This window comes from Marinobacter sp. C7 (assembly GCF_022343555.1).
GTDB lineage: Bacteria > Pseudomonadota > Gammaproteobacteria > Pseudomonadales > Oleiphilaceae > Marinobacter.
This window is the reverse complement of sequence record NZ_JAKQZH010000001.1, coordinates 1-115,343: the sequence shown is the minus strand read 5'-3', so window position 1 is coordinate 115,343 and position 115,343 is coordinate 1. Positions and strand designations below refer to the sequence as shown.

Sequence of the window (115,343 nt, the reverse complement as noted above, 5' to 3'; positions counted from 1 at the left end):
CGGAGCTTGCCCGGGACCTTCACATCGCCGGAAGACTGGATCTGGACACCACCGGCCTGTTGCTCCTGACCACCGACGGTCAGTGGTCCCATCGCATCACCTCACCCAGGACCGATTGTCCGAAGACCTACCGGGTCAATCTCGGCGAAGGGCTGACCGACGCTGCGGAGCAGGCACTGAAGGCCGGGGTATTGCTGCGCAATGAGGACACCCGGACCCGACCGGCTGTGGTCAGGCGGATGGATGACAGGGTGATTGAACTGACCATTTCAGAGGGGCGCTACCATCAGGTCAAGCGCATGCTGGCCGCAGTCGGGAATCACGTGGTGGCGCTGCACCGGGTACAGGTGGGAGACATCACCCTCGACCCGAAGCTGGCGCCCGGCGAGTATCGCGCTCTGACCGGCCAGGAGATCGCGAGCGTCAACTCCGGCTGATCAGATCCGCTCAAACCGTTTTGCCTCCCGGTTCTTGCGAACCGCACCGGCCTCGAACACCTCACCATTCATCGCGATATAGACGCCCGGTGGCAGCAGCTGCACCGCGGACCAGGCAAAGCCCAGATTGAACAGCGCGTCGGTGCGACGCATCCGTGCCGGCTGCATGGCCCCGAACAGTACGATGGTCCGGTCGGTCAGGGATGACAGCCGTTCCGCCGTCTCGGCCATGGTGTCGGTGCCATGGGTAATCAGGATCCGCCGGGCCTCACAACCGGCCACTGCTTCGAAAATGCTGTCACGGTCGTTATCGGTCATGTCCAGGCTGTCTTTCCTCAACACCTCATGGACACGGTAGCCGTCGTGGATGTTGGACTCCGGCAACAACTCAGGCAACAGGGAGTCGCCGATCTCGAACTGGCTGCTGGCGTCAAAGTACACCTTGTCGATGGTGCCGCCGGTGGTGAAGATTTCGATCATGTGTCAGGCCTGTCCCAGTCAGTTCACCGCAGGGGTGCCATTGTCCGCAACCGCGTAAGCGGCATTCTTCTCCCGCTCATAACGTCGGGCTGCCTTTGCTACGCTGCCGGGCTCCCCGGTATCCAGCCAGCGTTTGATGCGGCCGGAATCCCCCAGTGGCGAGCGGGTCCCCAGAGAATCCAACAGGACGGTCACGACCTGCCTGCCATTCATGTTGGAAACCATCACCAGGCAACGCCCTGCCTCGGACAGGTAGCCGGTCTTGCTCAATTGGACGCCCCAGCTGTCCCGGTGCACCAAGGGATTGGTGTTACCGAAGGACAGGCTGTACCTGGGGTTGCGGAAGTGGGCACGGTAATAGCCGGTGGTGGAATACTCGCGGATCTCGGGATACTCGAGAGTGGCGTTGACCAGGCGAACCAGGTCCGAGGCCGTGGAGACATTGAGTGCCGACAATCCGGTCGGATCCACGAAACGGGTTCCGGACATACCCAGGGCCCTGGCCTTCTTGTTCATGTCCTCGACAAATGCGTCGTATCCGCCGGGATGATGGCGGGCCAGGGTGTAGGCGGCGAAGTTCTCGGACGACATAAGCGCGATCCGGATCACCTCCGAACGGGGCAGGGTCGAATCCACACGGATCCGCGTGTAGGCATTATTGGCCGCCGGAGTGTGACGCTCATGGAAGGTCAGCGGTTCATCCAGGGGCTCACCGGATTCCAGGACAACCAGGGCCGTCATCAACTTGGTCAGCGAAGCGATGGGCACCTGCCGGTCCGCATTCTTGCCATAGACCAGGGTCTCGTCACCAGTATAGGCCACCGCGGCATTTACCGAGGCCAGATTCGGCCCCTCGCCGGCCAGTGCGGTGGCTGCAAAAACCATCATCAGGAGCGCCAGCGCCCCGGTTGTCATTTTCTCGATCATGCGTGTCTCCGCGCCCCCTGTACCGAACTCCGGTGATAGCGCCCCACTATACCAGTGTGGGCGAATGCCTGACATGTCACATTTTCGCCGAGGCGTACTGACCGGAAAATGCAAAACAACTTAAAAATCTGTAAAATTTCAGATAATTCATAATGTTACATAATGTTCAAGAATGTAGCCGAGCTGTAACCCCGTCTTTTCGGCAACCAGGAAGTCCCGAATGGATTCGCAAGCCCAAAGTCATGCCAACCCACGAGCCCCTGGCCTTGTTCTGCGAGATCCGGCGACCTGGCTGAAACAGTGGCGGCCCCTGATCGTGCTGGCCGCCAGCATCGCCTACGGGCTGGCGGTCAGCCTCTGGCTCGCGCCCGTCAATACCGCCGACGAGGTGGTCACCCGGGGTGCTGCCGACCTGGCATGGAAGGCCTTCATCACCGGCCTTCTGGTGTTCGCGCTGCTGCTGAATCTCCGCATTGTGTTCCGGCTGCGACGTCCCGGCCTCGCCTGGCTCAGCGTGCTCATGGTGGCTGTCATTCATAGTCAGCTGGTCATGGATGGGCTGGGGTCCTGGCTGCTCTGGCCCCGTCACCCTGAACTGAACGCCCTTCTGGGAATCTCCCTGCCCCTGTGTCTGATTGCCCTGTGTGAATTCACGCCCCACTTCCTGCCCCTGGGCAAGCCCTCGATCAGGCTCCTGCGCGCATTCAGTCTGCTGGGCGGACTGCATCTCCTGGCAGCCCCCTTTGCCATCGAACTGATTGGTCAGGATACCCTGGTGGTGACCGGTGTTCTGGGCGGCGCCTTTATCTGCGTACTGACGTTCTGGCACCGACATCACAACCACGGCCGCTACTTTGCCCCGTCCATCCTGGTCATTGCCCTGGGCGCGACAACAACGTCCCTTCGCCTGATCGGCTGGCTGCCGGCCAACACCCTGACCGACTCCGCTTTCTCCCTCGGCGCGGCCCTCGGCGCCCTGATACTGACCAGCGGCGTGGACCGATTACTGGTGCAGGAACGCAGGCGACGCGCGGGATCCGATAACCGTGTGCGTCAGGAACGGCAGCTGAGAGCCCGGATCGAACAGGAATACGACCATCTGATGAAAACCCACCGGGTAACCGGCAAACCCAACCGGCCAGTCCTGGAAGAGGCGCTGGAAGCCATCAACAGCAACCTGTCGCCCTATACCCTGTGCCTCATCCGACTGGCCCGGTTCAACGAACTTGAGCAGGCGCTGGGCTACCACACTGCCGAAGATCTGCTGAAGCAATATCTCAGGCAACTGAACAGTGTCCTCAAACGCTGTCTGGGTGACCGGCTGATTGCCATTAACGGCCAGGCCCTGGCCACGCTCGACACCAGCAACCACGCCTTTGCCTTTTACCGTGATCCGAACGCCGGGCCGGGCGATCCGGCACTGGACGCCATCACCGACTGGCTGGGCAGGAACTTCCGGGAAGGCCGGTTTTCCTTTTCCTGGGCCCCCGCCCTTGGCCTGGCGCACGCGCCGGAGCATGGAAAGGATGCGACCACCATTCTGTCATCCGCCGGCTTCGCCTCGCTTGATGATACCCGACCGCTATCGGTGTACGACCCCTCGGTCGCCCGGCGCCTTTACCGCCAGCAAATGCTGATCCTGGATGTTGAGGAGGCGCTGAGCGCCGGTGAAATGTGGCTCGAGTACCAACCCAAGGTAAGTATCCGGGATGGCCGGATCGACTCCCTGGAAGGACTGATCCGCTGGCATCACGGCGAGTTCGGCAGGGTGGCGCCGGATCAGTGGATTCCCCTGGCGGAGAAGGTAGGCATGATCCACACGGTCACGCTCTGGGTGCTGGACCGCGCCTGTCGGGACTTTGCCGCCCTGCGCGACCGGTTTGGCCGGCATATCTCCGTGTCGGTCAACATCTCTGCCAAGGACCTGGCCCAGCCCGGCTTCCACCGATTTGCCGCCGGTATCACCCAGCGCCATGGCCTGTCACCGGAGAACTTCATCCTGGAGATCACCGAAACGGCCATGATGAGTGACCCGGAAACTGCCCGGAAAACCATCGGCATGCTCAGTGCTACGGGCTTTCGGATTGCTCTCGATGATTTTGGCGCCGGACACTCCTCGCTCGGGACGCTGGCCACCTTTGAGCTGGACGAACTGAAAATCGACCGGAGTTTCCTGAAAAACATCCTGCACTATCCCAAGCGTCAGCGGATCCTCCGGGTGGCCCTGGAGCTGGGCGAGAGTCTGGATCTGGATGTGGTTGTGGAGGGTGTCGAGGACGAGACCATTGCCATCTGGCTCCAGCAGTTCCCCGGCCTCCACGGCCAGGGTTACTACTGGGGTCCTCCGGTGATCCCGAACGGACGTTAGGGCAGATCCGTGACCGCGCCCTTGGAGGCCGAGCTTACAGTCCGGGCGTACTTGGCCAGTACGCCGCGCGTCACCCGGGGTGCTGGTGCCTGCCAGGCCTTGCGCCGGCGCTCCATCTCCGCTTCGGTCACATCCAGCTCGATACGGTTGCTGACCGCATCGATGGTAATCGCATCGCCGTCCTCCACCAATGCGATGGGACCGCCCTCCGCCGCTTCCGGTGTGATGTGTCCGACCACGAAACCGTGGCTGCCGCCGGAAAACCGGCCATCGGTGATCAGAGCGACATCACTGCCAAGGCCCTTGCCCATGATGGCAGAGGTGGGGCTCAGCATCTCCCGCATGCCCGGTCCACCCTTCGGCCCTTCGTAACGGATCACCAGCACATCACCGGCCACCACGGTCCCATCGAGGATCCGGGCCTGGGCCTCTTCCTCGGAATGAAACACCCGGGCACGACCGGTGAAATGGGTGCCCTCCTTGCCGGTGATCTTGGCGACCGCCCCGGTCGGCGCCAGGTTACCGTAGAGGATACGCAGGTGGCTGTCCGCCTTGATGGGATCATCAAAGGCATGAATGATGTCCTGACCTTCCGGGTAAGGTTTCACGTCCGCCAGGTTTTCCGCCAGCGTCTGACCGGTCACCGTCAGGCAATCGCCGTGTAACAGCCCCCGCTCCAGCAGCATCTTCATCAACGGCTGGATACCGCCAATGGCCACCAGCTCGGACATCATGTAGTGGCCACTGGGCCTCAGGTCCGCCAGCACCGGCACCCGTTTGCCGATCTCCGTGAAATCCTCCAGGTCCAGCTCCACGCCCACGGTGCTCGCCATGGCCAGCAGATGCAGCACCGCATTGGTGGAACCGCCCAGGGCAATCACCACGGTGATGGCATTCTCGAAGGCTTCGCGGGTCATGATATCCGAGGGTCGGATACCCTTTTCCAGCAGGTTCAGCACGGCCGCGCCGGCGGCCCGGCAATCCTCTGCCTTGGTATCCGAAACCGCATTCTGGGCCGAACTTCCGGGCAGACTCATGCCCATGGCCTCGATGGCCGAGGCCATGGTATTGGCGGTGTACATACCACCGCAGGAGCCGGGACCCGGTATCGCGGTTTCCTCGATCTGCTTTACCTCGATCAGGTCCAGGTCACCGCGGGCATGGGCGCCGACTGCCTCAAACACGGAAATGATGTCGGTGTGATTCTTGCCGGGCATGATGGTGCCACCATAGACAAACACCGAGGGCCGGTTCAGGCGCGCCAGCCCCATCAGGCAGCCCGGCATGTTCTTGTCACAACCGCCGATGGCCACCAGGCCGTCAAAGCCCTCGCAGCCGGCCGTGGTCTCGATGGAGTCGGCAATCACCTCCCGGGACACCAGGGAGTACTTCATGCCCTCGGTCCCGTTGGCGATACCGTCAGACACAGTAATGGTATTGAAGATCAGGGACTTACCGCCGGCCTCGTCAGCACCGGCAGCAGACTCCTCGGCCAGTCGGTTGATGTGCATGTTACAGGGCGTGAGATTGCTCCAGGTCGAGGCAATACCGACCTGCGGCTTGCGGAAATCGTCATCGGTAAAGCCGACGGCCCGGAGCATGGCCCGACTGGCGGACTTGCCGATACCATCGACCACAGGAGAGGAATGTTGACGGCGTTTGTCGTCTGTCATGGCAGCCTCCGGGTCCTCAGGAATGATCGGTTCAGGATCTCAGATTCGGCGGATAACCTCAAAACAGCGGTCTGAAACAAGATGCAGTTCCGAATGACCTGCATCAAGGGTACTCCGTTTGCCAGCTCTTACAATCAGCGAGAGATCACCCCTGTCACGGAGGCATCCCATGCCATCGCCAATTCAATCCCAGCCGGCGCCGACCACCGGTCATGCTCGCCCGGAATTCGATCTGTGGCGACAGGGCTATGGAGTCATCCAGCATTCCGAAGTCACTCATGCCCAGGTTCAGGCGCTGGCCGAGCGGCTGGTACAGCGGGGGCTGCAACCAGACACGGAAGCGGTCTATCGCAAACTGGCGGCCCTGGATCGCCTGACCAGTGCCGGTCTATGGCTGGTCGTGCACATGACCTATACCCGTCGTGTGGACGTGACCGGCGCGCCGCTATCGGCTCAGGACTTCAAGACGAGTCCGGAAGGCCATACCGGCGGCGCCCTCAATATGGTGCCGGCCTATGCCGCCTACCTCGCCCTTAACAGCCTCACCGGCCAGACCCGCAGCTGGCTGATGGGTCAGGGTCACTGTGTCGCTGCAGTGGATGCAATCAATGTCCTGACCGGCAACCTCCACCCCGAGCAGCAAGAGCGGTACCAGGGCCCCGATGGCCTGTCACGCCTGGCAGAGGACTTTTACAGCTATCGTCAGAAGCCCGATGGGTCCATGGCTGCGCCTGTCGGCAGCCACGTCAATCCCCACACCGCCGGGGGCATCATTGAGGGCGGGTACCTGGGATTCGCGGAGCTCCAGTATGCCCACCTGCCACTGCCGGGCGAGTCCCTGGCAGCCTTCCTGTCGGACGGCGCCGCCGAGGAACAGCGCGGTAGTGACTGGATTCCCCGGTGGTGGCGCCACGAAGACTGCGGACTGGTTCTGCCGATCATGATTGCCAACGGTCGCCGCATCGAGCAGCGCACCGAATTGGGTACCCGGGAAGGGCTCGAACGATTCGAGGCACACCTGTGCCATCGGGGCTTTGACCCGTTCCGCTTCGACGGCCGAGACCCCTCCGCCTTTGTCTGTGCCCTGTTCTCCATGGAAGAGTCACTGAAAGACCGTGGGCAGGCAGCGGTCAGGGGCGAGGTGCGCTATCCAGTGCGCATCCCCTACGGCATCGCGGAAACGGTCAAGGGTTACGGCTTCTATGGTGCCGGGAGCAACGCGGCGCACAACCTGCCCCTGCCGGGAAATCCCCGGATCGACACCCGGGCCAGGGAGCTATTCCAGAGCCACATCGCGCCGCTCTGGGTCAATCCCGATGAGCTTCAGGGCGCCATCCGGCAGCTGGGTGACCATTGCCGTCAGAACCGTCCCCTGGAACGCGATCATGCCCTGGCATGCCGTAATCCGGAGAATCCGGTCATTCCGCACCTGCCTGCGTGCCGGGAACCGGCTTACTCGCCCATGAAAGCGGTGGATCACTTTTTCCAGGCCCTCGTTGCCGAGAATCCCGACCTGCGCCCCCGGGTCGGCAACCCGGATGAACTGGCCAGCAACCGTCTGACCGGTGTCCTGAAAACGCTCAAACACCGGGTGAATGACCCTGAGAATGAACAGGAGGATGTCCAGGGCAAGATCATTACCGTGCTGAACGAAGAAGCGGTGATCTCGGCGTGTCTGGCAAACAAGGGTGGTGTGAACCTGGTGGCCAGCTATGAAGCTTTCTGCGTCAAGATGCTGGGCGCCATCCGCCAGGAGCTCATTTTTGCCCGGCATCAGAAGGCGGTGGGACGGCCTGCCCGTTGGCTCGGCTTCCCCGTCATTGCCAGCTCCCACACCTGGGAAAACGGCAAGAATGAGCAGTCGCACCAGGACACCACTTTCTGCGAGAGCCTCCTTGGCGAGATGAACGACGTATCCCGGGTCATCTTCCCGGCGGACTACAACAGCACCCTCGCCGCCCTGCCCTCGGTCTACACCGATCGCGGCCGCCTGACCTGCATGGTAGTGCCCAAACGGGAGCGCCCCTGTGTCTTTGACGCCAGCGAGGCCGAGACCCTGGCCCGGCAGGGGGCTCTGGTCGTCGATGAAGACACCTGTGCCGGCGAGCCTTTGCTGCTGATCGCCAACGGCGCCTACCAGCTGTCGGAGGCAATCCGGGCCTGCGAACGCCTGCGGGAGACCGGCACACCCTTCCGGTTGGTCTATGTGCAGGAACCCGGTCGTTTCCGCCAGCCCCGTGACGCTCACGAGGCCGCCGTCTGTGCTTCGGAATTCGAGCGTGAGCGCCTCTTCCCCCACCGTCTGAGGCGTCGTGTCGGCCTGACCCATATGCGCCCCGAGGTCTTCCGCGGCCATCTGTACTCCCTGTTCCCGGAGCTATCCCACACCCGGGTACTGGGTTACCTGAACCAGGGCGGAACCCTGAATGTGGCCGGCATGCTGTTTGCCAATGAGTGCTCCTGGGGACACGTGCTGGCCGCCTGCGCCCAGGTCATGGAACAGCCACCCGGCGAATGGCTGTCCAGCGCCGAACTGGCCGCCGTTGAGGGTCGTGGAGATCCGTCGGCCATCACCCGGGGCCTGCCCACTGCCTGAACCCGGTGATATCCCGGCCGGGCAGGCCCGAGGTATATGGACTAGTATTTGTACTTTGAACCGTGGAGAGCGAGACAGTTTTATGGAGTTGCCCGCATACCTCAAGGTCATGGCCGACAAAGGCGCATCGGACCTCTACTTCTCCACCGGCACACCGGTGATGATCAAGATCGAAGGCCAGACCCGGCCGCTGACCCAGAACCCGTTTCAGCCCGGCGCCGTCAAAAAGCTGGCCTATTCGGTGATGAACGACCATCAGAGGGCCGCATTCGAGCGGGATCTGGAACTGGACATGGCGATCGGGGTGGACCAGGTCGGTCGGTTCCGGGTGAACGTGTTCTGGCAACGGGGCGAAGTGGCGATGGTCATCCGCTACCTGAAAACCGAGATTCCATCGATCGAATCCCTCGGCCTGCCCGGAATCCTCGAGCAGCTGATCATGGAACCCCGGGGCCTGATCCTGGTGGTTGGTGCCACCGGCTCCGGTAAATCCACGACCCTGGCGTCAATGATCGATTATCGGAACCAGCACCGCAGCGGTCACATCCTGACCATTGAGGACCCGATCGAATATACCCACACCCACGGTATGAGCGTGATCAATCAGAGGGAAGTCGGCGTCGATACCCACTCCTATTCCGATGCCCTGAAGCGGGCCATGCGGGAGGCGCCGGACGTCATCATGATTGGCGAGATCCGGGACCGGGAAACCATGAAGCAGGCCCTGACCTATGCCGAGACCGGCCACCTGTGTATTTCCACCCTGCACGCCAGCAATGTGGACCAGACCCTGCGGCGGATCGTGAACTTCTTCCCGGACGAAGCCCACAAGGAGCTGTTCATGGACCTGAGCCTGCACCTGCGGGCGGTGGTTTCCCAACGGCTCTTGCGCAGTGTTGATGGCAAACGGGTCCCGGCCGTGGAGGTCATGCTCGCCAGCCCCTACATCAAGGAACTGGTCAACAAGGGTGAAATCGGCGGGATCGGCGAGGTGATGGAAAAAAGCCGGGAGATGGGCATGCGGACCTTCGACCAGGCCATCCTGGACCTCTATCACCAGGGCCAGATCACCAAGGACGAGGCCTTTGCCAACGCCGATTCGAGGCACAACCTGGAAGTCGCCATCCGCCTGGAACAGGGCAAGATGGGCTCAGACAGTTCAGGCCTGAGGATCGACGACGGGAACTGAAGTGCCGGGCCCTGAAAGTTCGAAGGGAGCCTGCCTGGCTCCCTTCCGTTGCACATTTCCATTGTCTGGCAGCGCAATGCCGCCGTTTACCCGCTGACGAATACCGGGCCGACGCCAAAGTTCCAGAGGATGACCGAACCGACACGGGTGGACACAAGGATGACCAGGGCCACGGTCAGCAAGGCACCCGCGTACATCACGGCACGCTCCTTCTCAATGCCCATGACGATCGGCAGTCCGTCGTACATGAGCCAGGCGCCATAGCAGGCAGCGATCAGGAACACGATCGCGTTGAACCAGGGCACCGGATACAGCAGGGCGAAGCCTGCCAGGAACAACGGCGTGCAGGAGTATGCCGCCAGCGCAATCCCGTTGGACGGGACATGCTCTTCCTTGGCGCCATAGGTTTTCGCCATCCAGTTAATGGCGTAACCAAGGGCGAAAACGCCCACCAGCATCGCGAGGTAGGTCAGCACACTCAGTTGCAGGGCACTGATTTCCGTCAGCTTGATCAGCCGCTCGTTACCCACCGTCCAGCCGAAATAGGCTGTCGAGATATAGGCACAGACCGGCGCAATCGCAGCCAGGACAAGGACATAAGCCACGTAGAGACGTCTGGGCGTCTCGTGTTCTTTGCGGATGGACACCCATTCTTCGTCTGGGTGCGTGAAAAGACCGAACGCATGTTGCAGGAGCATGGACACCCCCTTTTCTTGCTGTTGTTGGTATGGTCAGGTACGCCTCTCGCACGCTGTCGGATCAAAGAGCTGCACCTGAACTTAACTATAGTCAAGAATGGATGGGTGAAAAGGCAGCTTTCATGCCTTTTTGTCATTTAGAAAGGACTTTCAGATCCTTTGGTTCTGGCAAAGCATCGAATGCGCCGAACCGTGTGGCGGTAATTGCACCACACAGCGACGCAAATTCCAGGGCCTCTGCCAGCACGCCTCCGGTCATCAGCCACTGCCGGAAGCCGGCGGCCGCAATGCGATCCCGCCACAGGCAATAAAGCAGGCCGGCGACAAAGGAATCCCCCGCTGCCGTCGTATCAATGGCCTCGACCATCGGAGGCTCGACCTGCAGGTGCTCTTCGGCAGCGAAAGCGTGCAGGGTGCCCGGCCCATCCGAAATCACCACCAGCGGGATCCCCTGGTCTTGCAGGTCCCGCACCATGGCGTCGGCACGCTCACCGTAGAGCTGTCCCAGCTCCTCGCGACTGAACTTGACGATATCCGCCTGCCGGGCCAGTTGCCCGATCACCTCCGGGGCCTGTTCCGGTGAAGGCCAGAGCCCCGGCCTGAAATTGACGTCAAAACTGACCAGGCAGCCGGCCTTGCGCGCCCGCGCCACCAGGAGCCGCGACGTGTCGCGAATTGCAGCTTCGGTCAGGGTATTGGAGCACAGGTGAAAGATCCGGGCGGTGCTCAACGCGTGCCCGGGCAACTGGTCCGCCCGGTACAACAGGTCGGCGGTGGCGTTACGGTAGAAACTGAAGCTGCGCTCGCCCTGCTCATCCAGCGATACCATCGCCAGGGCAGTCAGCGCCGAATCCGACAGGCTCAGCAGTGATGTATCCACCCCGTAACCAGCCAGGTTACGGGCGATAGTCTGGCCAAAGACATCGTTGCCCACCTGCCCGGCAAAACCGGCGCGCCCGCCCAGACGGGCCACCCCCACGGCCACGTTGGCAGGGGCACCACCGGGCTGGGGCAGATACTGCACACCGCACTCGCCCTGCTCACCACGCATATCAATCAGCGCTTCTCCGAAGCAGAGAACATCGGACATGGGTCTGGAACCTCTCGAATGGTTACGGGCAGCTTTCGCGGATCAGCAAATGAGTTTGCAGGAGAACGTTCCGGTCCTCCTGCTCGCCAAGAAAGATGCGGGCCGCCACCCGCCCTTTCTCGGCGCTCTGCTGGTAAACGGTGGTCAGGGATGGATGGATATTGGCGCCTTCCGGTATGCCATCAAAACCAACGACCCGGACATCCTCCGGTACCCTGAGCCCCATCTGCAGTGCGGCCTGGATCGCCGCCAGCCCGATCCGGTCACTCATGCACAAAAGCAAATCCGGACGGGGGGTGGTGGTCAACGCCTCCCGCGCCGCCTGGTAGGCGTCCTGATGAGTGTTGGTGGGCGTGGACCAGATGCGCTCCGAAGGAACCTGGTAACCGGACGCCTCAAGGGCATCCAGGTAACCATTCAGGCGCCGGACCGAAATCGCCCGCGTCTCGCTGAACAGTTCACGATCCCGGATCCTGCAGACCCGATCGGTGTCCACCAGCCGCAAGCCGAGAATGGCCACCTGCTCAGCGGGCATTCGCAATGCATGCTCGGCACTGCGGCGGGCTCCGTCGTAGTTGTCGATGTTGACCCAGGTACAGCCTTCCAGGTCAAAGTCCACCACCACCATGGGCTTGCCATGCTGCTTCAGGCGCTTATAGGTTTCCTCTTGCCTGAGCCAGCCGTAGACAATGAAGCCATCGACCATCGATTCCTGCAGGCGGCTGCGTTGCTCGTCGTGACTGGAAAGCAGCAACATGTTCATATGCCGGCGATCCAGAACCTCGGCCACCCCATGCAGGAACTCGCTGGCGACCGGGTCGGTGAGACTGTATGCCAGATTATCCGCCAGCATGACGCCGACAATACCGGTACGCCCGGTCCGCAGACTGCGGGCCGCGGCGTTCGGTCCCATGTAGCCCAGGCGCTTGCACTCCTCGAGAATCCAGCGGCGCTTGGCCTCGGAGAGCTGATCCGGCCGGTTGAAGGCATTGGAAATGGTTGCCGTGGAGACATTCAGCTTCTCGGCCATCGCCTTCACGGTTAGCCGTTTGGGCGTTTTACTGACGGTCATGATTTCCCCACCGGTGTGTTTCTGTGATCAACGGTTTGCTGCCTCGGCCACCCCGGCAGCCTCCGGCTGCGGGGTAAAGGCCGGCAACGCCCGGCCGGTGTGGTCGAAGACGTGTACCAGGTCCGCGTCGGTGCCCAGCTCCACCCGCTGCCCGGGACAGATCTCACAGGGTACCGGCTGACGCACCACCATCAACTCGTCCATAGCCGGCAATTCGATATACACGTAGGCTTCGTTGCCCAGGTACTCCACATTCACCACCTCAAGGCCGCGATCCGGGCCGGACAGCTCCAGCCGGAAGTGTTCAGGCCGGACACCGACCGTGACTGCGTCGCCGGGAGTCAGACCATCGCTGGTTCGGTTCATCGTCAGTGTTCCGAGGCCGCCGACCTCCACCTGAGTACTGGCGCCACCGGTTGCTCCGGCGATCCGGCCCGGCATCAGATTCATCCTGGGTGAGCCGATGAACCCGGCAACAAACAGACTGGCCGGATGCTCGTAGAGCTCGTAGGGTGTCCCGACCTGCTCCACATTGCCCCGGTTGAGCACGACAATCTTGTCGGCCAGGGTCATGGCCTCAACCTGATCGTGGGTCACATAGATCATGGTGGACTGCAGCCGATCGTGCAATTTGGCAATCTCGGTACGCATCTGCACCCGCAGGCTTGCATCCAGATTGGACAGCGGCTCATCAAACAACATGATTTTCGGTTCCCGGGCCATGGCCCGCCCGATGGCCACGCGCTGACGCTGTCCGCCGGAGAGCTCCCGGGGTTTGCGTTCCAGCAACTTTTCCAGCTGCAGGACTTCGGCGGTTTTCTCGACCCACTCCCGGATCCTGCTCTTGTTGGCCGTGCCCAGTTTCAGGCCGAACGCGATGTTCTCATAGACCGTCATGTGCGGGTACAGGGCGTAGGACTGGAAAACCATCCCTACGCCCCGCTCCTTCGGCGATTCCTCGGTAACCACACGACCATCGATTTCGATGTCACCGCCGGTGGGGTCTTCCAGTCCGGCAATCAGGCGCAGCATGGTGGACTTGCCACAGCCGGAAGGCCCGACAAACACGACAAATTCCCCGTCCTCGATGCGCAGGTTCACGCACGGCAGGATTTCTTCGTTACCAAAGGTCTTGTTGATGTTTTTCAGTTCCACACATGCCATGGTGGAGACTCCTCTGTTGATCGCCCGGCCACACTGGCCGGGCGCTCCGAAGTTCAAAGTTCAGCAAACAGCGCCTGGTAAGGCGGCAGGACCAGCTCTTCGCCGTCGATGTACCCTTCAAAGCCGGGCTCCGCGATGATGCGGTCAACTGTGCAAGGCACCGGTGTCCGGACCTGTCGGCCGGTCAGGTTCAGGGCAACGAGCAGGCTTTGGTCATCACTGCGGCGGATCCAGCACAGCGCGTCGCCGGTGTTTTCAATCAGTTCCAGCCCGCCGGAAACCAGGGCCGGCTGTTGCTGGCGCCAGCGGATCAGCTGGCGGACCCGGTTCAGGGTCGAACCCGGATCCGTCTCCTGGCTCTGAACAGACAACTCCCGGTGGCGGGCGTCGACCGGCAGCCAGGGCTCACCGGTGGTGAAGCCTGCCTTCACGCCCGCGGTCCAGGGCATCGGGGTCCGGCAGCCATCCCGGCCCTTGAATGCCGGCCAGAATTCAATGCCGTAGGGATCCTGCAAGGCTTCAAAATGCACATCCGCCTCGGGCAGACCGAGTTCCTCGCCCTGGTACAGGGACACGCTGCCACGCAGGGTCAGCAGCAGGGCCATGAGAATACGGGCATAGGCTGCCGGGTCGTCCACACCTTCGCCCCATCGGCTGACCACCCGCACCACGTCGTGGTTGCTCAGAGCCCAGCAGGGCCAGCCCTCTCCGAGGCGGGTCTGGAACCGGCGCACCACATCACGGACCCAGTCCGGTCCCTGACGGTCTGACAGCAGGTCGAAGGAGTAGGCCATGTGCAGGCGGCCGTCGCCGTGCGTATATTCGGCCATCCGCTCCAGCGGCTTGTCGTCGCCGATCTCGCCTACCAGGGTAGTGTCCGGGTACTGGTCCATCAGCCGGCGCAGATCCGCCAGAAAAGCCAGGTTCTCCGGCTGGCTGAGATCGTACACGTGGCGCTGATAGGTATAGGGGTTCACGCCGCTGGCCACGAACGTCTTGGGCTGGTCCTTGGGTACCGGCGGATTATTCTCCAGACCCTGGCTGTGGTAGTAGAAATTGACCGTATCCAGCCGGAAGCCGTCAGTGCCCAGATCCAGCCAGAACCGCATGTTGTCCAACTGGGCCCGGCGCACCTCCGGGTTGTGGAAATTCAAATCCGGCTGACTGGTCAGGAAATTGTGCAGGTAATACTGGGCCCGGCGACTGTCCCAGGCCCAGGCACTGCCACCGAAAATGGACAGCCAGTTGTTGGGGGGTGTGCCATCGGGCTTCGGATCGGCCCAGACAAACCAATCGGCCTTGGGGTTATTCCGGCTCTGCCGGCTCTCCTCGAACCAGGGATGAATATCGGAGGTGTGGCTCAGCACCTGGTCGATGATCACCTTGAGCCCGAGTTGGTGGGCCTCGGCCACCAGCGCCCGATAGTCTTCCAGGTTTCCAAACATCGGGTCCACGCCCCGATAATCGGAAACATCGTAACCGAAGTCCTTCATGGGCGAGGTAAAGAACGGCGACAGCCAGATCGCATCCACGCCCAGTGACGCCACGTAGGGAAGTTTCTCCGTCACCCCCTGGAGGTCACCGATACCATCCCCGTTGGTGTCCAGAAAACTGCGCGGATAGATCTGGTAGATGATGCCGCCTTTCCACCATGGCTGGGTCATACAGAAAACTCCTTGATTAACCTTTGACCGCGCCCGCCGTCAGGCCGGACACGATTCGACGTTGGAAGATGAGCACCAACACCACCAGCGGCACTGTAACGATGACCGAAGCGGCCATCAGGTTGCCCCAGGGCAGCTCATGCTGGGAGCCACCGGTAATCAGGGCGATGGCCACGGGCACCGTGCGCTGGTCGTCGGTGAGAGTGAACGTGAGGGCAAACAGGAACTCGTTCCACGCGGCGATGAATGCGAGCAGACCGGTGGTCGCCATGGCGGGCCACATCAGCGGTATGAACACCTTGAACAGCGTGGTGATGGGGGAAGCTCCGTCGACGATTGCCGCTTCTTCGAGCTCCTTCGGCAACTGCCGCATAAAGGTGGTCAGTATCCAGACCGTGAACGGCAACGTGAAAATGGTGTAGGAAAAGATCAGCGCCAGCGGATCGTTATACAGGTTCATGGCGCGGATCACTTCGAACAGGCCGGACAACACCGCTACCTGGGGGAACATGGAAACCCCGAGCACGATCATCAGTACCGCACTACGGCCCCGGAACTGCACCCGGCCGAGGGCGTAGGCCGCGGTCAGGCCGAAGCCCATGGCAATCAGCACCGTGGCGAGGGACACCAGTACCGAGTTCCAGATACTCTTTACGAATGAGCCCTGGCCCAGCACCGCCGCGTAGTTGGCGAAATCGAAAGAACTGATCCAGTAGTCGACGGTGAACAGCTCGGAACCGCTCTTGAACGAGGTCAGGATGGCGTAATAAAACGGGAATACCGTGAACAGCAGGATCGCCAGCAGCAGAACGGCAAATCCGACCTTGCCGGCAATCTTCTTGAGCAAACGGACGTTCATGCCTCACCTCCGATCTGTTTGCGGCCCAAATAGAGATAGGTGATGGTTGCCAGCGCGATGATCATGAACAGCACCGTCGACGCTGCGGAGCCGTAGCCCACATCCTGGAACTGCACCAGTTGTTGCCGGGCATAGACGGACATGGACATGGTGTCCTCGCTGTTGGACGTCAGCACGTAAATCACATCGAACACCCGGAGCGCGTCCAGGACCCGGAAAATGATGGCGACCATCAGCGCCGGCGTGATCAGCGGCAGCGTGACCTTGAAGAACACCCGGACCGGGTTGATACCGTCCACCTTCGCCGCTTCGTAGCAGTCGGAGGGCAGCATCTGCAGCGCCGCCAGGGCCAGCAGGGCCATGAACGGTGTGGTTTTCCAGACATCGACCATGATCACTGCCCACATGGACAGATCGGCATTGGCGGTCCAGTTCAGTGGCTCCGCGATGATCCCGAGAGTCATCAAAAGGTCGTTGATGATCCCGAACTGGTCGTGGAGCATCCAGCCCCACATCTTGGCCGAGACAATCGTCGGAATTGCCCAGGGAATAAGCACCGCCGCACGAACCCAGCCACGTCCACGGAACCGGGCATTGAGGGTCAGGGCGATAATCAGTCCGAGGATGGTTTCGGCGCCCACGGACACCACGGTAAAGAACAGGGTGTTCCAGACCGCCTGCCACCAGGCCGGATCGGCCAGGACGCCGAACCACATGCCGTCGTCGTAGACCAGGTAATTCTCGAAGCCAACCCAACCATACTCGCTGATACTGGAAAAGCTGGCGTCGGTGAAACTGAACCAGATGGTTCGTACCAGAGGCCATCCGGCGACGGCAGCCAGCACCACGAGCATGGGAATCAGGAATAGCCATGCCGCTCGCAGGCGCTGGCGGCGCACCTTGCTGGACTGCCGCCGGGCGGGGACGGAAGCCGTCGGCATCTTGCCGACCGCTTCGGTTTCTGCGGGTGCTGGAGTGGTATGTGACATGGCGCGTTACCAGCCCCGGCGACCCAGGCGACGCAGGTCCCGTTCCAGGGATCCCAGTGCCTCCTCCGGTTCCGCCTCACCGGACAGCACGTCGTGGACCGAGTTGAAGAAAGCGTTGGAGACCCGGCCGTAGTTCTCACCGGTCACCGATGACGGGCGAGGTACGCCGTTCTTGAAGGTCTCGAACAGCTCGCCGAAAAACGGCACCGCCGCCAGGACGTCTTCGTCCTGATAGAGCTCCGGAAGCGTGGGGTTGTAGCTGCCTTCGATGGCCCGGCGTTTCTGTTCCTCATAGCTGGTCAGGTAACGGACCAGGTCAGCGGCCAGATCGGGATTCTCCGAGTATTTCGATACCGCCAGTTGCCAACCGCCCAGGGTTCCGGCGTGGCGACCGCCCTCACCACCTTTCGGCAAGGCAACCACTCCCACCTTGCCTTTCACGGGGCTGTCGTCACTCTGGGCCAGGCTCCAGGCGTAGGGCCAGTTACGCATGAACAGCGCATTTCCGGACTGGAACACGCCCCTTGCCTCTTCCTCGGTATAGTTCAGGACCGCCCGGGGAGAGATGGTGTCCACCCAGCCGCTCGCCCGTTCCAGGGCCTCGATGGCCTGCGGATTGTCGATGGTGACATCGCCGTCGGCGTTCACGATGGTGCCGCCGTTGTGGCTGGCCACCCACTCCAGGGCATCACAGGTAAGTCCTTCATAGGCGCGGCCCTGCCAGACAAAGCCCCAGAACTTGTCGTTACCGGCCTCACGTTGTGCCTTCATGACCGCTTCCGCGGATTCGGTCAGCTGCTCCCAGGTTTTCGGCACCGGCTGATCGTACTGTTCCAACAGGTCCTTGCGGTAATACAAAACGCCGGCATCGGTGAACCAGGGCATGGCGACCAGGCGGCCGTCCACGGTGTTGTTGCGCAGCAGCGCCTCGAAGTGCTTCGACTCGGCGCCGTCCATGTGGGGCGCGAGATCAATCATGTGCCGGGCCAGCATGCCCGGCCAGACCACGTCGATCTGGAAGATATCCACATCGCCGGACTGGGCCGCCAGCAACTGCTGATAGAGGGACAGGCGTTCGGTGGCAGAGTTGGGGGTGGACACAACCTGGACATCGTTGCCGGTCTTTTCCGACCAGGCGGCCACACCTTCTTCACATAACTGTCGCTCGGCGCCCACGGCGCCACAGGAGATGGTGACGGTTGCGGCCTGCAGCCCACCCGTCAAAAGGCAGGCGGCCGCGCTCCCGATCATCCAGTGTTTCAGGGTAAATCTGGACATAATGATCACCTCAAATCAGTTTGTTGTTGTCTGTCTCAGAACCAGATTTCCATTTGGGTCCCGAAGGTCCACTGACCACTCTCGAAGTCGCTGTCCGCGCCCAACGCATCGCCACCGGCGTAGCCTTCCAGCTCGTCATCCCAGGTGGAGTAACTGGCGAAGACGCGGATTTCGGGTCGATTCCAGAAATCACCGACCTGGGGCTTGAACGTTGGCGCGACGGTGAAACGGCTGTAATCGCCATCAACGGCATTACGACCAGCGTAGTCCAGCGGGGTGATGTCCATGGTCTGCCAGGAGGCCTCGTACTGCATTTCGAAGTTCTGCGTGAACTCCTGCGCAAGGCGTGCGTTGAACGTCAGCCACTGATACTCGTCGCCCTTGATGTATCGGTCCTCGCTGGTTTCAGCCAGGATCGCCGGGGCAAAGCGCCAGCTCTCGCTGAGGTAGGTGGTGCCGTAGACACCCAGGCGGGTGCTGACTGCATCCTCGTGCAGGTCACCATCGGCACCAATACTCTTGGCTTCGGCCCCCAGGCCCTGACCGTGCATGACGGCCAGCTTGAAGTTGCCCTCGGACAGCCCGAAGAAGCTGTCGCCGTGGTAGGCAAGCATGGTATGGACGCCGGTTTCTGCGGCTTCCTGAACGCCACCGACCACCCGCTGGTCGTTGTCCTGCGCCTTCATCGCGTTGAGCATCCACTGGACATTGCCGAAGTAGTTGTTGGCGGTCAGGATCAGGTTGTCGGTGCTGGAGGTTTCGTCGGCCAACTGCGGATCGGAGGGGAAGTCCAGGAAGCTCCGGCCATACAGGGAAAAGTTGGATGTCACCGAGTCGGTAAACTTCACATCGTAGATGCCGCCGCCCAGACCGGCCAGGAAGATGAAGTCGCTGTCGAGCCAGTGAATGTCAAAGTTGTCCCGGTCAAAGCGCTTTCCGGCCCAGATCGACGCGTCCCGGAAAATACCGGTGAAGCTGGCAATATCGCTGAACTCCACGTAGGCCTGGCGGACGTTGAGGGCCCCGTCACCGGCTGTCCAGTCGTTGGAGGAAGTGGTGGAATCGGCAATCATCAGCCGGTAATGGGATTTGGTGCCGTTCTCCGCCACCTGCTTGTAGTTCAGAATGGCTTCCAGGTAGGTGTCCGGCTCGTTCCCCAGACGGCCCACGGCACCACCCACGGAACCGGCCGGCGTCAGATAGGGACCTCCCGGGGCGCTTTGCAGGTCACCGTTGAGCAGCAGTCCCGAGCGGGCGTAGGTGTTGAAGGAGAATCCCTCGTCGCCGGCCGCCCGGGGCTCAACTTCGGCCAGTTTTTCTTCCAGGGCCGCGAGGCGTTCCTCGACACTCTGCTGCTCCTGTGCAGCCACAGAGGTGCTGGCAAGGGCCAGTGAGAGTCCAAGTGCCAGAGGGTTGGGGTTTGGAGCTTTGCCAAAAATCATCTGTCGGAACCTCATCTTGTTTTTGTAAGGTTGGTTTTCGTCCAGTCGATGCTGACTTAATGCATTAAGTCGAGAGACCAAAAAAATGGGTCCATCGGAGCTATGTGTGGGAAGCCTCCTGCGATCAATCGATGCCTCAAGTCAGTGTCCTTGCTTAATCCTCAAGCCGAAGACCGGATTCAAAACCGGTCTTAATGGATTAAGTGACCACCAAAGATAGGAGCGATAGTTCAGTTCTGCAACCGCTTGCAAAACTTAAATTCAACTTAAATTTCAGGAGGCGCGGGTGGCCCGGAGCGGGTCACCCGTAAGTCGCTAGACAGGGCCAGACAATCAGGCGAGACGTGGATCGGTCTGGGACACCCAGGGTTTATCCTTGCGACTGTCCCTGAACGCCAGCAGGCTTTCGACGCCGGTGAAGTCCACCAGATCCCGGAAATCGAGCCAGTCCACCAGGCAGTACAGGCAGATCGCGGGATAGTTCCAGGTTTCGAACTGCCCCTCTTCGACCTGGGCTGCCAGGGTACGCAAAGTGGTCATGATCCGCTCGCGCTGCAGGTTGAAGAACATTAGGTCCCCATCGACATCAATGCCCGAACGCTTGGACAATAACAGAGTGACCGCGGAGTCATTGGCGGCATCAATGAGTGTCAGCTGGTTCTGCTGGTCCCAGGTCAGCGGATCCCGGTTCTGTTTGGCGCTCACGTACCGGGCAATAATGCGGGAGTCATAGATTTCCTGCCCCTCATCCTCAAGCATGGGAATCTTCAGCGCCGGATTGTTGCGCCGTAGCTCATCCCGACCTTCTCCGTAGATATCCAGATTAACGAACTCATAGGGCTCCTCATCCAGCAGGATACGGATTCGGCGTACGTAGGGAGAGGTGGTGGATCCAATCAGCTTCATATCTGCTCCGGTTGTCAGGTTCCCAGCAGGGTTTCAGGGTTGGTGTAGTCATACCCGGTGGCTTCGGCCACTTCCCTGTAGGTCACTTTGCCGGCCATCACATTCAGACCTGCCAGCAGGTGCGGATCGTCCCTCAATGCCTGCCTGGGCCCCTTGTTCGCGAGGGCCGCAATGAATGGCAGGGTGACGTTATTCAGTGCCAGGGTGGACGTTCTCGCCACCGCACCGGGCATATTGGCCACGCAGTAATGTACCACACCATCCACGACGTACGTGGGATTGTCATGGGTGGTGGGCTTCGAGGTCTCGGCGCAACCACCCTGGTCGATCGCCACATCCACGATGACACTGCCCTCGGGCATGCGCCGGACCATATCCCGGGTGATCAGCTTGGGCGCCGAGGCACCGGGAATCAGCACGCCGCCAATGACCAGGTCGGACTCGATAACGGCCTGGTCCAGGGTGTGGGCCGTGGAGAACAGGGTGGAGATCTGATTGCCGAAACGATGGTCGAGATGCCGGAGCACTTCCATGCTGCGATCCACCACCGTGACGTGGGCGCCCAGGCCGACGGCCATGGCAGCCGCGTTCTGTCCCACGACGCCACCGCCAATGATGGTGACCCTGGCCGGGCTGACTCCCGGCACCCCACCGAGCAAGACTCCCCGCCCGCCAAGGTATTTTTCCAGACAATGGGCACCGGCCTGGATCGACATACGCCCGGCCACTTCGGACATCGGCGCCAACAGCGGCAAACGGCCGGCGTGATCCGTCACGGTTTCGTAGGCAATGCAGGTGGCACCGGATTTCACCAGGTCCTCGGTCTGGGCCTGGTCTGGTGCCAGGTGCAAGTAGGTAAACAGCGTGTGTTCCGGCCGGAGCAGGGTCCGTTCGCCGGCCTGGGGTTCTTTGACCTTGACGATCAGTTCCGCCTGTTCAAATACCTCCTCGGCTGTCGCCACCAGGCGGGCTCCGGCCTGCCGGTAATCCTCATCGGAAAAACCGATGGCGGTACCGGCGCCCTCCTGCACAAACACCTCATGACCATGGCCACACACCTCATGAACCGACGCCGGAATCATGCCGACCCGGTATTCGTTGTTCTTGATCTCCTTCGGAACTCCCACTTTCATGGACGATCTCCTGCACTGAGCCAAAGCGAATCCGTGAGTCTCTCGCTCAAGTGTAGTAAAAAGAAAGGAATTCCGGATGACGCATTTGGATGCATCGGTTTTCCGGCCAAGGCCGTAAAAACGGCACAAGAAAACCAGAACCAGAAGGAACAGGAGGAAGTATGAACCCGATAAAAACCACAGCCCTGGCAACCACTCTCGGTCTTTCCCTGGCCAGCACAGGAGCCCTCGCCGAAATGCAGACTGAAACCATTGAATACAAGGTCGGTGATACAACATTCACCGGTTATCTCGCCTGGGATGATGAAGATGAGGGCAAGCGTCCCGGCGTGCTGGTGGTGCACGAGTGGTGGGGTCATAACGAGTTCGCGCGGGACCAGGCCGAGAAACTGGCAGCCGCTGGCTATACCGCCTTTGCCCTGGACATGTACGGCGAGGGCAAAGTCACCGACCATCCCGATACGGCCCAGCAATTCATGCAGGAAGCCACCAGGGATATGGACCAGTTGAAAGCACGCTTCCTCAAGGCCAAGGAGCTGCTACAGAATCATGAGAGTGTTGACGGCTCCCGCATTGCCGCCCAGGGATATTGCTTTGGTGGCGCGGTAGTGCTGAACATGGCACGTTTGGGCGTCGAACTTGACGGTGTGGTGAGCTTCCACGGCGCCCTGGGCAGCCCGATCAAGGCCCAGGCAGGTGAAGTAAAGGCGCAGGTCCAGGTCTACACCGGTGGCGCCGACCAGATGGTACCGTCCGATCAGGTTGCCGGACTGGTCAAGGAAATGCAGGATGCCCAGGTGGACCTGACCCTCGTGAGCTTTCCGGGTGTCCGGCACTCCTTCACCAACCCCGGTGCCGACAAAGTAGCCGAAGAGTTCAACATGCCCATCGGCTACGACGAAGAGGCCGCCACCCGCTCCTGGCAAGGCACCATGGAGTTCTACCAGCGGATCTTCGCGCAATAGGCTGCAGCCAGTGCGCTCCGGCATCATCGGGGCGCACTTCTAGCTCTCCAGAGCACCACTGATCGTGGTTCGCACCTCGTCCATCAGAACCTCCACCGGCTTGTCGGAAGTCATCACGGGCGGATGTATGACGATGTGAATCTCACCACTGGTAAAGGCTGCATGGCCTTTGGGTAATCGTTCGTGGGAGCCCACGATGGTGACGGGCAGGATCGGCAGTTCACCATCCCGGGCAATCACAAACCCGCCCCGCTTGAATGGCAGCAGCTTGCCATCCCACGACCGGGTTCCCTCCGGAAACAGCAGGATGCCGGTGCCATCCGGTAGCTGGGCAACGCCCTGCTTGATACTTTCCAGCGCGTCCGCTCCTTTCGACCGGTCGATGAACAGGTTCCGGGAGGTCTCCAGCGCCAGGCCAAACAGGGGCACCTTGCGCAGTTCCTTCTTGATCACCCACCGGTACTGCAGCCCGAGGGCGAGCACCAGGGCGGGGGGATCGAAATAGGAGGCGTGGTTGCTGAGAATAACGTAGCGCTGGCCCGGCCGGATGTACTCCTTGCCGCTGACTCTCAGGCGAATGCCGCACACCTTCAGGATGATCCAGGCATAGATCCGGGTGCCGTGAAAGGCCGCATCACCCCGCTTGCCGGCAAGGGCAGCAATCACAATCGGCAGGAACAGGATCAGGGTAAGCAGGACCGCCCAGAACAGGATCCAGGTGGCTTTCAGAAATCGCAACAGCATGGCGGGAATCCCTGTAAATCTCGACAACCGGTTTAACGAGCAACAGGGGAGCAAAGATTACATATTGCCGGGAAAATCACAAAAAAAGGCAGCCGAAGCTGCCTTTTTTGCGTGTTGCTGAATCCGTCAGGGATTACAGAGCAACAACGTTCTCCGCCTGAGGACCCTTCTGGCCCTGAGTTACGGTGAACTCGACCTGCTGGCCTTCGGCCAGGGTCTTGAAACCAGAGCCCTGGATGGCGCTGTAGTGAACGAATACGTCCGGGCCGCCTTCACGAGTGATAAAGCCAAAGCCTTTAGCTTCGTTGAAGAACTTAACAGTACCGGTAGTAGTAGACATACTTAAACTTCCTGAAATCAATCATTTACTCTACTGCCTCACGCCACAGCGGCGCTTGGTCAGCGTTTGCGGAAATACAGAACTCGCTTAATCAAAAACAGGACGGCACTACTGACTACAGGTACGTCTTATTCATGAAACGCTTTACTGACTCTTTCCTTGAGATCCAACTCTACGCGGGAATCCCGGGAATGCCAAGCGAAATTTCAAAGATTTATGTAGGTAAAGATACCCACCGACAGGAAGTCAGCCCCTGATCAGGGAAAAGGTGTAAAAACCGAGGGCGGTCATCAGGATAGAACCCACCACGTGGGCGAGAATGCCGGCGATCGCCATACCCCATTTCCCTTCCTGGAGCGCCGCAAACATTTCCAGGGAAAACGTCGAGAAGGTAGTCAGGGCCCCGCACAGGCCGGTGATAGCGAACAGACGCCACTCGGGCGACAGGGAAGTCCCATGGGTGAAGTAGCCCATGAGTAAACCGATCAGCCAGCCGCCGCTGAGGTTGGCGAGCAAGGTGCCATAGGGAACCGCATGGTAGGTCGTGTTGAGCCAAAGCCCCAGGACCCACCGGAGGTTGGCACCAATCACCGCTCCGACGCTCACCGCCACAACCGATAGCCACATGCCTGATTACTCCACCCTGAATACAGAAGGCGCCCGACGGGGCGCCTTCCATTACACTACGGAATATCCGGCAACGATCAAGCCGGATTGTGGTCGATTACCGTTTCCTGGTTGCGGGCAAAGGCGTCGAACGGGAAATCGTCCACACTCAGCATTTCCAGTACCACCTCCTCGTATTGCCGCATGAAGTCCGCTTCCTCCTTGGTGTAGACCCCTGCACTGAGAGCGGCCTCAAAGCGTTCCTCCGGATGCAACGCCGTCATCGGCAACTCACCCTTGGCATACGCTTTGGTGACCTTGCGATACAGCTGCTCGGCCTTGTCGTAGTCCTTCAGCAATCCGTTATAACGGGCCACCGGATTCTCGACCGTGCCCTCACCGTCTGTGCTCCAGACACTGGCCAGCAGTTTGTGACGGATCGGGGTATCGGTCGAGATGGCTCTGGCCAGTTTGCGGGCCAGGCTATCGTGCGGCGCGTCCCAGCGACGCCCCAGAGGCATGGTGACGGCACGAAGCGCCATCGCCACCGGTCGGTTCGGCAGGTTTTGCAGGAATTCGTCGAGGGCGGTCTCGGTGCGATTGATCAGCAGTTCCAGGCTGTATTCCATCACCTCGCGCTCGCCTTCGACCGGCTGTGTCTCATGCCAGTTTTTCAGCACCATGGACGCCAGGTACAGATTGGACAGCATGTCCCCCAGACGGGCGGAAATCAGTTCCCGCATTTTCAGCTCGCTGCCGAGGGTGGTCATGGCGGCATCGGCACACAAACCGAACGCGGCGCTGAATCGGGCCACCGCCTGCGCATAGCGGCGGCTGGAGCTGTCAAACGGCACATCGGCACGACCCAGCCCCAGAGCCTGGGTAAAGGCGCGCGCTGCGTTGCCGAAGATCAGGCCGGCGTGACCGAAGAAGGCCTTGTCGAACGCCCGGATATCGTCATTGTCCTTCGCCGCCAACTCCTCCAGCACGTAGGGATGGCAACGGATCGCGCCCTGCCCGAAGATCATCAGGCTGCGGGTCATGATATTGGCGCCTTCCACGGTGATAGAGACCGCAGCGCCGCTGAAGCCGATGCCCAGGTAGTTGCGCGGCCCCAGGGTCACGGTCTTGCCACCATGGACATCCATGGCATCGGTGAGGATGCCACGCTGGAACTCGGTCAGATGGTATTTAAGGATAGCCGAGGGCACTGCCGGCTTCTGGCCGTTGTCGATCATGTTGGCGGTGTGGTTCACCGCCGACTGGGCAATGTAGGTCTTGGCGGCGATACGAGCCAGCGGCTCCTGTACGCCTTCCATCTCGGCCACCGGGGTATTGAACTGCCGACGGATCCGGGTGAAGCCACCCGCGGTACCCACCGAGTGGGCCGCCGCGCCGGCAGCCCCGGATGGCAGGGTGATGCAGCGGCCGACCGAGAGACATTCCACCAGCATCCGCCAGCCCTCACCTGCCATTTCCTGGCCACCGATGATGTAGTCCAGCGGGATGAAGACGTCCTTGCCGCGGATCGGGCCGTTCAGGAATGGTGTACCGATCGGACAATGGCGGCGGCCGATTTCCATGCCCTTGGTGTCCCGGGGGATCAGCGCACAGGTGATGCCGTAGTCTTCGGTATCGCCGAGGAGGCCATCCGGATCAAACATGCGGAAGGCCAGTCCGACGACCGTCGCCACCGGCGCAAGCGTGATCCAGCGTTTCTCGAAATTGAGGCGGATACCCAGCACTTCCTCGCCGTCCACTTCCTGCTTGCAGACGATACCGGTATCGGGCAGCGAGGTGGCATCGGAACCCGCGCGCGGGCCGGTCAGGCCGAAGCAGGGAATCTCCCGGCCATCGGCCAGGCGCGGCAGGTAGTACTGCTTCTGCTCTTCGGTACCGTACTTGACGAGCAACTCGCCCGGGCCGAGCGAGTTTGGCACGCCAACCGTGACCATCAGCATTTCGTTCGCGGCCAGCTTCTGCAGTACCGCCGTCTGCGCCTTCGCGGAAAACTCCAGGCCGCCATATTCCTTCGGAATGATCATGCCGAAGAACTTCTCTTTCTTGAGGAAGTCCCACAGTTCTTTCGGCAAGTCGGCCCGTTCGACCGCGATGTCCCAGGCGTTGCACATGGAGATGGCGTGGGTGCACTGGTTATCCACAAATGCCTGTTCTTCCTCGCTCAGTCCATTGTGGCGATTGATCAACAGGCTGTGCCAGTCCGGACGGCCAGTAAACAACTCACCGTCCCAGCCAACGGTGCCGGCCTCCAGGGCGACCTTCTCGGTATCAGAGACCTTTGGCGCCACCTTCTTGAACGTGGCGAAGATGCGGGGGGTCAGCCAACTTTGGCGGAAGCCTGGCAAACCGGCGGCGGCCGTGACCGCGGCACCAATGAACAATATCAGGGCCAGCCAACCGGAAGCGAAGATCCAGGACAGGAACCCGACTGCCACCATCACACCAATGGCCGGTTTGGCCCCCGCCTCGCGGCGCATGACGATCAGCAGACCGGCCAGCGCTACCACAAACAGAATAAAAGTCATCATAGGTCTTCTCTGTCCTCCATGGATTTCGAGAACTCCGGCGGCTGACGGCTGCCAGCCGGCACGGAGCACCAAGACTACACTGTGTTACGTTTACGGTACCTCATCAGATGAGGGCTGGCCAGCAACTGCTTCCCAGTCAGGGAGTTACCACCATCAGGCGGTTACAATCACACGAATCCCTTCCAGAGCCAGGCTGGCGTGACTCACGGCCTCCCGGGCCGCGGCCAGCTGATTACGGAAATAATCGATCTCCTCATCGCGGATGGCCGGGTTAACCTTCTGGAGTGCCTCGAGCCTGCGGATTTCCGGACCGAAAGCGGCCTCCACACCGGCCAGGGCCTTCTCCTTCATGGGCTCCAGGTGTGGCTCGGACAGACGCTCGGCGTGATCGACCATGGTCTCCACCTGGGGCCGGATCTGGGGCACGATCGCCTGCGCGGTCCGCCGGCGGATATTGGAACACAGCTCGTTCAGCCGGTCGTGGGGCAAGGCGGCAGACAGCTCTTTGCCATTGACGTCGACAAGCAGACGCAGCGGTGATACCGGCAGATAGCGGGTCAGTTGCAGCGAGTCCGGCGCCGGACAATGCACGGTAAACAGCGCTTCCATCAGCAGCGTTCCCGGCGGCAAGGCCTTCACCGAGAGGCTGGCCAGTGCGGCCTTACCCAGACCGGAACTGGTCACCGAATCCATAACGCCAGTCACCATCGGGTGTTCCCAGCTCATAAAGGCCAGGTCCTCGCGCTCCAGCGCCTGATCCCGACTCCAGGTCACGGTCAGACCTTCTTCGGGCAGATCGGTCACGTGCCCGGCGTGGTAATGCTCCCCCGGCCTGAGGACATCCGAATGCTCGCCGTGATCTTCCACGTCCACGCCGAGAATATCGAAGGCCTCGATCATGTAATCACGGACCTCGGCCGAGGCTTCTTCCTCCTCGATCCGCCCGATCAACTCGTCGGCCACGTCCCGGCGGCAGGAATTCAGTTCGATCAGGGCATCCCGACCGTTCTGCAGCATGACCTTGAGGCGGGCGGTTTCCCGGGCAGAGTCCGCGATCAGGTCATCGAGGACGCCGGTGTTACCGTCGATGGCCTCCCGCCACTGCGCCTGCACTGTCTCCTGGACAGAGACGCCCACGGCACAGCTCTCGGCAAAGGCATTCAGCCCCTCGTGGAACCAGCGGTACTGAACCTCCTGGCTGGTTCCCTGCAGGTAGGGAATATGAATCCGGATGGCTTCGGTCTGTCCGATACGGTCCAGCCGACCAATCCGTTGCTCCAGCAGGTCCGGATTGGCAGGCAGGTCGAACAGCACCAAATGATGGGCAAACTGGAAGTTACGGCCTTCGCTGCCAATTTCGGAGCAGATCAGCGCCTGGGCGCCCTGCTCACTGTCGGAGAAATAGGCCGCGGCACGGTCCCGCTCCACCAGACTCAGGTGTTCGTGGAACGCCGCACTGCGGATACCGGCCCGCAGCTGCAGGTAGTGCTCCAGCGCCATGGCCGTCTCGGCGTGGGCACAGATCACCACCACTTTCGCCGGGCGCAGGCCTAACAGGGTCTTTTCCAGCCAGGCGACGCGAGGGTCTTCCGCCAGCCAGCGCTCCTCGGTACGCCCGTGCTCGGGAGTCAGGCCCTCCAGCCCCACATCGAGACCGTCATAGAGATCGGGACATGGCAGGGCAACCGGTTCCGGCTGGCGCTCAGGAAAGCCCTGGATCGCCGCACGGGTATTGCGAAAGAGGATCCGCCCCGTGCCATGGCGGTCCAGGAGGGCATCGATAATGGCCTGTCGGGCATCACTCTCCTGCTCCAGCTGGTCCAGGTCATCACCGAGCCAGCCGCGCAAGGCCTCCCGGTCGTCGTCGCTGATCGCTTCATCCTGCTGGAGGCGACGGACCACCTGATTGATCGTTTCGTAGTGGGCTTCCTCTTCCCGGAAGCGTTCCAGATCGTGAAAACGGGCCGGATCCAGCAAACGCAACCGGGCGAAGTGGCTGGCGATACCGACCTGTTCAGGTGTGGCCGTGAGCAGCAGCAGGCCGCGGGTACGGGCCGACAGGGATTCCACCACCTCGTATTCCGGACTTGCGGCTTCCGGTGCCCAGGCCAGGTGATGCGCCTCATCGACGATCATCAGATCCCAGCCGGCGGCCAGGGCGTCTTCGCGGGCGGTGGCGTTGTTGGTCAGGAAATCCAGACTGCAAAGCACCAGCTGATCGGTCTCGAACGGATTTTCCGCATTGTCGTCACCGAAGATGTGGTTCACCAGGGCATCGATGTCATCCTCGTCTTCCTTGAGGGCGTCGTAACGGGCCTGGTCGATGATGGAAAACCGCAGGTTGAACCGTCGCAGCATTTCCACCAGCCACTGGTGAATCAGGGAATCCGGCACCACGATCAGTGCCCGCCTGGCGCGCCCGGTGTGTAGCTGGTAGTGCAGGATCAGGCCGGCCTCGATGGTCTTGCCCAGACCGACCTCATCCGCCAGCAGGACCCTAGGGGCATGGCGCCGGGCCACTTCCTGGGCGATGTAGATCTGGTGCGGCAGATGCTGGGTGCGCGCGCCGATCAGCCCCTGGGCCGGTGAAGCCCGCAGTCGGTCCTGGTGCTGCACCGTGGCATAGCGCAGCCGAAAGGCACCATTCCGATCAAACTGTCCGGCAAACAGGCGCTGGTGCGGTGCAGAGAAGTTGACCGAGCCAGCCAGCTTGACCTCGGAAATCTGGTGGATATTCTCGCCGTCATCGGCGTGGTACATCAGCACACCGCCGATGTCCTCCACCGCCCGGACGAGATAGCGGTCGCCGTCAAAGGTCTCGATCTCCTCGCCCATCTGGAACACGATGCGGGACAGGGGCGCGTTATCGATGGCATAGGTGCGCTCCTCGTCCGCGGCCGGAAAACCCAGGGTGACCCGACGTCCGGAAATATCCGTGACAATCCCCAGGCCCAGCCCTGTGTCGCTGTGGCTGACCCAGCGCTGACCAATGACAAAATCCGATGTTTCCAAGAAACCTCCAAACCAGAATTACGTGCAGAAATTATTTGAGAGTTGCGCCGTTTTCCCGAACCCAGTAGGCCGTCGCACCACAGACCGCTGCCGGCACCACCACCAGGTTCAGCACCGGCACCATCGCCGCCAGGGCCACCGGCAAACCAAACCCCAGTGCCGAAAGGCGAGTATCGCCCAACAGACGCCGCAAGGCAGGGAAACTGACCTTGTGGTTGTCGGCCGGGTAGTCCACATACTGCAAGGCCATCATCCAGCAGTTGAACAGGAACCAGAGGACTGCTGCCACCAGGTTGACCACCGGGATCAGGCCAATAATGAACAGGCCTATGGCGCGGGGCAGGTAGTACAGGATTTTCTGGACTTCACGCCAGAGCGCACGGGGAATGTCCTTGATGATGGCGGCCCAGCTGTCATCGGTACTGACCTCCTGGCCCGTGAGGTGCTTCTCTGTGAGCTCCGCCAGGTAGCCATAGAACGGTGAGCCGATGAGGTTGGCCACGATGACGAACCCGTAGGCCAGCATCAGCAGGATGACCGCGCCGTACAGAATCCAGAACAGCCAGTCGAGTGCCTGCAGCCAGGCCCAGTCCGGCAGGAACCCCATGGCCATGGCAATCAGGGCCGCAAAACCTTCAGCCATGAAATAGAACAGGATGCCGAACAGAAAAACGTTGAGAACGATGGGAATGACCACGAACAGGCGCAGCCCGGGCTGTCGAATCAGGCGGAACCCTTCCCCCAGGTAACCGAGTCCGCGAAAAAAGTTACCCTTGAGCATGGCCGGCTGATCCTCCGCTTCAATGACAATGACGGGGCGCAAAGCATATCATGTTGGCAAACATCCCACAGCCCGGAAGGACTCTCGGAAACTCCCCATGGCATCATTCAGACAACGTGGTCAGGCCCTCCTTCAAAATCGGACACTCTGGCGGATCGCCCTCGCATTATCGCTGGTGGCGATCGTGATTCTGGCCACCATGGACACCCGCTACCCGATGCCCTCCACGCCCAGCGACAAGCTCAACCACCTGATTGCATTCCTGGAGCTGACCATCCTTACCCGACTGGCATGGCCGGAACTCCGGGCGTTCTGGTATGTGCCCGCACTGTTGCTGTTTGGCCTCGCCATTGAACTGGTGCAGGCAACCCTGCCCTACCGGGATTTCTCCCTGAAAGACCTGCTTGCCGATGGACTCGGCATCGCCATTGGTCTGCTGCCCTGGCCCGGCCTGCCGAGAGCCGGAAAAGTGGATTTAAGAAATTCGCCCGAATCTTTGTGAGATATTTCCTACATTAACGTGAGAGCTTTCAGTATGGATGGGTGCGCCGCCGCAGGCAGCCACTTTCGACTGACTCTAACTCATTGATATCATTATTAGACTGGCAAAGTGATACAGTATTTGAAACGCGAATCCCGCACCGGTCACACGTTTGTCACGGATCCCTTGCTATAGTGAAGGTGTCAGGGATGACAGGGAAAGGGACGACGCACCGGATGCACCCCGGCAAGGAGCGCGGGGAGAGGCAAGGACACAGGGACGCCTCGCTTGAGGGATAATCAACCGGACAGCCGGCTCGGACGCCGGCTCCATGGAGCGGATATCAAGGACCGGCAACAGGGCAGTTGCCCCAGCGCATGGATGCGCCGACCTGTTCCGAAAGGGTGGCCGATTGGTCACCCTTTGTTTTTTCAGCCCCCGGCTCTCGCCCGATAGATTCTTACCCTGTTGAACTCCTCGAATTCGTTCAGATCCGGCCAGGTTCTGGCTTCAATGACTGTCTGCTGTTCATAACGGTCGTCACCGAGATACCTGACCCGGGAGTCCGCCAGCAGAACCTCCGGCGCAGCCGCCAGAAACACGTCCAGCAAAGGCCGGTTTTCCGGGTCATAGAGCACATCGGCCGCAGTCACCAGATCGACACCCTCCGGCCGCCGGTTCCAGTCATCGCAATACTCCAGGCTGACACCGCTGAGCGCAGCGTTGGCGGCAGCGGCGTCCAGCGCCGCGGGATCCAGGTCGCAAGCGATAACACGGGCAGCACCGGCCAGGGCCGCCGCCACCGCAACCACGCCCGAGCCGGTCCCGAAATCCAGCACCACCTTACCCCGGACCGCTTGTGGGTGCTGGAGAATCCAGTTTGCCAGCACCTGGCCGCTGGCCCAGCAGAAGGACCAGTACGCGGGCTCTGCCACGACAGCCTGAGCCTCTTCGTGGGACAAGGGTCCCTCCAGCACGGCCGGGTCAAACAGGTACAGGGGAATCTCCGGGCAGCCCGCAGGCCGGGTTTTTGCGACCCGGCCGCGACTCAGAGTCATGCGCAAATGCTCATTCAACCGTTCCGGCGACATTGCCTCTCCAGCTCTCGATCCTCGATGCCGGCCATTGTAACCGCACCGAGGCCCGGAGGCAGCGGTCAATGGGCAGAATGCCACGGTATCCGTTATACTCTCGCCTCACATTTTCAACCTCCAGGTCCGTGAAATGGCGACTCGACCAGACACCGACGACTACCTGTCCCTGTTCCTCAACGACGTACCACTGATGGACGTCAGGGCACCGGTGGAGTTTGCCAGGGGCAGCTTTCCCAGTGCCGAAAATGCCCCGCTGATGAATGATGAGGAACGGCACCGGGTCGGGATCTGCTACAAGGAAAAGGGCCAGGACCAGGCGATCGAACTGGGCCACCAGCTGGTCTCCGGCGACATCAAGGCCCAGCGCATCGAAGCCTGGAAACGGTTTGTCGCCCGCCATCCGGACGGCTACCTGTTCTGTTTTCGCGGTGGACTGCGCTCGCGCCTGACCCAGCAATGGATCAGGGAATCGGGGATCGATTACCCATTGGTGAAGGGTGGCTACAAGGCCCTGCGCCGGTTTCTGATCGACAGCCTGGAAGAACTCATCGAAAAGAGCGAGTTCCGGGTACTGAGCGGCCGTACCGGCACCGGCAAGACCCGTGTGCTGCATCAACTACCCAATCCGGTGGACCTGGAAGGTCTGGCCAACCATCGCGGCTCAAGCTTCGGCCGCCGGGTGACACCCCAGCCTTCCCAGATCGATTTCGAGAACCGGCTGTCTGTCGCCATGCTCAAGGCCCATCACCTGATCGGCGGTCCGGTGTACCTGGAGGACGAGAGCCGGCTGATCGGCCGCTGTGCCCTGCCGGAAAGCCTGCGGGAGCGCATGGCCAGCGCTCCGCTGCTGGTTCTGGAACAACCCATGGAAGAACGTATCGCCATCATCCGCAAGGACTACGTCGAGGACATGCATGCCGACTATGTGGCCCGGGACGGCGAGGAGGCCGGCTGGCTCAACTTCCGGGATTACCTGCTGTCCGCCATGGACCGCATCCGAAAGCGCCTCGGGGGCGAACGCCACAAACAACTGCGGGCCCTCATGGAAGCCGCTCTTTCGGCCCAGGAGCTGCAGGGCGACCTTAGCGGCCACGATGCCTGGATCGAAACGCTGCTGACCGACTACTACGATCCCATGTACGACTACCAGCTGAGCCAGAAAGAAGGCCGGATACTTGTCCGTGGAGGCCCCGAGGTCATCGTTCAGCAAGCCAAACTGGCCCTGCCTGCGTAAAATTCTGTTGATTTGTAGTTCTCCCTGCTGCACGCCCGACCCAGAGGTCTGCTATATAGAAAGCTGGGAGGTGCTGGTTCTAACCGTTTTTTTTTCACGCCTGAACCCACACTCAAAAACACAAAGGAACAAGGAGTCCCTGAATGGAAAACCTTCTTGGCGCCGACGGTAGCGCTTCAGAACTCATGGATCAGGCCATCGCTCTGGTCATGACCTATGCCCCCAAGGTGGTGCTTGCCATCATTACGCTCGTCGTAGGTCTCTGGTTGATCAATAAATTTATCGGGGTTCTCGACAAAAAACTCAGCCAGAAAGATCCAACCCTGAACAAGTTCCTCTGCGGCCTGATCGGTGCCGTTCTCAAGATTCTCCTGCTCATTTCCGTGGCTTCGATGGTCGGCATCGCCACCACCTCCTTCATTGCCATTGTGGGTGCCGCCGGCCTTGCCGTTGGCCTGGCGCTTCAAGGGAGTCTGGCCAACTTTGCCGGCGGGGTGCTGATTCTGATCTTCAAGCCATTCAAGGTCGGAGATACCCTCGACGCTCAGGGATACCTGGGAGCCGTGAAAGAGATATCCATCCTCTACACCGTCATTGACACCTTCGACAATCGCCGGATCGTGATACCGAACGGTCAGCTCGCCAACGCCAGCCTGACCAACGTCAGCTTCTACGACAAACGCCGTTGTGACATGACCTTCGGGATTGGCTACGGCGACGACATCGACAAAGCCAAGGCGATCCTCAAACGTTTGATGGAAGAGGATGAGCGCAGTCTCACTGACCCTGCACCCCGAATCTGTGTTGCGGGTCTGGGTGAGAGTTCGGTCGATCTGATGTTCCGGGTCTGGGTAGCCACCGATGACCTCTGGCCCTACTACTGGGACATGCAGGAAAAGGTCAAGAAAGCCTTCGACGCGGAGGGCATCAGCATTCCGTTCCCCCAGCGGGATGTTCATCTTTATAAAACCGAGTGAACCGTATCGCAATTGATACATCCGGTTACTCGCAAACTGCGTAACCTCAACTAAGATGAGCAGTAAAGGCAGGGTGTTGAACCGGCACCCTGCCGACCTCGTCGGAGCCAGTCCGATCAAGCATCAGCGGCTCCGGGACGCTGTCATTGCTGGTAGGAGGTTGTCGCTATGCCGGTACAGCAGTTGAAGGATTACCTCGACCAGGCAGGTGTGGAATACATGTGCCTGTCCCACCCCCCGGCGTTCACGGCCCAGGAACTGGCCCACCACGTCAAGATCGCGGGCGACCGCGTTGTCAAAACCGTCATTATCGAACTCGATGGCAAGATGGCCATGCTGGTGATGCCGGCCACCTGGCGTATTCGCTGGGACCGTTTGTCCCGGATCCTGGATACCGATTTTGTCGACCTGGCGGACGAACAGGAATTCCAGGACCGCTTCCCGGATTGTGAGGTAGGGGCCATGCCGCCGTTCGGCAACCTGTTCGGCATGACCGTCTATTGTGCCGAGTCCCTGACGGAGCAGTCCGAACTGGCCTTTGCAGCGGGCAGCCATACCGAATCGGTGCACATGAAGACGTCGGACTTCCTGAACCTGGTCCAGCCAATGGTCCTGAACCAGGGCTTCGTGAAACCTGGCGCCCGTAAACCCGCGTGGCTTACCAAGGGTCGCCGGCACCGGGAACTGGACAAGGAACAGGTTTCGGGAGCCGCCGGCTACTGAGAATCCGGGCTCGGGTTGATCCGGGTCGCTTGTCTGATTGCCACCATCGCGTAAACTGACGGCATCAGACAGGAACCCGTTATGACTCAAGCATTTGATATTGTCATTGTCGGCGCCGGCATGGTCGGTGCCGCGCTTGCCACCGGACTGGGCCGCGAAGGCCTCTCGGTGGCCGTGATTGACCGGGCCGCGGCCCCGGCGTATCACCCCGAGTCCGCTCCGGATATCCGCGTCTCAGCCCTGAGCGTGGGCAGTGAACGTTATCTGGACAGCCTTGGCGCGTGGGCTCGCATTCTCGCCATGCGGGCGACCCCCTACCGCCGCCTGGCGGTCTGGGACGAAGCTGCACATCCCCTGACCCGCCTGGTGCCCCGCCGACTGACGGAAGTGACCTTCGATGCCAGGGACCTCAGCGCCCCGCACCTGGGATACATCGTGGAAAACGCCATCACCCAGCAGGCCCTCTGGCAGACGGCCGAGGCAGAGCCCGGCGTATCCATCCTCGCCGGATCCGGGGTTGCCGATGTGACCCAGGACCATGACCAAGCCACCATCCGTCTTGATGATGGCCAGACGTTGAAGGCCAGGCTGGTGATCGGTGCCGATGGCGCTCAATCCCGCATCCGCGACCTGGCCGGAATCGGTGTCAACCGGGACCAGTACGGCCAGCAGGCCATGGTCGTCTCGGTGCGTTACCGTGGTGCGGTGGAGGACATCACCTGGCAGGGTTTCTATCCGTCCGGGCCCAGGGCCTTCCTGCCGCTGCACAGCGCCGGTGGGGCTTTTCCCGGCGAGAGTTGGGCATCACTGGTCTGGTACGACGCCCCCGAGCAGCTGGCACGCCTGAAGAGCCTGGACAACGAGGCCCTGATGGCCGAAATCCAGCGCGCCTTTCCCGCCGACCTGCCCATGCTGACCCACATTGACGCCCGGGCCAGCTTTCCCATTGCCCGCCAGCACGCCAAACACTATTGTTCCGGAAGGGTGGTCCTCGCCGGCGATGCCGCACACACCATCAACCCCCTGGCCGGTCAGGGTGTCAATCTCGGTTTCCAGGATGCCCGGTGCCTGCAGACCATGATCCGGGAAGCCAGCCGCGCCGGTGGCGACCCCGCCGACTCGCGCTGGCTCGCCCGGTACGAGCAGGAACGTCGCCCCGCCAATCGTCGGATGATGCTGACCATGGATCTGTTCTACCATCTGTTCAGCAACCGCATTCCACCGGTCCACCTGCTGCGCAATCTGGGCCTGGGTACCGCTCGCGCCCTGCCCTTCGCCCGCAACCGGGTCGCCCGTTACGCCATGGGCATTGACGACCAGTTACCGGCGGTCCTGAAACAACTGGCCGAGCGGCTGCCGGGCCTGGGCCAGCTTTGAACGATCACGACTGAAAACACACAAGGAGCCACCATGTCCGAGACCATTTTCTCCAAGATCATCAACCGCGAAATCCCCGCCGACATCGTGTACGAGGATGACGTCAGCCTGGCGTTCAAGGACATCAATCCCCAGGCGCCGGTGCACCTGCTGGTGATTCCGAAAAAGGCCATTGCTTCCATCAACGAGATCGAGGAAGGTGACCGGGAGCTGGTGGGGCACCTGTATTATGTGGCCGGCAAGCTGGCGAAGGAGATGGGCTTTGCCGAGGACGGCTACCGGACGGTGATGAACTGCGGAGAGAATGCCGGGCAGACGGTATTCCACATCCACCTGCACCTGCTGGCCGGCAAGCCGTTTGGCTGGCCGCCGTATACCGACAGGATGAAGCAGGCCTGAGGGGCGATTCGAACACGGGAGTTCAGTGAAGACGGGGTCAGAAGAAAGCGTTCTTCTGACCCCAACCTGGCGGCAAGTGCCGAGATTTGATGATGAAAAAAGGGGTCAGAAGAACGCTTTCTTCTGACCCCGGGTTAGCGGCGACCCCCCACTCAGCGGCCAACCACCCGCTCGGCCTCTTCCACCGGCGTGTGACGCACATCCTCGCCCTTGACCATGAAGATCACGTTCTCGGCGATGTTGCAGGCGTGGTCCCCTACCCGCTCCAGGGCGCGGAGCACCCACATCACGGACATGCAGCGCGAGATATTGCGGGTGTCCTCCATCATGAAGGTCAGCAGGGTCCGCGCTGCGGCTTGGTATTCCTCATCCACCCGCTTGTCTTCTTTCATGATCCGCAGCGCCTGCTCGGAGTCGAGCCGGGCGAAGGCATCCAGCGAGTCATGGAGCATGCCCAGTACATGGGTGCCGATGTGGCGGACTTCCACATAGCCCCGCGGCGCCTGGCCTTCCTCGGATAACTTGATCGCCAGCTTGGCAATTTTCTTGGCCTCATCGCCAACGCGCTCCAGATCCGCCACCATCTTGATCACGGAAATGACCAGTCGCAGATCCCGCGCGGTGGGCTGACGACGAGCGATGATCAGGGTCGCTTCCTCGTCCAGGTCCATCTCCATCTTGTCGACCTGCTTGTCCTTGGCGCGGATCTGCTCGGCAAGGTGGCCGTCGCCGTCCATCAGGGCCTGGATGGCGTTCTCCACCTGGGACTCCACCATGCCGCCCATCTTCAGGAACTCGGTCTTGAGCTCCATCAGCTCGTCATTGAACTTGTGGGAAATGTGATCCCCGTATACGTCATCCTTTCTGTCTGGCATTTTGTCTTTCTCCAATACGCATCGCCGGCGCTTAGCCGAAGCGACCGGTGATGTATGATTCTGTCAGCTGGTGTTCCGGAGAAGTGAAAACCTTGTTGGTTTCATTCACTTCCACGAGATGGCCCAGGTGGAAGTAGGCAGTGCGATGGGATACCCGGGCCGCCTGCTGCATCGAGTGGGTTACGATCACGATCGTGTAACTCTCTGACAGCTCGGCAATCAGCTCCTCCACTTTGGCGGTGGCGATCGGGTCCAGTGCCGAGCACGGCTCGTCCATCAACACCACTTCCGGGCTGACCGCGATGGCTCGGGCAATGCACAGACGCTGCTGCTGGCCACCGGACATGCCGGTTGCGGTCGCATCCAGACGGTCCTTGACCTCGTCCCAGAGCCCCGCCTTGCGCAGGCTGTTCTCAACGATATCGTCCAGATCGGATTTGCGATTGGCCAGGCCGTGGATCCGGGGGCCATAGGCCACGTTGTCGTAGATGGACTTGGGGAACGGGTTGGGCTTCTGGAACACCATGCCCACGCGGGCACGCAGCTCTACCACGTCCCGCTTGGGGTCGTAGATATCCTGCTCGTCCAGCTGCAGTGAGCCCTTGACCCGACAGATATCGATACTGTCGTTCATCCGGTTCAGGCAGCGCAGGAAGGTGGACTTACCGCACCCGGACGGACCGATGAAGGCGATAACCTCATTACGCGCGATATCCAGGCTGATGTTCTTGATGGCACGATCCTCGCCGTAGAACACCTCGACATTACGCAGCTTGAACTTGGCATCGTCCGCGAAGGGCCGGCCGACGGTCTTGCCCTCCTCGATCACCGTCTCTGCCGGCTTCTCGTCCTGGACCGGAACAACATTTTCGTCAGGCATATCAGCTTCACTGGTTACCGTTGTATTCAGGGTATTCATGGAGATTCTCCTTACCACCTGCGCTCAAGACGCTTGCGCATCCAGATGGCCAATGCATTCATACTGATCAGGAAGGTCAACAGCACCATAATCGCTGCCGACGCGCGTTCGATAAAGGCCAGTTCCGGACTGCCGGCCCACAGGAATACCTGCACGGGCAGAACCGTGGCGGAGTCAAAGAACCCATCCGGCACATCCACGATGAAGGCCACCATACCGATCAGAAGCAGCGGCGCCGTCTCGCCCAAGGCCTGGGCCATGCCGATGATGGAACCGGTGAGCATGCCGGGCATGGCCAGCGGCAGCACATGGTGCAACACCACCTGCATCTTGGAGGCCCCGATGCCCTCCGCCGCCTCGCGGATCGACGGTGGCACACTCTTGATGGCGGCGCGGCTGGAGATGATGATGGTCGGCAGGGTCATCAGCGTCAGCACCAGACCACCCACCACCGGCACCGACCGGGGCATTCCGAACAGATTGATGAACACCGCCAGACCCAGCAGACCGAAGATGATCGAGGGTACCGCCGCCAGGTTGTTGATGTTCACCTCGATAAAATCGGTCAGCTTGTTCTGGGGCGCAAACTCCTCCAGGTAGATCGCAGCCGCCACCCCGATCGGGAACGACAGTATCAGCGTGACGAACATGGTCAGCAGGGAGCCCACGACGGCACCGAGAATACCCGCCTTGGAGGGATCCCGGGAATCGCCGTTCTCGAAGAAGACGTCGTTGAACGAGGTCTCGACGACACCCTGCTCCTGCAACTGATCCACCCATGCCTGCTGCTGCTCGCTCAGCTTGATGGAGTAGGCTTCATCGCCGGCATGCTTGACGTAGACATCCACGTCCGTATGGGCCAGGAACGTCATGGTGCGTGTGGTATTCAGCCATTCCGGGTTGGCTTTCAGGGCGTCCCGCAGGGTCACGGAAGCGTAGGGGTTGATCAGATCGCGCACCGCGTCCCGGTCCGATTCGGTCGCGGACGGGACCTCCTTGATCAGCGCCTGGACCAGCGGTTCGACAAAATCAGCCATTTTCAGCTGGCGTTCGTCGCTGGCGTCGTCCAGGTACATCATTTCGCCATCGAGCTGCACGTCCAGCGTCAGGGTCGTCTTCATGAAGCCCGCGTAGCCCTTGCCAATGATATCGGCAAACAGAATCACCAGGGCAGCGAGGGCGACAGCAATCGCGGCGATGCCATACGCGCGGAACCGACGTTCCTTGCGATAGCGTTGCTTGAGTGATTGGCGGACGATCTCCGCCTGAGAGCGTTGGTCAGTCATACTGTTCCCGATATTTACGAACGATTTTCAGGGCAATTACGTTGAGCAGCAGCGTGGCCAGGAAGAGCATGGCGCCGAGGGCAAAGGCGGCCAGCGTCTTGGCGCTGTCAAATTCCTGGTCACCGGTGAGCAACGTCACGATCTGTACCGTCACGGTCGTGACTGTCTCCAGAGGATTGGCGGTCAGATTGGCCGCCAGGCCGGCTGCCATAACGACGATCATGGTCTCGCCAATGGCCCGGGAAGCTGCCAGCAAAATGCCGCCCATGATGCCCGGCAGCGCCGCAGGGAAAATGACCTTTTTCATGGTTTCCGACTGGGTAGCACCGAGGGCGAGCGAGCCGTCCCGCAGGGATTGCGGCACCGCATTGATGACGTCATCCGAGAGCGATGACACAAAAGGAATGATCATGATGCCCATCACACCGCCCGCGGCCAGTGCGCTCTGGGAAGATGCTTCAATACCCAGTGAAGCGGCCAGGTCACTGATAAAGGGTGCCACGGTCAGGGCCGCAAAGAAGCCATAAACTACGGTGGGGATGCCGGCCAGCATCTCAAGGAGCGGCTTGACGACGCTGCGCACCCGCTTGTTGGCATACTCGGACAGGTAAATGGCGGAGAGCAGCCCTACGGGAACCGCCACCAGCATGGCGATCGCCGAAATCAGCAGGGTACCGGTAAACAGCGGAATCATGCCGAACGCGCCTTCGGCCGCGACCTGATCCGCCCTCAACGCCGTTTGAGGACTCCAGCTGGTACCGAAGAAAAACTCGATAAAGGAGATCTTTTCGAAGAACCGGAAGGTTTCGAAGGCCACCGAGAAGATGATGCCCAGCGTCGTCAGGATCGCGAGGGCGGCACAGGCAAAGAACAGCCACTTGAGGATGGACTCCACCTGCTCCCGGGCATTGATCCTGGGACGGATGCGCAGCCAACCCAGGAAACCGGCCAGGACCGCCACCGAAATCACCAGCGCGGTCATCAGCATCCGGCTTTGGCCCCGCAACGCCTTCAGGCGTTCGGCTGCCTCCACAATCGGCGCTTCAACAAACCCGGGGGGCAAGGCACCGCTGGCCACATTGCTGATCTTGCTCAGCAGCAGGCTCGCACTGCCCTCATCGGCAGGAATCATCTCCGGCGGCAGTGAGCCGATCACCAGCACCTGAATAACCTTGCCCTGGAACGCCGCCCAGAGTGCCAGCACCACCAGGGCGGGAATGCCGCACCAGAGGGCTGCTCGGGCGCCATAATAAAATGGCAGGGACTTGAGATGACGAATCCCGCCCAGGGGCATCGCCAGCGCCCGGGACCGGGCATAGCCCAGGCCGTAAGCCACCACGGCCAGGACCAGGGTCAGTAGAAGGAGGTTGGCAGGTTGCATGAATTATCCTGTCTGACGCTTCAAATAGGCAACAAGTGTAAAGACTCAACACGAGTTTCGCACTTGGTGCTTTCTACGTGCGAAAGGGTGCGAGCCCGTGAGGACTCGCACCCTTGTCAGTTAGCCGGCTGTGTAACTGGCTTACATCAGCTCGTCTTTCTGCAGATTCGGCAAGTCGGCCGCCTTGTCCTGCAGGTTCATCAGAGCCTCACGCGGCGGAACGATCAGGCCGACGCTCTTCAGGTAGCCGTTCGGCCCCATAGCCGCCGGGCTGACGAACTCTTCAACGTACTCTGCCATACCCGGGATAACGCCAACGTGTGCCTTCTTCACGTAGAAGAACAGTGAGCGGGCCACCGGATACTCATCAGCGGCGATACCTTCAGCCGTCGGCACCTTACCGTTCAGGGTAGCCGCCTGCAGACGGTCAGCATTCTCTTCCAGGAAGCTGTAGCCGAAGACGCCGTACATACCTTCGTCGTCAATCAGCTTCTGCACGATCAGGTTGTCGTTCTCACCCGCTTCAATGAACGCTCCGTCTTCACGGATGCTCTGACACACGGCTTCCATGTCGTCTTCGCTCATGTCAGCAACGGCCGGCAGATCTTCACAGCCACCCTGCAAGGCCAGCTCGTTGAAGGAATCACGGGTACCGGAAGTCGGGGGCGGCCCCATCACGCGAATGGCAACGTTCGGCAGACCGGAATCGATCTCGCTCCAGGTCTTGTACGGGTTCGGGATCAGCTCCTTCTCGTTTTCCGGGTTCGGAACTTCCTTGCCCAAGGCCAGGAACAGCTGCTCCAGGGTGATATCTAGGTTGTCAGCTTTATTGGAGCTGGCGATCACGATGCCGTCAGAACCGATACGGAACTCGGTGATATCCTTGACGCCATTCTTCTGGCACAGGTCATACTCGGACGGCTTCATACGACGGGAAGCGTTGGTGATGTCCGGGTGCTGGGTACCGATACCCTGACAGAACAGCTTCATGCCGCCGCCGGAGCCAGTGGACTCCAGTTTCGGGGTGTTGTAGTCGGTCTTGGTCCCGAAACGCTCTGCCACAACGGTCGCGAACGGATAAACAGTAGAGGAACCTACGATGCTGATGGTATCGCGAGCCATTGCCGGTGCTGACATGGCTGCCACAGAGCCTGCCACAGCCGCGATAGCGAGAGCTTTGTTCAGTTTCATCACGTCAAGTCTCCATTATTTGGTTTGGACGTTGTGTCGGATGTGCTTTACCGATGAATGCATCCTAGGAGGTCTCTGTGACAACTTTGTTACAGCTCCTGAAATATAGCCATCATGTTGCAAATTTGCTTGCAGCACGCGTTCAGGCCATTAACATGCGGGGATAAAACAATTCCAGTACCAGTAAAGGCAGGCTCCATGACGGCTTTCGACGATGACAAACCGGTACCTCGGGGTGAACTTACGCTCCAGGTCATCCCTCTTCCCGCTGACACCAACGCCAATGGCGATGTCTTTGCCGGCTGGCTGGTGAAACAGATGGATCTTGCCGCCGCCACCATGGCAGGCCGCATTTCCCAGGGCCGCAATGCCACCGTGGCCATGGACCGGATGGAATTCCTGTCGCCGTTGCGGGTGGGTTCCCAGGTAGGCTGTTACTGCGAGCTGGTGGATATCGGGCGCAGCTCGATGAAAATCAATGTCGAAGTCTGGACACTGGACCGCACCGCAAAGAATCCCAGAAAGGTGACCGAGGGGCTGTTCGTCTACGTGGCCATCGATGAACACGGCCGGATACGGGAAGTCCCCGAGCAGAGCCTGTAACCGTCATCTCCAGCCCTGCAACAGACGAGCGTAGTTCAGCCGCTCCCAGGCTTTGGAATCAGGGGCATTGTCCAGCGACAGGGCACCACGGGCCTCGGCCACGGTCCGGTAGCCCATCGTTGACAGGCGCCGGTTCATGGCATCACTGATTCGGGCCAGGGCCTGCGGCCCTTCGGCCAACAGGGCAGACACTACCTGGACCACGGTGCCACCGGACAAGATGGCTTTCGCCGCGTCATCCCCGGTATGGACGCCGCCGGACACCGCCATTTCCAGGCCGGTGCGGTTGAACAGCGTGGCTACAGCATGCAGCCGGAGCGGCAGTTCCGCACTGCTGGACAGGACCAACTCCCGGCTCAGGGTCAGCGCGTCCAGATCCATATCCGGCTGATAGAACCGGTTGAACAGCACCAATCCATGTGCGCCCGCCGCTTCCACACCCGCCACAAAGGCAGGCAGCGCCGAGTAGAACGGCGACAGCTTGACGCTCACCGGAATCGACACCTGCCCGACCACCGAACGTACGACCTCCTGCTGACGCTGTTCCAGCGTCACGGCGGTTTCGGCGGGATCGGTTGCCAGGTCGTAGAGATTGAGCTCGATGGCATCGGCACCGGCATCCTGAAGTTCCCGGGCATGAAGGGTCCAGCCACCGGGTGAGATACCGTTCAGCGAGGCAATCACGGGAACATCCAGCGTGCTCCGGAGCCGCTCCAGGCGCTTGAGATAGCTGCCGGACCCCATTTCGAACACTTCGGATTCGGGGAAGAACGAGCGCGCCTCTGCGTCCATATTGATCCTTGAATCAATGAAACGGTGGGCGGCCATCTGTTCCGCCACCAGCTGCTCCTCAAACAGTGAATGCATCACCACGGCCCCGGCGCCCGCATCCACACACGCCCTCAGGGCACCCACATCATCGGTCAACGGGCTGGCGCCAACGACCAGGGGCGAGCGCAAGTCGAGCCCGAGCCAGCGTGTTGTCAGTTCAATCATGCTGTTCGCCCTCCCCCTGTCCGGATTCGGGATTGTCGTGGGGTTCAAAGTGAATGCCCGCCAACTGTTTGTAGAGTTCCCGCTGGTCCTGCGCCGCCTCCGTTGCGGCCGCCACCAGACGCTCATACCTTTCGGGGTCCCGCAGCTCCAGCATCCGGAAGCGGGCCTCCTCCTGCATGTAGGTCTTCATGGGCACCTTCTGTCGAACCGAATCCAGCTGCAGGGGCGGCAGGCCTTCTTCGATGCGCCGGGGATCGAAACGGTAGATGGGCCAGGCCCAGCTGTCCACCGCCCGCTTTTGCTGTGCCGGCGAATGCACCAAGTCGTAGCCGTGGGCAATGCAAGGACTGTGGGCGATGATCAGCGCCGGCCCGTCGAAACTTTCAGCCTCCTGCAGCGCTTTGGTGGTCTGGTTACTGTGGGACTGCATGGCGATCTGGGCGACGTAGACGTGGCCGTAGCTCATAGCCAGCAGCCCCAGATCCTTCTTCCGGGTTTCCTTGCCGGCGGCCGCAAACTTGGCAATCGCGCCCATGGGCGTGGCCTTGGATTGCTGGCCGCCGGTGTTGGAGTACACCTCGGTATCCAGTACCAGCAGCTTGAGGTTCTGGCCAGAGGCCAGGGCATGGTCCAGCCCGCCGTAGCCGATGTCATAGGCCCAGCCATCGCCCCCGATGACCCATACACTCTTGGGACACAACTCATCGGCCAGGCTTGCCAACTCCTGCATCTCCGCGCCCTGCTGGTCCTCCAGCCAGTCCCGCAAACGTGCAACCGCCTTCCGCCGGGCCGCCATGGCTACCTCGTCAAGGGTGGCGCAGGGGCCGGTCAGGCTATTGTATAGCCCCTGGGGCAGACGCTCCCGCATGCCCTCCAGCAGCTGTCGGGCCCGCCCCACCAACTTGTTCAATCCCAGACGCATGCCCAGGCCCAGCTCAGCCGCATCCTCGAACAGTGAATTGTTCCAGGTCGGCCCCCGGCCCTCGGCGTTCACCGTATACGGCGTCGTTGGCAGGTTGCCACCATAGATGGAGGAACATCCGGTGGCATTGGCAATCAGCAGCCGATCCCCCAACAGCTGGGTGAGCAAACGGATGTAGGGGGTCTCGCCGCAACCGGCGCAGGCACCGGAGTATTCGAACAAAGGGATCAACAGCGGCAGCGATTTGAAGTCCCTCGGAATACGGTCCCTGGGGACATCCGGCAAGCTGCGGAAGAACTTCAGGTTTTCCGCCTCGACTTCGCAATGCTCTGCCAGGGGCTGCATGTTGATCGCTTTTCGTTTGGGCCGGGTACGGTCTTTGGCGGGACACACTTCCACACACAGACCGCAGCCGGTGCAATCCTCCGGTGCCACCTGAAGCCGGTAATCCAGACCCTCGAGTTCCGGGGTCTGGGTTTCGGGAACGGCTTCGAACGTCTCCGGCCCGTTGCGCGCCGCCTCCGGCTCAAAGACCTTGGCGGTGATCGCGGTATGGGGGCAGATCATCGCGCAGAAATTGCACTGCACGCACAGATCGGACTCCCAGATCGGTATTTCCTGGGCGATGGAGCGCTTCTCGAACTGGCTGGTGCCGGTTGGCCAGCTGCCATCCGGTGGAAACGCACTGACCGGCAGGCGGTCGCCCTGGCCTTCCAGCAGCAGCCGGGTTACTTTCTGGACAAAATCCGGCGCATCCTCCGGTACCCGGGGTGGCCGGGTGCGGGTTGCCGTCACCTTGTCCGGTACCGGTACTTCATAGAGGTGAGCCAGGGCGGAATCCACCGCCTCGACGTTGCGGCGCACCACCTCCGGCCCGCGACGGCCCCAGGTCTCGCGAATGGAATCCTTGATCCGGGCGATGGCCTCGTCCTTCGGCAAAATGTCGGCCAGGGCAAAGAAGCACACCTGCATCACGGTATTGATGCGTCGCTCCAGCCCTGCCTTTTCAGCCACATCTGCGGCATCGATGACATACAGCCGGGCCTTGCGCTCCACCAACACCCGCTGGACTTCCACCGACAACCGATCCCAGGCCTCATCCCTGGACCAGGGCACATTCAACAGTACCGTGGCGCCCTCGGCAGCATGCTCCAGGACGTCAAAGCGCTCGAGGAACTGGGGCGCATGAATGGCAACGAACTGAGCCTTGCGGATCTGATAACTGGAGCGGATCGGCAGAGGGCCAAACCGCAGATGGGAAACCGTGGTGGCCCCGGACTTCTTGGAGTCGTAGACGAAATGGCCCTGGGCGTAGAGGTCCGTACCCTCGCCCAGGATCTTGATGCTGGCCTTGTTACTGCTGACCGTGCCGTCAGCGCCGAGGCCGAAGAACAGGGCCCTGCGGGTCTTCGGGGATTCGATATCCAGCTCGCTGTCCACGTCCAGCGACAGCTGGGTGACATCGTCGCGAACACCCACGGTAAAGCGCGTCTTTGGCGCCCCGGCCTTCAACTCATCGAACACCGCACAGACCATGGCGGGCGTGAACTCCCGGGACGACAGGCCATAACGGCCACCGATCAACCGCGGCAAGGTCTGCCGCTCGCCCCGGCTCCAGGCTTCCATCAGAGCCCCGCTGACCTCCAGCAACAGCGGCTCGCCCTGGGCTCCGGGCTCCTTGGTCCGGTCCAGGACCGCCAGATGCTGCACGGTATCGGGCAGCGCCGCCAGGAAACGGTCGGTGGCAAAGGGTCGGAACAGGCGAACCTTGAGCACACCGACCTTCTCCCCCTCCTCGACCAGCCAGTCCACGGTTTCATGGGCGCACTCCGCCCCGGATCCCATCAGAATGACCACCCGCTCGGCCTCGGGATGCCCGACATAATCAAACGGCCGGTAGCGCCGTCCCGTGATCTCGGCGAACCGGTCCATCACCGCTTCCAGCTTGTCGGGGAAGGCTTGGTAAAACGGGTTCGTGGCCTCCCGGGACTGGAAAAAGGCGTCGGGATTCTGGGAGGTGCCCCGGACCACCGGCCGGTCCGGCGTCATTCGGCGCGCGCGATGGGCTTCGACCCCCTCATGGGACACCAGTGCCTGCAGCTCCTCATCGCTCAGGGCGGCAATCTTGGAGATCTCGTGGGACGTGCGGAAGCCATCGAAGAAATGCATCACCGGCACCCGGGCTTTCAGGGTGACGGCGTGACCAATGGCCGCCAGATCCTGAGCCTCCTGCACTGATCCGGACGCCAGCAGTGCAAAGCCGGTACCACGGGCGGTCATGACATCGGAATGATCGCAGAAGATCGACAGGGCGTGGGTAGCCACACTGCGGGCTGCAATATGCATGCAAAACGGCGAGAGTTCGCCGGCGATCTTGAACAGGTTGGGCAGCATCAACAGCAGCCCCTGGGAGGCGGTGAACGTCGTCACCAGCGAACCCGCCTGCAGGGCACCGTGCATTGCCCCCGCGGCACCCGCTTCCGACTGCATTTCGACCACGCTGGGTACCTGACCCCAGAGATTGGGCCGACCCAGGGCCGCCCAGTCGTCGGCATGTTCACCCATCACCGACGCCGGGGTGATCGGATAGATGGCAATGGTTTCACTCAGGCGATAGGCCACCGAGGCCACAGCTTCGTTGCCATCAAGGGTCTGGAACGCCATGGCCACGTCTCCCTGTCATAACCGTCCAACAGTCATGAGTCTAGGCAGGGCTGCCGATAGCCGCAAGCAGCCGGGCGAGAGACGGGCCGATCCGCGTTTGTTCAGTGGGCCATCAACTGATCCACAGCATCGGGCTTGTCGTGGACACCAAAGCGGTCGACGATGGTGGCGCTGGCCTCATTCAGGCCAACCACCTCGACATCCGCACCTTCCCTGCGGAACTTGACGACCACTTTGTCCAGTGCGGCTACGGCGGTGATGTCCCAGAAATGAGCCCGGCTCAGGTCGATAACGACGTTGTCGACCGCCTCCCTGAAGTCAAAGGAATCGATGAACTTCTCGGAGGAGCTGAAGAATACCTGCCCCACGACGTTGTAACGACGGGTATCGGATTCCTCGTCATACCCGGAGGTCACCAGCATGTAGTGCCCCACCTTGTTGGCGAAGAACAGCGCGGCAAGCAGTACCCCGGCAAGCACGCCGAAGGCGAGGTTGTGGGTCGCCACCACCACGATCACGGTAACCACCATCACGATATTGGTTGAGAGCGGGTGTTCCCGGAGATTTCTGATGGACTCCCAGCTGAAGGTACCGATCGATACCATGATCATCACGGCCACCAGCGCCGCCATGGGGATCTGGACCAGCCACTGGTCCAGTACCAGCACCAATACCAACAGGAACGCGCCTGCCGTGAAGGTCGAGAGCCGGGTGCGGCCGCCGGATTTGATATTGATAATGGACTGGCCGATCATCGCACAGCCGGCCATACCGCCGAGCAGCCCGGCACCAATGTTGGCAACGCCCTGGCCCTTGCACTCGCGGTTGCGGTCACTGGTGGTGTCGGTGAGGTCATCCACAATCGTCGCCGTCATCATGGACTCCAGCAGGCCGACCACCGCCAGCCCCAATGAGTAGGGCAGAATTATCATCAGCGTTTCAAGGTTCAGCGGCACATCCGGCCACAGGAACACCGGCAGGGTATCCGGCAACTCTCCCATGTCACCGACCGTGCGGATATCGAGGCCCATGATCATAGCAACAGCCGTCAGGGAAATGATGCATACCAGGGGTGACGGCAGGATTTTGCCAACCACCGGGACCAGCGGAAACAGGTAGATGATCGCCAGACCCGCGGCGGTCATGGCATAGACGTGCCAGGTGACACCGGTCAGCTCCGGGAGCTGGGCCATGAAGATCAGGATCGCCAATGCGTTTACAAACCCGGTCACCACCGAGCGGGAAACAAACCGCATCAGGGCGCCGAGCTTCAGGTAACCCGCAACGATCTGAAGCACTCCGGTGAGCAGCGTCGCCGCAAGCAGGTACTCAAGACCGTGTTCCTTGACCAGGGTAACCATCAGCAGCGCCATGGCGCCGGTAGCGGCCGAAATCATCCCGGGGCGCCCGCCCACGAAGGCAATCACCACCGCAATACAGAAGGAGGCATAAAGCCCCACTTTCGGGTCGACGCCGGCGATGATGGAGAAGGCGATCGCCTCCGGAACCAGGGCGAGCGCTACAACGATGCCGGCGAGCAGATCGCCCCGAACATTGGAGAACCAGTTGTTTCGTATACTGCTGAGCATATTCGTGTAATCCGATAAAAGGTTTCAAAAGCCGGGCAACAGACTCCAGGCTTGAGACCCAGGCCTTGCTGGACTGATCAAGGAAGAAGGGGGAACGCCTGAACGCTAGGGCGGAAGGATCGTCACAGTCTGGTTTCAGTATTTTCGATGAAAATCAGGTATCGGCCGAAAAATGAGGGCGCGAAGTCTATCAGAGCCGTCACGAAAAAGTAAGGTGCCCCTGGCCGGCATGGATCAAGGCATCGAACAGAGAGCGGTATTGTTCCGCCAGCACCGAGGCCCGCCAGGGCTCCGGCGGGCAGGCATGGGGCTGGCACCGGACAAGTCGCTCCAGGCAGTCTGCAGCGGCATGCGCTTCCGCGTCGGCATCCTGCTCGTGACTGGCGTAACGGCAGTCAGCCGGCACATACTCCCGGTAGGCAAGCCGGTCCGGAGCCAGGGGCACACAGCCTGACGCCATGGCTTCCAGCATCGACAGCCCCTGGAAATCGTGCAGAGCCGTCGAGATGACAATGTCCGCCTGACGAAGCAACCGCTCATAGTCACCCCGGCTTTCCAGGAACCCCCACTGCTCTATCCGGTCCCCGAACGCCTCACGGATCCGGGCGAATGCCGGCGGATGTCGCCTGAAACTCTCGCCGACAACGCTGAGGCGGAACGGAACCGCGCGTCTTTCGAGCACCTGCAGGAGCTTCCAGAGGCGATCCGGGCCCTTGTCGTACTCCCAACGATGGTTCCAGAGCAGGTGTGGCCGGGCCCAGTTCACGCCGTCCCGGGCATCGATGAACAAACGGTCCTCAATCGGCACCGGGATGACCCGGGATTTCTCGCGCAGACGGGTGATCAGTCCATTCGGTACTTCATCGGGCATCTTGTCGAGAAATTTCCGAACGCCATCAAGGAAGCTGTCCCGATTCCAGGCACTGTTGAAGGCCACACAATCCGCCGAAATCGCGCTGTACAGGTTCACCATCTGGGGATCAACGCTGGCTGGCTGCTTGCCGGAAACCGGAAACGCAAACTGGTTTTCATGCATATAGAGAAGGCAGGGAGTACCGGCCAGGTGCGGGTGAAAGCTTCGCAGCGAGGCCAGGTCCACCATGGAGGTGGCGATCACCAGGTCCCAAGGCTCCTGCAGACAGGGCTCATTCAACCAGCTCAACGGGTTGCCGCGAATGCGCCAGCGGAAAAACCTCGGCGGCAACGCCAGGGTTTGCCAGTGGTAATCGCCCAACAGGCCGGTGATCTGATGCCGCCAGCGTTTGTGGCTGGTCGCATCGTAGCCGGACAACAGCAGGATTCTGCAACTGCCCTCCGGGCTGTGTCGTTCCGATTCTGTCATTTCACCAGGTTACCGTCATTCACAGGGAGGGCCGCTGGCCGCCCCTGGCCAGGGACCAGAGCCCGAGCACGGGCCCGGGAACCAACAGCCAGGCCACCCAGACACCCAGCTGGCTCCAGAGCCCGCTGGTAAGCCAGATCGCCGGTAGCGTCAGACCGAACCCGACCGCGTTCATCACCGCCAGTGACGAACCCACCGACTCCTTCGGCGCAGTCGCGGCGGCCAGAGCGGAGAACTGGGGCGAGTCGGCAATCACGCTCAGGCCCCAGGCAAACAGGAGCACAATCAGAAGGATCGGTGGCAGCCCGCCCAGGACCGGGTAAAGCAGGCAGATGATACCTGACATCGTCAGCGCGCGCCGCGCCACCCATTCGCTACCCTTGCTGCGACTGAGCCGGCCACCGCCCACACAGCCCAGACCACCAATCCCGATCACGGCAAACGCCAGCCAGGGTATCAGGCCATCCCCTGCCCCCAGTCGCTGCAGCTCCCGACCAATCAATAAAGGCGTGAGCGTCCAGAACGCATAGAGTTCCCACATATGGCCGAAGTAACCGCCGGCCACCGCCCGGAACCGGGGGATCCGCAATGCCGCCAGCCCCTGACTCAAGGGAATCGGGCCGCCGCTTTTGGGCAGATGGGGACCATCGCCAAGCAGGAAGACCAAGCCCCCTCCCAACAGGGCCAGTACCGATGCCGCCAACAGGGGCAGTTCCCAGGGCATTCCGAGGGTCGCCCCCCGCATCAGGTGCGGCAGCGCCGTGCCCAGGGTGAGCATGCCCACCAGCCACGCCAGCGCTGCGCCAGCGTATTTCGGGGTCCAGGCGATCACCATTTTCATTCCGAGGGGATAAATGCCGGCCAGGCACAGCCCGGTGGCAAATCGCAGCATGAAATCCAGGGGTGGCTGGCCAGCCGCGAAAACAAATCCACCATTCACCAGCGCACCGAGCAGGCTGGCGACCGCAAAAATCCGGCTGGCACCGAACCGGTCCGCCAGGCCAGTCACCGCGATGGTCAGGGTACCAATGATGAAGCCGGCCTGAACCGCGAGGGTCAGCCGGCCCAGATCGGTTTCGGTCAGCCCCGACTGGGCCGCCAGAGACAACCAGACGCCATTGATGCTGAACCAGAGTGAGGTGCCGAACAGCTGGGCCAGCACAATCACAGGCAAAGGGGAACGCCGCAATAACTCGATCATTTTTCTTGTCTTTTTTCGGGATATCTTCGCAAGACTATAACGGCTGGGGTGCCGGATCACATCCTACTTTGGTGCCTGGCCACGGCACCGGGACAAGAGTCTTGATTCAGGTTTTTACTGCATCGCCCGGGTGGACCGACTGCCTCGCCGGCAGCCGCAGCGACAGCAGTGACGCCGTCGCGACGAGGGCAGCCGATATCCAGAGGCAGGCCTCCAGCCCCCAGGCCTGGTAGACCCAGCCCGACAGAATCGTGCCCAATAGCCGTCCTGCGGCATTGGACATGTAATAGAACCCCACATCCAGGGATACACCGTCGCCCCGGGCATAGCTGACGATCAGGTAGCTGTGCAGAGACGAGTTCACAGCGAACAGGACGCCAAACAATAGCAGGCCGCCGATCACCACGACCTGTGGCGACCACCCCGCCATCAGGCCGATCGCAATCGCTGCGGGAATCAGGGCCAGGGCCGCCGCCCAGAGTACCGCCGACCGTTTGCCTTCGGCATGGCCGGTGATGCGCGGGGCAATGGTCTGGATAAAGCCGTAGCCGATAATCCAGGTGGCCATGAACCCGCCCACTTTCCAGAAGTCCCAGCCGAAGACGGTGTGCAGGTATACCGGGAGGGCCACTACAAACCAGACATCCCGGGCGCCAAACAGGAACATGCGCGCGGCCGAGAGCACGTTGATCGCCCGGCTCTTGGACAGGATATCCGTGAACTTCGGTTTGGCCTTGCTCTTGCCCAGCTCCTGCTTGAGCAGGAACAGGCTGGCCAGCCACACGAGCCCGAGCGCCACCGCCATGAGCATCACCGCACCCTTGAAGCCGGCCGCCATAAGCAGCACGCCCCCGAGGAAGAATCCCACCCCCTTGAGCGTGTTCTTCGAACCGGTGAGGATGGCCACCCACTTGTACAGGGTACCCTGCTGTGCGTCCGGCACCAGCAACTTGATGCCGCTCTTGGCGGACATCTTGTTCAGGTCCTTGGCGATACCGGACAGCGCCTGCGCCGCCATCACCCAGGGCACTGTCAGCATCGCTGCCGGTACCGCCAGCATGGCGAGGGCAACGATCTGCAGGAAGAGCCCCAGATTCATGGTGCGATTCAGGCCCATTCGCGCGCCCAGGTAGCCGCCGACCAGGTTGGTCACCACCCCGAAGAATTCATAGAAGATGAACAACAGGGCGATTGCCAGCGGTGAATAACCGAGCTGATGGAAATGCAGTACCACCAGCATCCGCAGAGCACCGTCCGTGAGGGTGAATGCCCAGTAGTTGCCGGTGATGACCAGGTATTGGCGGATGGCCGTTGTCATATCAGACGGAACCCACCCGGCGCGCCAGTTCGGCGGTGCGGTTGGCATAGCCCCATTCGTTATCGTACCAGGCGTATATTTTCACTTGGGTACCGTTGACCACCATCGTGGACAGGGCGTCGACGATGGACGAGCGCGGGTCGGTCTTGTAGTCGATGGACACCAGCGGACGCTCCTCATAGCCGAGGATGCCTTTCAGCTCGCCTTCAGCCGCTTCCTTGAGGAGCTGGTTGACGGTTTCCTTGTCGGTGGGCTGATTCACCTCGAACACACAGTCTGTCAGTGAGGCATTGGTCAGGGGCACGCGCACGGCATGGCCATCGAGCCGGCCCTTCAGCTCCGGAAAAATCTCGATGATCGCCGTGGCCGAACCGGTGGTGGTTGGAATCAGGGAACTGCCACAGGCCCGGGCCCGGCGCAGATCCTTGTGGGGCGCATCGATGATGGTCTGGGTATTGGTCAGGCTGTGGATGGTGGTGATGGAGCCGTGCTTGATTCCCAGCTTCTGGTGAATCACCTTGACCACCGGCGCCAGGCAGTTGGTGGTGCAGGAGGCAGCGGTGACGATCCGGTCGTTGGCCGGGTCAAAAATGCCGTCATTCACACCCACCACGATGTTCTTGGCTCCCTCTTCCTTCACCGGCGCAGTGACCACCACACGCTTCACACCCTGGTCCAGGTAGGCTTTCAGGACACTGACCTTCCTGTTGACGCCACTGGCCTCGATCACCAGGTCGCACCCGGACCAGTCGGTCTCATTAATGCCCTTGTTATGGGTCACACGGATGTTCTGGCCTTCGATGACCATGTCCTTACCGTCTGGCGCAGCCTCATGGTTCCAACGGCCATGAACGCTGTCGAAATTCAGCAGATGCGCGAGTGTGCCGCTGTCTGCGCCCGGATCGTTGATGGCGACGAATTCCATGTCCGGCCACTCCCAGGCGGCCCGCAAGGCCAGGCGACCAATGCGTCCGAACCCGTTAATACCTACCTTGATCTTGCTCATGATGCGCTCCTGAAGAATCTGTTCCGTCCATTAAAACCGTGAACGGTTACAGGCACTGGACAGAGGGACGGCCTGCCATGGCCTGCAGCCGCGCACGCGGGTTTTCGATCAATCCGGCGTTGTTGTGGGCGGTTTCATCCAGCACGTGGTCCAGCCACCCGGGCAGATGGGAATCCAGGGAATAATACACCCACTGGCCGCGGCGTTCCGTTTCCAGAAGCCCGGCCGTGCGCAAGGTCGCCAGGTGCCGGCTCATCTTCGGCTGGGGAACACGGAAGGCTTCGGTGAGTTCGCAAACACACAGCTTCTGCCGATCACGAATCAACAATAAAGCGGCCAGCCGGAGCTCGTCACCGAGGGCCCGGAACACCGTGACCGGGTTGTAGTCCATCGGTTCCACGGCAGTTTTCTCCTGCAACAAAGTGATTAAGCCGATTCGTCGCCTCAACTCCCTGCGCGCCTCGACATTTCAATATATTCGATTTTACGCATATTCAAATTCCTGCATAATAGGCGCGTTTAATCGGCGAGTAAAATGTCATGTCAAACCACTCGGAAGTCAGTACTGCCGACAACATCGCCGGCGGTATGGGGATCTTTGAACGTTACCTGTCCATCTGGGTCGCCGCTGCCATTGTCGCCGGCGTGACACTGGGCCAACTGGCCCCCTCGGTGCCGGAAACCCTGTCCCGTTTTGAATACGCTCAGGTGTCCATCCCCATCGCCATCCTGATCTGGGCAATGATCTTCCCGATGATGGCGCAGATCGACTTCGGTGCGGTGGTGGGCGTACGCAAAGAACCCAGGGGACTGGCCATCACCACTACAGTGAACTGGCTGATCAAGCCATTCACCATGTTCGCCATTGCCTGGTTCTTCCTGACCGTGGTGTTCGAGCCCCTGATTGCGCCACAACTGGCCCGGGAATACCTGGCAGGTGCAATTCTGTTGGGCGCCGCACCCTGCACTGCCATGGTATTTGTCTGGAGTTATCTGACCCGCGGCGACGCCGCCTACACCCTGGTCCAGGTATCCCTCAATGACATCATCATGCTGTTTGCCTTCGCCCCCATTGTGGTGTTTCTGCTGGGCATTTCGGACATCGAGGTGCCCTGGGACACCGTCATTCTTTCGGTGGTGCTGTACATCGTGATTCCTCTGACCGCCGGCTACCTGACCCGCCGCACCCTGATAGCCCGTCATGGCCAGCAGTGGTACGACGAAGTATTCATGAAACGTCTGGGCCCCGTGACACCGGCCGCGCTGATTGTCACCCTGGTACTCCTGTTCGCCTTTCAGGGCGAGGTGATCCTGACCAACCCCCTGCACATCGTGCTGATTGCCGTGCCGCTGATTGTGCAGACCTTTCTGATCTTCTTCCTGGCCTACGGTTGGGCCCGGCTCTGGAAGGTGCGCCACTGTATCGCGGCGCCGGGTGCCATGATCGGCGCCAGCAACTTCTTCGAGCTGGCTGTCGCAGCGGCTATCGCCCTGTTCGGCCTGCAATCAGGGGCTGCTCTGGCAACGGTCGTGGGCGTGCTGGTAGAGGTGCCGCTGATGCTTGTTCTGGTGGGCATTGCCAACCGCACCCGGGACCGGTTCCCCGCCTGACATACGAATACCGGCCCCGGAGAACATGGCCCGGGGCACGGGCATCCATCGGGAAATCTGTTCAGCCAACCACCACCCTGCTACTATCGCGGCCAGATTTCTGAAGCACTGAACCAATCGGAACCCACAGAATGGACTTTTTCCAGGCCCTGTTCCTTGGCCTTCTCCAGGGACTGACTGAATTCCTGCCCATTTCCAGCTCTGCCCACCTGATCCTGACCCCGGCATTCTTCGGCTGGACCGATCAGGGTGTGGGTTTTGACCTGTCGGTGCATTTCGGCACGTTGCTCGCGGTGGTCCTGTATTTTCGGCGGGATGTCTTCGGCATCGCCCGGGACGGACTGATCTCCGTGACCCGACGCAGGATCGTCGGCCAGGGCGCGTTGGCCTGGTACCTGGTGATCGGCACCATCCCCGCGGGCCTGGCGGGCCTGGCCCTGCTGGATCTGATCGACAACGAATTGCGGGCGGTGGAAGTCATTTTCTTCACCACCCTGTTCTTCGGACTGCTGCTGGGCATCGCCGACTGGTTACCCAAGCGCCAGCGCACTCTGGACAAGCTCAACTGGAAAGATGCGGTCCTGGTGGGCATCGCCCAGGCCATGGCCCTGGTACCCGGCACCTCCCGCTCCGGCGTCACCATCACCGCGGGCCTCTTCCTGGGCATGACCCGGGAGACCGCGTCCCGGTTCTCGTTCCTGCTGGCCATTCCCATTATCGTGCTGGCCTCGGCGGTGAAGCTGCTGGAAGTAGCAACGTCGGATGTGATTGTGGACTGGAGCGGGTTCCTGATTGGTGGGGTGACCTCGTTCCTGATGGCGATTACGGCCATTCACTTCTTTCTGAAGTGGCTGAACACGGTGGGGATGTGGCCGTATGTGATCTACCGGATTGTGTTGGCGGGGGTGATTTACGCGGTGCTGATGTAGGCATTCAGGATGTGGGGAAGGCAGGTGCCGGCCAGGCCTTTCCAAAACACGCTCCTTGCGGCACGTCCATGTGACGCTTGAGCTCCGCCATCCATGGCTCCGCACAGTTTTGGAAAGGCCTGGCCGGCACCTGCCCCAAGCTCCGAGAAACATCAGGAGTGAACGTGGGGTCAGATGAAAGCTTTCATCAGACCCCTTTATTACCGCGGAGTCAGACGCAAGATCGGGGTCAGAAGAACGCTTTCTTCTGACCCCTTTTTCATACCGGAAAACCGGACCCGCCCTCAGCAAGCCTCCAGCGGCGCATAAGCCAGCACCAGCCACTTGGCGCCCTCATCAAAGTTCACCTGCACCCGGGTATGGTGTCCGCTGCCTTCGCAGTTCATCACAATGCCCTCACCAAACTTCGGATGCCGCACCCGCTGGCCGAGGCTGAAGCCCGCCTGCTGGGCGGAGTCCTGACTGAACAGGCTCTCGTTGGGGCGCTCAACCAGGGCCGGGCGAGTCACGGTGTTGCGCAGGCGGACTTCCTGCAGGCAGTCGCCGGGAATCTCGCGCACAAACCGGGACAGGGCGTGGAACTTCTCCTGGCCATACAACCGGCGGGACTCGGCGTAAGTGAGTACCAGCTTTTTCATGGCGCGGGTAATCCCGACGTACGCCAGGCGGCGCTCCTCTTCCATGCGCCCGGGCTCCTCCAATGACATGCTGTGGGGGAACAAGCCCTCCTCGACCCCGGCCATGAACACCAGCGGGAACTCCAGGCCCTTGGCGGAATGCAGAGTCATCAGCTGGACGCTGTCCTCATGGGCATCGGCCTGGGACTCGCCGGCATCCAGCGCGGCCTGGGCAATGAATTCCGCCAGCGGGTCCACGCCCTCTTCGACCTCGAAGTCCGACAGGGCGCTGACCAGTTCCTCCAGGTTTTCCACCCGGGCCTGGCCTTTCTCGCCCTTCTCGCTGGCGTGGTAGTCCTTCAGCCCGCTGACCTCGATCGCCTGCTTCATCAGGCCCTGCAGGGAGGCATGATCCACCATTTCGGACAGGCCGTTGATGATATCCAGGAACGACTGCAAGCCGGTTTTCGCCCGGCCCTTCACCTGACCGGCCGCCAGCAAGCGCTCGGCGGACTCCCACAGGGAAATACCCTGTTCGGTGGCATACTCACGCAACTCCGCCAGGCTCTTGGCACCGATACCCCGGGTGGGCACGTTCACCACCCGCTCGAAGGCGGCATCGTCCCGGTGGTAATGCACCAGGCGCAGGTAGGCCAAAGCGTTGCGAATTTCCTGGCGATCGTAGAAGCGCAAACCACCATAGACCCGGTACGGAATGCCCTGGCGCATGAGTGCTTCTTCCAGCACCCGGGACTGGGCATTAGAGCGGTAGAGGATCGCCGCTTCGCTGCGCAGGTTGCCCTCATCGACCCAGGCCGAGATGCTGTCGGCAATGTAGTTGGCCTCGTCCTGCTCGTTGAAGGCCGCGTACAGGCTGATCGGCTCGCCTTCGGGGCCATCGGTCCACAGCTCCTTGCCCAGACGCCCCTGGTTGTTGGCGATCACCGCGTTGGCCGCCTTCAGGATAGTCTGGGTGGAGCGGTAGTTCTGTTCCAGCCGCACCAGCCGGGCGTTGAGGAAATCCCGCTGGTACTGCTGGATGTTCTCGATCTTCGCCCCGCGCCAGCCATAGATGGACTGGTCGTCGTCGCCCACAATGGTCAAGGGCACCCGGTTGCTGGCCAGCACCTGCAGCCAGGCGTACTGGATGGTGTTGGTGTCCTGGAACTCGTCCACCAGCATGTGCTGGAAACGCTGCTGGTAGTGCGCCAGCAGCTCGGGCTTGTGCAGCCAGAGCTCATGGGAGCGCAGCAATAATTCGCCGAAATCCACCAGACCACCCTGCTGGCACAATTTCTCGTACTGGCGGTAGATCTTCAGCATGGTGGAGGTGAAGTGGTCGCCCGGGTTCTCCTGGATATGATCCGCCCGCAGGCCTTCATCCTTCTGGCTGTTGATGAACCACTGGGCCTGCTTCGGTGGCCAGCGACTCTCGTCGATCTGGTTCTCCCGCATCACCCGCTTGATCAGCCGCAGCTGGTCGTCGCTGTCCAGTACCTGGAAGTTCTCCGGCAGGCCGGCATCCTGCCAGTGCGCCCGCAACAGCCGGTGTGCAATGCCGTGAAATGTCCCGATCCACAGTCCCCGGGTGGGGATCTGCATCATCTGCTCTACCCGGTAGCGCATCTCCTTCGCCGCCTTGTTGGTGAAGGTCACGGCCAGGATGGCCGTGGGCGGCACCCGGTCCACCGTCATCAGCCAGGCAATCCGGTGCACCAGTACCCGGGTTTTGCCACTGCCAGCACCGGCCAGTACCAACAGGTGGTCATTCTGCGCGGTCACAGCTTCACGCTGGGCATCGTTCAGGGGATCGATGATGTGGGAGACGTCCATAGAGATTCGGTTCGCTACTGGTTAAATAAACAGGCTTGGGAGTATAACAGGAGATCACAGGGGTTGTCGGGGCTTGGGACAGCCCTCTTGAATTGGGAGGTGGTTGCACAAGTGAGGACCATCGGAAAAGCCCTCTCCGACAGTCAGAAAGAGCGCGGGGGAGGTTCCCCTTCAGGACTGTCTGTGGCCAGGGATGGCCACAGACAAGCGCACATGGATGTGCTCGTAGCGTGTCCTGAAGGGGAGCCTCCCCCGTGCGACAACTCGGAATCAGAGAGCTAACGGAGTCAGAAACCCCGCGGCACGGTTTGCGGTTCGACGAATTCGAACAAACCTTCGAGGCCACCCTCGCGGCCGATACCGGACGCCTTCATGCCACCGAACGGCGCTTCCGGGGTCGGGCCGGTGCCGGTATTCCAGCCGACGTGGCCGAACCGGAGGCCGGCGGCAACACGCTGGGCGCGCTCGGCATCAGCGGTGAAGACATAGGAGGCCAGGCCGAATTCGGTGTCATTACCGGCTTCGATGACTTCTTCTTCCGTGCGGAACAGGGCCATGGGCACCAGCGGACCGAAGGTTTCTTCCTGGTAGCAGCACATGTCGCGGTTGACGCCGAGGACTACCGTGGGCGGGAAGAACAGCCCGTCACCGAGCTCGCTCGGCTGCTTGCCGGCGACCAGGCTCGCGCCTTTTTCCAGGGCGTCATCCAGATGGCGCTTGACCTTGTCGAAGCCCTGTTTGTTGACCAGCGGGCCGATGTCGACACCGTCGTTCATGCCGTCGCCGACAGTCATCTTGTTGACCCGCTCTGCCAGCTTCTCGCCGAACGCGTCGGCCACTTTCTCGTGGACAAAGATACGGTTGGCGCACACACAGGTCTGGCCGCCACCCCGGAACTTGTTCGCGATCAGGTTATCAGCTGCGGCGTCCAGGTCGGCGTCCTCGAACACGATGAACGGTGCGTTGCCGCCCAGCTCCAGGGCCAGTTTCTTGACCTGATCGGCGGTATCGACAATCAGCTTGCGACCTACTTCGGTAGAACCGGTGAAGCTAAGCATGGGCACGTCCGGGCTTTCGCAAAGGACCTTGCCAATGACGCTCGCCTTGCCCATCACCAGGTTGACCATGCCATCCGGCAGGTCAAGTTTGTCCATCAGGCTGAACAGGGCAATCATGGTCAGCGGGGTTTCGCTGGCCGGCTTGATCACCGACGGGCAACCTGCCGCCAGGGCCGCCGACAGTTTCTTGGCGATCATGCCGATAGGGAAGTTCCACGGCGTGATCAGGCCAGTCACTCCGACCGGCCGGTAGTGCACGGTCCAGGTGCAGTCCTTGGGCTTCTCGGGGATGGTGTGGGCATCGAGGGCCTGGATGTGCTTGGCGCAGTAATCAAAGAAACCGGCGGCATAATCCACCTCACCCTGCGCCTCTTTCCAGGGTTTGCCATGTTCCATGCAGAGAATACGACCGATTTCCTCACGATTTTCCTTCAGGCTATCCCGAATATCTTCCAGCCATTGGCGGCGATTTTCGATGGAGTACGGACTGGTCAGTTTCAGGGCCGATTTCCCGGCCGCTACGGCAGCCTTCACATCCTCCTCCGGCATGGAGGGAACTTTCGCAATCACCTCGCCGGTGGCGGGGTTGTAGACATCGAAGGTGTTGCCCCCGGCGCTGTCCGTCCAGCGACCGCCGATGTAACCAGTGAGCTTCTCCAGCAAGGGTGACTCGATCATCTCGGCTCCTCTTCAGTGTTTGCGTGCGCCCCTGTGCGGGACAAGTTGCGTCTGTGGATGATGTCTTTCATAGTGGATCTTGAGTCTCAGCCTGTAAAGTCAACACCGGTTTTTTGACCAGGCTCCGACACTGCCTATACTCGGAGAATCCGAATCCAAGGAGGCCGGCTAATGAAAGCATTTTTCCATCCCTCGCAGGACCTGCACATTCCCAAGACGTATTTTACCCGGGGCCAGATGCGCCAGCCCCAGGAGGTGCCCGACCGCACCGGGCAGATGCTGCAAGGCCTGAAGGAAATGGGGGTACCGGTACTGCAACCGGCAGACCAGGGTGCCGGACCCATTTCCGCGGTCCACGACCTGGGCTACCTGCGGTTCCTGGAATCGGCGCACCGGCGCTGGATGGAAATGGGAGACTGGGGCGATGAGGTGATGTCGAACATTTTCGTCCGTTCCCCCAATGCCATGCGTGGCATTCTGGCCGAGGCGGCCTGCTACCTGGCCGACGGCAGCTGCCCGATTGGCGAGAACACCTGGAAGGCCGCCTACTGGTCAGCCCAGACCGCCCTGGGGGCGGCGGACGCCCTGATCGGCGGTGAACGGACTGCCTACGCAATCTGTCGACCACCGGGCCACCATGCCCGCAAGGACGCCGCCGGGGGCTTCTGTTACCTCAATAATGCCGCTATCGCCGCGGAACACATGAAGAGCCGGTACCCGAAAATCGCCATCCTGGATCCCGACATGCACCACGGCCAGGGCATCCAGGAAATCTTCTATGACCGCAGTGATGTCCTGTACATTTCCATTCATGGCGACCCCACCAACTTCTATCCGGTGGTGAGCGGCTTCGAGGACGAGCGCGGCGAGGGTGACGGCTACGGCTACAACATCAACATGCCCATGCCCCATGGCTCCAGCGAGGAGGATTTCTTCGCCAAAGTGGAGGAAGCCCTGGCGGCCATCCGGCTGTTCCAGCCCGATGCCCTGATCCTCACCCTGGGCTTCGATATCTACAAGAACGACCCCCAGGCCAAGGTCTCGGTATCCTCCGAGGGCTTCTGCCGGCTGAGCACCCAGCTCCGCCAACTGGGACTGCCCACGCTGGTGGTTCAGGAGGGCGGCTACGACCTTGAGGCCCTGAGCACCAACGTGCAGCAGTTCTTCAAGGGGCTCGAGGGCTGAGCCTCACCCGCTACGAGGCCGGGGCATAGACCTTGATGTTGTCGTGCCCCTCGGCTTTCAGGTGGCCGGCATGCATGCGGCTCATGGTGCCCCGGTCACAATACAGCAGGTACTGGCGGTTCTGTGGCAGTTCTTCGATCTGCTGGTTGAGTTCGTAGAACGGGATTTTCAGCACCTCGTTATTGGTCAGGTCCAGTGGCGAGCGCTCCTCCTCCGTCGGATGGCGGACATCGATGATGACGTCATTCACCGCCGGCGTTTCCACCAGTTCCACTTCTTCCGGCGTGACCGTGGTTTCCAGTAGCCGATTGACCGGCGTCTCGGTCCGTTCCTCAACGGCGCGGGCCAGGACTCCGGCATCCATATTTGCCTCGTCGGCTTCGACCCGATGCAGCTTGGCCCGGGTTGCCGGCTTCTGGGAAATCACGCCACAGTATTCCGGCATGTTTCGGGCGAAGGACTCGGTGCCGATTTCGTGGGCAATCCGAATGATCTCCTGCTTGTCCATGGCGATCAGCGGGCGCAGGACCACTTCGTCACTGGCCCGGTCTACCACGTTCAGGTTCGACAGAGTCTGGCTGGACACCTGGGCCACGGCATCCCCCATCACCAGGCCCGCGACGTTGAGGTCACGGGCAATCTCGGCCGCCGCCTTGAGCATCTGGCGTTTGAGCACCACACCCCAATGACGGTTGTTTACCGAGCGCATGATCTCCGCCACCACACCCTCGAAGGGCACGGAAATGAATTTGACGTTGTGGGAGGCCCCGTAACGCTCCCACAGGTAGTGCACCACCTGGCGGACGCCAACCTCATGGGCGGTCCCCCCAAGGTTGAAAAACAGGAAGTGGCTGCGCAGGCCGCGGCGCATCATCAGGTAGGCGGCCACGGACGAATCGTAGCCACCCGAGATCAGGGTCATCACGCTTTCAACGGAGCCCAGCGGGTAGCCGCCAAGCCCCTGATGCTTGCGTCGGGCAATGTGGAAACCATCCTCCTTGACCTCGACCCGCACCTCGACCTGGGGGGCTTTCAGGTCTACCCCGGCGGTATCGTAAGCCTGGCAAAGCGCGGCACCGACAGAGCGCTCGATATCAATGGATCGAAAATCGTGATTACCGATACGCTTGGCGCGGACAGCGAAAGTCTTGCCATCCAGCCGGCCGGCAAAGGAGGCCACCGCCTTTGCACCGATATCCTCCAGGGACTGCAAGGGGTAGACCGCAATTTCCTGGATGCTGGATATGCCCGGTATCCGCAGCAAGGCGTCAATCACCGGGCCATACAGCCCGCGATCATCGGGGACATCCACGTCCACCCGGTCCCAGCTGCCCTCCACCGCGATGTCGTGGTCAAGACGGGCCAGGAGCTTGCGAATGTTCTGGCGAAGCTGTTTCATCTGCTGCCGACGAACGGGCTTACTCTTGATGGCAACTTCCGGAGCGGGACGTATCAGTAATTTCATAGATCGGAGTTTTGTCGGATGGCGTATAAAGAGGAAAGCACTTAGTGTACCGTTTTGTCAGAGTGCCTCAAAATCCGGCATAGCCGAAACCTTCAGGAGCCCCACCTTTCAATGACAGAACCCACAATCAACGCCCTGGTCTCTCCGGAGGGCGCCCTAGAGATCCTCTCTAACCATGAAGTCAACCGGCTCAAGGACCGGAGCGAGGGTGGTCTGTACCAGTTGTTCCGACAATGCGCCCTGGCGGTGCTCAACACCGGCGTGGAAACCGACGACTGTAAGGCATTGATGGAAGCCCACGCCGATTTCGATGTGCGACTGGTGCCCCAGCCCCGCGGATTGAAGCTGGAACTGGTCAATGCGCCCGGCTACGCCTTTGTCGATGGCGAAATGCTGCGGGCGATCCGCGAGCACCTGTTCTCCGTGCTCCGGGACATCGTATACACCCACTCCATCCCCCAGACGATAGCCGGGTTCCGCCGGGACAATCCGGAAGACATCACCAACCTGGTGTTCCACATCCTGCGTAATGCCGGCGTGCTGGAAGCCGGGCGCCAGCCGGATATGGTCGTGTGCTGGGGCGGGCACTCCATCAGTCAGGCGGAGTACCAGTACAGCAAGGAAGTCGGTCACCAGCTGGGCCTGCGTGGCCTGAGCATCATCACCGGCTGCGGTCCCGGCGCCATGAAGGGACCGATGAAGGGCGCCACCATCGGCCACGCCAAACAGCGGGTAAGAAACGGCCGTTATGTAGGCATCACCGAGCCGGCAATCATCGGTGCCGAGGCACCGAACCCGATCGTCAACGAACTGATCATCATGCCCGACATCGAGAAGCGCCTGGAGGCCTTCGTTCGCTGTGGCCACGGTGTGATCGTGTTCCCCGGTGGCGTGGGTACCGCGGAGGAGATCCTGTACCTGCTCGGGATCCTGCTGCACCCGGATAACTCGGACCTGCCATTCCCGGTCATCTTCACCGGCGAGAAAGAGAATGCCGAGTACTTCGAGATGATCGACAAGTTTATCCGCAACGCTCTGGGTGACGAGGCAGCCGGCAAATACAAGATCATCATTGACGATCCGTCTCGCGTTGCCCAGGAGATGAGAAAGGGGATGAAGGAAGTCGAAACCTTCCGCCGGGCCATGCAGGACGCTTACTACTTCAACTGGATGCTGAAAATCGACCCGGTATTCCAGCTGCCGTTCGAGCCCAATCACGACAGCATGCGGTCACTGGAACTGCACCGGGACCAACCGGTCCACATGATTGCCGCCAACCTGCGCAAGGCGTTCAGCGGGATTGTCGCGGGGAATGTGAAGGAGAGCGGGATACGCCAGATTCAGGAGAAGGGACCGTTCGAGATTGCGGGTGACCCGTCCCTGATCAAACCACTGGAGGCCATGCTGGAACAGTTCGTTGCCCAGAACCGCATGAAGCTGCCGGGCCTTCAGGCCTACCAGCCCTGCTACCGGATTGTCAGTGGGGCTGCCTGAGCAGCCCCACTGACATCAGCACATCGGCCGGGTATTACTGACCACCGGCCGGCAGGCTGGCGTAGTAAGCCGCCAGATTGGCGATATCCTCATCGCTCAGGGCCGCAGCCTGGCCCTGCATGATGGCGGCCTGGCCACCGGAACGCTGCTTGTTCTTGTACGCCTTGAGTGCGGAAACCAGATACTGCTCGTTCTGGCCGGCCAGGTTCGGATAGGTCGGAATCTGGGCCATACCGTTCTGGCCATGGCACGCGGCACATACTGCGGCCTTGGCCTTACCCGCTTCGACATCGCCAGCGGCGCTCGCCAGGGTCGGTAGGGCAACGGCAGCGGACATCAATCCTGCAATCGCAAAGTTCTTGAATTTCATAGTTACTACCCTCTCATCGTTATCGGCGTGATAATGCCAACAGGTGCTATTAAAGGTCTGTTGTAATGCACTTATAGCACAGAGCGCCTCCCGCTCAAATGCGATAGGTCAAGGCGCTTTTTTCGACAATCGTCCCCTTTACCGGAGTCATCGGTTAGTGGGAGAGTACGACAATACACATTAGCCAGATTTCTGCTTTTATCCAGTCCGGAGACACGCCCATGTCGATAGAGGCCCAGGAACTCCCGTGCCGTGAAGGTTTTCTTGGTTTACTGACCCTGAACCACCCGGGGACCCTCAACGCCCTGAGCGAAGCCATGGTGGAGCAGGCCCAGGACACCCTGGATCGGTGGGCCAACGACGACAGGATCTGCCTGGTAATCCTGCAGGGTGCCGGTGACCGCGCCTTCTGTGCCGGCGGAAATATCCGTCTGCTCTATGAAGCCATGACAGGACACGGCGATCAGCAAGCCCCGGCCCGCTTTTTCACCAGGGAGTACCGGCTGGATTACACCCTGCACCGGTTTCCCAAGCCCGTGGTGGGCATCGGCCACGGCGTGGTCATGGGGGGCGGACTGGGTCTGCTGTCCGCGTGCCGATACCGGCTCGTGACGCCGGACCTCACCCTCGCCATGCCGGAGATCTCCATCGGACTGTTCCCGGATGTCGGCGCCAGCTGGTTCCTCAACCGCCTGCCAGGACGCCTGGGGCTGTTCATGGGGCTCACCGGCGCACGGCTGAACATTACCGATACCCTGAGGGTAGGGCTGGCTGATACGGCACTGTTGCCAGAGGATCGGGATACCCTGCTCACACGACTGCAGGAACAGCGCTGGACCGGAGAAGCGGCCGCCGATGACAACCGGCTGTTCCGGCTGCTGGACCAGATGCCGGCGCCGGATTACCGGGCACTGCCACAAAGCAATCTGGAACAGCACGAACAGACAATCGCACGCCTCAGCGCCGGCGAGGAGCTGCCGGCAGTGGTAGATCAACTGCTTGGATCCGACCTTGACAGTGACTGGTGGAACGCCTGTATCGGCAACCTGCGCGGCGGCTGTCCGGTCTCCGCCTGGCTGGTGTGGACCCAGCTCAAGAAAGCCCAGCAGATGTCCCTGAAAGATGTGTTCCGGATGGAGCTGGCCATGGCCCTCGAGTGCAGCCGGCGTCCGGATCTGCCCGAGGGTATCCGGGCCCGGATGGTGGACAGGGACCAGAACCCGGCCTGGTCCTACGCCACCGTGGCCGAAGTGCCGGAGACCGTTGTCGCCGCCCATTTTGAGCCGGAATGGGACGACGAGACCGATCCGATGCAGCTGCAGTGACCCGTCACCGGCGAGCGCCCGCCTGCACCAGCAACATTTCCAGATCCCGGCTGTTGATTGACCGGGCCCGGGTCAGGGCCGTACTGCCATCCTCCGCGCGGTATTTGACGTCCGCCCCGGCCGCCAACAGCATTTCTGCGGTCAGCAGATCGCCACTACCGACGATCTTCATCAGCAGGGACTCGCCGTCCTGGCTGACATTGACGTTTGCCCCCGCCGCCAACAGAACTTTCACCACTGACAGGTTGCCCTGTTCCGCAGCCCTGATCACCGGTGTATATCCCTGCTTATCCACCGCATTGACATCGGCCCCGGCCGAAAGCAGCAACTGGACGAGCCGACGGCTGCCATCACCGGCAGCAATCATCAGGGGCGTGGGCTCACCGGGCGAGACAAGGTCCGGGTCAGCGCCTTCGCTGAGCAGGTACCAGACAATCCGATCCCGGCCGGCGCGCACGGCCGCCATCAGGGGGGACCCGGTCTCGGTCAGGGTGTTCAGGGAATGCCCGGCCGCGGCCAGGGCGGCGACATCTTCAAGGTTACCGGCCGCAGCTGCGCGGATCATCGGAGTAGCGGTCCCGGTGGCGGTTTCCCGGGCCAGGTTGCTTGGCTCCTCCCGGGCTGCGCAGCCGGAGAGCAGGAACGGGACTACGAAAGACAGCGTTAGTGCGAGGAGGGTGCCGGATCCCTTGGCCATATCAACAATCTCTGTTTTTGAACGTAGGCCTATTCTGGGCAGCACCCGCCGGGAATTAAATCGAGCGGTTCACATCTCCGGTCCGTTTTGCAGAAGTTCACGGACCAGGATCCGGAGCCGGTCCTCACCGTCACGCTGGCCCCGGCACAGGCCGGCCTCCTGCACATCAGCCCAGGAGCGGCCCTGCAGCACCGCTGCCGTCCAGAGGGGCAGATCCCCCCCACTCCTCAGCCAATTCATGCACCCCGGCACCTGACACAGGTCCCGAAGCACCGGCAGGCAAAGGTCAAAACCTCTGTGCCCGTAGGCAAAGTTGGCCAGGTCACGCCGGTCATCACTGCTGAGGCTATGAACCGCCGGCAGGTCGTCAGTAATGGCCGCCAACAATTCGGCCGGCATGGCAGACCAGTGCCGCGGCACCAGAGTCAACCAGTGCCGGGCCAGTCGCCCCCTCAGGCGATCGACCAGCCCGGTACCCCGCTGAGTCGAACCGGTCAGCATCTGCAGCGGGTATTCGCCGCTGCTACTCTCACGGTGGAAACCGACGCGAACCACGTGCAACCCGCAGGACTGCCAGAAGGCCAGCAATTCCGGGCTACCACCAAAGCTGGTCCCCAGGTTATCCAGCGGCTGCCCTGAGACCCACGCCCGCGCGGCAGCCACCAGACGCTTGCCGACGCCACTGCGCCGGGCCGGACCCGCGACAGCAACCCGCACCACCCGGAGGATCTGCCCGATTGCGGCCTCCGGAAACCCGCTAAGGGAAGCCAGGGACTGGGCCAGCAGATGCCCACGGATACGACGCTGGCCCAGGCTGACCTTCTGCGCCAGCTCCTCGCTCAGACCACCTTCGATCGACGCCCAGAGCACCCCGACGATGCGGCCCTCGTGCCAGGCACACCAGCTTACGGTCGAGGGATCATCCAGCCACTGGCGAAGATCCGCCGGCGTGGTCCGGTAGTGGGCGTCGACCAGCAGACCGAACGCCTCTGCCAGCTCCGGCTCCGGCGCCTTGGCCGGATCCCAGCGCTCGATCCGGACGCTTTCGGCTGGCAGCCGGGCATCCTCCCGAACCATTCCGGAGGCGGATAACAGGAACAGGTCCGATGCCAGCGCCTCCAGGGGATCGCCCCGGGCCCAGCGCACCGGTTCGGTCAGGGTGACGGCTTGCCAGTGCGGCGTTCTGCGATCCAGCACCGAACGGAAGCGGATCGCAAAGCCGCGCCCTGCCCCTTCGTAACCATGGACGGTAGAGCAGAAGGCTACCCTGGGCCATCCCAAAAGGATGGCCTCGAGCATCTGGGGCGGGACGGCTGCCGCCTCATCGACGAGGACCACTTCGCCCGGTGGTCGTCGTTCAAGCAGTTGCTGCACCGGCATGAATATGAGCTCGGCTCCGGTCCGGGTGGTGAGGCTGTTGCCGTCGTCGGCTGTCACTTCACCCCCGAGGGTTTGCCGGGCATGGTGGAACAAGGCATCAACGCTTTCACGAGTCGGTGCCGTTACCAGAATACGCCCCCTGCCCTGCTGCAACAGCCTGCCCGCGGCAATGCCCATGGCAGCGGACTTGCCCCGGCCCCGGTCTGCAGTAACCACCAGCGGACGCCGGCGGCGGCCAAGGCCGAAATGGACCAGCTGATCGATCAGACTCTGTTGGTCCGGGGTGGTTGCGACGGTGAAGGGAGTGTCCGGCACTTGCAGTGAAGGCAGCGGTGTCTGCTCCGGACTCCGGACATCGACCCGAATCACCGCGGGATCGTTGCCGATCATGGTCGCCATGCGGCCTGCAAACCGGTGCTGCCGCGCATTGTCGAGGCCGGTACGCCGATAATCCGGATCCGGGAACCGGTCCCAATCGGCCAGCGGCGGCATCAGCCAGAACAGCAGCCCGCCGGCCTTGAGGGTGCCCATGATCGCTGCCAGGCCATCCGGTGGATTACCTTGCCATCCGTCCCAGACCACGACCGACAGTTCCCGGCCCAGCCAGCTCCGGGCTTTGGCAGGCGGCACCGGTGTAAGCCCGGTATCGGGACGGTCTTCCGGGGGGCCAGTCCAGATACCCGTTGCCGGATGCAACTCCGGCAGGAGTTGCTGCAGCCAGGCCAGTGCACTATCGCGGTCGCCTTCAACGAGGACAAGGCGCCGCTCCCCCAGCGCACTCAGGCGTTCCGCGAGTCGGGACCAGGCGTATAGTCCTGTGGGCCTGCCACTGGTAGTTCGGGTCATCAGCTGAGATCTACAGCGTGGGCCTTGAGGTTGTTCAGGGCGCAGATTTCGAGAGCCGCCTGGTGTGTGGCCCGCAGCCGGACTCTGGGGGCTGCATCGGCTTCGAATGCTTCCTGCCAGCGAGCGGCACAGAGGCACCAGCTGTCGCCGGCTTTGAGACCGGGGAAGCCAAACTCGGGTCTCGGGGTGCTGAGGTCGTTGCCGCGGGCTTTGGAAAACTCGAGGAAGTCGTCGGTGACGACAGCACAGACGGCGTGGATGCCCAGGTCATCGGGGCCGACGTTGCAACAGCCATCGCGGTAGAAGCCGGTTTCGGGGTCGGTGCCGCAGGTTTCCAGTTTTTCACCCAGCACATTGACGGATTCTGACATTTCCATGGTTCAAGCCTTTCAATCTGGTGGCGGTAAGTTGGAAAAGCCCCTTCCAAAACCCGCTCCTGGCGGCACATCCCTGTGGCGCTTGAGCTCCGCCATCCCTGGCTCCGCACAGTTTTGGAAGGGGCTTTCCCAACTCACCGGCAAACCTGTGAGTTATAGTCTGGTGTGCCTCAAAAACGAATCTCGATTATGCGGGACCGGTATCCGCACTACCAGTTGCCCAGTACAATACCGGCCATGCCGACCAACCCCCAAACTCCTGACACCTCGAACCTGCCGGATTTTCTGACCGATGAGCAGCGGGCGATCATTACTGCCGGCTACGAACATTCGGTGATTACTGCCGTGGCGGGCAGCGGCAAGACGTCGACGCTGGCCTGGCGGATCCGGTACCTGCTTGAGCAGGGCCACGATCCGGACCGGATGCTGGTGCTGATGTTCAACCGCAGTGCCCGGGTGGATTTCGGGCGAAAACTCCAGGAAGTGTGTCACCAATCCGGGCTGGCGTTGCCGGAGATCCGGACGTATCACGCCATGGGGTTGCGACTGTACAAGCGGTTTGTGCGGGAGGGTTACCTGCCCGGGTTTTCGGAGAAGATTCTGACCGAGCAGGAGATAAGTTTTCAGGCCTGGCAGCTGACACGGCGATTGGCACCGGAGGATCTGGCGGATGAGATCCGTCGCAACAAGAAGGATTTTGTGGAAACGGCTACCGGGTTTATCGATCTGGTGAAGACCACGCTGTCGCCGGCGGAGATTGTGTTCGAAGAATTGGGGTATTCGGACAAGCACAGGTACCTCATTGATCTGTTCCACGCCTTCGAGCAATGGCGCAAATCCCAGAGCCGGATCAGTTACGCCGATATGCTGTATGAACCGGTAATGGCGATTCACCAGAATCCGCCGCTGCAACGGCTGGTGGGCAACAAGATGGATCTGATTCTGGTAGATGAGTACCAGGACACAAACGAGATCCAGCACCTGCTGCTGCGCTATGTCGCCGGTGACCGCGCACGTGTGACGGTGGTTGGGGATCCGGACCAGACCATCTACGAATTCCGGGGCGCGAAGCCGGAGTTCATTCTCAAGCGGTTCAGTGACGAGTTCGAGAGTCCGTTGGAGCAGACGCTGAGCTATACCTTCCGCTACGGCCACCGGGTGGCGTTGCTGGCCAATCATCTGATCTGTCACAACACCGGGCGCAAGGATGTACTGTGCCACTCTCACCCGTCCACGCCGGATACCAGCGTTTACCTGCACCGGGTGGAGAGTGACAGCGACAAGGTTTTGCGGATTCTTGAAGGCCAGAACACCGGGGCGTTGTCGGAGACAGCGATCCTGTTCCGGGTCTGGAGCCAGAGTGTGCCGATAGAGCTGAAGTTGCTGGCCCGGCAGATTCCCTACCGGATAGATGCCGGAAAGGGCGCGCTGTTCAGTCGTGAGGTTCAGGCCATTACCGCGCTGCTTATGGTGGTGACGGGGAAGCTGGGTCAGATTCCGGATTCAGATCGGCTGGAACTGGCGCGGCTGTTGTTGCGGTTTCCCCATATCGGGCTGAAGGAGCCGGAGCTGGAGAATCTGGCGCAGTTCCTGGCCGGTTTCTCCGAGGCCTGGCATGAGCGGATTCTGGCCATGGATTTCGAGGCCCTGGCGCCCATGCCCGCCCGAAAGCTGCGCAAGCTGGGTGAGGTGCTGGGGCAGCTGGCCGGATTCAGGGGGCCGGTGGCGGGGCTGATCAGTGTCTATGCCGAGCACACCGACCTGTACGAAGGCATCCGCAGTCTGGCGCTGACCCATGAGAGCGCGGAGGAGCGGATCGATACCGTGCAAGGGTTCCGGCAGTATCTCAAGGGCCTCGATGTCGATGCAGAGGGCGCGCTGCAGCACCTGAAAACCCTGAAACAACAGGCTGGCGAGAACAAGGAAGGAGGCGTGCTGCTATCCACCATTCACCGCACCAAGGGGCTCGAATGGCCGGTCGTGATTATTCCCGGCCTGCAGGAAAAGTACCTGCCTTACTCTCCCAGATCGCACGATGATGCCCGGGCATTCCTGGAGAGCGAGCGCCGGCTGCTGTATGTGGCCATGACCCGGGCGAGGAAGGCGCTGCACCTGATCAGCCGGCCACTCAGTACTCGCCCGCACCTCGACGGTGACCAGGGGCCCAGTCGGTTTGTGGAGGAATGTTGTTTCGAGCTCTCGGAGGAGCTGGGACGGCACCTGGACTCGGGCGGCCGGTCCTCTTCCCCCGTCAGGCTGGGTGCTCCACTCACGCCGGTGAGCCAGCGTTACGCCCATCGGGAGGGCATTACCCTGGAGGGTGCGGCTCCCGCAGCAGAGGATCGACAGGCACCTGTCTGGCACTGCCAGCGGGTAAGCCATGCCATTTTCGGCGCCGGCAGCCTGGTCGGTGAGGATGAGAGTTCCTTCGAAGTCCGCTTCGACACGGGCGACACCCTCAATTTCAGTAAAAAGAGTGCTCATCTCTACTTCACCGTTTTGGCCTGATTCACCGCATCTGCCCGCCCCCTACGTCCGTAGAATTACGGAGGTAACGAAACGTATCAATTTTTGTCTTTTCGTACCTGCTGACCTAGCTTTCAGGCAACACCCTAATTTTCAAGAAAAAAGCAGCTGTAACAAAGACGAACGAACAGGAGGTTCAGTGTGAACATCATGCGTCCGATAGCTTTAGCCGCCCTCACCGCCAGCCTGGCCACACCGGCCCTGGCCGCGGAACGCCAGGAAACCATCTATATAAACCCATTCGCGGGGTTCCAGTATTTCGACGATAAGCGGGACCTGAGCGAAACCGGCACCTTCGGTCTCGGTGTGGAATACCGCTTTACTCCGCACTGGGCGCTCGAGGCGGTGTACTCCCGTGCCGACGCGGACCGCAAGTATGTCGACGGGGCTTCGGAATTCGATGAACTGCGGCTCGACGGACTTTATTATTTCGCCGGACAGGATGAAGCCTGGAATCCGTACCTCGCGTTGGGTGCCGGCCACGCCGACTTTGGCGAGGATGTCACAGCACCCCGAACTGCAGGCAGCAACCACGAGGAAACGCGGGTGAATGTCGGGGCCGGTGTACGTTACAACGTCAGCGACAGCATTTCCCTGCGCGGCGACCTGCGCGAGTTCCACGGTATTGACGAGAGCACCTTCGATACCATGGTCTCCCTCGGGATCAGCTTTGCGTTTCATCGTACGGTGGGTGAAGCAGCCCCGGCCGACAGTGACAACGACGGCGTGCCCGATACCCGGGACCAGTGTCCCGGCACAACCCCCGGCGCGGTGGTGGATGGTAGCGGCTGTGAACCGGATGCCGATATGGACAGTGTCGCCGATGCCCGGGATGCCTGTCCGAATACGCCCGAGGGCGCCGATGTTGATGCCCGTGGCTGTGAGCTGGACAACGACAATGACGGTGTTGTGAATAGCAGGGATGAGTGCCCGGACACCACCGCTGGCGCAGAGGTCGATGCCACCGGCTGTGAGGGTGTCACCGAGACGATCGAGACCTTCGAAATCGAGGTGAAATTCCCGACCAACAGTTCGGTCATCGGCGATGCCTATGACGATGAAATTCGTCGCGTGGCCGATTTCCTGAACGAGAATCCGGAAACCATTGTCGAGATCGCCGGTCACACCGACAGCATGGGTGACGCCGATTACAACCAGTTCCTTTCACAGCGTCGCGCGGAAGCCGTTGCAGCCCGCCTCACCGGCCCCCTGGGCGTTGACCCTGAAAGGGTGAACGCCATCGGTTACGGCGAGGAGGCGCCGATCGCCTCCAACGATACCGCCGCGGGCCGGGCGGAAAACCGTCGGGTCGAGGCGCGCATCCAGGTGCGTCGTTAAGGCCAGACCGGGATCGACGAAAGGCGCCTGCGGGCGCCTTTCTTTTTGGCGCGAGGAAACTCACTGATGGCCATAAGCAGATGAATCGCACTCGGTTCCTCACAGCCCTCTTGATAGCCTTTCCAGGGATGGTCCTCGCCGAGGTCTACCGCTGCGAAAACAACGGTTCTGTCACTTTCGCCGACCAACCCTGCGGCGATGATGCCAGGCCCATCGAGCTCAAGGACAACCGGATCGGCGGCCGTTTCAATCAGAACCTGCCCGAACCGGCCAAGGCAGACTCCCGACGCCAGGACCAGGAAGCCGAACAACCGGAGGCAGCTTCCACCTGCCGCTTCATCAACTCCACGGACCTTCGACGCTACCTGATCCGGGAACAGGTGGTCCGGGGCACGACCCGGGATCACGTACGGCGGGCGTTCGGCAATCCCCCGGAGGTGCATACCAGCCCCAAGGAGGTCTGGATTTACCAGACCCGCTACTACGGTGCGCTCTATGAATTGACCTATGTGTATTTCAGGGACGGCTGCGTGGAGCGGGTGGAGTATCGCAAGCCCTGACCGCATCCAGCAGCAGGTTACGGGGGGTCAGGGAGCGGTCGCAGAACGTACCCAGCCGCACCCGGTAGCCCTGCTCTTCAAGAAACACCGCATAGTCCAGCACCAGCCACAATTCCAGGGGCCGCCGGAACAGGTGGCGCAACAGTTCGTGGCGGCGGACCTGTCCGAATCGGTAGCGACCGGCGTCCAGCCAGGACCGCCAGTCCACCGACAGGGGCAACTCCAGCTGTTTTTTGGCCGCCGCCCATTGGCAGAAAGCCGCAAACCCCTCGTTCACCAGCCGGGGCGGATGGGAGGGAACCGGAAGGTATTCGTCACAACCGCGCAGATGCCGCTGGAGGGCATCAAAGCCGAGCCGCCACTGACTGACCAGTGCGGTCTGCGCCCGGACCCTGGCCGGGGCGGTGACGGTCTCCTGCACCGCCAGTCGTAACTCGTTCCGGGTCAGCTCAAGCGCGTCCGGGTGCCCGTTCGCCTTTGCCGACAGTGGCCTGTAACGCGTGGTCGACGTCAGGTGATAACAACAGGGTGACAAGCTCAGGCGCGGTGCGCCGGCCGCACTGCCGCGGCGCATCAGCTGACGATGAAGGTCGCCACAGGCGTGCAGCGCCACCCCATGGCAGCCCGTCGGCCAGGTGAGGTCATCTGCCATCACGTCCTGACAATTCAGGGTTACGGCATCGGCAAACCGGCGGGCGAGCCGGTTGCCGTCCTCCACCAGGGCAGGGTCCCACTCAAACCCCTGAACCGGTTCCGGGCATTGTCGCGCCAGCGTTCGGGACAGGTGGCCCTTGCCGCAGCACCAATCCAGCACCGGGCGACTCAACGGGATCACTGAGGCCGCGAAGGCCCCTGCCTGAAGCCGCTTGCGACCGGGCATGTCGGTGGCATCCACCTCGGGCAGAGTTGCGCGGGTCCGGAGCCCTGTCGAAGGAGCGAGCACCGGCACGTCGGTCCACTGGTCATAATCCGCCAGAGCAGGCAGCCAGTCACCGATTCGTCTGGCAAACTCGCTCAGGTGCTGTTCGTAATACTCGCACTCCTCATCACCGAGGGCTTCGAGCCAGGCCGACAGCTCCGGCCAGGAACGAGCCCATACCGGGGCCGGCTCCATGAACGGTGCCGGCCGCCAGAGATCCGCGTGGCTGGCAAGCCAGTCGTTCAGAGCCTGCCAGCGGGTGTAAAAAGATGTCGTCGGCTCGTGTAAACTCGCGGCCGGAGGAAATGTCATGCAACTGGCCTTTGTACTTGTCGAACCCAAGGTTCCGGAAAACGTCGGAGCAGCAGCCCGTGCCCTGTGTACCATGGGGTTCGGCGAACTGTGGCTGGTGAACTCGGACCTGCACACCCGCCCGGAAGCCCACTGGCTGGCCCACGGCAGCGATCATGTTCTCGATAACGCGCGCATTTTCCCTGATCTGGCTGCGGTGCGAAACTCCGTAGACCTGCTGATGGGCACCTCTGCCAAACCCCGTCACAACCGCCAGGATTGGCACCCTCCGGGGCGCTTGCGGTCCACGCTGTCGGACAAGGGCAATTCGGTCGCTACTGCAGCCCTGGTGTTCGGGCGCGAGGATCGGGGTCTGGCCAACGACGAACTGGCCCTGTGCGACCTGCTGACGGGGATACCCATGAAGGTGCCATACCCCTCTTTGAACCTGGCCCAGTCCGTCATGCTCTATGCCTGGGAGATGTCCGGGTTGTCCGTCAGCACTCCGGAGGAAACCAGCGATCCGGCCCCCGCCGAAGCCGGGCTCGGCGCCCTGCGGGAGCGTCTCGAACAATTGCTACCCAACGTTGGCACACCGCCGGAAGGCAAGCTCTCACATTGGGTATTTGAACGCCTGCCGCTGCTGTCGGAGCGGGATATCGGGTTCGTCCATACCCTCTGCGGCAACATCGAACGAACCCTCAGGAAGAAATAACCTACTCCTGGAAACGCCCGGGGCGGAAGGCATCCAGATTCACTGGCGGGGCCTCATTGTCGATCACCCGGGCAATGGCGTCGGCGCTGCCGGCGGACAGGGTCCAGCCAAAGGTGCCATGGCCGGTGTTCAGGTAAAGGTTCTCTCTCGGCCCCCGTCCGATGATGGCCGGCCCGTCCGGGGTCATCGGGCGGAACCCGGTCCAGGTCTCGGCCGCCTCCAGGTCGGCGCAGCCGGGATAGCGGGATTCCACCGACTTCCGGATCGTGGCGATGCGTGCCTCCGGAATGTCCCGATTGAAATCCGCCAGCTCCACGAATCCCGTTGCCCGCAAGCGATCGCCCAGCCGGGTGGAGACAACCTTGTAGTTGTCATCGTGGATGGTGCTGACAGGGGCATGCTCCGGATTCTTCAAAGGCACGGTAATGCTGTAGCCCTTGATCGGGTAGATGGGCAAATCCAGGCCGAGGGGGCGCACCAGCCCCGCTGACCAGCAGCCAGCACTGATGACAAACGCGTCCGCCTTGAGGATTTCGCGCTCACCGTCGGCGTTGCGCAGGGCAAGCGCATCGACCCGGTGTTCATCAGCGATCAGGTTATCCACTTCAACACCATAGCGGAACGTCACCCCCCGCTCCTCACAGGCGCCGGCCAGGGCCCGGGAAAACAGATGGCAGTCACCGGTGCCGTCGGTATCGTAACGGAGTGCCCCGTACAGCGGACCACCGCCAACCAGTCCCGGCTCCACCTCCCGAACCTGTTCCGGACTCAGGAGGCTCGACGGGATGCCGAGTTCGTTCAGCAGGTCATGCACAGCGTGATAGCTCTCCAGTGCTTCCGGCGTACTGGCCAGATGCAGAAGCCCTTTGTGATCACCGTCGAAGCTGAGCTCCAGCTCCTCCTCGAGCTTCAGAAATCGTTCCCGACTGTGAATCCCCAGACGCAGCATGGCACGGCGGTTCAGGCCAAACAGGCCCGGTGACCAGGCGTACCGGAGGGTAGCAAACATGAATTTCACCGCTTCCACCGAAGGCGGCAGTTGCAGCTTCAGGGGACCATCCTGCTTGAACAGCCAGGGCAATGCCTTGAACACCATCGCCGGATCTGCCCACGGATAGACCACACCGTAGGACCGCTGGGCGGCGTTACCCTTGCTGGTTTCGTTGCCCGCAATATCGTGGCGCTCCACCACGGTTACCTGATGCCCCCGACGATTCAGTTCCCACGCCGTCGTCACCCCGACGACACCACCGCCAACCACTACAATGTGCATGCACGCCTCCGCGTCCCGTTGCTTTAACTGACTCCATTACGCGCCAACAGGCGCCTGTACTCTGCCAGCACCTTTTCGTCTTCTGCCGGATAGTCCGGAGCCAGGTGCCGGAGCTGCTCCGCCAGTATCGCGGCCACAACCGCCCGGGCGTGGGGTTTACTGTCCCCGGGGACTACAAACCAGGGTGCATCCCGGGTGTGGGTGGCCGCTACTGCCTGTTCAGCAAAAGCCTCATAATCCGCCCGCCTGGCCCAGCCATCAATATCGGATTTATCGAATTTCCAGCGCTTGCGGGGCTTGTCCAGGCGCTTGAGCAGGCGCCGCCGATGCTCATCTTCGGACAGGTTCAGCCAGACTTTCAGAATGGTTGTCCCTTCCTGAACGAGGTGACGTTCGAAATTGCAGATCGACTGATAACGGTTCGCCCAGTGATAGCTCTCCGGGGCGTGGACCGGCCAGACCCGTTCCGCGATCACTGCCTCGTGATGGCTGCGGTTGAAGGCGACCATTTCACCCAGTCCCGGCAGGTAGGGCGTGACCCGCCAGAGGAAGTCGTGGCGCACCTCAGGGCCCTGCGGGCGACTGAACGACCAGGCGTGAAAGCCCGCGGGGTCGGCGTAGGTCGCCAGTGTCCGGATCAGGCTGTCCTTGCCGCTGGTGTCCGGGCCATGGACCACCAGCAACAGCGCCCGCTTCCGGTTGGCCCAGAGCCGACGCTGGTACTCACCGATCTCCTCCAGACTGGTTTCCAGTGCAGGCACCGAGTCTCCATCCTTCAGCCTGGTGAGGTAGTCCCCGAACCGGGGCTTGTCGGGGCCAAAGCACCAGGACCTGGCGAATGCCGATACCTCCATAACATCCTTCCCAATAGTCAGAGTCCGAAACAGGTTAACAATCGCACAAACTGGTAAACTTGCGGGATCAAGTTCCCAGAATAGCAGCCAGATTCAAGGTTGCGATGGAGTTCAGTCAACGCAATGAGCAAGAAACGTCGCGAGATTCCGGTTTTCGATCATCCGATCATCGAAACCCACTGCCACCTGGATTACCTCAAGGATCGTCCCCTGGCGGAAACCCTGGAGCAGAGCCAGAAGGTGAACATTGAACGCGTGATCACCATCGCGGTGTCACCAGAGAACCTGTCGACGGTCCGGGAACTGAGCCAGGTCGCACCCTGGGTCTATGGTACCCAGGGCATCCACCCGCACGAGGCAGAAACCTATACCGATGGGGTGGAAGAGGAAATTCGTGCCCACGCTACTGACGACAAGATCGTGGCGGTGGGTGAAATCGGTCTGGACTACTTCTACGACAACGCCGACCGGGACATACAACGAGACGTCTTCCGCCGTCAGCTTCAGATCGCCTGTGATACCGACCGCCCCGTGGTCATCCACAGCCGTGACGCCGATGAGGACACCATCACCATCCTCAAGGAATTCGAGAACACCCTGGCGCGCCGCGGCGTGATCCACAGCTTCACCTCCGGACCGGGCCTTGCCCGCTATGCCCTCGATCAGGGTTGGTGCCTGGGCTTCAACGGCATCACAACCTTCAACAAGGCAGAGAACGTGCGCGATATCGTACGCATGGCGCCCATTGGGCAGATCCTGCTGGAAACCGACGCTCCGTTCCTGACTCCGGTCCCCTACCGTGGCCGGGAAAATGCGCCGTTCTATTTGCCCTTTGTGGCCGAGAAGATCGCTGAGGTGAAGGAGTTGCCGCTGGATCAGGTGCTGGCGCAAACCTACATCAACAGCCTCAGGACCTTCTTCCCCGAGCAATGACCACAACCCTGTTCCAGATTCTCGGCGGACTGGCGCTTTTCCTGCTGGCCATGGAGATGATGACCGATGGCTTGAAGAATGCCGCCGGACGTCACCTTCGCCACCTGCTGGGAAGCTGGACCAGGACACCCCTCCGGGGTCTTGCGGCGGGTTTTCTGATCACCGGTGTCGTGCAGTCCTCCGGTGCCGTTACGGTCGCCACCATTGGCTTCGTGAACGCGGGCCTGCTTGGGCTCTCCCAGTCCCTGGGGGTGATCTTCGGGTCGAATATTGGCACCACCATGACCGCCTGGCTGGTGAGCCTGGTGGGCTTCGGTTTCAATATCGAGGCCTTTGCGCTGCCCCTGCTGGCCCTCGGCATGGGACTCAAGCTGGCCACCAATAACACCCGTAGCGAGGCCCTGGGCCAGGCATTGGCCGGCTTTGCCCTGTTTTTCCTGGGCCTGTCGATCCTGAAAACATCACTGGAATCACTGACCGTGGGAATCGACAGCCAGACCCTGATCGAGACGGGTTATGGATTGCCGATGTTCATCCTGACCGGCTTTCTGGCCACGGTACTGACCCAGTCCTCCAGTGCGGCCCTGGCCATTGTCCTCACTGCGGCCGCCGGTGGCCTGATCCCGTTGAACAGCGCCGCTGCCGCAGTGATCGGCGCCAACCTGGGCTCCACCTCCACCGCCGCCCTGTCTGCCCTCAAGGCCACCGCCAATGCCCGACGCCTGGCCATTGGTCACATTCTTTTCAATGCAGCAACCGGGGTCCTCGCCCTGCTTATCCTGCCGGTCATGCTCTGGATCGTGGCCCTGATGGCCCGCTGGCTTGAACTGGATGCCAACGTCGCCGTATCACTGGCCCTGTTCCACACGCTGTTCAATGTCCTCGGGGCACTGCTGATGCTGCCGTTCACGCCCCACTTTGCACGCTTCCTGGGACGGCTGTTCCGAAGCAAGGAAGAGGATAACGCCGAGCCCCGCCACCTGGACAACACCCTGGTGGCCACGCCGGAACTGGCGGTCGCTGCCGTGGATGCGGAGATGAAACGCCTGATTGGCCTGATCCGGGGATTGCTCAGGGTCTGTCTGGACCGGGAAGACCTGAAGCCGGCCCAGATCCAGCCCAAGGCGGACGCCTGCCGGAGCCTGAACACGGCCATCGTCGATTACGTCTCGAGAGTCCGGGCCGAAAAGATGCATCCCTCGACGGTGGATTCCCTGACCCTGAGCATCCGCACGTGCCGGTATCTGATGGAAGCCACCGATCTGGCAGCGGAACTGCTGAAGCTGAGAGCGGCCCAGGAACAGCAGCAAATGGCCCGCCTGTCTGAGTTACTGGAAAGGTACACCGGCAGCCTGAGGACCCTTATCTCGGCCGATGAGCCTGTCCCCGCCACTCTGGATGAAGCGGAGGCCATCTACCATCAGCTCAAATCGGAATTGCTGGCCATGATTGTCCGTCGTGAGCTCGCCACCACGGACGGCGAGCAGACCCTGGACACCCTCAGCTCGATCCGGCGCCTGGTTGATCAGTGGAACAAGGCGCTCGCCTGGCAGCCTGTTTCACAGTACCTGGCCCGGGGTCAGGAGTCCGCGCTGCCGAACCCGCAGTAACGGTTGCGCCCCTGCTGTTTGGCCTTGTACATGGCCTGATCGGCCTGGCGCAGTAGCTGGTCACCGTCCAGCTCCTCAGCCTGCGGGTAGAGGGTGTAACCAATACTCGCAGAGACCTTTACCAGACGCCCCGCCACCCGAACCGGCAACGCGACGGCATGCAGCAGCCGGGTGAGCAGACTTTCCAACACCTCGGGTTTTTCGATATTTACGACCAGCGCCGCAAATTCGTCCCCGCCAAGGCGGGCCAGCGTATCTTCTTCCCTCAACTCGGCCCGCATGCGAGCAGCCACTTCAACCAAAAGCTCGTCACCGGCCTTGTGGCCATAGGCATCGTTAACCGGTTTGAACTGGTCGAGGTCAATGTAGACCACGGCCAGCAGTTGCTCCTGGCGCCGGGCCTGGGCCATGACCTGCTGCATCCGGTCCGTGAACAGGACACGGTTCGGCAGGTGAGTCAGCGCGTCATAATGCGCCATGGTGCGAAGCTCCCGCTCCTGGAGCTTGAGCCGGGTGATGTCGGAAAAGATGCCCATGAAATGGCTGATCGCATCATGTTCATCCCGAACGCCACTGAGCGTCAGCGCCATGTTGAAGGGCTCACCATTGGCGCGCTTGCTGACAAACTCCCCGGACCAGAAGCCGTTTTTACGGGCGCCGGAGAACACTCCGGGACCCTCTTCCAGGGGCAACGGTGGCAGACCACCGATCGCACTGGCCCGGCTCCGACCGGTAATCTCCACGTACGCATCGTTGACATCGATGACCAGGCCATGGAGATCGGTAATGAAAATGGCTTCCCGGGCATGATCAAACACACTGGCAGCCAGGCGGAGGTGCTGCTCCGCCTCCTTGCGCCGGGTGATGTCGTACCAGGAACACAACACCCAGGGTTGTGAATCGTCTTTTTCACGGACCGGAGCAAGCGACATATCCACCCAGATCTGCGAACCGTCGGAGCGCAGGAAAGCCCATTCGACCTGCACCACCTCTCCCGCGCGCACCTGCCCCAGCAGTCTTTGCATTTTCTGCCGTGAAATAGACCCATCCGGCTGTGTCTGCGGCGAAAATGTCGCGATATCCTTGCCCAGGAGCGATTGGGGAACCGCAAACCCCAGCAACTCCAGGGCAGCACGATTGCTGTCCACAAAGGCGCCGTTGCGCAGCATCAGCATGGGCTGGGGCCAGCTCTGGATCAGCCGCCGAAGCCGTTGTTGCTCCACGGCCAGCTCCCGTTTTTTTCGTCCCAGCCAGAGCATGGCACCGGTCAACAGCAGCAAAAGGACCAGGATCGCGCTCAACCACCCCCAGTACTGACGAACCAGCTCCGACCAGCTCAGACTCGGCAGCTGGTCGTAGGGCTCAACCCGGAGCTCCCGGGCCAGGTATTCAACGGACTGGTAATCCGCCGGTGGCGCGAAGCCGGCAATACCGGCACTGCGCGCTGCCGGGAACTCACTCTCGATGGCGAACAGGGCCGATGCCACCCGACGGACAATATCGCTGTCCACATGGGGCAAGGCCGCGACCGGCCATTCCGGATACAGGCGGGTCGAGACAACGTAGGGAAAGCCGATAAGGTTCTGACGATTGAGGATTTTTATCCGGCTCAACAGCGACCCATCACCCTCGGCCAGTTCCTCAAGAATGCCGGTCCTGACAAAACCAACCTCTGCAGCCCCGGCGAGCACCGACCGTATTACCCGGTCGTGACTGCGAACCAGCTTTATCCGATTGTCCCTGAAGACATCAACGCCGGCCTCTTTCAGTTCCAGTGCCTGCGCCTGGAATCCGCCCAGGAAATGACGCCCCGGCGAAGCCACAGTCTTGCCATGAACATCCGCGAGGCTGGCGATCTCGTCCCGGTCTGCGGAGGTGAAGATCACCCCGCCAAGACTTGCCGTTTCAGCCTCCCCATACCTGCGAACCAGGGTTGCGAGTACGCCGGTCAGACTGCGCTCACTGCGGATCACCAGAAACTGGCTAGGGTTGGTGAGAAAGAAATCCAGCTGGTTCGAGGCCAGGGCCTTGCGCATCTGTTCCTGGTCGAGCACTTGCAGTTTCACCGGGATGCCGATCCTGCCAGTCAGATAATCGGCCAGTGGCTGGTATCGCTCGTACATAATGGGAGCCGGGCGATAGGCGTAAATCCCAAACCGCACTTCCTGAGAACCCTGAGCCAGCGTCGCTCCGGGTAACGCCAGGACCAGAAGGGCAAAGGCCAGGCTCGCGATAAGCCACCGCTTCACGCCACACTCCTGGGCAGGAATTCACTGTCGCAGAATCGATCCACCTCCAGCGCCCGAGGGATCAGGCCCTCCCGTTCCAGCATTCGGGAAAGATCCCGCGCGACCCGCTCGATCCGGCCGTTTTCTGCCAGATATCGCTGATTGGAAGCCAGATCCGGCAACATCACCGAAGCCAGTGCGGATCTGACGGCCGCCGGGGAGGTTCCCTGGCGGGTAGCGACCCGGTAGATCGAGTCCGCCTGGTTTCGCACCAGGTGCCGGAGGCCTGCGAAATGGGCCTCCAGCAGGTCCCGAACAGAACCCTGACCGAGGGCTGCGAATTTCCGCGTCACCACCAGTACGTCAAAGATTGTCTCGGGTAACTGACTGCTATCGAACAGTCGCACCCCGCCTAGGCCTACCATGGCTGACGCTGTCGGCTCATAACAGGCGACTGCATCCAGATCCCCCTGCTTCCAGGCCGCCACGTGCTCATCCATCGGCAAATCAACGATCGTGACCTCCCCCCTCTCAATTCCGGCTGTGGCCAGGAGATTCAGCAACAGGATACCGGAAACGCTCGACATTTCTGCCCCGATCCGACGCCCTCGCAGCGCATCAAGGGTTTCAATGTCCTTTTTCACCACCAGCACATCAGCGCCAACGGACACATTCGTCACCCCGACCACCAGCAGTTCCGTGCCGTCGACGTGTACCCGTATCGCTTCATCGAGGGTCAGGGCGGCACCATCAATGGCACCTGAACTCAGAAGTTCCATGGAGTCCAGTGCCGACTGCCCCTTTTGGAGGGTCACTGAAGAGGGCAACCAGCCGAACTCCTCGGCAAGGTAGAGTGGCTCGTAGCCAATCCAGGGATGAATCCCGAACCGTAACGGACGGCCAGCATCACAGCCACTGAGCCCCAGGGCGGCAAAACCGGCTGCCAGAGAAGCTCCAAGAAAGCGGCGGCGGTGCATCAGCGACTCCGAACCAGAAGGTTACGTTTTTTTCATATTATGGGAGGTTTTTATCTTAATCGCTTCCATAAACACGGTAAAACTCTGATTGTTGTCTGGCGGGACACCTAACCAAGGGAGAGGAACACGCCCATCAGCACAGGTGACAGGAATGAAAGCAGAAACCCTGAAGCAATGGCCACTGGCACGCACGCCAGACCACCGCTGCTTCGAATCACCGGCAGGGTGAAATCCATCGCGGTTGCGCCCCCGTAACCGATGGCCATCGCGGGACGGGTAGCAATCAGCAGGGGTATGATCGCCAGGGCGATGATCTCCCGAAGCACGTCGTTGAGAAAAGCCACACCGCCCCAGGCAGGCCCAAGGGCATCACCGATGACAATGCCGGACAGGGAATACCAGCCAAATCCCGACGCCATGGCCAGCACGTCGTGCCAGGGAAGCCCGAGCACCGGTATCAGCATCAGGCCGGCGACCAGAGAGCTGACCATGACCGACAGTGCCATGCCCAGCCCCTGCCGGTTCATCAGCAGCCTGTGCAGCGACAATCCGGCATTGCGCAACTGGAGGCCGATCAGCAGCAACAGGAACATCAATGCCCAGGTGGCGACCTGGTCGGTCATGGGCAGGGCCGGCAACAGGAAATAACCGGCAAGCAGTCCCGCGAGCACCGCCACCAGCGGCTTCAGCCCAGCCAGGAACAGCCGCCGATAACCTGGCCGCCCTTCGCTGTCATCACGCTCAACCTGCATCGGCTGCCAACGGTGACACAGCCACAGGCCGACCATATTCGCCAGGAACAGCACGACCACAAGGGCCATGACCTGCAGCGCCATGTTGGCCAATTGGGCCGCCAGCCCCTCCATCTGACCCAGCCCCAGGCCCAATAACGCGAGGATGAAATACACCAGGGTCTCGACGGTGTAATGAATGACCGTCATGACCCGGCGGTTGGTGAGGCGAATGGCAAATCCGAGAAATAGCGGTGCCAGTATCAGCAAGGCTCCGGTGAACATGGTGTCCTCAGGCTGGAATATCGGGAAAGCGCCCCGGACAGGACGCCGGGATGGCGGGAAAAGTCGGGCTCAGTGCAGTACGTGGCCCGAACGGTCCTGCACCAGCACCCAGGGCGCCACTACAACGGCCCAGAGCTCAGCATTACGGTCGTACCAGGTGCGGGCAACGTCGGGGGCCACCTCGCCTACCTGCCCTCTTTCCATCCATTGTTCGAACTGCGCCTTGTTATCGGCGGTCAACTCGGCGGCAACCTCCAGCAAGTCCAGTTCCGGCGCGACACGCACAACCTGACCCCGGGCATAGTAGGTCTGGAGCTCGTGCCAGTTGATGCGGGAGGTTTCGAGGTTCAGTTTGGCCTTGATGTCGTCTCGGGAGGATTCAGCCATGGGACCTTGTCTTCGTTCAACGGGTTGTCGGAAAGGGCGCCAGCTTACCTGAAAACGTGGGGCAAAACACGGGGGTGAAGATGGAGTCAGATCAGTCGATCTGATCCCCGGGGGAAGACGGGGTCAGATGAAAGCGTTCATCTGACCCCAACCTGACTCGACCTCGGGAATAAATCCGGGGTCAGAAGAAAGCCTTCTTCTGACCCCATTTTCACGCCTCAGGCGTTCTTCAGCATCTCCCGCACCACATAGTGCAGGATCCCCCCATGCCTGAAGTACACCGCCTCATTCGCGGTATCAATCCGTGATTTGAGCTCACAGCTGTCGGTGGAGCCGTCCTTGTACCTCACGGTCATCTTGAGGGTCTGGCCAGGCTTGATGTCGCCGGACAGTCCTTCAATGCTGATGGTCTCCTCGCCGGTGAGTTTGAGGCTCTTGCGGTCGACACCTTCCGGGAATTGCAGGGGCATCACACCCATGCCAATGAGGTTGGAACGGTGTATCCGCTCGTAGGATTCCGCCACCACGGCCTTCACACCAAGCAGGCGGGTACCCTTGGCAGCCCAGTCGCGGCTCGAACCGGTGCCGTATTCCTTGCCGGCAATGACCACCAGCGGCGTATCGTTTTCCTGATACTTCATCGCTGCATCGTAGATGGCCATTTGCTCACCGGTGGGCACGAATTTGGTGAAGCCACCTTCCACGCCATCAAGCATCTCGTTCCTGATGCGCACGTTGGCGAAGGTACCGCGCATCATCACCTCGTGGTTACCGCGCCGGGAGCCGTAGGAGTTGAAATCTTTCGGCTCCACACCATGCTCCTGCAGGTATTTGCCGGCAGGAGTGTCCGGCTTGAAGGAACCGGCCGGCGAAATGTGGTCGGTAGTCACCGAATCGCCCAGCAGCGCGAGGATGTTGGCATCGCGGATATCATCGATGGCATCGGGCTCTTCCCGCAGGCCCTCAAAGAAGGGCGGATGCTGGATGTAGGTGGACTTGTCGGACCACTCGTACACCTTGCTCTCGGGCACCTTGATGGACTTCCATGTCTCGTCGCCCTCAAAAACCTCGCCATATTCCTTGCGGAACATGTCCGTTCTCACCTTTTCCACCGCCTTCGCGATTTCTTCCTGGCTCGGCCACAGATCTTTCAGGTAGACCGGGTTGCCATCCTTGTCAGCCCCCAGCGAATCCCTGGTCAGGTCCACCCGGACGTTCCCCGCCAGGGCGTAAGCCACCACCAGCGGAGGTGAAGCGAGCCAGTTGGTTTTCACCAGCGGATGTACCCGGCCCTCGAAGTTGCGGTTGCCGGAGAGCACCGAGGCAACCGTCAGGTCGCCATCAGTAATGGCCTTTTCCACTTCCTCCGGTAGCGGACCGGAATTGCCGATACAGGTGGTGCAACCGTAACCCACCAGGTTGAAGCCCAGTTGGTCAAGATCGTCCTGCAGACCAGCCACCGCCAGGTAATCGGTAACCACCTTGGAACCCGGCGCCAGCGAGGTCTTGACCCAGGGCTTGGTGCTCAAGCCCTTTTCCACCGCCTTTTTCGCGATCAGGCCGGCGGCCATCATGACACTGGGATTGGAAGTATTGGTACAGGAGGTGATGGCGGCAATCACTACCGCGCCCGGGTCGAGCCGGCACTTCTCCCCGTTCATATGCAATGGCTGGCTGGCGGGGTGTTCGAAGTAGGCATCCTGCGCACCCACGGCAGTACCGCCACCCTCGGATTCCAGCTTCTCCTCCCGGGTCTCCGCGGGACCTTCAGCGGTTTCCATCAACAACTCGAACGAGGCTTTCATGTTCGTCAGCGCCACCCGGTCCTGGGGCCGCTTGGGGCCGGCCAGGCTGGCCTCGACATCGCCCATGTCCAATTCCAGGTTATCGGTGTATACCGGCTCGTGCCCGGGCTCGCGCCACAAGCCCTGCGCCTTGGCATAGGCTTCAACCAACTCGAGTTGGGCCTCGTCACGACCGCTCAGTCGCATATACGTGATGGTCTGCTCGTCGACCGGGAAAAAGCCGCAGGTGGCTCCGTATTCCGGAGCCATGTTGGCAATCGTCGCCCGATCTGCAACCGGCATGTCTTTCAGGCCATCACCGTAGAATTCGACGAATTTGCCCACCACGCCTTTCTTGCGCAGCATTTCCGTGACGGTCAGCACCAGGTCAGTCGCGGTGATGCCTTCCCGCAGCTTGCCGGTGATCTTGAAACCGATCACCTCCGGGATCAGCATGGAGACCGGCTGACCCAGCATGGCCGCTTCCGCCTCGATACCACCGACACCCCAACCCAGGATGCCCAGGCCGTTAATCATGGTGGTGTGGGAATCAGTGCCCACCAGGGTATCCGGATAGGCAATGGTCTTGCCTTCCACGTCTTTCTGCCAGACGGTCTTGCCCAGGTACTCCAGGTTGACCTGGTGACAGATACCGGTGCCCGGAGGCACCACCCGGAAATTGTCGAAGGCCTGCTGGCCCCAACGCAGGAACTCGTAGCGTTCCTGGTTGCGCTCCATCTCGATGGCAACGTTGTCCTTGAAGGCGGACGGATCACCGTATTTGTCCACCATCACCGAGTGGTCAATGACCAGGTCTACCGGCGACAGCGGATTGATCAGGGCCGGATCCTTGCCCGCATTCTTGACGGCCTCACGCATGGCTGCGAGATCGACCACGCCCGGCACTCCGGTAAAGTCCTGCATGAGTACACGAGCCGGACGGTACTGGATCTCGGTGTCGGACTTGCGGTCTTTCAGCCACTGCACCATGGCATCGATATGGGACCGGTCAACGGTGGTGCCGTCCTCGTTGCGCAACAGGTTCTCCATCAAGACCTTGAGGGAGAATGGCAGTCGGTTCAGATCACCCAGGGTTTCGGCTGCCTCTGGCAGGCTGTAGTAATGGAAGGTTTTGCCGCCTGCATCCAGGGCAGAGAGGGTATTCAGGCTGTCTTTGCCCAAACTTTCATTCGACATGTGATGCCTCCTTTTCGTCGTTATCCGAACATTCCGGAAGGCTTCTCGGGAGCCCTTTCATCATACTGCTCGTCTGATGTGCTCGCCGTCGGGCCAAACAGAGTGATGAAAAGGCACAGTGATGTGAAGTCACCTTTAACTATTGCAGCTATTGACAGGACTTCAACCGATGCCCGGTGAATGTTCGGGATCACCGCCGTGAATATCAGACCAAGGTCGATGTCGAAAGTTGCAGGGAGCTCAGGTCTGACGCTCACCGTACAGCTGGGCGTAGATACCCTCCCGGGCGATCAGTTCCTCATGGCGTCCTTCCTCGATGATCCGTCCATCCTCGAACACGCAGGCGCGGTCCGCCTGTTTCACGGCGCTGAGACGATGGGCGATGATCAGGGTGGTGCGCTGCCTGAGGAAACCCTCCAGATCCCGGTGCAGCTGGTACTCGGTCTCGGCATCCAGCGCCGAGGTGGCCTCGTCGAGAATCACCAGCGAGGGATCGGACAGCACCATGCGGGCAATGGCCAGACGCTGGCGCTGCCCGCCGGACAACCGCACGCCCTGCCGGCCGATCACCGTGTCCAGCTGCTCTGTCATGGCGGCCACCATGGTGTCGAGCTGGGCAATGCGTAACGCCTCCCACAACTCGGCATCCGCCTTGTCCCGGCCAAGGGTGAGATTCTGTCGTACGGTATCGTTGAACAAGGCGGGGTGTTGCAGCACGGTGGCCACATGTTCCCTCAACCTCGGCAGCCCGATTCGTTGCACCGGCACATCGCCGATCAGCACCTCTCCTTTCTGCGGCGTGTACATCCCCAGGATGATTTGCACCAGGGTGGACTTGCCACCACCGCTGGCGCCGACGACCGCCACTTTCTCACCGGGTTCCAGATGCAGGTTAATGCCACGCAACACCTGCTCGTCGCCATAACCAAAATGGATATTCTGCAGGGTAAGACTCACCGTATGGCGGCCACGGAACGGATCCTCCAGCGCCGGATAGCGCGGCTCCTCCTTCAGCTCCAGCAGACGGTTGATCCGCCCCAGGGCAGCATTGGCGGCAAACCAGGCGTACTGCATGTTCAGCATTTCCTGAACCGGCGTGAGCATGAACCAGAGGTAGCCGAAGATGGCGAACATCATCCCGATGCTCAGATCGCTGAACAGCACCGTGACCATCGCCGCGGCACGGAACACGTCCACACCGAACTGAAACAGGGCAAAGCTGGCACGGGTAGCCGCGTCGCTGCGCCACTGGAAACGGATGGCGTGATCCCGGACCACCCGCGCCCGGTCGATGAGCAGGCGCAGGTAGTGCTTCTCCCGATTCGCTGCCCTCAACTGGTGGATGGCATCGAGTGTTTCAGTCAGATCCCCCTGGAACTCCTCGTAGGCGCTGTTTTCCCGCCGCTTGAGCTCTTTCACCTGCTTGCCGATCAGAATGGTGGCGAAGATCACCAGCGGGTTGAACAGCAGAATCAGCAGCGCCAGTTGCCAGTGCACCCACAGCAATACGGCAGCGGTACCGATCACGGTCAGGCTGGCCACCAGAAACCGGCTGATGGTGGTGCCGAGAAACTGGTCCATGGTGTCCAGATCGGTGATGAAATGACTGCTGATGGCCCCTGAACCGCGGGTTTCGTATTCCGACATGGCCACACGCTGAAGCCGGCCCAGCAGGCGGGAGCGCATGCGGAACACCACGTCCTTGGATACTTTGGAGAATTCCCGGGATTGCAGCACATTGAAAAACAGCGCCGCCGACCGGAGCACGAGCGCCGCCAGCACCATCAGCGCGATGTAGACCACCGGCTGCTGCCAGTCGTTGGGCAGGATGGCGTCCATAACCGGAAGCACTGGCCCCTCTTCTTCAAGCAGGACCTCATCCACCAGCACCGGCAGCAACAGGGGCACTGGCACCGCCATGACCGTCGCCAGGATTGCCAGCAGGTTGGCGCGGACCAACCGCGGCTTGTGTTTGAGCGCAAGCAGGAAGATATCGCGCCAGCGGTAGGGCTGATGCCCGCCCGCGATCTCGACCGGCTGTTCCACGTTTTGGTGTTGCAAGACTCCTCCGGACCCGGAAAACCTTCCGTTCAATACGGACAACTTTTGTTGTCAGTCTACCTGTTAACCAGGTAGCTGCGCGGCCCTTTCAGTTCTGTCATCATGATCCGTCTTACTCTGACGGACCAGGAACCCGACCCGCTGTGAAACACGATTGTCATTACCACCCCGGCGACCCGGCCAAATGGCATTGCGGCGAATGCCAGATTCACTATTGCAGCCGCTGCATGCCCGATGCCGACATCCGCCATCGAAAGGCATTGTGTCCGCAATGCAGCAAAGCGATGCGCTACCTCGGCGCGGCCACCGAGGCGGTCCCGTTCTGGAACCGGATCGGTGCCTTCTTCCGCTACCCGTTCCACAGCGACCCGCTGATCGTTATTGCCATCTGCACCCTGGTGCCGGTGATCGCCCCGGCGAACCTCATCGGCATCCTCATCTGGATTGTGCTGGCGCTGGCCCTGTTCAAGTATACGTACGCCGTGATCAATCACACTGCCGAAGGGCACCTGAAACCTCCGCCTGTGGCCGTGGCCTTCACCGGCAGCGGTTTTGATATCGTGATCCTGCAATTGCTGGTGTTCGTGGTCATGGGGGCCCTGGTCGGGGCGGCAGCCATGCTCGGCGGGCCACTGCTGGGGATGCTGGCCATCGCCTTTGTGGTACTGGCCCTGCCCGCCAGTATCATGGTGCTGGCCATGGAGCGCTCGGTGGGTGCGGCGGTGAACCCGATGAATCTGGCCCAGATCATAGCGCGCATCGGAACGCCCTATTTCCTGCTCTACGGCTATCTGATCCTGCTCACCCTGGCCTCCGGCGCCGCCCAGGACTTCGCCCTGAATCACTTTCCCCTGTGGTTCTCGCAGCCCCTGGCCGGCTTCCTGAACAGTACCTTCACTCTGATCCTGTTCCACATGCTTGGTTACCTGCTGTTTCAGTACCAGGAGGAGCTGGGCTTTGCTGCGGATGTGCAAGACGGCGAAGCGTTTGCCCGGACGCAGAACCGCGACCGGAGCGCCCGGTTTGATGCTGACATCGACATGAACCTTAAGGACGGCAACTACGATCGGGTGCAGTCCATGCTCGGGGAGGCCCTGAAACGGGACCCGGACAACGCCCTGAGAGTCGGCCAGTTATTCAGGCTGCTGATGGCCCGCAGGGATATCCAGGAACTGCAGCGTCACCATCCGCGCTTCCTCAACTGGCTGGCCAACTGCAACGATGGCGAGACCATTGCCGAACTGCTCACCCTGCTGCAGGAGGCCGAGCCCACTTTCAGACTGGAGGATCCCGAACTGAGTGTGCGTTGCGCCAGCGCCATGTATCACCGCGGCCAGTTCAAGCCCGCGCTGCGCCTGCTCCAGGATTTTCACAAACGCTTCCCTGACAGTGACCAGCTGGCGCCGGCGTACCTGCTCGTGGCCCAGATTCTCGCCAACGGCCTGCAACAGTGGGAAAAAGCTACCGCCTTCCTGACGTTTATCCAGAAAAGATGCCCGAACCATCCGTTGCATGAACAGATCGGGACCTATCTGGCGCAGGCGGAGAAGCGGGAGCCACTGAAGGGGCCAAAGGCAAGCTTTGCGGTGACGGAGTGAAGTGTGAAGATGGGGTCAGATGAACGCCTTCATCTGACCCTGGAGTTCGCGAGAGCTTTGGGGGGTTGGCTTGAAGATGGGGTCAGATGAAAGCGTTCATCTGACCCCGGGTTAGCGAGACCTTGTCGAGGCTGGTTTGAGGCTGGGGTCGGAAGAACGCTTTCTTCTGACCCCGTTGTCACCGCCAGCCTCCGGACTCAGGTCAGCAACTGCCGATAATGCCGCGCCTTCGGCTCCATCTGCCGCTTCTCGAACTCACCCACCAGCAGCCGGCATGCCTCTGACGTCAGCAATTCATCGCCCGTCGCCCGCAACCGCTCGAAGGCTTTCTCGGCGGCCTTGAAGTTCTGCTGTTTCAGGCTGGTGAAAAGCACCCGGTTGTGGTCTTCGGCGGCCAGCGGCTGGAAGCGCTCGCCCTTGTTGAGATATTCCTCCCATACTTCAACCATCTGTTCCGGCTGGCGCCGGCTGAGGGCATCGTCCATCAGTTCCCGGGCGCGGTCACGGTATTCCGGCAGGTCCGGCCTCAGCTTGGCGAGCTGGTACAGGTGCTCGAGCACGATCGGCCGATCGGGGTAATGCTGGCGCAGTGCCTCAAATTGCCGTCGGGCCAGATCGAACTCCATCCGGCCCAGGCTCGCCATGGCCTGGGCGTAGCTGGTGGTGAACCGGGCATCCTGCTCGGCTGCCTCCGGTTCAAAGAACTCTTCCCGCACATGCAACCAGCTGCGCCCGAAGAGCCAGACCAGCCCCGCCCCGGCCACCAGGCCTCCGGCGTGGGCCATATAGGCAACACCGGTAGCACCGGCAAACCAGTAGTCATAGATTTCCTTGCCCAGCCAGACGGGCAGCATGGCAATAGCCGGAGCCCGGAAATAATTGAAGTACACACCGAGAAAATAGAAGAACCGGATCTTCTGTAACCCGTATATCGCGACGTACATGCCCATCAGCCCGGAAATGGACCCTGACGCCCCCACCAGAGGTAGCGGGCTTCCCACGGAGAAGGCTGTAAACACCAGACCGGATATGGCACCGCACACCAGATAGGCCACGAGGAAGCGCCCCGGCCCCAGCGCTTTTTCCACCGTGAAGCCGAGGAGGAACAGAAACAGCAGGTTACCGATGATGTGGCCCCAGCCACCGTGCAGGAACTGATAGGTAATCAGGGTATAGGGCTTGAGGTCCGCCGGCACCAGGCCCAGTTGCTGGGCGCTGAGCTGACTTATGAAATTCTGCTCGATGGCGGTCCGGTGCTCGAGCCAATAGGCGCGCTCCGCCGGGGCCCACAGGATATCGCGGCTTTCGAGCAGGTACTGGTAGAACTCGCGGTCCATCATCAGGCTGATGGCGACCCAGAAGCCGGCGCCTTCTCCCTGCAATTGCTGGAATTCCTGCAAGTCATAGACCCGTTCCTGTTCCCCCCGGAACCGGATTTGTCGTTGCAGATAGTCTTCATAGACCGGCGCCTCCAGCTCCTGGAGGTCGTGCGCCAGGTACTGCTCAACCGCCTGCTCGATCTTTTGACTGTCCCCTCCCTGATAAAACAGGAAAACCAGCAGGCACGCGAGCATCAACCCGAGGGTGACCAGGGGCGGGCGTTTCCAGTTAACGGCATTCTCAGCGGGGATAATCAGCATCGGCGGTCACAATTCATCATATTCTGTCCCTGAAAACCTGCTTTTGTACCACAGCCCTGCCCTCTTTTCCCGGTTAAATAGACCCTGAGGCGATGGTTACGACGGCTTAACTCCAGAAATGTGGACAGCCCCACAGATGGCAACGCCGGTACGAGACACTGTCACACCGGGGTCATATAAATGACATTAAATCGGTGGCAACCAGACGACGCACCGGCGTCCTATCGACCTTTCGCCAATTGCCGTTATTCCTGCCACCACTAATAGTGAGCGGGAATAACAACAAAAACCGGATACTGGAAGCAAGGATACTGCACATGACCGTACTCGTTTTGGACAACCCGGAACTGCTGGCCAGAGCGGCTCTGGCATCAGGTTTTGCGGCGGCGATGGCCACTCCCGAGGGGCAACGTCCACATCGGCTGAAATTTCACTTCGGCTTCAATAAACATGCTCTGGACCATGATGACCTGGCGATCATCCGCCAGCATGCGGCTTACCTCCGGCATTACCCGGGAGTAAAGGTGCGTATTCACGGCCATGCTGACAACTTCGGCACCGAAGACTACAACCGTTTCCTGTCCAGACTCCGGGCCAGCACCATAGCGCGGGTCCTGATCCGCGAAGGCGTTGCCGAGAACCAGATCCGGCTTGCACACTGGGGCTCCACGCGACCGCTGGCAACTCCCGAGGATCACGCCGCCAACCGGCGGGTGGAACTGGAATACCTGAGACAGGAAATGGCGCAGGCTCTCTAGCCGGGCTACGCCACTGCAGAACGGGCAACGGGGGCCGAGGCCCCCGCTTGCCCTGAGGCGATTCAGCCGCCGTAGACCTGCCAGACGTTCCAGAACAACAGCAATGCTGTCACAAGGATTGCCAGCCAGGTCAGGATGATGCCGATCATACGGGCGGGATGCGGGCCACCGTGGCCATTGATCATGCCCCAGGCGTGAAGGATACGCCCGACCACGAGGGCCATTCCGGTCCAGTACACGAAGCCGGCGGGAACGCCATTGAGCTCGGCAAGTCCCAGCATCAACAGGGCCAATGGCGCATATTCCACAAGGTTGGCATGGGCGCGAACCGCCGCCTCGAAATCCCGGTCATCGGTGACGCCCAGACCCTTGCGGTATTTCAACCGGAATTTGACCACCTGGGCCGAGAGCACCAACAGGAGCAAACCGATTACAGCGGCGTAGACACCGGTTACCGGGACAATCATGCTTAACCCTTCTTGATCTTGTTAACGATAGCCAGCAGCAGAACGGCGCCCACCGTCGCCGTTACCAGCCTCCCGACGGCGCCATGCGCGGACAACTGCAGAAGCCCGAACAGGAAACCACCAATAAACGACCCGACAATACCGATGCCAATGTTGGCCAGCACGCCGAAGCCACGCCCCTTCATGATCAGCCCGGCCAGCCAGCCGGCCACGCCACCAATAATCAGAAAGAAAATCAGGTTCATCGCTCGCCTCTCCCTGAGGATGCTTCAAGAAACGGTCAGTCCCCGCAAAGACTGCCCTGTTTATGCCGGTGCTTCAAGCACTTCCGGCCAGGGAGGCAGGCGTGATCTCGGCTATGGCTTCGGCCATCCGGGAGCGACACCGTTCGACGAGTTCCGGGACATCCTCGGGCTTCAGGCCACTGGTTTCGATCGGCGGCAGAATGCGGATAGCGACGGGCTCCCGGCGGCCGGATACACCACAGGTCTTGTCGGCGTATTCACTGGCACACACCATGGTAATCGGTGCGCCGGAAGCAATGGCCGCGTGGAAGGCCCCTTTCTTAAAACTGCCCAGGCCCTTGCCGTGGCTGCGGGTGCCCTCGGGGAATACCCAAAGACTCTTGCGGTCGTGGGCGATGGTGTCGCCCACCAGTTGCATCGCCGCTACCGCCTTTCTGGACCGGGAGCGATTGAGAATGACATTGCCACCGAGCCAGAACACCTGACCAAAGAACGGCAGCCAGACCAGAGAGGACTTTCCAACAGTGACAGTCCGGGGTGGCAGCAAATCGCCCATGACAAACAGGTCGTCATTGTGCTGATGGTTGGCGATGACAACCGTGGGACGGTCCCGGGGCATGTTTTCCTGGCCTTCGAGCGGTCGTTCCATGCCCAGGAAAAAGCGACCGACCCTTGCCACGCTCCACCCCAGCAAACGGTTGTTATCCGGATTGAACGGGCGGGCGAGGTACAGCACCAATGCGAACAAACAGATCAACGGCACACTCAGCCACGCCAACAGTTTTCTTAAAACACCCATGGAAACGACATCTCTGTTGCAGAAATCTGGCGCACAAGTGTACGCCAAGGTCATAGCCCTGCAACAGTATCAATTTGTTCCACCCGGTTAACCGGGGCCGGATCCTGACGCCGTGCCATCACCACATACCTCAGCGGTCCACCTGCCTCCAGTGCCTCGAACGGGTAACAGGTCACCAGCAAAAGCACATCCCGGGAGAGACGCTGGGTATCAATCTGCTCCCGGCGACTGTCCACTATCCGAAAGCTCTCAACCCGATAGTTCTGCCACTGACCATCCTGCCCCTGCAGTCGGATCTCGCTGCCCGCCTTCAGCTCATTCAGCTTCCGGAAGTGGGTATCCCGATGACCGGCAATGATGACAGGACCGTTATCCGATCCTGTACCAGCCACCCGTCCGGGCCCGAAGGCCAGGCTTTCGCCATGGGTTCCCTCCAGCACAATCATCGACCGGTCCAGGCCAGGCAGCGCCATCCTCGCCACCGGCCAGGTGTCTGCCCAGGGCCAGGGCCGGGTCTCGGTTCGCCGGGCCTGGCTCTCGGCCCAGGCAAGCGCCAACATCTCCTGCGCAACGACCGCCTTGACGGGAATCCACAGACCAAACACCAGCAGAGTCGCAGACGAACTGAGCAACAACAAAAGCAGCCGGTTCACAGCGCCACCCTCCCGCGCAGGAGCACCACCCCGGCGCTGAACATCAGTCCCACCAGCCCAAGGACAATCAGTAACGGTGACACAGTGGCGGTCTGGGGGTATCGCACCATTCCCGCTGAGGTTCCGGCCGGCAACAGGGTAGGCACACTGTCGGCGAGTAACGGACTATCCCCGGAACGCACCGGTGTACTGTCCACGGCGACAAAACTGGTGAATGGCGACAGCAGGTTATGGGCCATCGCAAGACGAATAATCCGCTCCTCGTCCGGCTGCTCACCGCCCACGCTGGCCCGGTCCAGCAAACCGTCAATCTTCGCCCGGGCCCAGCGCCGGTGCAGTCCAAGGCCCCCTGCAGACTGCCGGAGGTCCAGTCTGCGTTCCCAGCGTTTCCCATCCGGTGCAAGGCCGGCAACCGTGAGCTGGCCTTCGGCTGGCACACCACGGACGACCTGGATCAGAGGCTCGCCCAGGAACAGGTCTCCCGGTCGCTCGGGAAAGGCCTCCGCATTGGCACCAGGCCAATGCGCCTGTATGTCCGTCAGAACCGGGGCCTCCATCGCCGAGAAAAGTGCCTCCAACGGCGCCCCCAGGTCTGCCGGGTTGCTGATCGCGGTATAGCTACCCCGCCCCCATCGGGCGGCCTCCCGCATGAAGTGCATATTGGGGGCCGAGCCGATTCCGACCGTGAACAGGCGCTGATTGCCGAGCTCGCGCCGGATCTGACGGAACAGCGCCGCCTCATTCCCCACGGCACCGTCCGTGATGAACACCACCTGCCGGACACGTCCGGTCTGACGGCCATCCTCACGCGGATCGCCGCTTCCCAGCGCCATGGACAGGGCGGACGCCATCTCGGTGCCGCCCTCGGCCTGCAGCCGGCTGACGTAACGACGCGCACGAACGAGATTGTTGGCGCTGGCCGGCTCCGGTTGCATGAACAGGGCATGGGGCTGCGAATTGAACTGGATGATATTGAACCGGTCTTCAGGAGCGAGGGTATCCAGGCCGCGCCCCAAGGCCTGTCGGGCCTGGTGAATGGATTCGCCGGCCATGGACCCGGACGTATCGATGACGAACACCAGGTCCCTGGGCAGCTTCCGCCCGGGCGCGGCGCCGGGCACCACCATGGCCATCAGGTAATCCTCGCCCCCGAATTGCTCATGGAAAACCGCGGCTACCGGCGCCCGGCCCCGGACGGGCCGCCAGCGCAGCACAAAGTCCCGATTCATCAACACCGGCCCCTCCGACGGCGTCACCCGCATCACCTGGCCGTCTACCCGGGTCTCGAGGCCATGACTGGGACTGGTGACGTCCGCCAGCGGCAGGCCGGCATTCAGTGACACGCTGATACGGGCCCGGTGGCTGTCGGGAGCGACATCCGCCGGTTGGACCGTATACGGGCTGATGGCATCAGCATCCGGCACCTGCCTTGTCGCAACCGCCCAGCCGTCGTGCCAGCCCGAAACCTCACCCGTGGGCAGCAGTGGCCCGGGCATGTAGCGGGGCACCAGGGTGGTGGGCAGTCGAAGGGAGAACTGGCCATCCCGGTAATCCACTGGCTGCTGGTAGCGCAATTCCACGATGATGTCCTCGCCGGGGGGAATGTTGGCCACCCGGGAGGTAAACAGGTTCGGCCGTTGCTGCTCTACCATGGCCGCCTGCCGACCACTGTCCCGGGCCTTTCCGTAGTCCTCCCGGGCCAGCGCCCGCGGGCGCACTTCCCCCGTGATCGTCCGCTCGCCCACCGTCATGGTCAGGGCATGGACACTGGCCTTTTCCGGCAATGGAAACACAAAGCGGCCCTCACGCCAGTCGTCGCTGGTGTTGCGAAAACGACGAATGAGGCGGGTGTCGGCGATCAGACCACTGACGGTGACATCAAAGTCACTCTCAAGCACCAGGGCCGACTCCTGCCGGTTGCCCCGGCTATCGGTCAACTGCAGCAGCCCCGACTGGAGCTCATCGCCAACACTCGCCTCGACATACAGGGGCTGGACAAACAGTAACAACAGAAACGCCAGCCAGAGGGTGATACCCTCCATGAATCGCCGAAGCCTGATACGGTTTGCGATTTTTTCCGGCACTGGAAGTCTGAGCAGAGTGGTCGATAGCATCATCACAAGGTCCTTTCCTGATCAATTCCGTGGATGAACGCTATTTCACCACTCCGAAAGGTGAGGACCGTGGCAGAGTGCGACAATACGGCGGCGAATAATGATCAATTGTGGCAACCGCCCACTGGATCTTGTGCTGACCACTCGCCATGGTTAAATAGGACTTCACGCAGGCAAACGGTTGATGGCCATGAAGAAACACCTTGTTCTCATCGAAGACGAACCCGCGATCCGGGATAACTACCGGGCGGCCTTCGAGCGTCGTGGTTATCAGGTTTCAGCCTATGGCGACCGGGCATCGGCGTACCGTGTGATGCAACAGGACCTGCCCGATCTTGCCATTATTGATGTGGGTCTCGGAGACGAACCGGAAGGCGGCTTTCTGCTGTGCCAGGACCTCAGACGGCTCTCCATGACTCTCCCGATCATCTTTCTGACAGCCCGGGACAGCGATATCGACACGGTGCACGGTCTGCGGCTGGGCGCCGATGATTACGTCACCAAGGACATGAGCATTGATCATCTGCTGGCCCGGGTCACCGCGCTGTTGCGCAGGGCCGAGGCCTGGGCCGAGGCTTTACAGAAACCGGACGAGTTGCTCAGACGGGGCCGTCTGACCCTGAACGTGGACCGGATGACCGTGGCCTGGAACAACCAGCCCATTGACCTGACCGTCACCGAATTCTGGATGCTGCATTCACTGGTCCGGCATCCGGGCCACGTCCGCAGCCGGGATCAACTGATGGACGCGGCCAGCACGGTGCTTGACGACAACACCGTCACTTCGCACATCAAACGTATCCGCCGGAAATTCCTGCAGGTGGATGACCGGTTCGACGGCATCCAGACCGCCTACGGTATGGGCTATCGCTGGAATGCCCATGAGGTCTGACCCTTGAGCCTCAAGCGCCAGCTCCTTGTTGCCAGCCTGCTGATGCTGCTGATTCCCTGGGCGGGGCTGAAATTCGTGCTCGAACTGGATACGGCGCTGCGGGAACAGGCGATCCGACAACTGGACTCCCGCGCCGGCCAGCTCGCCGAGCTGGCCGGAGACCGGCTGCTGGGCGAGCCGGCCATCCCCGGCGACACGCCGGTCATCTATGTCGCACCCCTGACCCAGCCATTCACAGCAGACGGCTACGGTTCCGAATGGCCGGGCTATGATGACACCGTGGCATCCCAGCCCTGGCAGGACACCCGGATCGAAAACGGGCTGCAGCTCCAGTGGCAGGCAGCCAGCGACGGCCAATACCTTTATCTGCTGATCCGTCTAAGCGGGCGCCAATCCCGGTTTTTCAGCCCGGCGGCCTCGGGGCAACCCCACGATTACCTGAAACTCTGGCTGCAGGCACCGGCCACGGCGGTGGACCAGCAAACGGCCCGCCAGGCCTGGCTGATCCGGCCATCGGCACCCGGCGAACTCTACGGCCAGACCGACACCAAAGAGCCGCGCCCGGATTACCGCCTGAAAGGCGCATGGCAGGAACACGGTCGGGGCTGGCAGCTGGAGCTCCAGCTTCCGCAACCACCGGACAACAGCCGGCTGGGATTTGCCGCCTACCGGTATGAGGGAGCCACATTGGCAACCTCACTTGAGCCGTTGCCGATTCTGGTCGGCCGCCGCCCGGCGCTGGAACGTCGACTGCTGCAACAACTCGACCCGGGGCAGCAGGCCCGGATTGTCGAGCCGGCCGGCTGGGTGATTGCCGAAGCCCAAAAACGCGGCAGTGATGCCTCACCGGAATTCGACAGCCTCAGCCCCGTGCAAGTACTGGAACAAGTCAGTCTCAACGTCCTGCGTTACCTGATCCAGCTCTACCAGCCCGAGCCCGGCGTCCTCCCTGATCGGGCGCGCCAACTGGACACCAGCTCACTGCCGGAACAGGGGCTTTTCCGGCATCCGGATGACAGCCGGTGGCTGCTGGTCACCAAGCCGGTTTTCGGTGACCGGAGCCTCGTTCTGGAACAATCCCTTGATCAACTGCTGACGCTTTCGGGCTCCACCCTCGGCTCGGTGATCGCCCGCAGCACCCTGATCATTGTTGCCCTGACCCTGGTTCTGCTCGGTTACGCCAGCTGGCTGTCCTGGCGCATCGCCCGACTCCAGAGACTGGTCAGTAACACCGTGGACGAGGATGGCCGCATCACCGGCACCCTGCCCGCCTCCACCAACCGGGACGAGCTGGGGCAGCTGCAGGCCCATTTCGCCCAGATGGTGGAACGATTGCATGGCTACAACCGTTATCTCGAGAGTTTTTCCCGCCGACTGTCCCACGAGCTGAAAACACCGGTCGCCATCGTGCGCTCTTCGCTGGAGAACCTGGCCCACGCCGAATCCGAGGACGATCGCCAGCAGTACCTTGAACGCGCATCGGTCGCCACCGAACGCCTGCGCCAGATCCTCCACGGCATGAGCGAGGCGGCCCGACTGGAGCAAAGCTTCGACCAGGCCGACAAGGAACCCTTCGATCTGGCGGAAGTCGCGGCGCAGGCCACCGCTGCCTATCAGGCACTGGATAGCAGGCACGAGATCCGTTACACAGGCCCGGACCACGGCTGCCCCCTGACCGGATCACCGGAACATCTGGTGCAACTGCTGGACAAGCTGGTGGACAATGCCCGGGACTTCACGCCCGAGCAGGGCCTGATCGAAGTCTCGCTGGACCAGCAACCGGAGCACGTGGAGCTGTCGGTGTTCAATCAGGGCTCGGCCTTGCCGGAGACGGGTTCTGCTGACATCTTCGGTGCCTTCGTGTCCCATCGGGACGGTAACGGCGAGGGCCATCTGGGACAGGGTCTGCTGATCGTACGACTGATTGCCGAATACCATGGGGGGCGGGTAGAAGCAGCCAATGAAGCCCATGGTGGCATTGACGGAGTGCGTTTCCGGGTTATCATCCCGGTCAAGCCCAGATAAGCCCGGATTCGATTCTGCTGTGAGCACACGACTGGAACATCTCGACATCCATCCCCTGCGGGATGACCTGTACAACGAACTCCACTCGCGGCCCTTCCAGGTGCTGCCCACCCCGGCGAGGGTGACCCAGATGGCGATCCTGACCACCCCGGAGCAGCGCCGGGAACAGTTCCGCCACCTGCAGGAGCTCCACCGCCTGCTGGGCTATCCGGTCCCCGAGGAGGAAGTCGGCTGCTTCGAGCAGACCTTCGGCACCCTGAAGGTGCGTCGTGAGATGCACATGGAGTTCGCCTCCTACACCTTTACCAATCTGGCCGAAAGCAGTGCCGATCCGTTTACCGAAACCGGCATCACCCCGCTGCCGGCAGGCTGGCTGGAGCAGTTGTCGGGCACCGTGATTGCCGCTTTCCATGTAGACATTCGCCCGTCCTCCCACGATGCGGCCAGTGACCTGGCCTTCGTGCGCCAACATTTCGAAGGGTTGCGACTGGTGGGCAGCAGCCCCCAGGAAGGGGCCGCCAGGATCTGGGGAACCTTCAAGCTGCACAGTGACGGCTTTGGCCGCTTCATGGTCCAGAACCACCACATGTCCAACAGTCAGCTGGGGCGCCTCACCCAGCGCCTGATGGAAATCGAGACCTATCGGCTGATGTCGCTGCTGGCCCTGCCCGTGGCCCGGGAAATCACCCCGTCGCTGAATGACATGGACCAGAAACTGGCGGTGATCACCCAGGCTCTGGCCGACAACCAGGACGTGGACGAGCAGAGGCTGCTGGGTGAACTGAGCAACATCGCCGCCCGGATCGAGGCCTTCCGCGCCCATTCCACCTTCCGGTTCTCCGCCACCCGGGCCTACCACCGCCTGGTGCTGACCCGGCTGGAGGAGTTGCGGGAGGACGAGCTTTCCGGCCACCTGACGATGACGGAGTTCATGACCCGCCGGCTGACGCCGGCGGTGAAAACCTGCGAGGCGGTGAGCGAACGGGTGGAGGACCTGTCCCGGCGTGTGGACCGGGCCTCGGACATGATGCGCACCCGGGTGGAACTGGCCATCCAGAGCCAGAACCAGCAGCTGCTCAGCTCCATGGACCGCCGGTCACGCATCCAGCTGATGATGCAGCACACGGTGGAAGGCTTTTCCGTGGTGGCCATCTCCTACTACCTGATCGGCCTGCTGAAACTGGGGCTGGACGCGCTCTACGACAGTGGTGTGGTTTTCAACAAGACCCTGGTTCTGGGTATTGCCATACCGGTGGTCATGGCCCTGGTGTTCCTGGGCATCCGTCTCGTCCATCACCACTTCATCAAGATGGCCAGGCGCCAGTAGCCGCCTCAACGGAACCGGCGATCTCCGGCTACCTGCCGGAAAAACTGCTGGGCAGTCCGGCCGTTACGCACGCCTTTGCCGGTGGCAAAACGGATCGCCTCCAGGTGCAGGGCCTCCCGGTCCTGTACCTCGGGGAATAGGGCATCAATGGCCTGCAGGTAAACGTCCTTCGCGAACGGATAGAACGACAGCTGCAGGCCGAACCGGTCCGCCAGGGACACCTGCTCCTCGATCGCCTCCGCCGGATGCAGTTCGCCGTCCCGTACCTCGCTTTTGAGATTGTCGCTCATGAACTCCGGCATCAGGTGCCGGCGATTGGACGTGGCGTAGACCCGGACGTTTTCCGGCGGCAGCTCTAGAGAACCTTCCAGCACACTCTTCAGCGCCTTGTAACCGGATTCGCCGACATCGAAGCACAGGTCGTCACAGAAGATGACGAAGCGGAACGGCAAATCACAGATGTCATCGACGATCTCGGGCAGGTTCACCAGGTCGTCCTTGTCCACCTCGATCATACGCAGCCCCTGATCCCGATAGCGGTTCAACAGGGCCTTGATCAACGACGACTTGCCGGTGCCCCGGGAACCCCAGAGCAGTGCATTGTTGGAGGGCTCACCGGCCAGGAAGCGCTCGGTATTGCGGGCCAGGCCCTGCTTCTGCCGGTCGATGCCTTTGAGATCGTCCCAGCTGATCGGGTCCAGTCGCCGTATCGCTCGCAGACCCGAGCGGTGGCGGCGCCAGGTCGCCGCCGGAGTGTGTTGCCAGTCAAACTGCGTGGTGCTCATAAACCTTCTTTCCTATTTCGTAGTCAGTCAGGCTGTGGAACACTGACTGCCGACCTTGATCCATAACAGGAGACTTTACCGCAAATGGCCGTAAAATCCGTCGCTCTCGTGGCGCACGACAACAAGAAAAAGGAACTGGTGGAATGGGCCAACGAGAACCGGACCCGGCTCGCCCCCCTTCGCCTCTACGCCACCGGCACCACCGGCCGGCTATTACGGGAAAGTCTCGGGCGGGACGATCTCAACTGCCTGCTGAGCGGCCCGCTGGGCGGGGACCAGCAGATCGGTGCCAAGATAGCCGAAGGCGAGATTGACCTGTTGGTGTTTTTCTGGGATCCACTGGAACCCCAACCCCATGACCCGGACATCAAGGCCCTGCTGCGCATTGCCGCGCTCTGGAACATCCCGGTCGCCTGTAACCGCGCCACCGCAGAGTTCGTGCTGACCTCGGCCTACATGACCGATGACCAGCACCAGTCGCAAAAACCGGATTTTTCCGACTACACCGGCCGGGAGGTCAATCACTGACCCGGGGCTTGAATTCCGGCATCGGGGCTACTATCTGGTAATCAGACCCATTCCCCGAGGAGTTCCCGATGTCTGATCCACTCCAGATCAAGTGCCCCCATTGCCTGAGAACCAACCGCGTACCGGCAGCCAGACTGGGTGACAAGCCCAATTGTGGAGCCTGTAAGAAAGCGTTGCTGGGTGGCGATGTGGCCAACCTGGACGATATCTCCATGGCCAGTTTTACCGGCCAGTCCGACCTGCCCGTACTCGTCGATTTCTGGGCCAGCTGGTGTGGTCCATGCAAAGCCATGGCACCGGAGTTCGAACAGGCCGCCCGCAACTGGGCGGGCCAGGTTGCCTTCGCCAAGCTCAACACCGAACAGGCCCCGCAGGCGTCAAGTCAGCATGGTATCCGCAGCATCCCCACCCTGATCCTGTTCCGGGGTGGTCGCGAGATCGCCCGCAAGAGCGGCGCCATGCCCGCCGCCCAGCTTTCTGCCTGGCTCAAGAGCGAACTGGGCTGAAAAAGGATGGTCAGCCCCGGCCCCACGGGCAGCGATCCGGTGCTATGATGGCCTCAAAAAGGAGGAAAAAGCCATGGCACGAATCTACGAGGACAATTCCCTGTCGATTGGCAACACGCCGCTCGTCAAACTCAACCGCGTCAGTGACGGCGCCACCATCTGGGCCAAGATCGAGGGGCGCAACCCCGCCTACTCGGTAAAATGCCGGATCGGCGCTGCCATGATCTGGGACGCAGAGAAACGGGGCACGCTGAAACCCGGCATGACCATTGTCGAGCCCACCAGCGGTAACACCGGCATCGCACTGGCTTTCGTGGCGGCCGCCCGTGGCTACAAGCTAATCCTGACCATGCCGGCCTCCATGAGTCTGGAACGCCGCAAGGTGCTCAAGGCCCTGGGCGCCGAACTGGTGCTCACCGAACCGGCCAAGGGCATGCCCGGTGCCATCGCCAAGGCCGAGGAAATCTTTGCCTCTGATCCGGACAATCACTTCCTTCCCCAGCAATTCCAGAATCCGGCCAACCCCCGCATTCACGAGGACACCACCGGCCCGGAAATCTGGAACGACACCGACGGCGAAGTGGACATCTTCGTGGCCGGCGTGGGCACCGGCGGCACCCTGACGGGGGTCTCGCGCTATATCAAGGAAACCCGGGGCAAGAAGATCCTTTCGGTGGCCGTCGAACCGACTGACTCTCCGATCATTACCCAGACTCTGAACGGAGAGGAGCCCAAGCCGGCTCCCCACAAGATCCAGGGCATCGGCGCCGGCTTCGTGCCCAAGAACCTGGATCTGGATCTGGTAGATCAGGTGGAAGCGGTATCCAACGAAGAAGCCATGGACATGGCCCACCGGCTGATGCAGGAAGAAGGCATTCTGTGCGGGATTTCCTGCGGCGCTGCCGTGGTCGCCGCGATTCGCGTCAGCAAGCAACCGGAACACCGGGGCAAGAACATCGTGGTGGTGTTGCCGGATTCGGCAGAGCGGTACTTGTCCTCCGCGCTGTTTGCCGACCGGTTCGGTGAACTGGAGAACGTGCAGTAACAGACGAGACAGGGCGCAGCCGTTCCCTGGCCGCGCCCTGAAACCCGTTAGAACTGGTACTTGAGGCCAACCCGGCCGGTATCGAACTCCGGACCGTCATTGGTGACCTGGCCGTTGAAATCGTCCTCGTCCACATCAACGTTATAGCGGTTGTATTCGGCGAACGCCGTTAACTGTGGCGTAACCCGGAAATCCACGCCAGCGCCGACAAATGGGCTGACTTCATCGTAGGTCTCGCTCTCGTCAAACGCATCGACATCCAGTGCGGAGACGAACGCACCGGCCTTGCCGTAGACCCCGAAGCTGTCCGTCAGCGGCAACCGCCCGACCGCACTGAGCCCGGCGCCCTTAAGCTTGGCATCCACATCATCTTCGCCGAAGTTGCCGAAATCGATGTACTCCGCCTCAAGGGCAAAGAAGGGCGTAAACTGGTAGCCCAGCGCAACACCCAGCAGGTCGTTCTCATCCTCGAACTCACCGCCGTGGGACTTGTAACCACCGTAACTACCACTGATGTACGGTCCGGCAGGATCACGGCTGACACTCTCCTGGGCCCAGACCGCGGGGGCCGTGGCAACCGCTGCAGTCAGAACCGTGGCATACGCAAAACGTGCTTTATAGCTCATAGCGCGTCTCCCTTTGTGGTTGATTTCCTTTCGCCTTGACCGACAATCGCCTCGGGTAATTCGCGATTGCTTGGAACCACCGTATCGGGATTTGACGCTGCGGGGGGTTAAAACCGGACTAAGATTTATTCACCTTCCATCCATGGGATTCGCTGGCGTAATACACACTCGCCAGCGAACGCTTTTTCCGGCATGGGTTCTAATGCCTGTTTGCCAGTCCCATACAATTGGCATAAAACGTTGTTGTTGCGGGCCAGTCGGAGAAGATACCGATCACACCGACATCACGGGCCAGCACGTCAATCACCGTCATCATGTCGCCGTCATTGTTGATGGCATCCGAAACGGTCTGATAGTACCAGCCACCGCCGCTTGCCAACGGGCCACTGCGCTCCACTGTCCAGGCAATCATATCCAGTCCGGCAGCACTGGCATTCTCGGCATAGTCGGACGGGACAATTTGCCGGTGCCCATCCAGGCTCAGCATTTTCCAGAGTGCCGGTGCGAGAATATTAACGCCCATGGCCTTGAGGCTTTCCATATGGGCCAGAGAGCTGGTCTCCGGCGCAATGGGGGACTGGTCGAGGAACACCGCCTGTGCGCCGAAGAGAGGTGTGTGATTCACCCAATAAAGGACATCCTCAAGCAGGAAAGACTGCGGCCAGACCCGGTCCGGCCTTACCCCCGCCTCTTCATACTCACGAATCAGCTGACGGGCATAATCTTCCTGGGTGTAATCACCCTCAAACGGCATTTCCACCACAGGTGTCTTCAGCTCGGGAGCGAACTTCACCCCTAACGCCTTGAACAGCTCGATGCTCTCGCGATGAGACAATAACTGCCCCCGGCTGGCATACAGGTCCGTGCGCCAGTCCGCCGTGCCCCGCACATACTCTTCCGGTGTTGTTGCCATGGGGTCGTACGCATCCATCTTGCCCTTGAGGCTCTTGAATTCAGCCAGGGTGATATCGCTGGTCCGGCATTCTGCCCTGGCCGGCGTGCCGGTGACCGGGTCCGCGGGTACAAACGGCTGTGTGCACTTGGCATTCAGCTCGGGAACGGTGACGATGTTGGTGGTGGTGTGCAGATCATTCTGGGCGTGACGGCAAACCAGTTGGCGATCCCGGGTGAACGCGACATCGCACTCAACGATCCCCGCCCCCATCCTGGCGGCGGCAACATAGGATTCCACTGTATGCTCCGGAAACTGCAATGGCGCACCGCGGTGGCCGATGGAAAAATCCGTTCGTTTCATGTTCCGGATATCGCAGGCTTCCAGCCGATCCTTGAGTGGCCCCTCGTCCATGTCTGCCACCAGCCACTGGGGGCGCGGCCCAAGCTCGATGGTTTCGGGCGATTCCTTCCATTGCCCCAACCCCGGCGGCACCCAGGACTCAGACTGCCCCCCGGGCGACGCCTGAGTCTGGAACAACATCAACACGCCTGCCAGCAGGCCGGCATAAGTGCGCATCTTCATAACCAACTCCTTGTGACATGAATGGTACAGCAAGCCCAGTCTTCACAAGGAGCGTTACGTGCGGATGATGTTTTTTTGACCGATCAGAGACCGGAAATCAGCTGGCCAGTGATGCCTCGTACTCGCGAATCATCGAGTAAAGCTGATCCTTCAAATGCAGACGCTGTTTCTTCCTGTCCTCGAGGTATTCATCCGACGTGCTTTCCGCACCGCTTTCGATCCGATGAATCTCGTGGTCCAGCTCGTGATAGTCATCAAACAGCTTGGCAAAGTGCGAACTGCCTGTCTTGAGCATGTGGATGGCTTCGCGGGATTCGGGTAATTCGCGCACCAGGTCGTGTTTTTCGAGGGACATGTTTGGCTCCTGCCACAGGGAAATAATATTCTCATGATCAGTCTAGGAAACCCGGTACCGTGTCATCTTGACGTCGGTCAACATCGCCGTGTTGGAGCGTCACCGGGCTCGTTCTTTGTCCGAGAAGCCTGTGCCAATCCGGTCCCCGCGGCCATCGGGCAGCTCAATCCGCGTTGAGCCCAGCCGCAGGCACCGCATTACAACCGATCTCACACCATGGCACCGGCATTCAGGTTCGGCACGCTGTCCTGCATTCGGTCCCGTAGCTGATGCCACGGGAATTCCCGTATGGCATCGAGATGGGCCGGATAGCCTTCCCGCTCCCACCATTCCAGATCCAGCGCGGCCCAGTAATCTGCCGGGCGGCCCCGTTTGCCCGCGGCATCGTACTCGGCGGTGGTGGGATCAAGGTGCCGATACGGCTCGAGAGCTGGTATGTCTGGCAGCGGCTGACTCACATCCATATAACGTTGCAGCTCGTCCCAATGGGCATAGAGTTCGTGCTTGAGGGTCGAGTGAACCGACGCCACCGCCGTCTGCCAGCCACTGTAGCGGTGGCGAAGCTGCAGCTTGCAACTGGTGGGGCCTTTGGGATTCACGTGAAAGGAGATGTAGGGATCGAACTCGATAAAGGGCGCCTCAAAGGTTTCCTCCCGCCAGGTGCGGAACCGAACCATTCCGGTCGGGCGGAAAAAGCCGCAGCCCAGGTCCTTGACGATGAAGTCGGGGTGGCGTTCGAGGAACCAGGTGAAGGGGTAGCGGAAGAAGAGGTGAAGACAGACTATGGCAATTATTGGAAATGTGGCGTGAGTGAGCGCAGCCACAATCCCGGCCTGAATCGCTACAGCGAAGAAAGTGGCAATGGCACAGAACATCCAGAAACGAAACATAAATTGGTCTGCAAATCCACCCGCGAACATCAATAAAAGCTGCCACCGGGTTTTGATAAAGTCCGCAGGCATGACTCGATGAGTCCATTTGGGACCCGCCACATGCTTCGCCCCATTACCCTTGGATCTTTTCTGGTAAATCCTGACCGAGCCAGGTTTCAAGTGGATATCCAGCCCAGCGTAATGCCCCCAAGGCAGACGCTCTATAAAATCCCCTCCTTCCAACGCCTTGGAAAAACCGCCTGGATCTTCTAGTGGTTTCTGCTTCGGAATTGCACCGGATCGGAAAGCCTCATCGCCATACTCAACAGGTTGATGCGGCGAATTAATCTTGCCATTCGACATCCAGGTCCTCCATGGTATGAATCACTTTCCGAGTTGTGTATTTCTGTGTTTCTCGATGCCAGACATCCACACTGAAAGTAAGCGACAAACGCTTCACGCTATAGCGGGTAGTTAGCCGCTCATAACGCCCGTCGGGGCTCAAAGCCGACAACTGGGTGCCCGCGATAAGGAAGTCAATAGCCTGACGATCGGGGTCGTAGCGCTCTTCAATTCCCCGGCCAATTCGACCAGAACGGGTAGCCAGCGTCTCGGTTTGCCAGCCACCCGCCGGATTAGGGCCAAGGATTCGATACAGTTTCTGCTCAAAGACGATATCCAGTTCAATGTCGGCGGGCTCACCGGTGATCGCCAGGGCGGGACTGGCAAAGCTCAGGACACTCTGTGCATGGCCCTCCCATGCACTTAGTCCATGCCCATTCAGCCATTCGGACATGCGTTCGTTCTCAATCCTTCGAAGCGCCACAGGGGTCATCGCTTTGATGAGATCGATATAGGCGGTGCCTTCATCCTCGAGCGTCTCATCCCTATTTTCCGGGTCGCCCGAAAAGGGGCCTACCCGGAGCCATTGGCTGACGGCATCATCCTTGAGTCGATAGTAGACAGCTTCGCCCACGACATAGATGGCAAAGCCCAAGGCCGTAACATAACCAGACGCTACCGTGCCTCCCCAACTTCCAGCGACTGGCATCAAGCGCCCCAGTGCGGTTTGAACCGCTTTTACCGATGGTCGCTCAACAACGCGTCGGCCGGCCGGAGTTAATATCCGGGCTGCAATAATATCCGCGCTAGTCGACGTAGCCACACCAGCGGCCTGGACTAACTGTGCCATTCCAGTTCCCCAGCGGCGGTTTAAAGTCGAATTCACAGCGTCACTCAGGATCAATGCCGTGGTGAACATACCGGCCAACCAGCCGCCCGCTTCAACCCGACTACGCACAACAGAATTGGCAAAACGGTCGTTCGAACCAAATTGCTCTGCAAGACTGGTGAACCATCTAGCTTCCCTTTTCCATTTTGCGACTTCGAATTCAAGCCTCTGGGATTTATTTGGCAACAAAGCAATCAGTTGTGCAGCACTTACTCCCAGATCGGAAGCAGCACTGAGAAAGCCCATTACATTCCGGGAATTCGGCGCGTCCAGTGCGTCAAATGCCACCGCAAAATTCCACAAATCAAACATCACCAGAATCCCCGGCAACCCCACCGGGCTGGTGGTGCTCTGGTGCAGCCAGTGCCGCACTCTCTGGTCCTTGACCGCGCCATCAAAAGCATCGGCCTCCGCCAGCCTCAGGGACGCACCCACGGCGGCACCAGAGGTCAGGGTTTGACCACTTTCATCCACAACCTCAAGCACCACAAAAGCCCGGCCCTCTTCCGCACCCTCCAGCTGAACCCGGGTGCGGCCCGGAATTGCCGCCTGTGCAAACCCTTCGAAGGCACCCCGGATCCGGGTGACCTCTGCAGAAAATGTGGCCCCTTTCTGCTGGAGTTCTTGCTGGACCGTGCTTAGCCACCACTGGGCGATGCCGCCAGCGATACCGGAGAAGGCATTGGCTGCTGATTTCGTCCCGGCAAGAATGGCCGTGGTCTCCGGCGCCCGACTCTCCAGCTGATGATCATGAATTTCCCGGACAACGTTAGCTTCCAGCACCCGTAAAGCCTGGCCTCGATCATCCAGGGCAGCAACCATCGCCTCCAGGGTTTCGGCAGTCGCGTTGCCCACCACACATGCCTGGGTGTTATTGGTGAATGGGAGCAACATCGCTCCTAACGGGTGCTCTCCGGAAGCGATACTGAGCGCCAGTACCTCAGCTTTCTGTCCTGCTTCTTGAGCCTCCTGGGGTAACAGCAACGGGTCAATGCGATCCGCCGGAAGAGACAGCACCTGAAGGAGGGGCAATGCCTGGTAGAAACCGGCCACGGCATTGCCGGACTCCAGTGCAAACAGGTCACGGATAACCGCGGTCAGATTCTCCGGATGCTCATTCTCCAGCAGGCGGACAAGCGCCGTCTGTGCCTCCTTCACAAACTCGCGGATCGCTTTGCGTTCGACGTCATACATGGTCCGACGGAGCCGGCCGTCCTCGCTGTCATCCAGCCGGTTATCGAACCAGCCACCGTCGATATAGAGCGGATTCTCGCGGCCGTCGGGCAGCACGCTGCGCCGGAAGTTGTTGTGGAACAGCTCGGCGGTGACACCAAAGGGGCGTTTCTTGACGTTATCCACCAGGGCCAGCAACAGCGCGAGGGAGCCATTGATCTGACTCACAAGATGACGTGCAGCCTGTAGAGGATCCCGTAAATGAAGGGTCAGAAGGTGACGATTCCGGAGGGATTCCAACGCGTCAGCACCTTCAGCGATTTCAGGCAAGGCGATGCCCCGGAGATGGTCATGGCGCCATTTCGGGAACAGGGTCGGAGTGTCAATAAAATAATCAACATCGACACTCGCTTCATCCGACTCGATGGCATCTCGTTGCACCACCAGTGCCTCCCGAGCCGCTGCGGTTTCCCGGCCTTCCACATCTCGCAACCAGTGGCCAGGGCAGGTGTGATCGCGTTCAATCACACTCTCCCTCGCGCGCATGGGCGGCAGGTCATCGAGCCGGCACCAATCGCTTCCCGGATGCCCCGGATAGCGTTTGAGGAATGCCCGGACGGCCCGGGCATCCCGGCATCGGTGATCACGAAGTGAACGATCCTCCTCAAGGGCGAGGACGTATTTCCACGACCACTGCGTTTCGCTGAACGCCAGTTGCACCTCATCCTGAACATCACGTCCAAGCAGGCGCGCGGGTATGTGGATGACGTCGATCTCCGGCCCGACCGGCGCCCGATGGTTCGTCCCCTCGAGATCACTCTCCCGGATCGATGCGAGATCAGTGTCGCGCATGACCGGTGCCCCATCAGGTACCGTCATGACGGAAAGCTCCCGCCACAGTCGGCCATGGAAAAACACGTAGATCCAGCCGCTGCGCATGGGCGCGGGGGTAGCCTCAGCAAAACCGCTAACGGGCCGGGGCCGTGTCAGCTCGCCGGCATCGCAGAACAGGGTTGGATGAACGGCAACCATCAGGTTGTCCTGGTACTGCCGTTGAGGAGGCCTCAAAGTCAGGGGGCCAATTTCATCATCTTCAATCACCGGAATAACGACCTTTTCCCGGTCACCCCGGAGTTCGAGCACAAGTGACCGCTTTCCGGCTGCTTCCAGATGACCCGCGAGGATGGGGCCCATTCGACCGCTGCGATCGGCGCAGGGCTCCATGGGAATCACGTTTACCTGCTCATCGGGCCGCTCCTGCAGGCAATAGTGATGGCCCGCCAGGGAGTGTTCTCCGGCCAGTTCAAGCCAGAAGGTCCGGGAGGGTGTACAGGGTGGTGCCTTGATGGCTGACATCATTGAAATTCCTTTTCTTCAGGCCCGCACTATCCTGAGCAGGCCGATCCTGACAATTATCCGGGAAGGCCGCGCACCGAGCCCAGAAGCCGTTCGAAGGAAGCATCCTGTGTATGACCGAGGCCACGAAAATCAGTGCTGGTACCTATCGTACCCGACCATTCGGTGACGCCTTCCCGATCAATACTCCACATCAGCAAATCACCTTTTCCAATCAGGCTGACGAGCTCTTCCGGCCGATGCTCAGCCAGCATCGCAAGAAAGCGGTTGTCGTAGGGGCGAAGGAAGCACGGCCCATACTGATCCAACTGAACCAGCAGACTTTGTCGGAAACCGGCCAGTGCCGTACCCGATTCCCGGTCGGACACGAGTACCAGCACGGCTTCATCCGCCGCCCATCTGCCAGCGGCGTCCTGCGCCAAAGCGCTGTCGAGAGTGGTGTCCACCACAATGGGGCCGGCGTCTCTGTCCTGTTCAAAAGGCGTTTGGTCAAACAGCCATAGCCAGTCCGGATCATCATCCAGGGTATAAATCTGGCGGAGCACCTCACCTTCTTCATAGCGGGCGGCGTCGATGATCAGCAGACAGCGGTGGTCCGAGGTAATGCCTTGCCACTCAAGGATATGCTGGAAACCCGGGGTCGCCTCATACATGTCAGGTACAGGGGCAGTTGCGGACATCACATGTGCCATCAAGCTTCTTCTGACAGAGTTGCTGCACAGGTGCCCGTTCCGATGCGGCCATCAGCAGCGCAGTCCTGTGGCTGGACGAGGGCGTCGCATCCGATCGCTGACTGACATTGGCACGCTGAGCAGGCGCCACGCTGACGCCATCATCGGTAACACGTCCCGGCAATGCCGGCACTCTCACCTGCTGCCCGCTGCCTTTACCCGCTGAGCCACCGGCATTCATCCTGATGCTCGCGCCCCCCAGGGCAACGCCAGCGGGATCGATCTTTACAAAGCTGCCCCCGGCTTTGAGCGTGATCTCAGCACCGGCCTCGATCACAGCTTTCTGACCGGCTTTGATGTGCACTTCCGTGCCGGATTCGGTGAGCCATGCACTCCCGGCTTTCAGGTGCAGGGTGCCAGAGACACTGAAACTGTGGTCTTTGCCCGTCTGTTCACGCTTTTCACCGTCCACGGTGTGATGGCCGCTGCCTTTGGTGTGGCTGAGGAGATCCTTCTCCACGGTCAGGTGACTGTCGTTGCGGATGACTTCGGTTCGGTTGTGCCCGGTGAGCAGGTCCAGGTCCTTCTGGGCATGGAGGTAGATCTGTTCCTGGTCGGCTTCGTCCTCAAAGCGCAGTTCGTTGCTGCCCTCGCCCTTGTGGGTGCTGGTTTTCAGGGTGGTGCGGGTCTTGTGCGCCGGCAACTCGTACGGTGGCTGATGGGTCGCGTGGTAGGTGCGTCCGGTGATGATGGGCTGGTCCGGGTCGCCGTCGAGGAAGCTCACGATGACCTCGTGGCCGATCCGGGGCAACGCCATAAAGCCATACTGGCCGCCGGCCCAGCCCTGGCTGACGCGGAGCCAGGCGCTGCTGTGTTCGTTGTTGCTTGCACTCGCCACCGCGCCTGGCCGCAGGTGCCGATCCCAGGGAAAACGGACTTTCACCCGACCGTGCGCATCGCAGTGGATTTCCTCGCCTTCCGGTCCGGTGACGATGGCGATCTGGGGGCCATCCATCAAAGGTTTGTGTGTGGTTGTTGGTCTCCAGGTCCGGTCGGCCGGCACCACGTTGAAGAAGTTGTGGTAGGTGGTCGGTTCACTCCCGCCCTCCTCTTCCAGGGCCTGGGG

Annotated in this window: 95 protein-coding genes (1 of these 95 running past the window's edge); 31 read left to right on the top strand and 64 right to left on the bottom strand. The window is 61.1% G+C overall.

All coding sequences use genetic code 11. The annotated features are described in order from the left end of the window. On the top strand, positions 1 to 437 hold the 3' portion of the coding sequence (gene rsuA, locus MD273_RS00475; protein WP_239037579.1) for a 16S rRNA pseudouridine(516) synthase RsuA. It extends 262 nt beyond the left edge of the window; the window shows 437 of its 699 coding nt (coding positions 263-699); the start codon falls outside the window, past its left edge; it ends in the stop codon at positions 435 to 437. On the opposite strand, the gene MD273_RS00470 is transcribed toward rsuA, so the two are convergent. Together MD273_RS00470 and pbpG are read right to left on the bottom strand one after the other, a co-directional pair. Beyond that, a complete protein-coding gene (locus tag MD273_RS00470; protein ID WP_239035818.1) occupies positions 438 to 917 on the bottom strand; it encodes an asparaginase domain-containing protein in 480 nt (159 codons plus the stop codon). An 18-nt stretch (positions 918 to 935) separates the two neighbouring features. Continuing rightward, the gene (gene pbpG / locus MD273_RS00465; protein WP_239035817.1) at positions 936 to 1,844 is read right to left on the bottom strand and encodes a D-alanyl-D-alanine endopeptidase; all 909 of its coding nucleotides are present in this window, start codon (positions 1,842 to 1,844) and stop codon (positions 936 to 938) included. A gap of 220 nt (positions 1,845 to 2,064) precedes the next feature. Here pbpG and MD273_RS00460 point away from each other — a divergent pair, with 220 nt between their 5' ends. Continuing rightward, entirely contained in the window at positions 2,065 to 4,212 is a 2,148-nt protein-coding gene (locus MD273_RS00460) for a putative bifunctional diguanylate cyclase/phosphodiesterase (RefSeq protein WP_239035816.1), read from the top strand. Here the strand turns inward: MD273_RS00460 and ilvD are convergent. After that, positions 4,209 to 5,885, bottom strand: a complete 1,677-nt coding sequence (gene ilvD, locus MD273_RS00455; RefSeq protein ID WP_239035815.1) for a dihydroxy-acid dehydratase — start codon at positions 5,883 to 5,885, stop codon at positions 4,209 to 4,211. The genes MD273_RS00460 and ilvD overlap by 4 nt on opposite strands. Before the next feature lie 169 nt (positions 5,886 to 6,054). Here ilvD and MD273_RS00450 point away from each other — a divergent pair, with 169 nt between their 5' ends. Then, a complete protein-coding gene (locus tag MD273_RS00450; RefSeq protein WP_239035814.1) occupies positions 6,055 to 8,481 on the top strand; it encodes a phosphoketolase family protein in 2,427 nt (808 codons plus the stop codon). An 82-nt stretch (positions 8,482 to 8,563) separates the two neighbouring features. Next, positions 8,564 to 9,670 carry a PilT/PilU family type 4a pilus ATPase gene (locus MD273_RS00445; protein ID WP_239035813.1) on the top strand — a complete coding sequence of 369 codons (1,107 nt, stop codon included), beginning with the start codon at positions 8,564 to 8,566 and terminating at the stop codon, positions 9,668 to 9,670. Between the two features lie 86 nt (positions 9,671 to 9,756). Here the strand turns inward: MD273_RS00445 and MD273_RS00440 are convergent, their stop codons facing one another. From MD273_RS00440 to ald, 11 genes are all read right to left on the bottom strand, one after another. After that, positions 9,757 to 10,368: a Yip1 family protein gene (locus MD273_RS00440; RefSeq protein WP_239035812.1), complete on the bottom strand. Its 612-nt coding sequence runs from the start codon at positions 10,366 to 10,368 to the stop codon at positions 9,757 to 9,759. A gap of 133 nt (positions 10,369 to 10,501) precedes the next feature. Further along, positions 10,502 to 11,458, bottom strand: coding sequence for a carbohydrate kinase family protein (locus MD273_RS00435; protein ID WP_239035811.1), 957 nt, complete (start codon positions 11,456 to 11,458; stop codon positions 10,502 to 10,504). Positions 11,459 to 11,480: 22 nt separating this feature from the next. Beyond that, positions 11,481 to 12,530 carry a LacI family DNA-binding transcriptional regulator gene (locus MD273_RS00430; protein WP_239035810.1) on the bottom strand — a complete coding sequence of 350 codons (1,050 nt, stop codon included), beginning with the start codon at positions 12,528 to 12,530 and terminating at the stop codon, positions 11,481 to 11,483. Positions 12,531 to 12,557: 27 nt separating this feature from the next. Continuing rightward, complete coding sequence (locus tag MD273_RS00425) at positions 12,558 to 13,694, bottom strand: ABC transporter ATP-binding protein (RefSeq protein WP_239035809.1); 1,137 nt, start codon at positions 13,692 to 13,694, stop codon at positions 12,558 to 12,560. A 53-nt stretch (positions 13,695 to 13,747) separates the two neighbouring features. Then, positions 13,748 to 15,358, bottom strand: coding sequence for an alpha-amylase family glycosyl hydrolase (locus tag MD273_RS00420; RefSeq protein ID WP_239035808.1), 1,611 nt, complete (start codon positions 15,356 to 15,358; stop codon positions 13,748 to 13,750). A gap of 16 nt (positions 15,359 to 15,374) precedes the next feature. Continuing rightward, on the bottom strand, positions 15,375 to 16,217 hold the full coding sequence (locus MD273_RS00415; protein ID WP_239035807.1) for a carbohydrate ABC transporter permease: 843 nt from the start codon (positions 16,215 to 16,217) through the stop codon (positions 15,375 to 15,377). Next, positions 16,214 to 17,158, bottom strand: coding sequence for a carbohydrate ABC transporter permease (locus MD273_RS00410; protein ID WP_239037578.1), 945 nt, complete (start codon positions 17,156 to 17,158; stop codon positions 16,214 to 16,216). The genes MD273_RS00415 and MD273_RS00410 overlap by 4 nt, the downstream gene beginning before the upstream one ends. A 54-nt stretch (positions 17,159 to 17,212) precedes the next feature. Further along, entirely contained in the window at positions 17,213 to 18,484 is a 1,272-nt protein-coding gene (locus tag MD273_RS00405; RefSeq protein WP_502846028.1) for an ABC transporter substrate-binding protein, read from the bottom strand. Positions 18,485 to 18,519: 35 nt separating this feature from the next. Beyond that, positions 18,520 to 19,926 carry a carbohydrate porin gene (locus MD273_RS00400; protein ID WP_239035806.1) on the bottom strand — a complete coding sequence of 469 codons (1,407 nt, stop codon included), beginning with the start codon at positions 19,924 to 19,926 and terminating at the stop codon, positions 18,520 to 18,522. Between the two features lie 333 nt (positions 19,927 to 20,259). After that, positions 20,260 to 20,832 (bottom strand): glutathione S-transferase N-terminal domain-containing protein, encoded by a 573-nt coding sequence (locus tag MD273_RS00395; RefSeq protein ID WP_239035805.1) that lies wholly within the window; start codon positions 20,830 to 20,832, stop codon positions 20,260 to 20,262. A gap of 14 nt (positions 20,833 to 20,846) precedes the next feature. After that, a complete protein-coding gene (ald, locus tag MD273_RS00390) occupies positions 20,847 to 21,965 on the bottom strand; it encodes an alanine dehydrogenase (RefSeq protein WP_239035804.1) in 1,119 nt (372 codons plus the stop codon). Positions 21,966 to 22,126: 161 nt separating this feature from the next. Here ald and MD273_RS00385 point away from each other — a divergent pair, with 161 nt between their 5' ends. Then, positions 22,127 to 22,930, top strand: a complete 804-nt coding sequence (locus tag MD273_RS00385; RefSeq protein WP_239035803.1) for a dienelactone hydrolase family protein — start codon at positions 22,127 to 22,129, stop codon at positions 22,928 to 22,930. A gap of 39 nt (positions 22,931 to 22,969) precedes the next feature. On the opposite strand, the gene MD273_RS00380 is transcribed toward MD273_RS00385, so the two are convergent. The 6 genes from MD273_RS00380 to cysZ all read right to left on the bottom strand — a co-directional run bounded on the left by MD273_RS00380 (position 22,970) and on the right by cysZ (position 30,962). After that, on the bottom strand, positions 22,970 to 23,674 hold the full coding sequence (locus tag MD273_RS00380) for a lysophospholipid acyltransferase family protein (RefSeq protein WP_239035802.1): 705 nt from the start codon (positions 23,672 to 23,674) through the stop codon (positions 22,970 to 22,972). Between the two features lie 133 nt (positions 23,675 to 23,807). Further along, positions 23,808 to 24,014 (bottom strand): cold-shock protein, encoded by a 207-nt coding sequence (locus MD273_RS00375; protein ID WP_008172950.1) that lies wholly within the window; start codon positions 24,012 to 24,014, stop codon positions 23,808 to 23,810. A 246-nt stretch (positions 24,015 to 24,260) separates the two neighbouring features. Next, on the bottom strand, positions 24,261 to 24,641 hold the full coding sequence (gene crcB / locus MD273_RS00370; protein ID WP_239035801.1) for a fluoride efflux transporter CrcB: 381 nt from the start codon (positions 24,639 to 24,641) through the stop codon (positions 24,261 to 24,263). A 77-nt stretch (positions 24,642 to 24,718) separates the two neighbouring features. Further along, positions 24,719 to 27,169 carry an acyl-CoA dehydrogenase gene (locus tag MD273_RS00365; protein ID WP_239035800.1) on the bottom strand — a complete coding sequence of 817 codons (2,451 nt, stop codon included), beginning with the start codon at positions 27,167 to 27,169 and terminating at the stop codon, positions 24,719 to 24,721. A gap of 153 nt (positions 27,170 to 27,322) precedes the next feature. Then, on the bottom strand, positions 27,323 to 30,181 hold the full coding sequence (rapA, locus tag MD273_RS00360) for an RNA polymerase-associated protein RapA (RefSeq protein ID WP_239035799.1): 2,859 nt from the start codon (positions 30,179 to 30,181) through the stop codon (positions 27,323 to 27,325). Positions 30,182 to 30,212: 31 nt separating this feature from the next. Next, positions 30,213 to 30,962 carry a sulfate transporter CysZ gene (cysZ, locus tag MD273_RS00355; RefSeq protein WP_239037577.1) on the bottom strand — a complete coding sequence of 250 codons (750 nt, stop codon included), beginning with the start codon at positions 30,960 to 30,962 and terminating at the stop codon, positions 30,213 to 30,215. Between the two features lie 97 nt (positions 30,963 to 31,059). Between cysZ and MD273_RS00350 the strand changes: the two genes are divergently transcribed. Beyond that, positions 31,060 to 31,464 carry a VanZ family protein gene (locus tag MD273_RS00350; RefSeq protein WP_239035798.1) on the top strand — a complete coding sequence of 135 codons (405 nt, stop codon included), beginning with the start codon at positions 31,060 to 31,062 and terminating at the stop codon, positions 31,462 to 31,464. Positions 31,465 to 31,874: 410 nt separating this feature from the next. Here the strand turns inward: MD273_RS00350 and MD273_RS00345 are convergent, their stop codons facing one another. Then, on the bottom strand, positions 31,875 to 32,534 hold the full coding sequence (locus MD273_RS00345; RefSeq protein WP_239035797.1) for a 50S ribosomal protein L11 methyltransferase: 660 nt from the start codon (positions 32,532 to 32,534) through the stop codon (positions 31,875 to 31,877). Positions 32,535 to 32,667: 133 nt separating this feature from the next. Here MD273_RS00345 and mnmH point away from each other — a divergent pair, with 133 nt between their 5' ends. The 5 genes from mnmH to MD273_RS00320 all read left to right on the top strand — a co-directional run bounded on the left by mnmH (position 32,668) and on the right by MD273_RS00320 (position 37,247). Beyond that, positions 32,668 to 33,771 (top strand): tRNA 2-selenouridine(34) synthase MnmH, encoded by a 1,104-nt coding sequence (gene mnmH, locus MD273_RS00340; RefSeq protein ID WP_239035796.1) that lies wholly within the window; start codon positions 32,668 to 32,670, stop codon positions 33,769 to 33,771. A gap of 143 nt (positions 33,772 to 33,914) precedes the next feature. Then, the gene (locus MD273_RS00335; RefSeq protein WP_239035795.1) at positions 33,915 to 34,748 is read left to right on the top strand and encodes a mechanosensitive ion channel family protein; all 834 of its coding nucleotides are present in this window, start codon (positions 33,915 to 33,917) and stop codon (positions 34,746 to 34,748) included. Between the two features lie 168 nt (positions 34,749 to 34,916). Next, a complete protein-coding gene (locus tag MD273_RS00330; protein ID WP_239035794.1) occupies positions 34,917 to 35,471 on the top strand; it encodes an aminoacyl-tRNA deacylase in 555 nt (184 codons plus the stop codon). Between the two features lie 81 nt (positions 35,472 to 35,552). After that, positions 35,553 to 36,848: an FAD-dependent monooxygenase gene (locus tag MD273_RS00325; protein ID WP_239035793.1), complete on the top strand. Its 1,296-nt coding sequence runs from the start codon at positions 35,553 to 35,555 to the stop codon at positions 36,846 to 36,848. 33 nt (positions 36,849 to 36,881) lie between these two features. Further along, positions 36,882 to 37,247: a histidine triad nucleotide-binding protein gene (locus MD273_RS00320; RefSeq protein WP_239035792.1), complete on the top strand. Its 366-nt coding sequence runs from the start codon at positions 36,882 to 36,884 to the stop codon at positions 37,245 to 37,247. Positions 37,248 to 37,399: 152 nt separating this feature from the next. Here MD273_RS00320 and phoU read toward each other — a convergent pair whose 3' ends face one another. From phoU to MD273_RS00295, 5 genes are all read right to left on the bottom strand, one after another. Next, positions 37,400 to 38,122, bottom strand: coding sequence for a phosphate signaling complex protein PhoU (phoU, locus tag MD273_RS00315; RefSeq protein WP_239035791.1), 723 nt, complete (start codon positions 38,120 to 38,122; stop codon positions 37,400 to 37,402). A 31-nt stretch (positions 38,123 to 38,153) separates the two neighbouring features. Further along, the gene (gene pstB, locus MD273_RS00310; RefSeq protein ID WP_239035790.1) at positions 38,154 to 39,041 is read right to left on the bottom strand and encodes a phosphate ABC transporter ATP-binding protein PstB; all 888 of its coding nucleotides are present in this window, start codon (positions 39,039 to 39,041) and stop codon (positions 38,154 to 38,156) included. 11 nt (positions 39,042 to 39,052) lie between these two features. Further along, a complete protein-coding gene (gene pstA, locus MD273_RS00305; protein WP_239035789.1) occupies positions 39,053 to 40,327 on the bottom strand; it encodes a phosphate ABC transporter permease PstA in 1,275 nt (424 codons plus the stop codon). Then, a complete protein-coding gene (gene pstC, locus MD273_RS00300) occupies positions 40,320 to 41,708 on the bottom strand; it encodes a phosphate ABC transporter permease subunit PstC (RefSeq protein ID WP_239035788.1) in 1,389 nt (462 codons plus the stop codon). Before pstC ends, pstA begins: the two co-directional genes overlap by 8 nt. Positions 41,709 to 41,849: 141 nt before the next feature. After that, positions 41,850 to 42,902, bottom strand: coding sequence for a substrate-binding domain-containing protein (locus MD273_RS00295; protein WP_239035787.1), 1,053 nt, complete (start codon positions 42,900 to 42,902; stop codon positions 41,850 to 41,852). 195 nt (positions 42,903 to 43,097) lie between these two features. Here MD273_RS00295 and MD273_RS00290 point away from each other — a divergent pair, with 195 nt between their 5' ends. Continuing rightward, a complete protein-coding gene (locus tag MD273_RS00290; protein WP_239035786.1) occupies positions 43,098 to 43,502 on the top strand; it encodes an acyl-CoA thioesterase in 405 nt (134 codons plus the stop codon). Between the two features lie 3 nt (positions 43,503 to 43,505). Here MD273_RS00290 and MD273_RS00285 read toward each other — a convergent pair whose 3' ends face one another. From MD273_RS00285 to MD273_RS00250, 8 genes are all read right to left on the bottom strand, one after another. After that, the gene (locus tag MD273_RS00285; protein ID WP_239035785.1) at positions 43,506 to 44,498 is read right to left on the bottom strand and encodes a dihydroorotate dehydrogenase-like protein; all 993 of its coding nucleotides are present in this window, start codon (positions 44,496 to 44,498) and stop codon (positions 43,506 to 43,508) included. Beyond that, positions 44,491 to 48,084: a pyruvate:ferredoxin (flavodoxin) oxidoreductase gene (nifJ, locus tag MD273_RS00280; protein WP_239035784.1), complete on the bottom strand. Its 3,594-nt coding sequence runs from the start codon at positions 48,082 to 48,084 to the stop codon at positions 44,491 to 44,493. The genes MD273_RS00285 and nifJ overlap by 8 nt, the downstream gene beginning before the upstream one ends. Positions 48,085 to 48,185: 101 nt before the next feature. After that, positions 48,186 to 49,673, bottom strand: a complete 1,488-nt coding sequence (locus MD273_RS00275; protein ID WP_239035783.1) for a SulP family inorganic anion transporter — start codon at positions 49,671 to 49,673, stop codon at positions 48,186 to 48,188. A 199-nt stretch (positions 49,674 to 49,872) separates the two neighbouring features. Next, positions 49,873 to 51,015 carry a tRNA-queuosine alpha-mannosyltransferase domain-containing protein gene (locus MD273_RS00270; protein WP_239035782.1) on the bottom strand — a complete coding sequence of 381 codons (1,143 nt, stop codon included), beginning with the start codon at positions 51,013 to 51,015 and terminating at the stop codon, positions 49,873 to 49,875. A gap of 19 nt (positions 51,016 to 51,034) precedes the next feature. Then, positions 51,035 to 52,216: an MFS transporter gene (locus MD273_RS00265; RefSeq protein ID WP_239035781.1), complete on the bottom strand. Its 1,182-nt coding sequence runs from the start codon at positions 52,214 to 52,216 to the stop codon at positions 51,035 to 51,037. Between the two features lie 106 nt (positions 52,217 to 52,322). Next, positions 52,323 to 53,534, bottom strand: a complete 1,212-nt coding sequence (arsJ, locus tag MD273_RS00260; protein WP_239035780.1) for an organoarsenical effux MFS transporter ArsJ — start codon at positions 53,532 to 53,534, stop codon at positions 52,323 to 52,325. 1 nt (position 53,535) lies between these two features. Further along, a complete protein-coding gene (locus MD273_RS00255; protein WP_239035779.1) occupies positions 53,536 to 54,540 on the bottom strand; it encodes an ArsJ-associated glyceraldehyde-3-phosphate dehydrogenase in 1,005 nt (334 codons plus the stop codon). Positions 54,541 to 54,586: 46 nt separating this feature from the next. Then, positions 54,587 to 54,931: an ArsR/SmtB family transcription factor gene (locus MD273_RS00250; protein WP_239037576.1), complete on the bottom strand. Its 345-nt coding sequence runs from the start codon at positions 54,929 to 54,931 to the stop codon at positions 54,587 to 54,589. 149 nt (positions 54,932 to 55,080) lie between these two features. On the opposite strand from MD273_RS00250, the gene arsB reads away from it, so the two are divergent. Together arsB and MD273_RS00240 are read left to right on the top strand one after the other, a co-directional pair. Next, positions 55,081 to 56,151, top strand: coding sequence for an ACR3 family arsenite efflux transporter (gene arsB, locus MD273_RS00245; protein WP_239035778.1), 1,071 nt, complete (start codon positions 55,081 to 55,083; stop codon positions 56,149 to 56,151). Positions 56,152 to 56,282: 131 nt separating this feature from the next. Continuing rightward, positions 56,283 to 57,080: an undecaprenyl-diphosphate phosphatase gene (locus MD273_RS00240; protein ID WP_239035777.1), complete on the top strand. Its 798-nt coding sequence runs from the start codon at positions 56,283 to 56,285 to the stop codon at positions 57,078 to 57,080. Positions 57,081 to 57,364: 284 nt separating this feature from the next. Here the strand turns inward: MD273_RS00240 and uvrD are convergent, their stop codons facing one another. Together uvrD and MD273_RS00230 are read right to left on the bottom strand one after the other, a co-directional pair. Beyond that, complete coding sequence (uvrD, locus tag MD273_RS00235; RefSeq protein ID WP_239035776.1) at positions 57,365 to 59,530, bottom strand: DNA helicase II; 2,166 nt, start codon at positions 59,528 to 59,530, stop codon at positions 57,365 to 57,367. Between the two features lie 287 nt (positions 59,531 to 59,817). Then, positions 59,818 to 61,266, bottom strand: coding sequence for an NAD-dependent succinate-semialdehyde dehydrogenase (locus tag MD273_RS00230; protein WP_239035775.1), 1,449 nt, complete (start codon positions 61,264 to 61,266; stop codon positions 59,818 to 59,820). Positions 61,267 to 61,437: 171 nt separating this feature from the next. Between MD273_RS00230 and MD273_RS00225 the strand changes: the two genes are divergently transcribed. After that, a complete protein-coding gene (locus tag MD273_RS00225; RefSeq protein ID WP_239035774.1) occupies positions 61,438 to 62,451 on the top strand; it encodes a histone deacetylase family protein in 1,014 nt (337 codons plus the stop codon). 10 nt (positions 62,452 to 62,461) lie between these two features. On the opposite strand, the gene thiI is transcribed toward MD273_RS00225, so the two are convergent. Next, positions 62,462 to 63,916 (bottom strand): tRNA uracil 4-sulfurtransferase ThiI, encoded by a 1,455-nt coding sequence (thiI, locus tag MD273_RS00220; protein WP_239035773.1) that lies wholly within the window; start codon positions 63,914 to 63,916, stop codon positions 62,462 to 62,464. 111 nt (positions 63,917 to 64,027) lie between these two features. On the opposite strand from thiI, the gene ppnN reads away from it, so the two are divergent. Beyond that, positions 64,028 to 65,410, top strand: coding sequence for a nucleotide 5'-monophosphate nucleosidase PpnN (ppnN, locus tag MD273_RS00215; RefSeq protein ID WP_239035772.1), 1,383 nt, complete (start codon positions 64,028 to 64,030; stop codon positions 65,408 to 65,410). A 34-nt stretch (positions 65,411 to 65,444) separates the two neighbouring features. Here ppnN and MD273_RS00210 read toward each other — a convergent pair whose 3' ends face one another. Continuing rightward, on the bottom strand, positions 65,445 to 65,780 hold the full coding sequence (locus MD273_RS00210; protein ID WP_239035771.1) for a c-type cytochrome: 336 nt from the start codon (positions 65,778 to 65,780) through the stop codon (positions 65,445 to 65,447). Positions 65,781 to 66,001: 221 nt separating this feature from the next. Between MD273_RS00210 and MD273_RS00205 the strand changes: the two genes are divergently transcribed. Next, positions 66,002 to 67,105 (top strand): enoyl-CoA hydratase/isomerase family protein, encoded by a 1,104-nt coding sequence (locus tag MD273_RS00205; RefSeq protein WP_239035770.1) that lies wholly within the window; start codon positions 66,002 to 66,004, stop codon positions 67,103 to 67,105. A 4-nt stretch (positions 67,106 to 67,109) separates the two neighbouring features. On the opposite strand, the gene MD273_RS00200 is transcribed toward MD273_RS00205, so the two are convergent. From MD273_RS00200 to MD273_RS00190, 3 genes are all read right to left on the bottom strand, one after another. After that, positions 67,110 to 67,802, bottom strand: a complete 693-nt coding sequence (locus tag MD273_RS00200) for an ankyrin repeat domain-containing protein (RefSeq protein WP_239035769.1) — start codon at positions 67,800 to 67,802, stop codon at positions 67,110 to 67,112. A gap of 69 nt (positions 67,803 to 67,871) precedes the next feature. Then, on the bottom strand, positions 67,872 to 70,028 hold the full coding sequence (locus MD273_RS00195; protein WP_239035768.1) for a tRNA(Met) cytidine acetyltransferase TmcA: 2,157 nt from the start codon (positions 70,026 to 70,028) through the stop codon (positions 67,872 to 67,874). Further along, positions 70,028 to 70,405: a DUF2237 family protein gene (locus MD273_RS00190; protein WP_239035767.1), complete on the bottom strand. Its 378-nt coding sequence runs from the start codon at positions 70,403 to 70,405 to the stop codon at positions 70,028 to 70,030. The genes MD273_RS00195 and MD273_RS00190 overlap by 1 nt, the downstream gene beginning before the upstream one ends. 189 nt (positions 70,406 to 70,594) lie before the next feature. On the opposite strand from MD273_RS00190, the gene MD273_RS00185 reads away from it, so the two are divergent. From MD273_RS00185 to MD273_RS00175, 3 genes are all read left to right on the top strand, one after another. After that, positions 70,595 to 72,913, top strand: a complete 2,319-nt coding sequence (locus tag MD273_RS00185; protein WP_239035766.1) for an ATP-dependent helicase — start codon at positions 70,595 to 70,597, stop codon at positions 72,911 to 72,913. Between the two features lie 159 nt (positions 72,914 to 73,072). Continuing rightward, entirely contained in the window at positions 73,073 to 74,269 is a 1,197-nt protein-coding gene (locus MD273_RS00180; protein ID WP_239035765.1) for an OmpA family protein, read from the top strand. An 80-nt stretch (positions 74,270 to 74,349) separates the two neighbouring features. Continuing rightward, a complete protein-coding gene (locus tag MD273_RS00175) occupies positions 74,350 to 74,829 on the top strand; it encodes a DUF4124 domain-containing protein (protein WP_353050278.1) in 480 nt (159 codons plus the stop codon). On the opposite strand, the gene MD273_RS00170 is transcribed toward MD273_RS00175, so the two are convergent. Continuing rightward, entirely contained in the window at positions 74,786 to 76,060 is a 1,275-nt protein-coding gene (locus tag MD273_RS00170; protein WP_239035763.1) for a methyltransferase, read from the bottom strand. The genes MD273_RS00175 and MD273_RS00170 overlap by 44 nt on opposite strands. On the opposite strand from MD273_RS00170, the gene MD273_RS00165 reads away from it, so the two are divergent. Further along, entirely contained in the window at positions 76,059 to 76,754 is a 696-nt protein-coding gene (locus MD273_RS00165; RefSeq protein ID WP_239035762.1) for a tRNA/rRNA methyltransferase, read from the top strand. The two genes, MD273_RS00170 and MD273_RS00165, sit on opposite strands and share 2 nt — an antisense overlap. Position 76,755: 1 nt before the next feature. On the opposite strand, the gene MD273_RS00160 is transcribed toward MD273_RS00165, so the two are convergent. Beyond that, positions 76,756 to 78,027 (bottom strand): D-amino acid dehydrogenase, encoded by a 1,272-nt coding sequence (locus tag MD273_RS00160; protein ID WP_239035761.1) that lies wholly within the window; start codon positions 78,025 to 78,027, stop codon positions 76,756 to 76,758. Between the two features lie 23 nt (positions 78,028 to 78,050). Beyond that, the gene (locus MD273_RS00155; protein ID WP_239035760.1) at positions 78,051 to 78,881 is read right to left on the bottom strand and encodes a polyphosphate kinase 2 family protein; all 831 of its coding nucleotides are present in this window, start codon (positions 78,879 to 78,881) and stop codon (positions 78,051 to 78,053) included. 123 nt (positions 78,882 to 79,004) lie between these two features. On the opposite strand from MD273_RS00155, the gene MD273_RS00150 reads away from it, so the two are divergent. Together MD273_RS00150 and MD273_RS00145 are read left to right on the top strand one after the other, a co-directional pair. Beyond that, the gene (locus tag MD273_RS00150; protein ID WP_239035759.1) at positions 79,005 to 79,814 is read left to right on the top strand and encodes a TatD family hydrolase; all 810 of its coding nucleotides are present in this window, start codon (positions 79,005 to 79,007) and stop codon (positions 79,812 to 79,814) included. After that, positions 79,811 to 81,424: a Na/Pi cotransporter family protein gene (locus MD273_RS00145; protein WP_239035758.1), complete on the top strand. Its 1,614-nt coding sequence runs from the start codon at positions 79,811 to 79,813 to the stop codon at positions 81,422 to 81,424. Before MD273_RS00150 ends, MD273_RS00145 begins: the two co-directional genes overlap by 4 nt. Here the strand turns inward: MD273_RS00145 and MD273_RS00140 are convergent. The 6 genes from MD273_RS00140 to MD273_RS00115 form a co-directional block, all read right to left on the bottom strand. Beyond that, a complete protein-coding gene (locus tag MD273_RS00140; RefSeq protein WP_239035757.1) occupies positions 81,394 to 83,673 on the bottom strand; it encodes a diguanylate cyclase domain-containing protein in 2,280 nt (759 codons plus the stop codon). The two genes, MD273_RS00145 and MD273_RS00140, sit on opposite strands and share 31 nt — an antisense overlap. After that, positions 83,670 to 84,629, bottom strand: a complete 960-nt coding sequence (locus MD273_RS00135; RefSeq protein WP_239035756.1) for an ABC transporter substrate-binding protein — start codon at positions 84,627 to 84,629, stop codon at positions 83,670 to 83,672. Before MD273_RS00135 ends, MD273_RS00140 begins: the two co-directional genes overlap by 4 nt. 107 nt (positions 84,630 to 84,736) lie before the next feature. Continuing rightward, complete coding sequence (locus tag MD273_RS00130; protein WP_239035755.1) at positions 84,737 to 85,645, bottom strand: LysO family transporter; 909 nt, start codon at positions 85,643 to 85,645, stop codon at positions 84,737 to 84,739. A 69-nt stretch (positions 85,646 to 85,714) separates the two neighbouring features. Continuing rightward, positions 85,715 to 86,032: a DUF2288 domain-containing protein gene (locus MD273_RS00125; RefSeq protein ID WP_239035754.1), complete on the bottom strand. Its 318-nt coding sequence runs from the start codon at positions 86,030 to 86,032 to the stop codon at positions 85,715 to 85,717. A 218-nt stretch (positions 86,033 to 86,250) separates the two neighbouring features. Then, positions 86,251 to 89,013, bottom strand: coding sequence for an aconitate hydratase AcnA (acnA, locus tag MD273_RS00120; RefSeq protein WP_239035753.1), 2,763 nt, complete (start codon positions 89,011 to 89,013; stop codon positions 86,251 to 86,253). A 240-nt stretch (positions 89,014 to 89,253) separates the two neighbouring features. Beyond that, complete coding sequence (locus MD273_RS00115; protein ID WP_251068089.1) at positions 89,254 to 91,074, bottom strand: ABC transporter ATP-binding protein; 1,821 nt, start codon at positions 91,072 to 91,074, stop codon at positions 89,254 to 89,256. 143 nt (positions 91,075 to 91,217) lie between these two features. On the opposite strand from MD273_RS00115, the gene MD273_RS00110 reads away from it, so the two are divergent. Then, a complete protein-coding gene (locus MD273_RS00110; protein WP_239035752.1) occupies positions 91,218 to 92,672 on the top strand; it encodes a hypothetical protein in 1,455 nt (484 codons plus the stop codon). A 197-nt stretch (positions 92,673 to 92,869) separates the two neighbouring features. On the opposite strand, the gene MD273_RS00105 is transcribed toward MD273_RS00110, so the two are convergent. Next, entirely contained in the window at positions 92,870 to 94,312 is a 1,443-nt protein-coding gene (locus tag MD273_RS00105) for a rhomboid family intramembrane serine protease (RefSeq protein WP_239035751.1), read from the bottom strand. Positions 94,313 to 94,629: 317 nt separating this feature from the next. On the opposite strand from MD273_RS00105, the gene MD273_RS00100 reads away from it, so the two are divergent. After that, a complete protein-coding gene (locus MD273_RS00100; protein WP_239035750.1) occupies positions 94,630 to 95,070 on the top strand; it encodes an OmpA family protein in 441 nt (146 codons plus the stop codon). 62 nt (positions 95,071 to 95,132) lie between these two features. Here MD273_RS00100 and MD273_RS00095 read toward each other — a convergent pair whose 3' ends face one another. The 5 genes from MD273_RS00095 to MD273_RS00075 form a co-directional block, all read right to left on the bottom strand. Then, on the bottom strand, positions 95,133 to 95,537 hold the full coding sequence (locus MD273_RS00095) for an MAPEG family protein (protein ID WP_239035749.1): 405 nt from the start codon (positions 95,535 to 95,537) through the stop codon (positions 95,133 to 95,135). A gap of 2 nt (positions 95,538 to 95,539) precedes the next feature. Next, on the bottom strand, positions 95,540 to 95,782 hold the full coding sequence (locus tag MD273_RS00090) for a GlsB/YeaQ/YmgE family stress response membrane protein (protein ID WP_239035748.1): 243 nt from the start codon (positions 95,780 to 95,782) through the stop codon (positions 95,540 to 95,542). Between the two features lie 73 nt (positions 95,783 to 95,855). After that, a complete protein-coding gene (locus tag MD273_RS00085; RefSeq protein ID WP_239035747.1) occupies positions 95,856 to 96,581 on the bottom strand; it encodes a lysophospholipid acyltransferase family protein in 726 nt (241 codons plus the stop codon). 50 nt (positions 96,582 to 96,631) lie between these two features. After that, positions 96,632 to 97,234: a class GN sortase gene (locus tag MD273_RS00080; RefSeq protein WP_239035746.1), complete on the bottom strand. Its 603-nt coding sequence runs from the start codon at positions 97,232 to 97,234 to the stop codon at positions 96,632 to 96,634. Next, positions 97,231 to 99,351: a marine proteobacterial sortase target protein gene (locus MD273_RS00075; RefSeq protein WP_239035745.1), complete on the bottom strand. Its 2,121-nt coding sequence runs from the start codon at positions 99,349 to 99,351 to the stop codon at positions 97,231 to 97,233. Before MD273_RS00075 ends, MD273_RS00080 begins: the two co-directional genes overlap by 4 nt. Before the next feature lie 187 nt (positions 99,352 to 99,538). Here MD273_RS00075 and pdsR point away from each other — a divergent pair, with 187 nt between their 5' ends. Genes pdsR through MD273_RS00060 form a run of 3 tightly spaced genes read left to right on the top strand, consistent with a single transcriptional unit; the run spans position 99,539 to position 103,592 of the window. After that, positions 99,539 to 100,240, top strand: coding sequence for a proteobacterial dedicated sortase system response regulator (pdsR, locus tag MD273_RS00070; protein ID WP_239037574.1), 702 nt, complete (start codon positions 99,539 to 99,541; stop codon positions 100,238 to 100,240). A 3-nt stretch (positions 100,241 to 100,243) separates the two neighbouring features. Further along, on the top strand, positions 100,244 to 102,265 hold the full coding sequence (locus MD273_RS00065; RefSeq protein ID WP_239035744.1) for an ATP-binding protein: 2,022 nt from the start codon (positions 100,244 to 100,246) through the stop codon (positions 102,263 to 102,265). 19 nt (positions 102,266 to 102,284) lie between these two features. Continuing rightward, complete coding sequence (locus MD273_RS00060; protein WP_239035743.1) at positions 102,285 to 103,592, top strand: DUF3422 family protein; 1,308 nt, start codon at positions 102,285 to 102,287, stop codon at positions 103,590 to 103,592. Between the two features lie 5 nt (positions 103,593 to 103,597). Here MD273_RS00060 and MD273_RS00055 read toward each other — a convergent pair whose 3' ends face one another. Further along, positions 103,598 to 104,377: an ATP-binding protein gene (locus tag MD273_RS00055; protein WP_239035742.1), complete on the bottom strand. Its 780-nt coding sequence runs from the start codon at positions 104,375 to 104,377 to the stop codon at positions 103,598 to 103,600. Positions 104,378 to 104,461: 84 nt separating this feature from the next. On the opposite strand from MD273_RS00055, the gene MD273_RS00050 reads away from it, so the two are divergent. The 3 genes from MD273_RS00050 to cysK all read left to right on the top strand — a co-directional run bounded on the left by MD273_RS00050 (position 104,462) and on the right by cysK (position 106,456). After that, positions 104,462 to 104,905, top strand: a complete 444-nt coding sequence (locus MD273_RS00050) for a methylglyoxal synthase (protein WP_239035741.1) — start codon at positions 104,462 to 104,464, stop codon at positions 104,903 to 104,905. 68 nt (positions 104,906 to 104,973) lie between these two features. After that, positions 104,974 to 105,411, top strand: a complete 438-nt coding sequence (trxC, locus tag MD273_RS00045; RefSeq protein WP_239035740.1) for a thioredoxin TrxC — start codon at positions 104,974 to 104,976, stop codon at positions 105,409 to 105,411. Between the two features lie 73 nt (positions 105,412 to 105,484). Continuing rightward, a complete protein-coding gene (gene cysK / locus MD273_RS00040; protein WP_239035739.1) occupies positions 105,485 to 106,456 on the top strand; it encodes a cysteine synthase A in 972 nt (323 codons plus the stop codon). A 47-nt stretch (positions 106,457 to 106,503) separates the two neighbouring features. On the opposite strand, the gene MD273_RS00035 is transcribed toward cysK, so the two are convergent. The 7 genes from MD273_RS00035 to MD273_RS00005 form a co-directional block, all read right to left on the bottom strand. Next, entirely contained in the window at positions 106,504 to 107,082 is a 579-nt protein-coding gene (locus tag MD273_RS00035) for an outer membrane beta-barrel protein (protein ID WP_239035738.1), read from the bottom strand. 199 nt (positions 107,083 to 107,281) lie between these two features. After that, positions 107,282 to 108,559, bottom strand: coding sequence for a glycerophosphodiester phosphodiesterase family protein (locus MD273_RS00030; protein ID WP_239035737.1), 1,278 nt, complete (start codon positions 108,557 to 108,559; stop codon positions 107,282 to 107,284). A 97-nt stretch (positions 108,560 to 108,656) separates the two neighbouring features. Continuing rightward, the gene (locus MD273_RS00025; RefSeq protein WP_239035736.1) at positions 108,657 to 108,914 is read right to left on the bottom strand and encodes an HP1242/YdcH family protein; all 258 of its coding nucleotides are present in this window, start codon (positions 108,912 to 108,914) and stop codon (positions 108,657 to 108,659) included. Between the two features lie 209 nt (positions 108,915 to 109,123). Beyond that, complete coding sequence (locus MD273_RS00020) at positions 109,124 to 109,804, bottom strand: hypothetical protein (RefSeq protein ID WP_239035735.1); 681 nt, start codon at positions 109,802 to 109,804, stop codon at positions 109,124 to 109,126. A gap of 325 nt (positions 109,805 to 110,129) precedes the next feature. Next, positions 110,130 to 113,549 (bottom strand): hypothetical protein, encoded by a 3,420-nt coding sequence (locus MD273_RS00015; protein ID WP_239035734.1) that lies wholly within the window; start codon positions 113,547 to 113,549, stop codon positions 110,130 to 110,132. 53 nt (positions 113,550 to 113,602) lie between these two features. After that, complete coding sequence (locus MD273_RS00010) at positions 113,603 to 114,238, bottom strand: DUF4123 domain-containing protein (protein WP_239035733.1); 636 nt, start codon at positions 114,236 to 114,238, stop codon at positions 113,603 to 113,605. Continuing rightward, on the bottom strand, positions 114,201 to 115,343 hold a 1,143-nt coding region (locus MD273_RS00005; protein ID WP_239035732.1), incomplete at its 5' end, for a type VI secretion system Vgr family protein. The genes MD273_RS00010 and MD273_RS00005, both read right to left, overlap by 38 nt.

Coding starts and splice junctions, on each gene's coding strand:
- MD273_RS00470 (WP_239035818.1), bottom strand. CDS start 917: ATGATCGAAATCTTCACCACCGGCGGCACCATCGACAAGGTGTACTTT.
- pbpG (WP_239035817.1), bottom strand. CDS start 1,844: ATGATCGAGAAAATGACAACCGGGGCGCTGGCGCTCCTGATGATGGTT.
- MD273_RS00460 (WP_239035816.1), top strand. CDS start 2,065: ATGGATTCGCAAGCCCAAAGTCATGCCAACCCACGAGCCCCTGGCCTT.
- ilvD (WP_239035815.1), bottom strand. CDS start 5,885: ATGACAGACGACAAACGCCGTCAACATTCCTCTCCTGTGGTCGATGGT.
- MD273_RS00450 (WP_239035814.1), top strand. CDS start 6,055: ATGCCATCGCCAATTCAATCCCAGCCGGCGCCGACCACCGGTCATGCT.
- MD273_RS00445 (WP_239035813.1), top strand. CDS start 8,564: ATGGAGTTGCCCGCATACCTCAAGGTCATGGCCGACAAAGGCGCATCG.
- MD273_RS00440 (WP_239035812.1), bottom strand. CDS start 10,368: ATGCTCCTGCAACATGCGTTCGGTCTTTTCACGCACCCAGACGAAGAA.
- MD273_RS00435 (WP_239035811.1), bottom strand. CDS start 11,458: ATGTCCGATGTTCTCTGCTTCGGAGAAGCGCTGATTGATATGCGTGGT.
- MD273_RS00430 (WP_239035810.1), bottom strand. CDS start 12,530: ATGACCGTCAGTAAAACGCCCAAACGGCTAACCGTGAAGGCGATGGCC.
- MD273_RS00425 (WP_239035809.1), bottom strand. CDS start 13,694: ATGGCATGTGTGGAACTGAAAAACATCAACAAGACCTTTGGTAACGAA.
- MD273_RS00420 (WP_239035808.1), bottom strand. CDS start 15,358: ATGACCCAGCCATGGTGGAAAGGCGGCATCATCTACCAGATCTATCCG.
- MD273_RS00415 (WP_239035807.1), bottom strand. CDS start 16,217: ATGAACGTCCGTTTGCTCAAGAAGATTGCCGGCAAGGTCGGATTTGCC.
- MD273_RS00410 (WP_239037578.1), bottom strand. CDS start 17,158: ATGCCGACGGCTTCCGTCCCCGCCCGGCGGCAGTCCAGCAAGGTGCGC.
- MD273_RS00405 (WP_502846028.1), bottom strand. CDS start 18,484: ATGTCCAGATTTACCCTGAAACACTGGATGATCGGGAGCGCGGCCGCC.
- MD273_RS00400 (WP_239035806.1), bottom strand. CDS start 19,926: ATGATTTTTGGCAAAGCTCCAAACCCCAACCCTCTGGCACTTGGACTC.
- MD273_RS00395 (WP_239035805.1), bottom strand. CDS start 20,832: ATGAAGCTGATTGGATCCACCACCTCTCCCTACGTACGCCGAATCCGT.
- ald (WP_239035804.1), bottom strand. CDS start 21,965: ATGAAAGTGGGAGTTCCGAAGGAGATCAAGAACAACGAATACCGGGTC.
- MD273_RS00385 (WP_239035803.1), top strand. CDS start 22,127: ATGAACCCGATAAAAACCACAGCCCTGGCAACCACTCTCGGTCTTTCC.
- MD273_RS00380 (WP_239035802.1), bottom strand. CDS start 23,674: ATGCTGTTGCGATTTCTGAAAGCCACCTGGATCCTGTTCTGGGCGGTC.
- MD273_RS00375 (WP_008172950.1), bottom strand. CDS start 24,014: ATGTCTACTACTACCGGTACTGTTAAGTTCTTCAACGAAGCTAAAGGC.
- crcB (WP_239035801.1), bottom strand. CDS start 24,641: ATGTGGCTATCGGTTGTGGCGGTGAGCGTCGGAGCGGTGATTGGTGCC.
- MD273_RS00365 (WP_239035800.1), bottom strand. CDS start 27,169: ATGATGACTTTTATTCTGTTTGTGGTAGCGCTGGCCGGTCTGCTGATC.
- cysZ (WP_239037577.1), bottom strand. CDS start 30,962: ATGCTCAAGGGTAACTTTTTTCGCGGACTCGGTTACCTGGGGGAAGGG.
- MD273_RS00350 (WP_239035798.1), top strand. CDS start 31,060: ATGGCATCATTCAGACAACGTGGTCAGGCCCTCCTTCAAAATCGGACA.
- MD273_RS00345 (WP_239035797.1), bottom strand. CDS start 32,534: ATGTCGCCGGAACGGTTGAATGAGCATTTGCGCATGACTCTGAGTCGC.
- mnmH (WP_239035796.1), top strand. CDS start 32,668: ATGGCGACTCGACCAGACACCGACGACTACCTGTCCCTGTTCCTCAAC.
- MD273_RS00335 (WP_239035795.1), top strand. CDS start 33,915: ATGGAAAACCTTCTTGGCGCCGACGGTAGCGCTTCAGAACTCATGGAT.
- MD273_RS00330 (WP_239035794.1), top strand. CDS start 34,917: ATGCCGGTACAGCAGTTGAAGGATTACCTCGACCAGGCAGGTGTGGAA.
- MD273_RS00325 (WP_239035793.1), top strand. CDS start 35,553: ATGACTCAAGCATTTGATATTGTCATTGTCGGCGCCGGCATGGTCGGT.
- MD273_RS00320 (WP_239035792.1), top strand. CDS start 36,882: ATGTCCGAGACCATTTTCTCCAAGATCATCAACCGCGAAATCCCCGCC.
- phoU (WP_239035791.1), bottom strand. CDS start 38,122: ATGCCAGACAGAAAGGATGACGTATACGGGGATCACATTTCCCACAAG.
- pstB (WP_239035790.1), bottom strand. CDS start 39,041: ATGAATACCCTGAATACAACGGTAACCAGTGAAGCTGATATGCCTGAC.
- pstA (WP_239035789.1), bottom strand. CDS start 40,327: ATGACTGACCAACGCTCTCAGGCGGAGATCGTCCGCCAATCACTCAAG.
- pstC (WP_239035788.1), bottom strand. CDS start 41,708: ATGCAACCTGCCAACCTCCTTCTACTGACCCTGGTCCTGGCCGTGGTG.
- MD273_RS00290 (WP_239035786.1), top strand. CDS start 43,098: ATGACGGCTTTCGACGATGACAAACCGGTACCTCGGGGTGAACTTACG.
- MD273_RS00285 (WP_239035785.1), bottom strand. CDS start 44,498: ATGATTGAACTGACAACACGCTGGCTCGGGCTCGACTTGCGCTCGCCC.
- nifJ (WP_239035784.1), bottom strand. CDS start 48,084: ATGGCGTTCCAGACCCTTGATGGCAACGAAGCTGTGGCCTCGGTGGCC.
- MD273_RS00275 (WP_239035783.1), bottom strand. CDS start 49,673: ATGCTCAGCAGTATACGAAACAACTGGTTCTCCAATGTTCGGGGCGAT.
- MD273_RS00270 (WP_239035782.1), bottom strand. CDS start 51,015: ATGACAGAATCGGAACGACACAGCCCGGAGGGCAGTTGCAGAATCCTG.
- MD273_RS00265 (WP_239035781.1), bottom strand. CDS start 52,216: ATGATCGAGTTATTGCGGCGTTCCCCTTTGCCTGTGATTGTGCTGGCC.
- arsJ (WP_239035780.1), bottom strand. CDS start 53,534: ATGACAACGGCCATCCGCCAATACCTGGTCATCACCGGCAACTACTGG.
- MD273_RS00255 (WP_239035779.1), bottom strand. CDS start 54,540: ATGAGCAAGATCAAGGTAGGTATTAACGGGTTCGGACGCATTGGTCGC.
- MD273_RS00250 (WP_239037576.1), bottom strand. CDS start 54,931: ATGGACTACAACCCGGTCACGGTGTTCCGGGCCCTCGGTGACGAGCTC.
- arsB (WP_239035778.1), top strand. CDS start 55,081: ATGTCAAACCACTCGGAAGTCAGTACTGCCGACAACATCGCCGGCGGT.
- MD273_RS00240 (WP_239035777.1), top strand. CDS start 56,283: ATGGACTTTTTCCAGGCCCTGTTCCTTGGCCTTCTCCAGGGACTGACT.
- uvrD (WP_239035776.1), bottom strand. CDS start 59,530: ATGGACGTCTCCCACATCATCGATCCCCTGAACGATGCCCAGCGTGAA.
- MD273_RS00230 (WP_239035775.1), bottom strand. CDS start 61,266: ATGATCGAGTCACCCTTGCTGGAGAAGCTCACTGGTTACATCGGCGGT.
- MD273_RS00225 (WP_239035774.1), top strand. CDS start 61,438: ATGAAAGCATTTTTCCATCCCTCGCAGGACCTGCACATTCCCAAGACG.
- thiI (WP_239035773.1), bottom strand. CDS start 63,916: ATGAAATTACTGATACGTCCCGCTCCGGAAGTTGCCATCAAGAGTAAG.
- ppnN (WP_239035772.1), top strand. CDS start 64,028: ATGACAGAACCCACAATCAACGCCCTGGTCTCTCCGGAGGGCGCCCTA.
- MD273_RS00210 (WP_239035771.1), bottom strand. CDS start 65,780: ATGAAATTCAAGAACTTTGCGATTGCAGGATTGATGTCCGCTGCCGTT.
- MD273_RS00205 (WP_239035770.1), top strand. CDS start 66,002: ATGTCGATAGAGGCCCAGGAACTCCCGTGCCGTGAAGGTTTTCTTGGT.
- MD273_RS00200 (WP_239035769.1), bottom strand. CDS start 67,802: ATGGCCAAGGGATCCGGCACCCTCCTCGCACTAACGCTGTCTTTCGTA.
- MD273_RS00195 (WP_239035768.1), bottom strand. CDS start 70,028: ATGACCCGAACTACCAGTGGCAGGCCCACAGGACTATACGCCTGGTCC.
- MD273_RS00190 (WP_239035767.1), bottom strand. CDS start 70,405: ATGGAAATGTCAGAATCCGTCAATGTGCTGGGTGAAAAACTGGAAACC.
- MD273_RS00185 (WP_239035766.1), top strand. CDS start 70,595: ATGCGGGACCGGTATCCGCACTACCAGTTGCCCAGTACAATACCGGCC.
- MD273_RS00175 (WP_353050278.1), top strand. CDS start 74,350: ATGAATCGCACTCGGTTCCTCACAGCCCTCTTGATAGCCTTTCCAGGG.
- MD273_RS00165 (WP_239035762.1), top strand. CDS start 76,059: ATGCAACTGGCCTTTGTACTTGTCGAACCCAAGGTTCCGGAAAACGTC.
- MD273_RS00170 (WP_239035763.1), bottom strand. CDS start 76,060: ATGACATTTCCTCCGGCCGCGAGTTTACACGAGCCGACGACATCTTTT.
- MD273_RS00160 (WP_239035761.1), bottom strand. CDS start 78,027: ATGCACATTGTAGTGGTTGGCGGTGGTGTCGTCGGGGTGACGACGGCG.
- MD273_RS00155 (WP_239035760.1), bottom strand. CDS start 78,881: ATGGAGGTATCGGCATTCGCCAGGTCCTGGTGCTTTGGCCCCGACAAG.
- MD273_RS00150 (WP_239035759.1), top strand. CDS start 79,005: ATGAGCAAGAAACGTCGCGAGATTCCGGTTTTCGATCATCCGATCATC.
- MD273_RS00145 (WP_239035758.1), top strand. CDS start 79,811: ATGACCACAACCCTGTTCCAGATTCTCGGCGGACTGGCGCTTTTCCTG.
- MD273_RS00135 (WP_239035756.1), bottom strand. CDS start 84,629: ATGCACCGCCGCCGCTTTCTTGGAGCTTCTCTGGCAGCCGGTTTTGCC.
- MD273_RS00130 (WP_239035755.1), bottom strand. CDS start 85,645: ATGTTCACCGGAGCCTTGCTGATACTGGCACCGCTATTTCTCGGATTT.
- MD273_RS00125 (WP_239035754.1), bottom strand. CDS start 86,032: ATGGCTGAATCCTCCCGAGACGACATCAAGGCCAAACTGAACCTCGAA.
- acnA (WP_239035753.1), bottom strand. CDS start 89,013: ATGTCGAATGAAAGTTTGGGCAAAGACAGCCTGAATACCCTCTCTGCC.
- MD273_RS00105 (WP_239035751.1), bottom strand. CDS start 94,312: ATGCTGATTATCCCCGCTGAGAATGCCGTTAACTGGAAACGCCCGCCC.
- MD273_RS00100 (WP_239035750.1), top strand. CDS start 94,630: ATGACCGTACTCGTTTTGGACAACCCGGAACTGCTGGCCAGAGCGGCT.
- MD273_RS00095 (WP_239035749.1), bottom strand. CDS start 95,537: ATGATTGTCCCGGTAACCGGTGTCTACGCCGCTGTAATCGGTTTGCTC.
- MD273_RS00090 (WP_239035748.1), bottom strand. CDS start 95,782: ATGAACCTGATTTTCTTTCTGATTATTGGTGGCGTGGCCGGCTGGCTG.
- MD273_RS00085 (WP_239035747.1), bottom strand. CDS start 96,581: ATGGGTGTTTTAAGAAAACTGTTGGCGTGGCTGAGTGTGCCGTTGATC.
- MD273_RS00075 (WP_239035745.1), bottom strand. CDS start 99,351: ATGATGCTATCGACCACTCTGCTCAGACTTCCAGTGCCGGAAAAAATC.
- pdsR (WP_239037574.1), top strand. CDS start 99,539: ATGAAGAAACACCTTGTTCTCATCGAAGACGAACCCGCGATCCGGGAT.
- MD273_RS00055 (WP_239035742.1), bottom strand. CDS start 104,377: ATGAGCACCACGCAGTTTGACTGGCAACACACTCCGGCGGCGACCTGG.
- MD273_RS00050 (WP_239035741.1), top strand. CDS start 104,462: ATGGCCGTAAAATCCGTCGCTCTCGTGGCGCACGACAACAAGAAAAAG.
- trxC (WP_239035740.1), top strand. CDS start 104,974: ATGTCTGATCCACTCCAGATCAAGTGCCCCCATTGCCTGAGAACCAAC.
- cysK (WP_239035739.1), top strand. CDS start 105,485: ATGGCACGAATCTACGAGGACAATTCCCTGTCGATTGGCAACACGCCG.
- MD273_RS00035 (WP_239035738.1), bottom strand. CDS start 107,082: ATGAGCTATAAAGCACGTTTTGCGTATGCCACGGTTCTGACTGCAGCG.
- MD273_RS00030 (WP_239035737.1), bottom strand. CDS start 108,559: ATGAAGATGCGCACTTATGCCGGCCTGCTGGCAGGCGTGTTGATGTTG.
- MD273_RS00025 (WP_239035736.1), bottom strand. CDS start 108,914: ATGTCCCTCGAAAAACACGACCTGGTGCGCGAATTACCCGAATCCCGC.
- MD273_RS00020 (WP_239035735.1), bottom strand. CDS start 109,804: ATGTTTCGTTTCTGGATGTTCTGTGCCATTGCCACTTTCTTCGCTGTA.
- MD273_RS00015 (WP_239035734.1), bottom strand. CDS start 113,549: ATGATGTCAGCCATCAAGGCACCACCCTGTACACCCTCCCGGACCTTC.
- MD273_RS00010 (WP_239035733.1), bottom strand. CDS start 114,238: ATGGCACATGTGATGTCCGCAACTGCCCCTGTACCTGACATGTATGAG.